Here is a 115343-nt window from a genome sequence, read left to right on the forward strand (position 1 = left end):
AAATCCATTATGATTGATGCATTAATGCTGGCTATGGGCGGCCGCGCTGATGCATCGGTCATTCGCACCGGTGAAGAAAAATGCGATATCAGCACGGTTTTTTATATTGACCAGCAGTCAGAAGCAATACAATGGCTTAACGAGCATGATATTGATTCAGAGAATGGCGAAATCTTATTACGCCGGGTTCTCTATGCCGAAGGCCGTTCCAAATCCTATATTAACGGACAGCCCTTTCCACAGCAGAAAGTAAAGGAATTAAGCGAAATGCTGGTCCATATCCATGGTCAGCATCAGCACCAGACCCTCATGCTGCACCAGACTCACCGTCAGCAGCTGGATAACTTTGCCGCACATCATGATTTGCTGGCCGATGTCCAGCAGCAATACCGCCAATGCCAGAAAATTAAAACCGAACTGGATACTCTGCTAAATGCCGAAAACAGCAAAGATCGGGCAGATCTGCTTGGTTTCCAGATTGAAGAATTGCAAGCGCTGGCGCCTGTCGAAGGCGAAATGCAGCAATTGAGCGAAGAGCACCAATTGTTACATCACGCTCAGGATTATTTGCAGGCCACTCAGCAACTGGTCAATCTGCTAAATGCCGATGATGAACCGAATATCTGCCAGGGATTGAATCATGTGATGCAATTGTTGCAAAGCCTGCCGCAAGAGCTGGCCGCGGTTAAAAATGCCGGCGAATTAATTAATAGCGCACTAATCCAGTGCGAAGAAGCGCTGGATGAAATCCAGGGTTTTGCCGAACAGGTTCAGCTTGATCCGGAACGTTTGCAGGCTGTTGAAACAAGGCTTGGGGCAATCCATCAGGCCGCCCGTAAATATCATGTTGACGCTAACGAATTATCCGGACATTTATTGCAGTTGCAGCAGGAGCTCGCCGATTTCGAGAACGCCGAGAATCGCATAATAAAATTACAGCATGATTATAAGCAGCAACTGGCGGCCTATGAGCAGTCTGCACAACGCTTGCGTGAGTCACGCCTTAAGCACGCTTCGGCTCTGGCAGAAGAAATAAGTGCCATTATCAAACAGCTGGGAATGCCTAAGGGCTACATTACTATTGAAATTACACCGCTTGATAAAATGCAGCCGCATGGCCTTGATAAAGTAGAATATAAAGTCTGCACCAATCCCGGCATGGCGCCCGATACGCTGGCCAAAATTGCCTCCGGCGGCGAACTGTCACGCATTAGCCTGGCCATTCAGATGATCACCGCCCAGCGGGGCGCAACGCCTACCCTGTTATTCGATGAAGTGGACGTCGGCATAGGCGGCGCGACAGCTGCGTTAGTAGGACAATTACTGCGTCGGCTGGGCGAACGGCTGCAGATCTTCTGCGTCACTCATCAGCCCCAGGTTGCATCGTCTGCCCACCATCATTTTATGGTAGAAAAAAACAGTGACAACAACCAGACTTTCTCGCGCATTATTAAACTTGGCCAAACTGAAAGGATAGATGAAATTGCCCGTATGTTAGGCGGTTTGACCATTACCGAGCAAACTCGTTCGCATGCGAAAGAACTGTTAACTGACAGCGTGTAATTTAAATTACACGCTCGCCGAATTCTTCAATCCGGAATATCCTGATTGCAATCACGATCATAATCGCATTGTAGACAATATTAATGCCTACATAACAAATAACAGCGCCTAAAAGACCCAGCCAACGAACAAGAATAATACTGGCTATGGTCTGCAATAACAGCATGCTCATCGTTAATCGGGCGCCCACAGAGCTGCCTTCACGCGAATATTGAATCATTTTGGATAATGGCATGGAAATCGAATAAGTCACCACATTAATCAGACAGGCATAAGTATAAGGCAAAGCATCAATGAAGTTAGACTGGTAAAGCAACAGAACCTGCCTGGCGGTAAATCCCATTATCGCCATGATAACCAATGCGATTGCGAAGCAGATTAACAGGTATTTGCGCATGACCGCCTTCAGCTGTTCACGGCTTTGGGCAAATGCCGCAGAGATATCAGGACCGATTAAAATTCCAATCGGCGCTATCGCGATAAATGCCAGATTGATAATCGAACTGGTAGCCGAGAACAACCCGACCGAATGCTCATTATGCCCTAACCACTCAATCACCATCAGTGGAATAGTTGCAAACACATAACGATTCAGATTTTGCACGGTATAACCATAAATTTTTTCGCGCCATTGGGTCGGACGTTGATTGGCAATATCTTTGTAGATCTGAATTTTTGACCGGCGATTAATTATCAGAGAAACCAGAACGATGATTAAATAACTCAAAATAAAGCCGATTAACATAACATGCGGGAAATAGTGAGGATCGTCATGGAAAAAGCGAGGAAATATATAAAAATAAATAGCCAGGCTCAATAGAAAATAACACAGGGTCTGCAGCAGGCTTAGCACTACGGCCGTGCGCATATAATCAACAGCGCGGAAATACTGAATAAAGATATTGTAGAGCGACAATGCAACCGTACCCCATAAAAACAGGAATAGCGGATGGCTAAGATCAAAAAGGGTAATATCCGACAATGCGCGTGCCAGGGCAATGAGAGCAATGCTGCATAACAGGCCGGAAACAAACATTGTGGTGTAGATCGGCTGTAGAAAGTCCTTGATCGATTGAGTCAGGCTGACAATATCGCTATATTTTTCCTGGATATAATATTTGGGAATGTAATAAGCAATAATGGAGTCAATGCCCAGGGTAATGAAAGTCGCCAATAATAACAGCGCACTGGTCGCCACCGAAAAATCACCAAACAACGCTTCACCGGCATGACGGGCAACCAGCATATTCACGACAAACAGCATGAATTGATCAGCAATAATAATAAACAGGTTTAAAGCAAAATCCATTTGAAACAACACTACCTTGTGTAATTGTTATTTCTGGCGACTGTAGCAGAGATGCCCTACAGGGTCAATTTCACCATAAGAATAATCAAATCAGCGCAGGTTGGGCTGTAAAACCCATAGCCGTAAAGCTAAGGAATTAAATTTCTACATTTCACAATATCGTTCGGGCTGAGGAAGCGCTTTAGCGCTGTCTCGAAGCCTGTGGTAGAGTGCCACGCCTTCGAGACAAATGCTCCGCATTTTCCTCAGGCCGAACGAATATGTGCTATAAAAGCCAGCAGTCAGTTAAGGAATTTTGTACATTTACTATTCTAATTTCCTATGTACCTGGCTTAACTTGACAGCCATGGGCTGTAAAACCCAACACTCTTCACCAGCCAGCGAACAAAACTATTTTTTATCCATTAATGGGCAGGCTGTAACTGGCAAGCAATGATGAACCTCACTGCGGCAAACATTCCCGCCTCTGGCCCATAATCCACTGGTTAGCGTACTTTTCATGGCCTGATTACTCTGAATGCTGATGAAAAATGGCCATTGCCGTTTAAGCAATTTATACGTACAAGTGATCATATTTTGTTCATCAACCGCTGCCCATGCAAAGCATAACCGGCCATCAGGAACTTTCTCGCCAGGAACCATAACCTGCCATTCTATGCCTGCATTCATCAGAGTCTTATCGCCCAGCGCTTTTGCCATTACGGCAGTATCCGGACAATAATTAACGGCTGGTCTCCGCAATTTAAGCGGAGCGCCTGCATTCAGGCTGGTAGTAAGTACTGCCGCTACAAGCATAATTCCACGTTTTGCCAACTGTGATCGAGTGAGCATCCGCTGCTCCTGTAAATGCTGATATGTATAATTATAAACCATGTATATGGGATTAGGGCTATAAACATATAAAATAGTCCCGCCAATAAGATTTTTTTCCTAGGGTGTGTTTTTAAAGTTTTTCTGGAAGCGAAAAGGCAAGAAAATGAGGCTGAATTTTTGGTCGATTGAGGCGAATAGCCGGCTCTATTTAACGAAATCGAGCATAAATTCAGACCATTTTATTGCTTTTGGAGCCCAGAAATAACTTTAAAAACACGCCCTAAGATAAGCTTAAGGAATTTATGTTATCTTGATTCAATCACCATATCATGTATTGGAGGTATATATGTCCCGCGTTAAAGTCTTTATTAAAGGTGACTGTGACACTGGTAAAACCCAACTCCTTAATCGACTGAGCGATAGCTCGTTTTCAAATAGATATATAGCAACCATTGGTTTAGATTTTGCCAAATATGCTCACAATGAAAACAATTTTTTCTTATGGGATACCGCTGGGCAGGAGAGATTTCAAACCTTTGATCCAGAAATGCTAAAAGACTCGAAAGTTATATTGTACTGTATTAGTGTATCTTCCTCAAATCTTTCGGCTTTTTTAGCTTTTTATAAAAAAGATATTGTTAATACACAATCGAATTATCCTACCGCAAAAATTATCATTGTCGCGACTAAAATGGATAAAAAAGAGGATAATTTCAATAACCTGACATTAATCCATGAGGTTGCTAAACAGTATAATTGTCCATGTATAGAAACATCGGCAAAGGATAACACCGGGATTATAGAATTAAAGAACCAAATATCGGCATTAGCTAAGCCTGCTGCAACAACCGAATCGCAAATAAATGTGGAAAAAGAAAGACTTAAATCAATAATTAATACTCTTATCAGCAATATTGAGGATGGCACAGGCCGAAAAACTTCGGGGCGGGGCTCAGCGAAGGTTGTAAAGTTACAAAATGAATTGACAGCAATAACAACAACTGAAAATTTTGATGAACAAGCGACTATCGTAAGACTTAAGAAAATATGTGCCGAACAACGACATCCATGGCGGTTATTTCATACTCCTCATAGCGCTAGAGAACTTGAGGAATTATTGGTACCTTCCCCTACAATTTCTACGCTCTTACAGAAGTAGTAGCCTTGACTCTTTGCACAGGACAACTTCTGTAGGTTGGGTCGTTCCGACCCAGCATTATTAATCTTCAATCACTTTTCAGATCTTGAGTGCCCGATAAAAAGTCTTGTTGGGCAAAAACGACCCAACCCACACGTAATACAAAAAATTGTCCGGCACAAAGGGAGACACAATCAAGGTTTTCCTCTCTTAAGATTAATTTAAGGAATAAATGTTATCATAGTTACATAACATTTATTCTGTATCGGAGCATATATGCACCTCTTTAAAGTTCTCATGATGGGCGATTCTAATACTGGTAAAACTCAAATCTTAAATCGACTGACAAATGTCGCATTTTCAAATGAATATAAGGCAACCAGTAGTATTGATTTTGTTGCGTATGAGCACGATGAAAACAGATTTCAATTATGGGATACCGCTGGGATAAAGAGATTTCAACATCTAGGCATGGTTTTTTACAGAGGCACGGATGTTATATTGTACTGCATTAATGTATCTCAGACAGATCTTGCGGCCAATGTAGCTTTTTATAAAAAAGAGATTGATAATACACAATCGAATTGTCCCACTGCAAAAGTTATCATTGTCGCGACTAAAATGGATGAAAAAGAGGATTTGCATAACCTGAAATTAATCCATGAGGTTGCTAAACAGTATAATTGTCCATGTATAGAAACATCGGCAAAGGATAACACCGGGATTATAGAATTAAAGAACCAAATAACGGCATTAGTTAAGCCTGCTGCAACAACCGAATCGCAAATAAATATGGAAAAAGAAAGACTTAAATCAATAATTAATACTCTTATCAGCAACATTGAGAACGGCACAGGCCGAAAAACTTCGGGGCGGGGCTCAGCGAAAGTTGTAAAGTTACAAAATGAATTAACAGCAATAACAACAGCTGAAAATTTTGATGAACAAGCGACTATCGGAAGACTTAAGAAAATATGTGCCGAACAACGACATCCATGGCGGTTATTTCATACTCCTCATAGCGCTAGAGAACTTGAGGAATTATTGGTACCTCAATCTACAGCACCTACGGCCTTGCAGAATCAGTAGCAGGTGGGCATCCCCGCGAAAGCGGGAGCCAACTGGAGAAATGGATTCCCGCCTTCGCAGAATCTCAGTGTCCTATTAATTTTGGCTTAAGGAATTTTTGTTATAATGGTTATGTAGTAATCATTATATGTGGGAATACATATGGTTTTTAAAATCCTGATTAAAGGCGACAAAAATGCTGGTAAAACTGAACTTGGTAATCGCTTATCACTCAATCCGTTTTCCGGTATTTATAAAACTACCTCTAGTGCTGCCTTTTACCAATATGAAGAACCGGATGATAAAGGCAATATAGACACATTTAAATTATGGGAAACCACTAATGATAAGAAATATCAAGCCCTTACTATTATTCAGCAACGAAACATAAACGTCCTGATTTATTGCATTAACGCATCTCAATCAAATCTTGCGGATAAGCTACCTGATTATAAAACAGAGATTGATGAAATTTTGGCATCTAATTCAGACGCTAGACTAATTGTAGTCGCGACAAAGATAGATCTAAAAGAAATTGAGGATAATCTGAAACTAATACAGAAATTTGCTAAAGAGAATGCCTGTCCCTGTATAGAAACCTCTGCAAAGGATAACACTGGAATTGATCAATTAAAGCAGCAAATATCGGTATCAGCTCGTCTCGCGGCAACAACTGAACCGCTAAACCCGAAATCGATATCAGCTCCTCCTGCTGCAACAACCGAACCGCCAATAAATCCGGAATCGGTACCAGCTCATCCTGCTGCAACAACCGAATCGCCAATAAATCCGGAAAGAGAAAGACTGAAAGAAATAATTACAACTCTTATCCATAATATTGAGAACGGCACAGGCCGAATAACTTCGGGGAGGGATTCAGCAAAGGTTACAAAATTAAAAGATGTATTAACAGCAATAACAACAGCTGAAAATTTTGATGAACAAGCGACTATCGGAAGACTTAAGAAAATATGTGCCGAACAACGCCACCCATGGCGGTTATTTCATACCCCGCATAGTGCTAGAGAACTTGAAAAATTATTGGTACCTTCACCCACAATTTCTACGCTCTCGCAGAAATAGCAGCCTTCACTAGCCCGCGTGAATGGCAGTATCCTCTTAATTCTGGCTTAAGGTATTTTTGTTATAATGATTAAATAATATTCATTATGTATGGGAGTACATATGGACTTTAAAATCCTCATTAAAGGCGACGGTGAAGCTGGTAAAACAGAACTTGGTAATCGCTTATCAGGCAATAAGTTTTCCCGTGTTTATAAAAAAACCTTGGATACTGCCGATTACAAATATAAAAAACCGGATGATAAAGGCAATATAGACACATTTAATTTAGTAGAAATCACTAATAATAAGAGAATGGGAGACGTCTATACTCGTCTTCATCGACCAACCACAAATGCCCTAATATATTGCATTAGTATCTCTCAATCTAAGCTTGCGGAAATGCTACCTGATTATAAGAAGGAGATTGATGAAATTTTGACATCCAATTCAAAAATCAAACTAATTGTAGTCGCTACCAAGGTAGATCAAAAAGATTATGAGGATAATCTGAAACTAATACAGCAATTTGCTAAAGAGAATGCCTGTTCCTGCATAGAAACTTCTGCATGGACTAACACTGGAATTACTGAATTAAAAAACCAAATATCGGCATTAGTTCATCCTGCTGCAACAACCGAATTGCCATTAAACCCGGAACCGGTATCAGCTCATCCTGCTGTAACAACCGAACCGCCAATAAATCCGGAATCGGTACCACCCCCCCCTGCTGCAACAACCGAACCGCCATTAAACCCGGAACCGGTATCAGCTCATCCTGCTGCAACAACCGAATTGCCAATAAATCCGGAAAAAGAAAGACTAATATTAATAGTTAACACTCTTATCAAGAATATTGAGAACGGCACAGGCCGAAAAACTTCGGGGAGGGGTTCAGCCAAGGTTAAAAAATTGAGAGATGAATTGACAGCAATAACTACAGCTGAAAATTTTAATGAACAAGCGACTATTGTAAGGCTTAAGAAAATATGTGCCGAACAACGACATCCATGGCGGCTATTTCATACTCCGCATAGCGCTAGAGAACTTGAGGAGTTATTGGAACCTTCATCTACAATTTTTACGCCCTCGCAGCAGTAGCAGCCTTGACTCTTTGCACAGGGCAATCTCTGTAGGTTGGGTCGTTCCGACCCAACATTATTAATCTTCAATCACTTTTCAGATTTTGAGTGCTTGATAAAAATTCTTGTTGGGTCAAAACGACCCAACCTACAAAAATTGTCCGGCACTAAGAACCTACACTTATGATGGCTACATTGTTAAGATTTAGTTAAGGATTGACTGTTAAAATGGGTATATTTTAGTGGAAATGAGTCCAATGTATGCGTAATAAAATTTTAATTATAGGTGATTTAGGAGCAGGTAAAACACAGTTATCAAATCGTTTCACAGAGCAGCCCTTTTCGCCAACTTATTATGGCACCATAGCTGCTGATTATAACCAATTCCAATTGAACAACAGGATTTTTCAGCTCGTGGATAAATCCGGAGATAAGCGCTATCAATCCTTGCTTGCTTATATAGAACAAGATGCATCATTATTTTTGTATTGCATTGATGCCTCGCAGCCAGATCTTGCCGCCAGGTTGCCTGGTTATAAAGCAGCGATTGCAGAGAAACAAAAACACCTTCCTAAAGCAAAAATGCTCTTAATCGCAACCAAGAGGGATGAAGAGAGTTCTGGTAAAAATATCGCATTGTTAACCCGGTTTGCAAAAGAAAATAATTATTCTTGCATCGAAACATCAGCTAAAGCCAACACTGGTATTGATAAGTTAAAACAAGAAATTCAGCGTGTGTTTAATTGTGAAGAAAATGCACTGAAAAAAGCAAAACTCCTGGCTATTGTAACCACGCTGATCAGGAATATAGAAATTGGTAAAAACCGGAAAACTACCGGGATGGGTTCGGATAAAGTTGCAGAGCTAAAGAAAGCGTTGGCAGCGATAGAACAAACAACGGATGGAAGTTTTAATGAACAGGACACTATCGTTAAGATTAGGGGAATATGTATACAACGGCGCAATTCATGGGATTTCTTTCGTACACCTCATAGTGTGAAGGAGTTTGAGAATTTGTTGCTGGCTGAGGCTCCGGTGGGTGGTATGTAATTTGTTTTACCCTCTCCCCGGCCCTCTCCCGGTACGGGAGAGGGGGAAGTGGATGCTGTGGGGGTATGGTGTCTGTTTTTTCCCTCTCTCCGGCCCTCTCCCGGTACGGGAGAGGGGGAAGTGGATGCTGGGGGTATGGTGTCTGCTTTTCCCCTCTCCCCGACCCTCTCCCGGTACGGGAGAGGGGGAAGTGGATGCTGGGGGTATGGTGTCTGCTTTTCCCCTCTCCCCGACCCTCTCCCGGTACGGGAGAGGGGGAAGTGGATGCTGTGGGGGTATGGTGTCTGTTTTTCCCCTCTCCCCGGCCCTCTCCCGGTACGGGAGAGGGGGAAGTGGATGCTGTGGGGGTATGGTGTCTGCTTTTCCCCTCTCCCCAACCCTCTCTCGGTACGGGAGAGGGGAAATGATGTTTATTAAACTTTTTAAACCCCCTCTCCCGTATCGGGAGAGGGTTGGGGAGAGGGGAAATATTCTTCTCTTAATGCCCTCAAAATCACCTCCAGTACCGTTCCAGTCTGCTGAAGCACATCATTATTCCAAAACCTCAACACACGATACCCTTGAGAGTTAAGATATAAAGTTCTTTTTTCATCGTATTCTTGATTCAGCATATGCTGGCCGCCATCCAGCTCAACGATTAATTTTTGTTGCATGCAAACAAAATCAACAATGTAATTATCTATAGGTACTTGCCTTTTAAACTTGAAACCTTCCAAGCGGTGGGCTCGAAGGTATAACCATAGTCGGGATTCGGCATCGGTGCTGGCTTGGCGGAGGGCTTTAGCTCTTTTTAGAAAATCTGGTTTCATTTTGTCCTTTTACCCTCTCCCCGGCCCTCTCCCGATACGGGAGAGGGGGCGTTGATGTTTATTAAACTCCTCAAACTCCCTCTCCAATATGGAAGAGGGGATTCGATGTTTATTAAACTCCTTAAACTCCCTCTCAATATGGAAGAGGGGATTCGATGTTTATTAAACTCCTTAAACTCCCTCTCCCGTATCGGGAGAGGGTTGGGGAGAGGGAATTTTATTTTCTGTTTCCCGCTTCTTCCTGGAAAACATTTTCCTGAAACGCGCAGCAATTAAAACCGGAACCAACGCGAGCAATTTACCAAATTTAATAAGCAATGCACCTAAAATGGCAAACAATCCGAACTTCTTGGCGGCCATTGTTCCAGCGATAAGCGCAGTCAGTGTATAGCTGGCTTTTTTATCGGTACTTTCAACATAATCCTGATAACGTTTGCCTTCATTAAATTTAATTGTATTTAATATTTTTCCCAGATGCGGATATGTCGCCTCATAGTCCTCGGCAGGTACGATCATTGTGGTTCCTAACCAACCCTCTCTTCCTAAAGTACCAACAGTATTGAGGATGCTATTTTCAGTATTGTCCTGACTCTTTATAGCTACCGCAAATTCAAAGCGATGCGTTTCAGCCTGATAGGATGGTTTTTTCTTCCAGCCAATAATATCCAAACTGCTATAACCTTGGCTCACGCGCTCCTTATTTACACCCTTGGCTGCTTTTTTTATATCCTTGAGTATATTCTCCATATTACTATTTTTTGCATCGGTATCAGAAATATAACCGTCATTCCTGAAAGTAATCGGAATCATCCAACCAATATCAAACTGATCAGGCAATATACAACCCTGAACATATCGAAGATTTTCTGCCTGCGCCCCCCACGCCGCCATGAGTTTTTCAGTTTGCGCCTTAGGAATAAAAAGATACCCGGCAGGCAAATCAATAGTGGCCTGATCAGCGATAGAAATAGTTGCGGGTCCTGTGATTCTGTCACGAATAACTTCCTGAAAAACACGTTCCTGCTCCATTTCATCAGCATCGATAGCCATAGCAGCAGATTGAAATAACATCAAAAAGATAATTGCGAAAAAGTTGGCAGCTTGCTTATACATTATTATTTTCCATGAATATAAAACGCGGGTATGGTGCCTTTTGTACCGATCATTGTCAATGATCGGCTGCTATTCCTGGTTCAGGTAGGTTCGGCGCTCGTTCATCGTTTCAATGCTGTTTAAGACTGTATTTCTGGCAATTTCCTGCATAATTGGTATGTCAATGAGCGGGGTACCGTTATGGATAGAATAGGCAATCAGAAAGCTGTCTTGCCAGGTTTTTTCATTTTTGCGGCTATGCGATTTTAACCATAGCGCAGCCCAGAGAAAATGGAAGAGCCAGTAATCACGGTGCTTTTCCAACTCTAGCTCAAAAATAGCATCCAGCGCATCTTCAATTACACAAATCTTGACGCCATTGACAATACTGCTACAACGATTAACCAGCTTGTCTACATGCGCACTTTCAATAAACCATGATTCACAGAATGCCTTGGTGCCAAACCACGATCTGGAGCGTTTAAACGATGAGGCAATCAGTTCCGGAGTAAACGGTGTAATCTGAATACTGATATTATCGATTATGGCAGGAATATCGATCAACTCGGGGTGAAAATGCAATCCCAGCATTTCCTGTATTTCAAGCAAATGCAGATCAGGCGATTTACCCTGATTAACAGTAACCGCCAAAAAATGGTTTGTAATTAACTGGAGATAATCAACATTAACGCCCCGCAGAGACACGCTTTCATCAAACGCATCGGCATAATAGCGTTCGATTTCCTTGCTATCCATTTCCGGGGTTATCCAGGCATCTTTAATACCAAGTCCCTGTTTCAACAATAAACCACAGAGGCGATACTTTCTTCCTTTGCGAAACTGTACAAAAATACCCTGTGCACCACTGCCGTCAACTTCACTTGACTTGATCTTATATGTCGGCGCTTTACTTTCTTTCCTGAACACAACCCCTTTCATCCGCTGAATTTTAATCCAGCGATTAAACTGATCCTGATAGGGTTGCGGATACCAGTTAGCCAATACCTGCAAACGCGATAAGGAATTGGAAGTAAAAGTCACCGCATGAATAAGTTCTTCGATAGTGGCTGCAACCATGGAACGCACTTCGGGCTTCGGATGCATCAAGCCAAGTAAGGCAATATCCTGCCCTTGCGGAACACTATAAAGATCAATCACCAGATCACAGAAAAATTCCGCAGGCATGGCATGACTTTGAGCAAAGAAATTTTCTGCGATATCAAAAACCGATAAATCGGACAGTTCGGTAATCATATCCTGAATTGCAGCCAGATGATCCACCTCTGACTCATCAGAAACCTCAACATCCTGCCCTGCCAAATCAAGATAGGCATCGCGCAAGGTTGACGATAATTCAACATGCACATCGTAAAACGCATTTAAAATGGGCAGCCAGAAACTTAGACTGTGGTTGTTCTGGCGAATAATTTCTGCCAGGTAATCCATCAATCGATTTAAAGTCTTATGCGCACTTTTACTACCGGTTTCATGGCTTGATTGTAACTGGGCTACACAAACATCGAGGGCATAAATACAAGCGGAATAGTAAGCACGTTCGTTTTCGACCTGCTCATCAGTCATCAGATTGATAATATCAATTAGCTGAAAAGCAAGTTCAGGATTAATCAGAAATGAATTAAAATGGTTAGAATCAGGCTCGGTATTACTTTCAATAAGACCGGCCATATCATGAATCCACTGCTTTAAAAAATCATTGTCCTTGCTCATTACGGTTTAGCCACCTGTCTTGGCCTGCCATGTTCATCAATGGCAACGAACACAAAGGTTCCTTCAGTTACCTGAAACCGTTCCAGGCTGATTGCTGATTGTGTCCATACCTCAACGGCAATTGTCATCGAGGTATTGCCTTGCTTGATTAGCTCAACATGGCAACTGACTACGTCACCGACATGAACCGGCTTCAAAAAGGTCATCGAATTAATTGCAACCGTGGCAACCCGGCCAAGAGCAATTTTCTTTGCAAGTACGCCCGCGGCCAAGTCCATTTGCGACACCAGCCATCCGCCGAAAATGTCGCCATTTGCGTTGGTATCGGCGGGCATAGCTAATGTTTGTATTGTTATTTCGCCACGGGGAGCGTCTTTCATTCAGAACCTCGCTTTAATTTGGAGAAAGCATCAGCCATTGCCGTATTAAACATCGGTTTTTTATTATTGCCGAAAGCAGGTTGCTTTTTATCTTGTGCTTTTTTCTGCAACTGCGGCTTTTTCGCGGCCTGGGTATTGGCCGGCTGCGGCTTGCTGAATTTGACCGGTTTTTTCTGCTGGGCGGCAGCTGGCGCTTTTTCTTCATCCAGACGCATGCTCAGGCCAATACGGCGGCGTTCTTTATCAACTTCTACCACCTTCACCGTTACAATATCGCCAGCCTTCACTACAGTATGCGGATCGGTAATATAGCGGTTAGTGAGCGCAGAAATATGAACCAGGCCATCCTGATGGACGCCGATATCTACAAAGGCGCCAAAATTGGTTACATTGCTGATCACGCCTTCAAGAATCATTCCCTCATGCAGGTGGCTGATGTCTTCAACACCCTCTTTAAAGGATACCGTTTTAAATTCTGGACGTGGATCACGGCCAGGCTTTTCCAGTTCTTTTAATACGTCGCGAATAGTCGGCAAACCAAATTGCTCATCAGCAAACTCTTGCGCATTAACACTTTGCAGCAAGTCCCGGTTACCAATGATTTGCTTTAATTCCAGTTTTTGGGTTGCCAGAATCTTTTCAACCAATGGATACGCTTCCGGATGCACTGAAGACGAATCCAGGGGGTTGTCGCCATTCATAATCCGCAAGAAACCAGCCGCCTGTTCAAAGGTGCGCTCACCCATCCGTGGAACCTGTTTTAATTGTTCCCGGGTTTGAAACGCGCCATGCTCGTCGCGGTAGCGGACAATATTTTCCGCCAGTGTCTTGTTCAGGCCGGAAACTCGGGTCAGCAGCGGTACAGAGGCAGTGTTAACATCAACGCCAACCAGGTTTACGCAATCTTCAACCACTCCATCAAGGCCGCGGGCCAGACGGCTTTGGTTGACATCATGCTGGTACTGACCGACCCCGATTGATTTGGGATCGATTTTAACAAGCTCGGCCAGTGGATCCTGAATTCGTCTGGCAATGGATATTGCGCCACGCAAACTTACATCGATATCTGGAAATTCTTCTGCTGCCAGTTCAGAGGCGGAATAAACCGATGCTCCGGCTTCACTGACTACGACTTTGGTCAGTTTCAGATCTGGATACATTTTTATTAAATCAGCAACCAGACGCTCGGTATCGCGCGAGCCAGTGCCGTTACCAATACTAAACAGCGTCACATTGTGACGAACTGCGAGTTTGGCTAATTCGGCAATCGCCTGATGCCATTCATTTTGCGGCGCAAAAGGATACACAGTAGTATAATCCAGCAACTTGCCAGTGACATCAATAACACTCGCCTTCACGCCTGTCCGAATACCGGGGTCAAGACCAATAGTTACGCGCTGGCCGGCTGGCGCAGCCAGCAGCAGATCACGCAGGTTGCGTGCGAATACGTTTATCGCCTCTTCATCAGCAGCTTCACGTAAGCGATTCAATAATTCCAGTTCCAGCTTGGTGAACAGCTTCACCTTCCATGCCATACGCACTGTTTCAAGCAGCCAGCTATCAGCAGCACGCTGTTGGTCAGTAATCTTAAACCACGATGCAATACGGCGCTCGCCATATTCAACGTCGTCAGTCAGCACTAATGATAATTGCAGGCAATTTTCACGGCGGCCACGGAAAAGCGCCAGAGCACGGTGAGACGGGATTTTTTTAACCGGCTCGGAATATTCAAAATAATCAGCGAATTTAGCTGCAGCCTTATTAGCCTTGTGTTCCGCGGAGGCAACCGATTTCAGCACAGCATTTTGCCAGAGATACTCACGCAGCTCGGTAATCAGCTCTGCATCTTCGGTAAATTGTTCCATCAGAATCTGGCGTGCACCTTCGAGAGCAGCCTTGGCGTCATTGATCTCTGCTTCAGGATTAATGTATTGGCCGGCCTGGGTTTCCGGATCAAGAGCCGGATCCTGCAATAATGCCTGTGCCAATGGTTCAAGCCCTGCTTCCCGTGCAATCTGCGCCTTGGTACGCCGTTTGGGACGGTATGGCAGGTACAAGTCTTCCAGTCTGGTTTTGGTATCAGCGGCCAGAATGCTTTTTTCAAGCTCGGGGGTAAGTTTTCCTTGCTCGGTAATCGATTGCAACACAACCGCACGACGCTCATCCAGTTCACGGATATAATGCAGCCGCTCAGCCAATCCCCGCAAATGGGTATCATCCAATCCGCCGGTGGCTTCCTTTCGGTAGCGTGCGATAAAGGGAACTGTAGCCCCCTCATCCAGTAACCGAATAGCTGCTTCTACTTGCGATACTTTAACATTAAGCTCCCGCGCAATCACACTAGCAGCCGATAGCATCTCTTGAACCATTTACATCCCCGTAATGCATAAAAAATAGATAACACATCATTATATCTGTTTAAATATTTTAGACAAAGAAATTTTGACAGTCCGCTGTTTTAACATCAGTATTCACTTCCTGGCCGCGAGGTTTAAACAGGGTAAAAGTAGAAACCTCTCTCAGCGAAACATTAGGACTGTCATCTACAAACGCTATTTCCAGCTTCGATAATGGCGAATGAGACAATAACAGTTTTTCCAATACCTGGTATTCAAATAACAGCTTTGCAAAAGCGATATCAGGCAAGCTGCAAAACTGATCATAATAGAATAAATTGAAGTATTCGTTAATTAATTCCATTAAAACAGCCTGATCGATATCCGGCCCCGGCTGCCATTGCTTAAGCGCTTCGGCAAGCGCCGCATCAGGCTGAAAGCCCTCAGCCATAAAACGCAATGCCCGGATAACACGTCGTGGATCCTCATCCAGTCTTGCTACCGGATCGCCCAGCATACGCAATCGACGTGCTTTAATATCTTCAAGAGCAAAGCCGCATAAATCATAATAATTGCCATCCAGTCCCCACAGACCTGCTGTAATGCTAAAATCATAAGCGGCGAGATAAATGTCAGCATGGCTATCTTTAGTCATTGCCGCTTTACTGTTAATCTGATATTTGGCTGTTTGAAAGTATGATTTAAGCTCTGCAAGCGATGTCGTTTTATAATAACTACAGGTATCAAGCGCACGATTTCCGATCGCTGGTAATCCAAAATGCTTAAGCACATTATTAATTGCAAAAGTGCCTCTGACATAATAGCTTAGCTCAGCCATTACGGCCTCAATCCCATAGAGAGCCGTCAGGTATCGCCCAAATTCCGGATCAACCAAATCAGCCTGTACTGGCTCTGCAACCGGCGGGCTTTCGATTGGCGCTGAGATTTTCTGCTCTAAATCAGAAGCTATTTCTGCAACAGGCGGCATTAAAGGCGGGATCGACTCATTTTTTTTCAGTACGGTTTGTACTTTAGTACGGATACGTTTCCCTATTTGCAGCGCCGGGATAAGAGGAGTTATTGTTAATTCCAGCGATAGTTTGCCATTTGAATCAGGTTTTTCATCAATTTTAAGGATAGCAGCCTGAGCCTTTGGCCTGGTCAGTTCTTTTTGCAAATCGCTTAAAATACTGGCGTTAAAAAGTGCTCGGGTTACATAAATCTCCTCTGATTTCACTTGGGAAAATTTAAAGCTCCATCGCTTATCAAAAGGCGGCATAGTTACTGTTAATTGAGTTTTTTCTTTATTCCATGTCAATGTAATATCACTGCAAGCGCCAAACTGATTACTAATCGAGGCTTCCCAGGCAGCACTATCAACTTTTACCCCGGAATTGCTGACATCAAATAATTCCGCTTGATTGCTATTTAGCCAATTTTTTTGTTGTGGACTCCAGAAAGCAGAAAAATCAGCCAGATTTGCTGTGATAATATGAGCTACAGGCGCCAGATCAAATTTAGCAAGATCGCAGTTTTTCAATAATTTTTTTAATAAATCCGGATTTTTTTCCAGCAGTTGAATCCCATCTGGCCGTGTCAGAATTGCCTGAGTTATTGCTGGGTGTTGTAAAAATTCAGCACTCACCAGATCAATCGCTTTTACCGGAATTTCCTGATTTGTCTCTGGATCGAAAGCAACGGTTTCCGCTGCATCCAGATAAGCAAAATCAATCATATCGATAAACTCAGGGAAAGCGGTTATGAATTCCCGGCATTTTGGATTACGGATTACAGCCAGTAACGCGGAGTCATAGATTACTCTTTTTTCGCCAACGTCACAGGCATATTGCCATGTTTCTTTACTGAGCTTCGGGTAAAACTGAGGATTGGCAAGAATAAAAGCAAAATCAAAAAATTTAAAAAACATATACGCTAAATTATATTTAATTCCTTTTTCTCCGCCATCCGTTTCATGCTTTTTCATACTAAAGAAAGCAGACAAATCCATTTGCGCAACAGCCGGCCGTAGTAATTCACCGGTATACGCACGGCTTATAGCTGTTTGCATCCTGCTCTCTATATTGGATGGATCCAGTGTTTTTAATTGCTGTTCAAAATAGGCGCGAATAGCGGGATATATTGCATCTGTTGTAACACCGGTTGTTGATGTTTCTTCTGAGAAAGAATACTCTGCACGCCTTTCTACTTCTACCAGTGCAAGATAGCATTGCACTTCGAATGACAGGTCTGTGGTTGCGGCCAGATTAGCGGTGATAATCCTGCGCAATTCGGGTGAATCAAGTTGTAACAGGTTATTTTTATTCATTTCAAGAAAAGCCCTGAAAACCTGTCTCTGGCTTTCAAGGATCTTTATGCCTGCGGGATCAGTAAGTAAACGCCTGGCTAATGGTTGAAAGCTCACTAAAGCTGAGCTTAAATAATTAACCATCGGCTCGCCTCTGTTGGTTGCTCGGAAAGCCTGGCCCTGGCGATTTGTAATTTCTATTCTAACGCTGCTGATTACACCTGTTACGGTGTTGATATAAGAAAAATCAATCAGGTTTACAAGAGCAGGATATCGAGCAAATAGCTGCAAACAATCCTCGCTTCGCATTATCGCAGCTAAGGGCGACTCTTTATATGGTATCTTGTCTATTACTAACGAACCTGTATCGTGTAATATTTGCCCGGTTACGGCATTTAACAAAACAGGATGGTTATAAAGAAACGGGATGCCGGCATAATGAATCATCAGTAGAAACAGATTTCCCTGAAAACCAGGCAGTTCAATTTTGCTTGCGAGTAAATCCTCCGGGTTTTGGCCTGGACTGAGTTCGGCCTTAACCGCTTTAATAATATCTTCTTTCTCCGGGTTAACCAATTGTTCAATCTTTGCAATGAAATCGGCCATAGCCTGATCAACATTTTCAGACGCATTTTTTGCTTTTTCGACCAAGTCTTCTGATAATCCACTAACAGGCTTGTAAGTTTGGGGAATCAGCATTAATTTATCCAAATCTTTTAATATATTTGCTGAATTTTTTTTCTTCGTCATATTAGATCTACCTCGAGCTGAAACTATACGCTTATCACCTCCATGTAATGCTTGTCCTTCAGCAGCTGGCGCTACGATTGAGTTTTCCAGTTTTGAAACAGGAGAGACGAGATCCGGACGGTGTTGCAATAACCAGGATCGTTGCTCGCCCCGCCAAAAAGTTGAAAAAATTTTCAGATTATTTTTAATAATATGCTCAACCGGCAAGAAATCAAAGTTTGACAAATCTCTGTTTTCCAACAGCACCCGCAATATTTGCGGGTATTTTTCCAATAACAGGATTCCGTCAGGTTTGCGTAACAGGGCCGCAGAAAAAAGCGGGTGCCGCAGATGAGCTGCGGATAAGGCCGTAACGGCTGGAATTTCTTTAATCTCCTCTATCGAGCTCGCTGTTTTATTATCTATATTTGCAATGGATTTTGCTGTGATGAAATAAGTAAAATCAATTAAATCCGTGAAATCAGGGAATGCCTCAACAAATACTTGCCATTTGGGGCTTCGTAAAATTGCCAGTAGTGGGGAGTCCTCCCTGATGCCCTGACTGCTTTGTTGTGTGCAGACATGCATTAACGCGTCGCTTGTAAGCGCAGAGCAGTATTTTGGATTTTCGCTAAGAAATCCCATACTGAAACTATTCAGTAACAGGTAAGCTATGTTGAATTGGCCAAAAGATGTTTCTTTTATAATTCTGAGAAAATCGGCCAAATCAAAATCCGCTATTTCCTTACGGCCAAGCTCTCCCATTATCTGGAGAAATTGAAACATATTTTCCCGCTTGACCTCATCTTCATGCTTACCGTTAGCAGTTGTGATTTTAATATTTTCTGCATGGCGCTGAGCATACTCTACCAGATCGGCATATAGAGCGCTTACGGATAGTCCGCTTGCAGAGCGGATTTCGGGAAATAAATACTTACCCTCCATAAATACTATTTTTGCGGCAGCCAGTTTCGCTATTAATGAAAAAGGCAGCTCATTTAACACTTCAAGATTGGGTGTGATTAATTGACTCAACATTGCCCGATCAAAAGAATCTAAAGAGTTTTCATTATTTACTAGAAACTTCTTCAGCAAGCGGGAATTAGCTTTTAAGGCATTAAAAATTTCTGGTTTTTGCAGTAGATTTATGGCAACTGTTGTACGATTTGCCGTTTCGGAACCTGCCTGTTCATTACCTTCCCTCTTTTGCTGATTTTGTGTCATAAAGCTCTCAGTATTAAGATTTAAGGATAAAATTTGTGTGGTAAATAGCCAAAAAGACAGAAATAATACAGGGTTAATTGGAAAAATACAAAAGCTTTATGTTTTGAGCATGAATAAGGCTACTTATTTGCGGATTAACCAAACATAATTATCAACACCAATTTCCCCGGCTGTTCCCATAACACTACGCTCATGTCTGGCCAGGGTAGTTTGTTCGCAGGAATTATAAACTGTCTGCACTTCATGCTCGCTCACACTATAAGGCGGCCCAGCCTGTTTATTTTGATCGTAACTTAATGTTTTCAGCAAACCGCATGCGTCAGGTTTCAACCATTGCAGACATTTCGCCACATAATCAGCCCGCAATTTTTGGGGTAACGCAACCAGTGCGGCGCGATCATAGAAAGCATCCAGCGGGGGAATGGCTGAATTATCGAGAGTAAAAATATCGCCTGACCAGATTGTCAGTGCATCATTAGAATAACAGCAATGTTGCCCATTAGGGTTTTTATGCAATATGAGTCCGTTTTCGGACATAAACTGCTCAATTGCCAGCTCGCTCAGCTCAATGCCGACAACCCGATAGCCTCGCTCGACAAGCCAGAGCAGGTCAAGGCTTTTGCCGCATAGAGGAACCAGCACCGTTGCGTTTTTGGCCAGTTTTAATTCTGGCCAGAATCTAATCAGATCAGCATTGACTTCATTGCGGTGGAAGGGTAATCGCCCTTCCAGCCACAAGTCCTGCCAGAATTGTTGTCCTCTGTTCATTCAACCGTAACTGATTTAGCCAGGTTACGCGGCTGATCCACATCGGTTCCCTTCGCAACTGCAACATGATAAGCCAGTAATTGTAACGGAATGGTATAGATAATAGGCGCAGTCCAGGAACCGCAACTTGGTACCGGAATTAACTTGGCGCCGTTTGGCTCCCAATGCTGTGAATCATCAACAAAGACGAATAACTGACCGCCACGCGCACTCACCTCATGCAGGTTTGATTTCAGCTTGTCGAGCAATTCATCATTGGGCGCAACCGCGATAACCGGCATATTCTTGTCAACCAGCGCAAGAGGGCCATGCTTTAATTCACCAGCCGGATAGGCTTCAGCATGAATATAGGAAATTTCTTTCAGTTTAAGCGCACCTTCCAGGGCCACAGGATATTGCACCCCGCGTCCTAAAAACAATGCGTGTGATTTATTAACGAAATCGGGAATCAGCGCTTCAATCTGATCATTCATCTTCAGCGCCCGCTCACAGCACAGAGGCAATTCACGCAATTGTTCCAGTACTTTCTCCGCTTTGTCAGTTTTACACAAAGCGGCAGCCAGCATTAATAATGCCGCGAGTTGAGTAGTAAACGCCTTGGTTGAGGCAACGCCGATTTCGGTACCGGCCCGAGTCAGGAATACGCAATCAGCTTCTCTCACCATCGAGCTGGTTGCTACGTTACAGATTGCCAGCGTAGCCAGATAGTTAGTCGCTTTTGCCTTGTGTAAGGCAGCCAGGGTATCGGCTGTTTCACCCGATTGGGAAATGGTGATAAACAAAGTATTGTCAGAGACGACTACATCGCGGTAACGGTATTCACTGGCAATTTCAACCTGAGCAGGAATGCCGGCCAGTGATTCCAGCCAGTAGCGGGCAACCAGTCCAGCATGGTAACTGGTTCCGCACGCTACAATATGAATCTGTTTAACCTGGGGGAAAATGGCAGCGGCACGTTCGCCAAAACTGGCTTTTAAAACATCAAGGCTTGCCACCCGCCCTTCAAGGGTATCGGTTAACACCTTGGTCTGCTCATAAATTTCCTTGAGCATAAAATGACGATAAGGGCCTTTGCTGACCGCCTGGCTATCGTTCTCAAGCCGGTGACTCTGGCGCTTGGCCGGTTTATTATCGACATCATAATAATTAATTTTGCCATTGAGCAGATGAGCGCTGTCGCCTTCCTCAAGATAAACCACTGACTGGGCAAATCCTCGCAATGCCAGCGCATCAGAGGCAATAAAGTGTTCACCCAGCCCCAATCCGACAACCAGCGGGCTGCCTTTGCGAATAGCAACCAGTTCATGCGGCCGTTTCTGATGGATAACGCCCAGAGCAAAAGCGCCATGCATCATAGTTGCCGCTTCCTGTACTGCCTGCAGCAAATCTTCATGCAGCATATATCGGGAGTGAATCAAATGGGCGGCAACTTCGGTGTCGGTTTCCGAAGTGAACTCATAACCCTGAGATTTCAGTTTCTGACGTAATTGCTCATGATTTTCAATAATACCGTTATGCACCAGTGCAATTTCACCATGGGAGATATGGGGATGGGCATTCAATTCACAGGGTTTGCCATGTGTTGCCCAGCGAGTATGCGCAATCCCGGTCGTACCGGCAACGGATGTTTCTTCCATAGCATCTGCCAGGGCCTGTACTTTCCCCTGAATCCGAACTCGCTTTAACCGGCCGCTCTTATCAATAACAGCGATTCCCGCTGAATCATAACCGCGATATTCCAGACGGCGTAATCCTTCCAGCAAAACACCACTGATGTCACGTTGTGACACAGCCCCCATTATCCCGCACATAGTGACTCCTTAACCGGCTACAAAATCCACGATTATGACATACTTTATCTGCAAAACCTATGCACTGCCTGGCATTTGGCAGTCCGCCTGATAACCATGCTGTTTCATTGTCTGGCAAATTTCATAGGCAAGATAATTATGCGCCCTTGTTGACGGATGAATTTCATCCCAGAACAGATAATCCTCCTGATTGTCGCATACATGATAATTCTTTTCATCGGGCGCAAAATCCGGATCGCGATAGCGCAATAACTGTGCATAATGCAAGACATAGTTGCCGGCAAAAGGTGAGTTAGCTATAGGCTGAAATGATGTCAATTTTACATCAATACAGGCATTACTCACATTACGAAAACCATAATCTGCCGGGTTTTGCAAAGCGTTGCGCACAAATTGCTGCATGTCGATATAGAGGAAGTCAACAGCCGGCATTGTCCGCTGCCAGTCGCCGACTCGTTTCTCAAGGCGTTGGTTATGCAGTGCGACAGCTGAATTCAGTACGTCTTTATCCGTTGTATAGACAAATTTAGGGGTATAACCAATTTCCGGCAATCCCAGGACAATAACATGTTGTGCGCCTGCCTGTATCAGCCTGTGCGTGGCCGCTTCCAGTCCGTCAAGCACATTATCAACATATCGGCTCATAATTGCAGGATTATAATTGTCTTCAAATTTCAGGACATTGACGTAATCGTTAGCGCCGCTAAACACGAAATAAACTGTCTCCGGATCAAGCTTTGGATTCACTAACAAATAAGCCTGCACGGTCATTCCCAGACTTGGCGGAATCAATTTACCCACAACCAGGGTTTTTAAGGTATTAATCGGATGGCGGATCAAATTCCAGACTGTCAACTGATAATCATAAGTAACCGCCCAGCTGCCGCCAAAAGCCTGATTGTAGTAAAATCGCTGGTCTTCGCGATCAACGCCTAGCATAGGCGCCAGATATTCATTCCAGATTCGGCCATTGGAAAAATGCGCCTGCCAATAGGGGTCAGCCGGAATAACCGGCACGCTGCGTACTTTGCTAATGAGTGTAGCAAGCAATGGCCCAAGATCCTGATCAAAAAAATGGTTAACTACTTTGATGCCTGAATCCAGCACTGTTTGCGGAACATGATAGGCAGCGGCAAAGTCATGCATTTTATTGATCACAAACACTTTAAAAGGGTAAACCAGATAAGCCGGGCTTTCGTCCTTGCGCAGGCTTTTCAGCAAATGGTTAACATTTCCATTATCTGACAGACTGTCGCCGAAAATAACCATCGATTTGACCGGTATCGCGGCAGTCAGGGTTAACGGAATAAAAAAAACGATAAAACAGAGTACTGCACACATCCTTGTGTGGTATGTCATATTTGCTCCTTGCTGTTATTGTTCTTTTTCAGCTCCTGTTTTTCATTAAGCGCTGTTTATCCCGCTGCCAGTCACGCTCTTTGATGGTATCGCGTTTATCATGAGTCTTTTTCCCTTTGGCCAGAGCAAGTTTCATTTTGACTTTATTGCTGCGCCAATATAAAGACAATGGTATTAAAGTATAACCCTGCCGTTCAACACTGCCAATTAATTGGCTCAACTCGCGCCGATTAAGCAGCAGTTTTCGGGTTCGGGTTGGATCCGGAAATAAATGCGCGGCTGCGGTTGGCAGCGGCTGGATTTGGGCGCCAAGTAAAAACGCTTCGCCGTATTTCACTATCACATGCGCGTCCGACAGGTTGATTTTGCCGGCACGCAGGCTTTTTACTTCCCAGCCTTCCAGCACAAGCCCTGCTTCATATTCTTCTTCAATAAAATATTCAAAATGCGCTTTTCTGTTTACCGCAATGGTTGCGCTATTGTCTTTGTTTGCCATTATTGTTGCCTTAAAACATGTTTCTTAAATTCGTTGGTTCACTGCCATTAAGCTAAGGATTCTGTCATTCCCGCGAAGGCGGGAATCCATCTCTCAAATTGAGCCTTTACCTTGTTTGATGGATGGATCCCCGCCTTCGCGGGGATGACAATTTCCCGACCTACTATTCAAGCTGATTGCTTAAGTATACACTCTTCCGGAATGGTTATGAAATGGGAAATATGAATGAACATAAACGATAAAATCAGCGATTTTTCTTTCCAGGGCACCAATGGTTTGCAAGCCAGGCTCAGCGACTATCAGGGCAAATGGGTCATTCTCTATTTTTATCCCAAAGACGCAACACCCGGCTGTACAACAGAGGGCCAGGATTTTGGTAATAACTATGCAGAATTTCAAAAACTGAACGCGGTGATTTTCGGTATTTCACGCGATAGTCTGAAATCACATGAGAATTTCAAATGCAAACAGGCGTTTCCTTTTGAATTAATCAGCGATAATGATGAACAGCTTTGCCAGTTGTTTGATGTTATCAGGATGAAATCCATGTATGGCAAACAGGTAAGAGGCATTGAGCGCAGTACGTTTCTGATTGATCCAGCCGGTATTTTAAGGCACGAGTGGCGCAAGGTCAAAGTAGCGGGTCATGTTACTGAAGTATTTAATACTTTGAAAAATTTACAATAATTCTTGACGTTACCCGACAGCCTCAGCAGAATTGGGTTTACTTATAGTTGATGGGGTTAGTTTTATGGATAAGGAAGTTAAGCACCGCAAGTTGTTTGTACTTGATACCAACATTTTGATGAGTGATCCTACTGCCATTTACCGCTTCGATGAGCATGATATCTATTTGCCCATGGTAGTGCTTGAAGAATTGGACAGTCACAAAACCGGTTTGTCGGAAATTGCGCGTAACGTGCGTCAGACTAACCGCATGCTTGACGAATTGATGAGCCATGCCAGCCATGAAGAAATTGTTGCTGGACTGCCCATCCCAAGCTTTGCCAAAAACCAATCCCGCGACACCGGCCGCCTGTTTTTCCAGACTGACGAATTCGAGCAGATTCGCCCGACGGCATTGCCTGGCCATAAAGCCGACAATACCTTGCTGGCAACAGCCCGCGGCTTGCAGAAAAAGCATCCGGATCGCGAAATTGTCATCATTTCCAAAGATATCAATTTGCGGATAAAAGCCGGCATTCTGGGGATACCGGCAGAAGATTATTATAATGATCAGGTTCTGGAAGACGTTAATCTGCTGCATAGCGGCCTGCATATTCTCGACAATGATTTCTGGAGCACGCATGCCAAAGACATGAACGCCTGGCAAGAAAGCGGCAGAACGTTTTACAAAATCAGTGGCCCGCTTATCAGTCAATGGAATCCAAACGATTGCATCAGTACTGAAGATAACCAGTTTCAGGCGATTGTAAAGAAAATCGAAGCCGATCATGTGATTGTCCAGGTCGCACGCGATTATATGCAAGGCAAACATTCAGTCTGGGGAATTACTGCCCGTAACCGCGAGCAGAACTTTGCCCTGAACATGTTGCTTGATCCTGAAATTGATTTTGTGACCTTACAAGGCTCGGCTGGTACCGGGAAAACGCTGCTGACTATCGCAGCCGGATTGACTCAGGTTCTTGATCAGGGCCGCTATAATGAAATCATTATGACGCGCGTTACTATCCCGGTCGGCGAAGACATCGGCTTTTTACCCGGAACTGAAGAAGAAAAAATGACGCCCTGGATGGGGGCGCTTATGGATAACCTGGAAGTTTTACACAGTTCGCAGGAAGGCGGCAGCTTTGGCCGAAATGCTACCCAGGATCTGCTTCAGAATAAAATCAAAATCCGCTCATTAAATTTTATGCGCGGCCGAACCTTCTTAAGCCGTTTTATCATCATTGACGAAGCCCAGAATCTGACAGCGAAACAGATTAAAACGCTGGTTACCCGGGCAGGTCCGGGCAGTAAAATTGTCTGCTTAGGCGATATCAAGCAAATTGATACCCCTTATTTGACTGAAACGACGTCGGGTTTAACCTTCGCGGTGGACCGATTTAAGCATTGGGAACATAGTGCGCATATGACTTTAACACGCGGAGAGCGATCAAGGCTTGCATATTATGCCGCTGAGCATTTATAGTACGCGTTTTACAAGAGGATAAATAATGAACAACCAAGCAATCACTTTTGACGACGTGCTTCTGGTTCCTGCTTATAACCACCATGAGTCCAGACGTGTGGTCGATATCAGCATGACCGATCGTCTGGGTAAACTCAGCCTGCAACTGCCGGTAATCAGCTCCAATATGGATACCATTACCGAAAGCAAAATGGCGAACTTCATGACCAGTAAGGGCGGAATGGGCGCTTTACACCGCTTTTTAAGCATTGAAGACAATATTAAAGAGTTCAAGCTTTGCCAAGGGCAGGTTTTTGTTTCCGTCGGCTGTACAACTGCCGAACTGGAAAGAGCCGAAGCGTTGCGCGATGCCGGAGCGGATTTCTTCTGTGTCGATGTTGCCCACGCTCATGCCAAATACGTTGGTAAAATGCTGAAAAGCCTGCGTCAGTTATTGGGTGACCGCTGCATTATGGCGGGTAACGTTGCAACATATGCCGGTGCAGATTATCTGGCCTCCTGTGGTGCAGATATTATTAAAGCCGGAATCGGCGGCGGCTCCGTGTGCAGCACCCGAATTAAAACCGGCTTTGGTATTCCAATGCTGACCTGTCTTCAGGATTGCGCCCGTACTGATCGTTCAATCGTTGCTGATGGCGGCATCCGTACTTCTGGCGATATCGTTAAAGCACTGGCTTTTGGAGCAGATTTTGTCATGATCGGCGGTATGCTTGCCGGTACTGAACCTACGCCCGGCGAAGTGATTACCAAAGAGGACGGCAGACAGGTAAAACGCTACCGTGGTATGGCGTCACGTGAAGCGCAGGAGGACTTTGTCGGCCAAATGCAGGAATGGAAAACGGCCGAAGGCGTTTCAACAGAGGTCCCTTTCCGTAATAACCACGATAATATTATCGCTGACATTACCGGCGGACTACGCTCAGGTTTAACTTATGCCGGTTCGGATACAATCTCTGAACTGCAACGTAAGCTGGATTATGTTATCGTCACTCAAGCCGGCCGTCTCGAAAGCCTGCCGCACAAACTGATGGAAGTTTAAATCGCTGCCGTCATCTTAAAGGGGAGCCCGCTTTCTCTGAGATGGCGGTACCCCCCACCGCTACTATTTTCAATTCTTATTGGCAGAAAAATTTAATCTGACCTATATTTTATTAGCCTTCTTACAAACGCCTCTTGAAGCTTTTACTGCAGTAATACTCATTATTGTTATGGAGAATAATATGAGAATTATTAGAGCATTAGAACCCAGGGACAATACTGCAATCGCTGAAATCATCATTAGTGTATTGGCTGAACACGGTTTTACCAACCCTACAAACGGAGGCTATGATCGAAATAATCTGCCAGAAAAAATCCGGGATCTTTACTCATTTATTCGCAAAAACAATGGTTCTTATTATGTGATCGAAGACACAGAAACCAATAAAATACTTGGCGGCGGCGGTTATATTATATCCCCTGGCCCTGTGTCAGCGCACTATTCTGCCAATGTTCTTTTCTTCAACCATCATCAAAGAACAATTTGCTCATTGGAAAAATTTTATTTATTGCCTGAAGCACGCGGTACTGGACTGGCTGAGGAAGTATTTAAACGATTACAGAAATCTGCTTTTCTGAAAGGGTTAAATGCCATGTATGTGAGTACCGAACCCTGTTTAAACAGAGCAATAAGCTTCTATAAAAAAATGGGATTTATGGAGATCGAACCCCATAAAAAAAATACCGTAAGACTGGTGCACCGCCAGCACCGGGCAGCAGAGCCAGTGCCCGAAGAAAAGTCCGTAGGTTGGGTCGTTTGACCCATAGCTGTCGCTATAAACCCATATCCGTTCGGCCTGAGGAAAATGCGGAGCATTTGTCTCGAAGGCTTGGCACTATACCACAGGCTTCGAGACAGCGCTAAAGCGCTTCCTCAGCCCGAACGATGTGGTGAAATGTAGAAATTTAATTAACTTGACGGCTATGGAGCGTTTGACCCAACCTACGACGCCCTTTCCTGTACCAATCCAAGAAATACTAAACCCAGCAGTAAATACAATGGCAATATTGCCAGCGCAGTATGGAATCCTGTCAGCGTAAACCGGGTCACACCGTCAACCATTTGCGCACCCGATAAATCAAGCAATCTGCCGATTAGCGGCTCGGTTAAGGCATCAAGAAAGGCATCACTGGTATTGATCATTGCAATAACTGTTGCCGTCAGGCAAAGCTTGTTAGTTTCTTTGCCTATGGTAAATACCAGCATAAACGCCCCGGTGCCAAGCCCAAACAGAAATAACTGGCTGCCAGCGACTAATAAAGAGGATGAGGGGTAGTAAATAACCATGGTAATGGTTATCAACGACAACAATAAGCCGGCAAACATCACTTTGCGGCGTGCGTTAAGACGCTGTGCCAGCAAACCGGACAGCGGACTGCCTATGCCAAGTCCGATAAAGACCAGAGACATTAATGACGAAGCCTGAGTTTTATCGATCAGGTAAGCCTGCTGCAAAAACGGATTACCCCATAAGCCGCCGAAAACTGCCAGCGGAGAAAACGCAAATCCGCTATACAAGGTTAACAACCAGTTCTGCTTATTTTTCAATACTGTCATGATATCGCTAAAATTTAGCGGTGTTTGCACAGCAGATTCTGGCTGGGAATCCCGCACTGCCAATGCAAAGATAAACGCAAGCGCCAGGCCAAATACGCCCACCAGCAATAAACAATCGCGCCACCCCAGCCAATCGGTTAATAACGACAAGGGAGTCTGGCCAAAAACAGCACCCAGCATCACTGCTGTCGCCAGTAAACCACTGACAAAAGAATAATAACGGGCCGGAAACCACATCGCTGCCAATTTCAGATAAGAAACCGTGGCAAAGGCAACACCCATCCCCATTAATGCGCGGGCAACTCCGGCATAAAACTCACTGTACATCTGGGAAAATATCAGCGCACCCAGAGCACAACAGCCAATTGCAAGCGATGTCAGCAGGCGAGAACTGAATTTGTCCATTAAGATTCCGACAAATAACTGAGTTATCATATAGGCATAATAAAAAGTAGCCGCCAGATTACCCAGGCCGGTTCCAGTCAGTTTAAATGTCTGCATTAATTCATCGGTGATAATACTGGGGAAAATCTGTAACACATATTTATAAAACAGAAATAAAGCGCATAAGCCGACAACGAAACTGGCATAGGCCAAACCGGGGTTTTTCTTAGATAGTGATGTCATAATTATTCTCAAAAACGGTTAATAAACTGAATAACGTTTTATCGTAGCCGGTGGGGAGCCTGCTCTGGCGTTACGATAACAGAAGCCGCCAGGACAGGCTGCTAATGAGAATAATAATGCTGACCATGAATAATGACATAACAGCAACAACAGACTGTTTGAATCTGTGCTCTCCAGATGAGAATCTGTTGCTGGTTAACTTCATGCTTTGCCTGAATCTGTTACATTGTGTCCAGTATATCGCTCATGCTCAAATTATGTCAACAATTTTGTAAGTTGGCCGTTTAACCTCAACATGTTGAAAACTCGCATTTTTCACGATTTGAGGTATATAATTTACTCATACAGGTTTAGCTAATAATAAGAGGAAATATCCAATGAACAGGGATGATTTCTGGTGTATGCGACGGGGAAAACAATTGGCGGTTCTTTCCAGTGAAGACGAGCATTTACTGTCGCCTATCAACCTGCGCAATGGCAAGCGCCATAAAGCGCTCCTTCTGCTTCATGGCTTTTCATCTTCGCCAGCCGTTTACCGCCTGTTATTAAAACACCTGAAGCATTATGACGCCTTGGTCGCGCCGGTTTTACCTGGGCATGCGGAGAACCTGGCGGCATTTGCCAATATGAAAGCGGCGGATTTATTCAGTTATGTCGAGAATACCTGCAGCCAGCTAATCAATGAGTTCGAGCGTGTTGATGTGCTGGGGTTATCAATGGGGGGCTTGCTTGCCTGTCATCTCGGCATGCGCTTTAAACTTAATCATTTGTATCTGCTGGCGCCAGCGTTAGATCTGCACCTTAATCTCGAACAATCCATCAAACTGGCGCAAGGGTTACAATGGTTGGGATTCAGGCAGTTTCGCAGCGCAGCGGGCAATCTCTACACCTCCTCCGCCTGTGAAATTGCCTATCGTCAGTTACCGCTCCCGGCCATTATTGAAATACTGACCATCATTAAACATTTTAAACTGGGGCCATTATCCTGCCCGGTCGATTTATTCCTCGGCGTCCACGATGCGGTAGTTGACTCCCAAAAAGTAGCCCAACAGTTCGCCAATCAACCCGACGTTACCTTGCATTGGCTGGAAAACTCAGCCCATGTACTCCCCTTGGACGGCGATCTGGATTTAATTATAAATACCATGACGAAGGAATGAGGCACAATGCATTAATACGTTTGTTTGTTATAGCGATCGTAATCCCTTAAATCGTCAATATTCCAATCCCGCATATCAAGTACAGAACCATTGTTCGCCATGAAATCCATTTTCATATCCGGAATCTTGAAGAAATAGATGTCGCTGGCATCCATAGCCAGTGTATGCTGCTTTTCAATCGCTGTTATCTCAGCGACTGAACGCCCATGGGTTTTGACAAAGGATCTGCGGGCGCGTAAATAGCGGCCATTAAATCGTGAACTGTCCCATAACTCCACATCCAGCTTATCAACAATACCGCCTAGTTGCAGGAAAGAATGGCCGCGGGCGCGAATAACCAGTCGATTGCTCTTGATCCAATACATGCTGAACGAGCCATCACCGTCAATAATCAAATCAGACAGGCCAACCACACCGACCAGCTGAACCTTGGGGTTACCAGTCATAGCCAATTGCAGGTTTTGCGCTTTCACGCCTTTAATTTCAACATACCCTTCACCATTAACCTCCAGCCTGCGCAGATTAATATCTCCCGCCAGCGTGGTGCGGCCTGAATTGGTAATGATAAGATCAAGCAATCCAGAGCGCAGATGCTGGCCAGTTATTCGGCCTGAACCAGTATAAGTAAAGCCATTCAGAAACCGGCCTCGAATATCCGCATTCACTGACCCAAACTGGTTATTTGGAACCTGAATTATCAGGGTATTATTCTGAACAACCGTTGTTGTCTGTGCCAATGCCCTCGGATCGCCTGACAAAATTACTTGGGGTTTCGAATAGCCAGTATGCAAATTCACATTAACAGTACCAGTCACGGTAACACGGTTAAAAGACGAAACCGTGCGTGTTTGAGGACTCTTGGCAAGCGCTATTGGCTGCGCTCCATGCTGACGCAAGGCAGCGTTGCGCGCACAACCAGCAGCAACAACCGCGAGCAGTATGACCAGAAAAAGCCGTTTTAACATGAATATAATTCCAAATTAATCAATCTTGTTACATTAAAAGAAGTTGGTTCAATGCGCAAGCTTAACATTGCATGTATTGTTTTGATGTATAGGATTTTCGACGAAGGGTGGCGAGGTGAGCTGCAGTTCTTAGCGCGCAGCTTGCGAGCACTAAAACTGCAGGTTACCTTGACAGGACCCTGAGACACTGGTTTTCAATAGGGCACTTAAAGCGCTGAACTCAATCTTTTTATTAGAATAGATAATGAGTATTGGGTTTTACAGCCAAACTTATTCTTTGCTGGTAAAATCGGAAATACCTACCATCGCCGGGCATCCCTGGTAACGATTAGCCTCCGGGGCTTTATCAACCAGAGCAGTTAACGATTCGGCCGCAGGAATCAATGGCGGCAACTGGATATATACTTCTACCAGCATGCCATTTTTGCAGCCAAGATATATTTTGCGTGCATTTTGGGCGCCAAACGACTCATTTATTTTTTCCTGCAATTGCGCGCGCGGAATTCTTTCGCCAACATGCTGATGCAAATAAACCCCAAACGGAGTGGAATCCGCTTCACTGGTTAACCGCATTGCTAACGTGAAATAATCATCAGCTGATAAAATCTGGCAACTGCCATGTTTATTCCATTCATGACGCTCAAGGCAACTGCCATGAGCGTAGCTTGGCATTAAGACTTTTAATTTTGCTCCGACCTGATCACTCAGGGGCAAGGGCGGATAATCGCAGTGATGCGCCTGGGAAGAAACACCGCAAAAACCGTAATGTTGACCACAGGCATTCTGATTCGGCCATAAGCCATGTAACACCAGATGACTCGCCTGATAAGACTCAACCGGTAAATCACGGCATTCGGCCTTACCTGCTTCGTAGCCATACGTTTCACAAAATGCAGGCTGTAAACTGAGGGCAAGAACATAAGAGTCTGCAAGGCCCGCGCTTTGCTGGCAACCACCGCCCTGGCTACTGTCATAAATAGCTTCTCCGCATTCAGCGCTGACCCAGCGCAGCGGATATTGACCATCGCCAATCACAATCCTGAACCAGTCGGGATCCCGCGTACGGTTAATTTCTTTCAGTTGATAACTTGTCTGCGGTAATATTGTCAGGTTATCAGGGTTGGTTTTCTGATTTTTCGACAAATAAGCCGGGCAAACCTGTTTAGCGTCAAACGTACCGGAAACATTTGCTGCATGCAGCGGTAATGTACAAAAAAAGGCGAATAGACAATATCCTATATATCGCATTGAAAGCATCCTGGCTGAGATATTACATGACCAGAGTATACTGATAAAATCTCAAGACATCTACACAACCTGACCAGCTGCCCACCCTGAAGCCCAGGCCCATTGAAAATTATAACCGCCCAGCCAGCCGGTCACATCAACAACTTCACCGATAAAATACAAACCTGGAGAGTTTTTTACTTCCATAGTTTGTGATGACAGAAAACGGGTATCAACACCGCCCAGGGTCACTTCCGCCGTGCGATACCCTTCGGTAGCATTAGGTTTTATCTGCCATTGCCCGAACAAGGCGCCAATTTCCAATAGTTTTTTATCAGTAAATCCCTGCAGTTTTTTTTCCAGCAACTCATCCTCAACAAAAACCGGCAGTACCCGCTTGGGCAAATTGCGTTCAAGATATTGTTTCAGCCGCATTGCCGGCGTTGCTTTTTTAGCCGCGAGCAATTGCCCGGACCACAGATTTTCAGGATCAAGATTAATCGTCAGCAACTCCCCTGGCCGCCAGTAAGAAGAAATCTGCAACATGGCAGGACCGCTTAACCCGCGGTGGGTAAATAACATGTCGAGCGTAAATGACTGGTTGTTACAGCTTGCCTGGCAAGGCAGAGCAATACCTGATAACTGACTGTATTTTTCTTTATCTTCAGGCTGCAAGGTAAAAGGTACAAGCCCTGCCCGGGTAGGCAATACCTCGAGGCCAAATTGACTGGCAATTTGATAACCAAAAGGAGTAGCGCCCATGGTTGGAATCGACAAGCCTCCGGTCGCAATTACGAGCGATTCGCAACCAATTTTTTCACCATTATTTAATTGGACAAGATAGGAATCCGCTGCTTTTGTAACTGCTTTAATGGCGGTATTCAGCCTGATTACAACATTTACCTGATCACATTCCTGTAATAACATGGCAACAATATCGGATGATTTATTGTCACAAAATAACTGGCCATGGGATTTTTCATGGTATGGAATACGGTATTTTTTTACCAGCGCGATAAAATCCGCCGATGTGTAGCGTTTCAGCGCTGATTTACAGAAATGGGGATTGGCAGAGAGATAATTATGCGGCTCAATGGTGTAGTTGGTAAAATTACACCGCCCCCCGCCCGACATCAGAATTTTTTTTCCGGCTTTGTTGGCATGATCAATGACCAGCACTTTTCGCCCACGTTTACCGGCCTCAATCGCACACATAAGCCCGGCGGCACCCGCACCAATAATTATTATATCCGGATCATTCATAAAACAGAATTGAAAAAAATTTAGTATTCTTGCCTGCCGGCAGAACCGCTCAGGCAAGAAAAAGAATTGATTTACGCTTCAGTAACGCTTTCAGCTTGCAGCCCTTTATCGCCTTTAGTTACTTTAAATTGAACTTTTTGACCTTCTCTTAACGTTTTGCGGCCCGCATCACTTACGATGTTGCGGAAATGCACGAAAACATCATCTTGACCATTGTCACGGCTGATAAAACCGTAACCTTTATCATCGCTAAACCATTTAACAATACCAGTTTCTATAGCAGACATTATACTTTCCAAAAAAATTAAACAAACACATACGCTCGACAATTTGAAGTGGAATCGCACGATTTAAACGAGAGTAACACGCGATTAGGTTGACTAAAGCAGGGTTTCACGATTAACAACGATTTTCACCATAAACAGCAGATGTATGCTTTTTAAGTATAACCTATTATGGTGTAAATTGCGATGGCATGAGATAAAAGTTTAAATCACAATTGAAAATTGGTAATTCTGGGCTTTGCACAGGACAATTCTTTTGCATTACAAAGGCAGAGGGGTCCATGAAAGAGATTACACTATTAAGAATAGATTTCGCAAAGAATATATTCCAGTTAAAAGAGTTTTGGTGGATCATATTCAAAACAAATTTCTAAATTCTCTTGTGGAATGTAATAAGGATAATCTCATGCAAATCACTATAGAAAAAAAGTGCGCCACTTACGAACTGGCATCGCGTCTTATTCAAGCAGCTATTGAGCATGCAAAGACACTCAATTTATCTATCTGTGTAGCAATTGTTGATCCCACAGGACATTTAATTGCATTTGCTAAAATGGATGATTGCTGTTTAATTGGCATAGGGACTGCCCAAGGCAAAGCTTACACCGCAGCCAGAAGTGGACTGAATACTCGTGATTTTTTAGCTTATTTGAAAGAAAACGAAGTTAACATAACTAGCTTGCAAGAAGAGAAGCTAGTGATCATTGCGGGTGGACTACCTATTCTTTATCAAGGGGCCTTAATCGGCGGAATTGGTGTTGGTGGCGGTACAGGCGCCCAAGATGAAGAGTGTGCGCAAAGCGCCTTAAACTCCGTACTTCAAACCTAATCTTTTAATTAAATGAATCAAACTTTCATTTTAGGAAATGTACTTATGGATTAATAGGCGGTAATGAGCCCGCTTTTATTTTTTGTTTTGGCGTCTCTTTATACCCGCTTATACACTGCCAAAGCGCTTCCCCTTGCCAGTTATGATTCCCTTGTTGATATAGCGCTTTGGTCAGGCGATTAATTTCCTGTTTGAATCGGGTATCATTGACCAGGTTGGCGATATCAGCGAGATTAATCAGGTATCTTCCTGGCCATTGCCAGTTTGCCCAACGTAATAAGGCCGTGCGTGCCTGTTCTGGCTGGTCTGTCAGACAAGCCTTTTTCAAGCGACTCAAAATACGTTTTTTTCCTTGACTGGCAATACCTGTGCGCTGCAGAAACCACAGCAGCAGAGTCAGTAACCAGACGGCAGCGAAACCGCCTGCTACCCACCAGGCCAGCTCTGAATTGCTCTTATTATCATGAACTGTTATTTCATTCTGCCTGGTAGTCTGTTTGGGAGTTGACTGTTGCTGCGTAGTTGTATCGGTGTGTTCCGATTTGGCTTCCTTCTGCTCCGCTGAGCCGGTTATGTTAAGCGCCAACTCAGGCAAAGTGGCGACTTCTTCTTTGCCTGTCTCGGTATTAAACCAGGGTAATTTAACTGCCGGCAGCGTCACGGTCCCCGATTTGTTTAATAAATAAGTCACTTTAATCTCTGAAGCGCCGATCACAGTTCCTTGATTCACTCGATTTTTTTCTACCGGTTTGTCAGGATAAACATTAAAACCATCACCGCTTTGAAGCGTTAATTTGGGAATTAACTGAGCTGGGGCGCCAGTTGCCTGAATTGTAATGGTGCGGATCAGGGTTGAGCCTTGCGGCAGCGTAGAAGTATTGTGGTCATACTGCTCCTGCAGGCTCACCTGGCTGGCAGGGAACCAGGCGCTGCTGGATGGTAACGCTGGTTTCACATTCAGAGTAAGGTTATCGCCGCTTAAGTTAACCCGGCGTGGGCGGCTGTCATAAATCAGCGCACTGTATTTAGGAGGGGTGATTTTAATTTTTCCGCTTTTCTGCGGGAAAATAGCGTATTGCTGTTCGTTTACCTCATATACCCGGCCATGTTCAACAGCCTGAGTGACTTTGACATCACCCAATGGCATTAACAGAGCATTCTCCACTTGCGGCTGCTCATATTTTCCATCGAGCAGACGGACGCTGTTATAAAGACGGATAGTATAAGTGACCTGCTGATTAATATAAGGCTCACTCTCGCTCGCTTGCGCCGTTAATATCACATCCTCTTGCTCTGCCTGCCCCAGATTGGGATCAGCTGCATTATTCTGACCGGCGCTCACAACTATAGTCTGAGCTTGTGTCTGCTCACCGCCTATTTGCAACGGAGGAATAGTCAGTGTACCGGCGCGTTTGGGTTGCAGAATGATAGTCCATTGATTGCTGGCGGCAGTCCTGCCATTAATAATACTGTAATTGGTACTTTGCCCGGTACTGAGAATATCAAAATCCGCCTGCAGCGGCGTTAAATCTGGCACGCCGGCCTGCGCATCATCACTGCTGATTAACAAACGAAAGCTTTCTCCAACCGCAAGTTTGGCAGCATCGATTTGCATCGATATTTCCGCCTGTGCAGTTGTAATAAAAAACAGGTATAACAGAGCCAGTTTAATTATTCGTTTCATTGGTACCACCCACGCTGTCGGCGAATATAGTCTCTTAAAAATTTCTCTCTCAGCAATCCGCCCGGATCATCGGGAATCAAACGCAACCATTGTTGTTTGGCCTGTTCTTTTTCCTGTTCATCCGCTGATTGCTGTTGGTCAGAAGATTCTTTTTGCTGTTGCTGATCAGTCTGCTGCTTTTGCTGATCTTTTTTTGCAGCTTGCTTGTCTTTTTGCTTTTGATGCGCCTTGCTATCCTGACCCTGCTGATCGTTTTTATCTTGCTGTTTATTTTGGTCTTGCCGGTTTTGCTGATCAAAATTTCGCTGGTTATCTTGTTGCTGGTTGTTCTTGTCGCCTGATTTATCGCGCTGATTGTTTTTATTTTGGGATTGGTTGTTTTCTTTGTTCTGTTTATCGTCTTTTTTATCTTGTTGCTGTTGTTCTTGCTGCTGTTGCAGCAGTTTCTCTACCAGATTGCGATTAAACTGCGCATCCTGATCATGGGGATTAATTGCCAACGCGTTATCATAGGCTTTAAGGGCTTCTTCGTATTTACCCATATGGGCAAGGGCATTGCCAGCATTATAGTAGCCGCTGCCGCTCTGCAAGGATTCAAAATTTTTGGCGGCCTGCTGATAATTACCAGAGCGATAGGCAGCAGTCGCTTGCCAATCCTTCTGGCGAAACAATTGCCCGGCCTTTTTATATTGACCTTTTGCCATCAGCTTTTGCGCCTGCTGATCGGGAGTAGACCATAAGTCATGCCAGAATGAAGCATTCGCTTCACCAGCAATCAACAGTAAGACTAAAATTATACTCTTTTTCATGCGTCAATCCTTTGTATCCAACCGCGTCTGAATACCGGTAGCCAAAGAATTATCGCTGGCAGTAAAAACCAACGCCCTTCATCACGCCAGACAGGAATATCGTCCTGCTCCGAGCGCGCATAATCGCCAGAACCCGTTTTATCGTTTAGCCATTGCTCCAAATCATCTGACGTACCGGAATAGGGCACCACCTCTCCGCTGCCGGCTTCAGCCAGCGGTTTATATAACGGCAACAAAGTTTTATCAGCCACCATAGGCATAACGGAAGTATAAATTCCCTGCATCGCCAATTTTTCTGCTTCGTCTGCAGCATCCGCAGGAGGGGTTGAGGCGGTCAACACTAAAATCCGTCCTTGTTTAAACCCTGCCTGTTCGATTAGTTTGGCCGCTTCAACCAGCGCAGTATCAAGACGCTGGCCATCGACCGGCATAATATCCTGCGTCAATGATGATAATAACGAGATAATAGTCTGACCATCATCGGTCAGAGGCGATACAACAAAAGGCTCGCCGGTAAAAACAACCATACCAAATTGCCCCACATCGCGCCGGCTGAATAAATCCTGTAATTTAAATTTGGCTCGAGTCAGGCGGTCAGGAGTTAAATCGGTTTCAAACATGTTGTCAGACATATCCAGGACAACAACCCGCGCCTGTACCTTCTGAAAAGCAGGAACCGGTAATTTTTGCCAGGCAGGTCCTGCTAATGCTATTACCATGAATAAGGCGGAGATAACCAGTAATAACAGAGCAGCATGCCTTTTGCCTGCGTCATTATCACTCACCAGGTGAGCCAGCAAATGGGAATCACAAATCGCATGCCAGGACTGCAAGCGTGGATTTTGCCGCCACATACGCCAGGCAAGAAGCAGCAATGGTATAATTGCCAATAACCACCAGGGCCTTAAAAAATGAAAATCAGCCAGCATTGGTTAACCTCTCGCTTCCAGTGAATTTCTTGGGCCGGAAAGTCAGCAAACCCGCCTTAGCGGCAAGCCAGCATTGCATTAAAATCATCGCGGCGGCCAGTAACCAGGGATAGTATTCTTTCTGCGGGCGTATTGAAGCCTTATCCTGTTTAACGGCTTCGAGCTGGTTGATGGTGCCATAGATTTGCTGCAATGATTGCGAGTCAGTTGCCCGGAAATATTGTCCGCCAGTCATATCAGCAATTTTTTTCAGGGTTTTCTCATCCAAATCAGCACCGGCATTCAGATTAAAAAACGGATCGCCATAAGCTTGTGGATCTGCCTCGGCACCTAACCCGATGGTATATACTTTGATCTTGTCATCTTTAGCCAGTTCAGCCGCTTTTAGCGGAGCCAAAACCCCTGAGTTATTAGCGCCATCGGTCAATAAGATAATCACCCTGCTTTTAGAAGGCACATCCTGCAGCCGTTTAACCGCTAACCCTAATGCATCGCCAATAGAGGTTGTTTTGCCGGCCAGGCCGACTGAGGCATCCTCAAGCCGCAATAATACATTGCGGCGATCGTAGGTGAGCGGAGTTTGCAAATAGGCCTGACTGCCAAACAGAATCAGGCCAATGCGATCCCCTGCCCGTTCCTCGACAAATTGCTCCGCTGCCCGTTTGACCACGGCTAAACGGCTGACCGGACGGCCATGGAGTTGCATGTCGTTTAATTCCATACTTCCAGACAGATCAAGCACCAGCATAATATTACGGCCTTCACGAGTCAGTGCGAGCGGCTCGCCTACCCAACGCGGACCTGCAGCAGCGCCAATCATCAATAACCAGCTTAACAGTAGCACACCGATATGCCCGTGTTTCACCAACGCGGGTTTTCTTTGCGCAATAGCGGCCTGTAATGGAGTAAAAAACGGAATTTTTAATGCGGCGGGTAATTTAATCTCGGCTCTGGGAATTAAAAACCATATTAATGCCGGGAGAATAATTAATGATAAAATCCAGGGGTTGGCAAACTCAAACATGGCTTTTCCTCCGCTGTTTTATCCATGCCTCAGCTCGGGTAAACAAAGGTTTCAGATTAACCGTATCGACCGCATTCTGATAAGGAAGCAGAAGCAAATTATCACGCACTGCATTGAAATTAATATTTTTACCAGTCTGATTTAGAAATTCAATCCACGCCTCTCCCTGTAAACCGGCAACATTGCTACGTGGAAAATGTGCCAATGCAACCCGTCGCAGCAGTTCAGAAATACGGGCACTGATCGCAGCCGGTTTCTGTTGTTGCTGCAGGTACTGCTGATAGTAATCAGCCAGCATTTTTAACGCCTCACGGCGGGCGCGCCCCTGACGGTGTTTGCGGCAAGCCCATATAATGATTGCAGTCAGCCCGAGAACGAGTAAAATTATCAGTACATACCAGCCCGGCGCCAATGGCCACCAACCGACTGGCTGAGGTATATGAATATCACGCAATTGGGCTAATGGGGCGGCATCAGGCATGCTTCCTCCGCGGGAAAGTCTGATGAACCAACCGTGCCAAATCCATATCCGCGGTAACGCGCTGATATTGAATCTGCAATCGTCTGAACATGGCATCAGGCGTCATTGTGTGCTGGTCGCACCAATTCTGATAACCCTGACAGGTCCGGTTATCCGTTGTTTCAAGCAGCATTTCGCGCTGACCATCAGTAATTGCATATTGTGCCGGTGGCGGCGGCGCCAGCTCAAGCGCATCACAGATATGATAAGCCAACACGTCATTGGATAAACGCAAACGTCCCAAATGCTTTTCGGTATCGCTGTCCAACTGATAAAAATCGCTGATTAGCACCAAAATACTGCCTGGCCTGGCAACACGCCGTAAACGGATTAAGGCTTCACTTAAATTGACTGCTGGCGCCGTGGAATCGGCAGCCTGGGAAAATTGGCCGGTATAACGGCTCAGCGTTGACAGCAGCGGCAAAATTGCCGTTTCACGGCTTCTGGGGATGAACTCATTATGTTGCTCGGCAGAGTAGAGCAATGCGCCCACCCGATCGCCTTGTTTGATGGCAGTCCAGGCAATCAGAGTTGCGAGTTTTGCGGCAATTACCGACTTAAAAGCCACTCGGGTCCCAAAATACATGGACGGGTTAAAATCCGCCAGCAGAACCACTGGCCGCTCCCGCTCTTCCTGATAAACTTTGACATGAGGACGACCCGTGCGCGCAGTTACCCGCCATTCCATATGACGGATTTCATCGCCGGCCTGATAATTACGCACTTCGGCAAAATCCATTCCCCTGCCGCGGCGGCGCGACAGGTGGTTACCGGCTTTTAGCACTTTGCCTTCCGGTTGATAAGACACTTTGCGGGCAAAGCGCTTCAGACTAATCAGTTCATCAAGTTCTGCGACTAATCCCTGATTCATAACATCACCTTACTTAGGGGATAGCAACCAGACGTAACATAGTTGCAATAAAATCATCGGTATTGATGCCTTCCGCTTCTGCTTCATAGCTCAGTAAAATGCGGTGCCTTAAGACATCATGAGCAATCACATGGATATCTTCTGGCGTGACATAATCCCGGCCAGCAAGCCAGGCGTGCGCTTTCGAGCAGCGATCGAGCGCAATGGTAGCTCGCGGACTGGCGCCATAACGCACCCAGCGGGCAAGCTCCGGTCCATAAGGTTCAGGATTGCGGGTTGCAACAACCAGTTGCACAATATAATTTTCGAGCGCAGTACTGGTATGGACTTTTAATACCTGACGGCGCGCCTCAAACAGGTTATGCTGGCTCAGCGGCTTCAGAGCTGTTGTTTTTTCAGCGGCGATTCCCATAGCTTCCTGTCTGGCGAGAGTCAGGATGTCGCGTTCAACCATGGCATCTGGATAATTGATTTTGACATACATCAAAAAGCGATCGAGCTGGGCTTCGGGTAATGGATAAGTACCTTCTTGTTCGATCGGGTTCTGGGTCGCCATCACCAGAAATAGCTCAGGCAACGGATAGGTTTTACCGCCGATAGTGACTTGTCTTTCCGCCATGGCCTCCAGCAGCGCAGCCTGGACTTTGGCGGGAGCTCGATTGATTTCGTCAGCGAGCAGTAAATGGTGGAAGACCGGCCCGGGCTGGAATACAAATGAGCCATCCTGCGGGTGGAACACATCGGTACCGGTCAAGTCGCCGGGTAACAGGTCCGGAGTAAACTGAATGCGGTGGAAATCGCCTTCAACCACAGAAGACAATTCTTTGACTGCCCGGGTCTTGGCAAGCCCTGGGGCGCCTTCAACCAGTAAGTGTCCATCCGCAAGCAAAGCAATTAATAAACGTGATATCAAAGCCTGTTGGCCAAGAATCCGTTCATTGAGATAATTTTTTATCTGCAGTATTTGTTGTTGCATGATCTGCGTTTCACTAAGGTCGAGTTGCTCCATTTATCACACCCTGTGCAAAAAAATCTTATCCTAACGTGAAAATGGCCTCCTGCCAAGAGTCGTGCGGCTTACACTCAATTTTCAATATGATAATCCCGCTGCAATTCCAACGGCATCATTTCCTGCAATCGTTCATATAAATCAAGAATTTCAGCGCAGAACACATGGAACTGTTGTGGATCATCCCAAAGTTCATAATCGACGCCTTTACGAAATCCTTGTTGCTGCGAGAGTTTTTTTAACAGAATCAAATCGTTATGGCTGAATCCCAAATCGCGATTTAAATCGAGTAGTTCGGAAAGTTTTAATGGTTGTTTTACCGGGCGGTGATCATGCAAAAGATATGCTTTGAGTGTAATCTCAAATGCCACATACATTAATGTCATGACCGACATCAGACTGTCATGCGTCTCACGCTGGCGGCCTTCCAGCCACTTGTTATTTTGCAATAAATGGTCAGCACAATAAGCGTGCTGGGTTGCAATTTTTATTAACTCGACCGGTGCATAATAACGCTTATCATTCATGTGCCAGTTACATCCTGAGTTTATCGTTCTTGTCATGATAATGTATGTGTATAATACAGGCAATCACGATATGTTATTTTTCAGCGCCATGCAGTCTTTTTTAAACACTTCTTTCAAAATAGGAACACTAACACTGGCTAACCGCTTGATTCAAGGGCCGCTTGCCGGTTATAGCTGTGCGCCCTTTCGTCAATTGTTTACTCTGTTTACCCCACCAGCCTACTGTGTTTCAGAAATGATTTCCGCGCAGGATATTATTAGTAGACATCACCCTGATGGCCGTTATCTCTACCGCAGCCCCGAAGAGCATTTGCTATGCTATCAGATGGCCGGTACAGATCCGGTCATCATGGCGGAAGCCGCGCAAATACTTCAGCGTCTGGGGGCTGATTTGATTGACATTAACTGCGGCTGTCCGAAAAGCAAAATTCGGAAAAAAGGTGCGGGCAGCGCCTTGCTTCAGCAACCGGAACGCTTGCTTGCTATTGTTAAAGCGGTACGCAACGTTTTATCGTGCCCGTTAACAGTCAAGATACGCCTGCAGGACAGCGCGGGTAATCAGGCGCTGGCACAGGCTATTGAACAGGCTGGAGCCGATGCCCTGATAGTCCATGGCCGGCGCTGGACTGATGATTATGATATTCCCTGCAATTACCAGCAAATTGCCGAGATCAGACAGGTAGTTAATATCCCGGTTATTGCTAACGGCGATCTTGCAACGTCCAACGATATTAATGCCGTTATCAATCAAACCGGTTGTGATGGTTATATGATTTCCCGCGCTGGAACAGGGAAACCCTGGCTCTATGCCCAACTTCTCAACAACACGCATAACGCCGTCAGCCTGCAGGAACTCGGCGAACTATTCCTGACCCATCTGCAAAATCTGCAGCAGCTTGAAAGTGAACATCAGGCCGTTTTACAAAGCCGATCGCTATTTCGCTATTATTTTAAAAGTTATTGCGACGAGCAGGTATTTGCCAGATTCTGTCGGGCAAATAATATGATAGAAATTGCAGGGATTATAAAAGCATTAACTGAGTAGGTTGGGTCGTTTGACCCAACATTCGGTGCTGCAAATTACCAAGTGCTTGATTCAAGATCGCTATGTTGGGTCAAACGACCCAACCTACTCATCCGGCTCAAGCTCACTCACAGCTGGACTTCCCGGAATTTTGCGAGTTTCGTTTGCCCACTCTCCTAAATCAATCAGTTTACAGCGATCGGAACAGAAAGGTCTGAAAGAATTATCCGGCTGCCAGGTGTTTTGCTTCCCGCACGTCGGGCAGGTAATTTTTTGATGCTCGTTCATAGTCTCTTCATCACGGATCTCAAGCGCTGAATTATACGGCTTTAATCGCTGTTAAGCTATATCGCGTAGGGTTGCAAATTAGACTGTTGGGTTCACTCTGAAAAAGGTGTATAATTAGCCATTTTTGCCAGGCAAGTTTTTTACCACTATGAACCTCGAAAAGCATTATGACGTTATTGTTGTCGGCGGCGGTCATGCCGGCACAGAAGCTGCAATGGCTGCTGCCCGTATGGGAGCGCAGACTTTATTACTCACTCACAACATGGATCTGCTAGGGCAAATGTCCTGTAATCCTGCAATCGGCGGGATTGGCAAAGGCCATTTGGTCAAAGAGATCGATGCGCTTGATGGCGTTATGGCTCTGGCTGCGGACAAGGCGGGGATTCAGTTTCGTATCCTTAATGCCTCCAAAGGCCCGGCTGTACGGGCAACCCGGGCTCAGGCTGATCGGGTGTTATATCGTCAAGCCATTCGTCAGGTTCTGCAGGCACAGCCTAATTTAACCCTGTTCCAGCAGGCGGTTGATGATATGCTGGTTGAAGGGGATCGGGTAACTGGCGTAGTCACCCAAATGGGGCTGGTTATACGCGCTCGTGCTATTGTACTGACTGTCGGCACCTTTCTCGGCGGTAAAATTCATGTTGGAATGAACCAATATGCCGGCGGCCGTGCCGGCGACCCGCCAGCAATTGCCCTGGCTAGCCGCTTACGTGAACTGGATTTACCGGTCGGCCGGTTAAAAACCGGCACACCGCCACGCATCGACGGGCGTTCGCTGGATTATTCCCAAATGACGGTACAACATGGCGATACGCCAGTTCCGGTATTTTCCTATCTCGGTAACGCGGATTCGCACCCGGAGCAATTGCCATGCTATATCACCCACACAACCCAGCAGACTCACGACATTATTCAGGCTAACCTGCATCAGTCGCCTATGTATGCCGGGGTCATTGAAGGGATAGGGCCGCGCTACTGCCCATCGATTGAAGACAAAATCGTACGTTTTGCCGATAAGTCATCGCATCAGATCTTTGTTGAGCCTGAGGGGCTGACAACGGACGAAATTTATCCCAATGGAATTTCCACAAGCTTGCCGTTTGAAGTGCAAGTACAGTTTGTCCGTGCTATTAAAGGCTTTGAAAACGCCCATATTACCAGACCAGGTTATGCCATCGAATACGATTATTTCGATCCCCGCGGTTTAAATCACTTTTTACAAACCAAACCATTCAGCAATTTATTTTTTGCCGGTCAGATTAATGGCACCACGGGTTATGAAGAAGCGGCTGCACAAGGCTTGATTGCCGGGATGAACGCCGCCCTGCAGATACAGGAAAAAGATATGTGGTGCCCGCGGCGTGATGAAGCCTATATCGGTGTACTGATCGATGATCTCGTTACTTTGGGTACTCAGGAACCGTATCGGATGTTTACTTCACGGGCTGAATACCGTCTGCTGCTGCGTGAGGACAATGCGGATCTTCGTCTGACTGCCAAAGGCCGGGAATTGGGTATGGTATCGGAACAACGCTGGCAACATTTCAGCGAAAAGCAGAATGCGATTGCCGCCACCCGCGAACAATTAAAAACCACTGTAGTACGGGTTGAAGACAATGAGGCCCTCGCTGCGGTTATGGAAAAGCCACTGCAACAGGATTGCCGGGCCGCCGAATTATTAAAACGGCCTGAAATTAATTATCAGCATTTACAAAATATCAGCCGTCTGCAGTTACCGGAGGTCAGTGCCGAGGTAGCTGAACAGCTTGATATTCAAAGCAAATATGCCGGCTATATTGAACGCCAGCAAATGGATATTGAACGCTTGCGTAAACATGAAGCGACTCAATTGCCTGCTGATATCGATTATGCCAAGGTCACAGGCCTTTCTGCTGAAGTCGTACAAAAGTTATCCCGAATTCGTCCAGTAACCATTGCCCAGGCTGGCCGAATTTCAGGCGTGACCCCGGCAGCTCTATCATTGTTGCTTGTCCATCTCAAAAAACACCGGGCATCAGCATGAGTACCTCAGTGCTGGAGCAAGGGCTGGAACGGCTGGGATTAAGCGTAGAGCCTGCGCAATTAATGGCTTATCTGGCCTTGTTGCAGAAATGGAATAAGGCGTATAATTTAACTGCTATCCGCGATCCGGATGACATGGTGACTCTGCATTTGCTCGACAGTCTGGCCATTACAACCTGGATCACAGGCAAATCGCTGCTTGATGTCGGAGCTGGAGCCGGGCTGCCAGGTATCCCGCTGGCAATATGGAATCCTGATTTACAAGTGACATTGCTTGACAGCAATGGCAAAAAAACACGTTTTATGCACGAAGTAAAACGCGTTCTGAAACTGGATAATGTTACTATTGCAGAATCACGGGTGGAAAATTATCAAACACCGTCCGCTTTTGATATGATATCCAGCCGGGCATTTACCGAACTGGGCCGTATGATCGGGTTAAGCCGGCATCTCATTGCCAATAATGGTGTCTGGCTGGCCATGAAAGGACGTTATCCTGAACAGGAATTGCAAGCCCTTGATTTACCATATACAGTTGAATGCTATCAAGTACCCGGACTGGAAGGCGAACGTTGCTGCGTACTTATTAAAAATAATAATGAGGAATAATCATGGCGAAAGTCATTGCGATTGCCAATCAAAAAGGCGGTGTTGGCAAGACCACAACGTCCATTAATCTGGCTGCGTCCATTGCTGCCAACCGTCAAAATGTCTTATTAATTGATCTTGATCCGCAAGGTAATGCAACCATGGGTTCAGGTGTTGACAAAAACACGCTGGTGCATACCAGCAATGACGTACTGCTGCGGGATTGTCATGCAGAACAAGCTTGCCTGACAACAACAAACGGGTATGATCTGTTGCCTGGCAATAGCGATCTGACCGTTGCAGAGGTCAGTCTGATGGAACGCGATCACCGCGAAACGTTTTTATTTAAGGCCCTGCAATCAATTCAGAGTACCTATGATTACATTTTAATTGATTGCCCTCCTGCTCTGAACACATTAACGATTAATGCGTTTGTCGCTTCTGATTCCGTCCTTATTCCCATGCAATGCGAATATTATGCGCTTGAGGGCCTTGCGGCCTTATTGGGAACCATTGAGCAAATCCGTGCCTCAGTAAATCCACGCCTTCAGCTTGAGGGGATTTTACGTACTATGTACGATGCCCGCAACCGCTTATGTTCCGATGTTTCAAAACAACTGATAGAACATTTTGGTAACAAGGTCTATCGCACCGTAGTACCGCGTAACGTCCGGCTTGCCGAAGCGCCAAGCCATGGCATGCCGGCATTGCAATACGACAGAACGTCGCCCGGCGCTGCAGCCTATATGGTTCTGGCCGCCGAAGTAATAAGCAAACAAACTGTCACCAGTTAATCCAGAGGTTATATTATGTCCGTAAAGCGTGGAGGTCTGGGGCGCAACCTGTCAGCCTTGCTGGGTTCTTCCCCTTCAATTATTGCAGTGGCCAGCCAACCTGTTGCCGCAGAGCTGCAAAAAATGGCAATTGATAATTTAATGCCGGGTAAATATCAGCCACGTACCGCAATTGATGACCTGTCATTGCAGGAACTGGCCGGTTCAATCAAACAACAGGGCGTATTGCAGCCATTACTGGTCAGACAGACCAATCAGGGGCAATACGAAATTATCGCCGGGGAAAGACGTTGGCGTGCATCCAGACTTGCTGGTCTGACCGAAGTACCCGTTGTTGTCCGTCAGGTTGATGATGAAACCGCTATGGCGATGGCACTGGTTGAAAACCTGCAGCGCGAAGATTTGAACCCTGTCGATAAAGCCAGAGCGATGGCAAGGCTAACTAAAGAGTGTTCTTTAACTCATCAGCAAATTGCCGAACTGCTATCGATCTCCAGGGCAGCGGTAAGTAATTTCATGCGCCTTCTTACCTTGCAGGAGGAAGTCATGCGCCTGCTGGAACATGGGGATCTTGATATGGGCCACGCACGTGCGTTACTTATTCTTGACGGTGATAAACAGATAGAAGTGGCCAGACTGATTGTCGCCAAGAATCTGTCAGTCAGGGAAACAGAGAAGCTAGTCAGCCGCGTCAAAGAGAACCCCCTTGAAGGGGCAAAGCTCGATAAGTCTGAGTCTTCGGCCAATCCTGTATTTGAAGAGTCCATTAAGCATCTGGCACAGCAGTTAAATGCCAAAATTAAATTAAAAGCCGGTAAATCCGGGAAAGGTTCGTTGGTTATTCAGTATGATTCTGTTCAGCAGTTGGAAAAACTGTTAATGCAGATAGGCAAGTAATTCATTGAAGTTGATTGAGTGTTGGGCTTTACAGCCCAACCAATGGTTACAACCAGTAGACAAAGATAAACAGGAAGAGCCACACCACGTCCACAAAGTGCCAGTACCAGGCAACCGCTTCAAAAGCGAAGTGACGTTCGGGGGTAAAATGACCGCGTGCACAACGAATCAGAATCACAATTAACATGATTGTTCCGATAGTTACGTGCAAACCATGGAATCCGGTTAGCATAAAGAAGGTAGTACCATAGATACCTGCATCCAAAGTCAGGTTCATTTCGGTGTAGGCTTCATGATACTCATAAGCTTGCAGCGAAAGGAACAACATACCCAAAGCGATAGTACATGCCATACCAATCAGCAACTGGCCGCGTTTATTCAGCTTCAGCGCCCAGTGGGCCCAGGTAATTGTTACACCCGAAGTTAACAGGATAAGGGTATTGATAGCAGCCAACCCCCAAGCGCCCATTGCTTCAGTAGCGCCAACGAAAGTCATATTGTCCGGGTTAGTAAGCAATGGCCAGGTTGCCCTGAAATCGGACCAGAGCGTATAGTGGGTAATGGAATGGTACTCACCGCCCAGCAGAGGTACAGACCATAACCGGGTAAAGAACAATGCCCCGAAGAATGCTCCGAAGAAACAAACTTCAGAAAAAATAAACCAGCACATCCCCCAACGGAACGAGCGATCAACCTGCAGGTCATATAATCCTTTACCATTTTCATAAATAACCTGACCAAACCAGCCAAACATCATTCCGATGAGGATGCAGATACCAAAGGTAAACAGGTAAGGACCGTACCAGTCATGGTGTAACCAGGAGGCAGCGCCGACCAGTGTAGTAGTTAAACCGCATGAACCAACAAGTGGCCAATGGCTTGGTTTAGGGACGTAATAAGTACCATGCGCGCCCATAATTCATTTTTCTCCTGTATACGTATTATATTTTTTATTACCTTTTTGCTGCTAATCTTTACCTGTCACATCAAACAATGAATAAGACAAAGTAATCGTTTTTATATCAGCCGGCAAATCCGGATCCAGATGAAACAATAACGGCATATCCATTGCTTCATGCCCATTCAGTGTCTGTCTGGTAAAACAAAAACACTCTGTTTTTTTCAAATATTTTGCGGCTAATCCTGGTGTTATGCTGGGAATAGCCTGTACCGACATCGTATAATTACTCTTGTTTTCGGCATAAAAAGCAAGTTTTGCAATTGCCCCGGGATGCACCCGGATTTTTTTCACCTTGGGATAAAATGCCCAAGGAATATTGCTATTAGTTGTCGCAACAAACTCGACCACCACTTCCCGATCTTCTGCAATTACAGCCTTGCTGGCATCGTAGGCTACTGCCTGGTTATATGTCTTGCCGTTAATTCCTAACGTCTGACACAAGCGATTATAAATCGGCACCAGAGCAAAACCAAAACCAAACATTCCTAAAACTATTATAATAAGCCCGACAACCAACCGTACATGATTCTTTACCACAGATACAACCTCTCACGAACAACCCACTGCCGCCAGGAATCTGGCGGCAGTGATCACAAATTAATGGATCTGGGGAGGCACAGTAAAGCTGTGATAGGGCGGTGGAGATGGTAATGTCCACTCCAGGCCTTTTGCCCCTTCCCAAACCTGCGCATCCAGTTTTTTACCGCGATGACGATGAAGCACCGTACTCCAGACGTTATAGAGAAACAATAGTTGCGATAATCCGAATATAAACGCTCCAACAGTCGAGATCATATTAAAATTAGTAAACTGCAGCGCATAATCAGGTATCCGGCGCGGCATACCCGCCAATCCTAAAAAGTGCATAGGGAAGAATGCAATATTGACTGAAATAACGGACAACCAAAAATGCCATTTGCCCAGGCACTCATTATACATATGGCCAGTCCACTTGGGTAACCAGTAGTAGGTCGCCGCCATCAATGAGAAAATTACGCCAGGTACAAGCACGTAATGGAAATGGCCGACTACGAAATAAGTATCCTGATATTGGTAATCTGCCGGAACCAGTGCAAGCATTAAGCCGGTAAATCCGCCAATGGTAAACAGAAATACGAAAGCCACCGCAAACAGCATTGGGGTTTCAAAAGTCATTGCACCTTTAAACATGGTACTAACCCAGTTGAAGACCTTAATACCGGTTGGAACGGAAATCAGCATGGTTGCGTACATAAAGAATAACTCTGCGCCAAGCGGAACACCGGTTGTAAACATATGGTGTACCCAGACAATGAATGACAGCAGGGCAATCGATACCGTCGCATAAACCATGAAGTGATAACCAAACAGGGGCTTGCGGCTGAAGGTCGGGATGATTTCAGAGACAACGCCAAACGCCGGCAATACTAGAACATATACTTCAGGGTGACCAAAAAACCAGAAAATATGCTGGAACAGAATCGGGTCGCCGCCGCCAGCCGCTTCAAAGAAGCTGGTTCCAAAATGACGATCAGCCAGCATCATGGTTACCGCACCAGCCAATACCGGCATAATGGCAATCAGCAGGAAAGCCGTAATTAACCATGTCCAGACGAACATAGGCATTTTCATTAGCGTCATGCCAGGCGCCCGCATATTCAAAATGGTCGCGATAATATTAATAGAACCCATGATTGACGATAATCCCATCATATGGACGGAAAAAATCATAAAGTCAGTGCTGGGAGGCGCAAACCTGGTTGACAATGGCGCATACATCGTCCAACCGAAATTAGGGCCGCCGCCTGCGTGGAACATGGTTGAGCCCAAAAGAGCAAAGGCAAAAGGCAGAATCCAGAAACTCCAGTTATTCAAACGTGGCAGAGCCATATCAGGCGCGCCGATCATCATAGGAATCTGCCAATTGGCCATCCCGGTAAATGCCGGCATTACCACGCCAAAGAGCATGATTAAACCATGCAGGGTGGTCATCTGGTTAAAAAAGTTAGGATCGACAAAGCGCAAACCAGGATGAAACAATTCAGCACGGATAATCAGAGCCATTGCTCCTGCGGCAAAGAAGCTAATCATCGCCAACCACAGATACAGGGATCCGATATCTTTATGGTTTGTGGTAAAAAGCCAGCGCTTTATGAAGCCCATTACGCCCTTACCTTGCTCCGGGCCATGATCTTCGTGTTCGATATCGTGTGTTACTGCGTCACTCATTGTAAACCTCCGGCTTGCGCTTTACTCACCATTTTAGGTTGTTGCAGATCGCTTTGACGCACTTTCGCTACATCAGCAGCCTGAACAACATCATTCGTATTATTTTCCCAGGCGTTGCGTTCATAAGTAATAATTGCCGCCATTTCGGTGTCTGTCAGCACATCACGATAGGCTTGCATTGCTGAACCAACCACGCCATTTAAAACCAGTTCAATGTGCCGTGAAATCGGTCTTCCAACAGCTACCGAGCTGCCTTTCAACGCAGGATACATTGGTGGAATACCAGTACCGTCCAGCTGATGGCAGGCGGAACACATTTGTTCGTATTTTGTTTTACCAAGCTGCATTAATTCATCACGGGTAAGATTAGCCTGTACGTCTGGAGTACTTTCAGCACTAATATTCTGGCTTTGGTCTTTTGTCTGCACGGCAACCCATTGCTGGAATTCATCATCATTTACAGCCTGCACCACAATAGGCATAAAGGCATGGTTAATTCCACAAAGCTCTGTACATTGACCACGGTAAATGCCAGGTTTACTGATTGTGGCCCACGACTCATACATAAACCCTGGAATGGCATCCCGCTTCACGCCAAGCTCAGGCACCCACCAGGAGTGAACTACGTCGTTTGAAGTCACCAGAAAGCGTATTTTCTTGTTAACTGGAACAACCAGCGGTCTATCCACTTCAAGCAAATACCATTCGTTCTTTTCCTGCTTGTTAGCAATCTGGGAATATGGCGTAGCCAGGTTACTGAAATAACTGATTCCCTGATCAAGATACTGATATTGCCATTTCCACTGCGTACCAATCACTTTTATCGTTACTGCCGCATCATTGGTATCAGTCATGCGGATTAGCACTGTTGTTGCTGGAATCGCTAATCCCACCAGAATCAGGAATGGGATAACCGACCAGAAAATTTCCAGACGGGTATTGTCATGAAAGGTGGCAGGAGTTACGCCTTTTGACTTACGGTGATGAATCAGGGCATAGATCATGACACCGAAAACAATAACCCCGATAATGGCGCATATCAGCATCGCAATCATATGCAGATAATACATATCCTTGCTGATGGGAGTTACCCCTTTATACATGTTCAACTGCCAGTGATCACCACCAGCAACAGCCGCTGTCGCTGCCAGTAAGCCAGCCAAAGTAACAAGCAGTCTGCCTGCTTTAAACCTGTTTAGCATCCCCGTTCCTCACCTCTATTTGCGGCTTGAATTGCAAGCCGCGCATTAATAATCTGGTTTCGTTATCTCAACCAATCGTTCATTACCATAAGGAATAATTGCCTTCCGTTCCGGACTGATCAATTATGTATTTGATCGCTTCTATCACTTCACCGGTTGTGCATTTCTCACATCCGCCATTTTTGGGATGCGCATCACTTTTAACAGTGTTGCTGACCAGCAAATCAAAATCCTGATTAATCAATGGTTTCCAGGCTTCCTTGTCGCCAATTTTAGGAGCGCCCTGTACCCCGTCATTGTGGCATTGGCTGCAATTTTCCTCATATATTTCTTTCCCGCTTGGCGGATATTTATCCGTGCGGCCAGCAGCCAAATCACGCCATTGCGAACGTGACAGGGAGTTATTCAGAATATAATCAGTTGCAGCAATAACATCGTTATCAGAGCAAGTTACGCATGCCCCTTTAACCGGCATACTGTTATAGCCATTAATTGCATTACGGTACAATCCTGTCAGGCCGCTGCTCTTTAGCCGGCGATACCAGTTAGCGCCATCGCCGTTTTGCGGCGCACCCATTATCCCTTCCTGATGGCACTCAATACAGGCACTGACATACACTTGTCTGCCGCGCTCAAGTGTCGGTTTTGCATCCGACGGCGGAACACCAAGATATTCTTCACTGACGACTGTTTTCAGGTAAGTGGCTATCGCCTGGTGATCTTCGTCGGTCAGATATTTCAAACTGTTGTGATTAACTTCCTCCATCGGACCATTTACTGGACCCGCGTTGTTGATTAGCTGATCCTTCACGAATACATCAATAACTTCCTGCTTGGTTGCAGACATCAGACCATATTTGGTGATATTTGGCGCCCACCAGCCGTCAATGAAACCGCCAGTCAGGTAGTATCGGGTTTTCGCTGCACCGAAAATATTAAGCGGTGTATGACACATGCTGCAGTGTCCCAATGAGTCAACAATATACTTGCCACGGTTCCAGGCAGCTGACTTGTCTTTCTCATAAACAACATCACCTTTATCCGGGAAGAAAAACAGGAAATTCCAGCCCCAGAGGCTTAAGCGGGCGCCTGGTACGTTGAAAGGAAACGGTAATGGCTTGTTTTCCAGTCTAACCGGTGGAATGCTCATTAAATAAGCGTATAACGCACGCGCATCATCATCGCTTATTTTTGAGAAGTAAACGTATGGGAATACCGGAAAATAATTACCGCCATGTGGATTACGGCCTTCTTTCAGCGCATGAATAAAGTCGTCCTCAGTCCAGTTACCGATACCTGTTTCTTTGTCAGGTGTAATATTAGGGCTGTAAAACGTACCGAAGGGGGTATTGATTGCCAGACCGCCGGCATAAGCAGGAGTACCGCCTTTCATATTGGTGTGACATGAGATGCAGTCACCCATTTTGGAAAGGTATTCACCACGCTTGATAAGCTCTTCCTGTTCGCCGGTCGCTGGAGCAGTTGGCGGATAAGCAGGATAAAGCTCCTCGCTTTGCATTTCAGCAACTGGTGCTAATGCTTTATTATCGGTTCCGGACAATAAAAGTCCGCCGGCTATTATTGCAATAACGGCTAAAAAACATACGGTTATTGCGCTGTATTTCAACGAAGAGCGCACGCTCCCTCCTTAAACTAATTATTCTTGTGGAATCTGGCAGCCCAAAATAATCCCGCATTTTATACCCCTTAAGGCAAAACTTGCAATCTTGTTATGCGCTGGATCTGTTAATTTTTCCGGATCAATCCGACAGACGCCGTTCTATTTTAATTGCTCTGGCATTTATAGTAGAATAGATAACTGTCAGTTGCATCAGTTAATTATCCCGGGGAGTCAGATGCTGGTTTATTTCAACGGCTTATTGCTCGGCCTGTCCCTGATTATGGCTTTGGGGCCGCAAAACGTTTTTTTGATCCGTCAGGGCGCCTTAAAAAATCATGCCGTCTTATCGGCTGTAATCTGTTTTTGCTGCGATATCATTTTAATTGTGGCAAGCGTTGCCGGGCTGCATCATATATTAACCCGCCATCCTTCACTGCAAACCTGGATTACGGTCTTTGGCGTACTGTTTTTACTGTATTACGGCTACAACGCATTACAGAATGGTATAAAAACCAGAGAGGACAGCGATAAAAATACCAGACAGTCCGCAACCCGGCTGCAGATTATTTTTTTAGCGCTGGGTTTTAGCCTTCTGAACCCGCACGCGATTATAGACAGTCTGGTGATTATTGGCGGCAGCAGCAGCCAGTTTCCTGATCACCGTTATGCTTTTATGTTGGGCGTTATCACGTCAAGCTTTGTATGGTTTACGTTATTAACTCTGACAGCACGATATTTTGCAGATACATTGTCACGGCAGGCGGTCTGGCAACGGGTTGAATTATGCAGCGGCGCTTTGATGATTTTTCTCAGCTTGAAGCTGGCAGCCAATCTGCTTTAAATATTTTTTCCTCATCCGGCATTACTTGTTTTATTAATTTAATGCTATAAATTACATATACTGATAAATTTGAATTTCATAAATTCTCAGCGACAGGTTATTTCATATTGATTTACTGATTGCTGGATAAACGGAAAACCGGAATTAATGGAACAAACCATAAGCACACTTATTGCACGCCAGGAGATCTATGATCGTTCGCGCAATGTATGCGGCTACGAGCTGCTGTATCGTGATGGCGAACGCAATGAATCCCATATCGATCCTGATGATGAGTCTGAGGGCGAGCACGCTACGTCCTATGTAATATCGCATTTATTTGCCAACCTCGACATGGACATGGTTTTAGGTTCACAGCCTGCTTTCATTAATTTTACCCGCAACAGTCTTCTTGCCAGAATTCCCCTGTTACTGCCCCGGGAACGGGTAGTGATTGAATTTGGCGACATTCAAATTGATGATGAATTGATTGAAGCAGTAACTGTTTTTTCCAAACGCGGCTACAAGATAGCGCTTGATGACTTTATTTATCGGGACGAACTAAAACCTCTGATCGCAATTGCCAATATCATTAAAATTGATGTCCTTCATCAGAATGATCAGCAAATTAAAAAACAGTTGCTTTGTGTGCCGGGAGATTTCCAAGGTAAATTATTAGCTGAAAGGGTAGAGACTCGCGAACAGTTTGATATCTGCAAGGCATTAGGCTTTCATTTGTTCCAGGGTTTTTTTCTTAATCAGCCCAATCTGATTCAGGGTCACATTCTATCTGAGAATAAAATTTATTTGCTGAGGCTGCTTGCTGAACTCCATAACCCGGAAGTAAAGATGCAACGGGTGGAAGAAATTATTTTACAAATCCCCAAGCTGAGCTATCGCATTTTACGGCTTGCGAATTCGGCTTCGATGTATATGGGTAAAAAAATCGACTCGCTAATGGATGCAATTCAACAGCTTGGCCTTATCCAAATTCGCGATTGGATATGTCTGCTTCTGGTTTCCAGCCTGGATGACATCTCGCCTGATTTGCTGGAAAGGACATTGATACGCGCCAAAATGTGTCAGCTTCTTGCTAAAAAAGCGCGCTCGGCAAATCCCCATCAGGCTTATACAGTAGGCATGCTTTCTACCCTTGACGCTATTTTGAATGAACCGATGCCATCCTTATTGGCAAAAATTCATTTAAGCGAGGGCTTGAACAAGGCGTTGCTTTATCATAAAGGCGTGCTCGGTACATTACTTGCCAATGCCCAGGATTATGAGCGTGGTTATTTCACCAAATTACAATATACCGATTTTACTGATCAGGACTATAGCGAAGCCTACCTGCAAGGGATAGAATATGCCAATGAAGTCATGCAAATTCTGCGCTAAGTTGACTTTCATTTTAACCTATTGTTTTTCAAATCAAAAAAAACCTTTTCCGCCTGATAAAAATAAGTTATAAATACCTTTTGGATCATTAACCTGGTCAAGGATTGACTGGTAATCGGCTCCAGAACGACGTATGCGCTATTATTGATAACCTATTTTCATGGAGTGAAAAGTGAACAGCAAAGTATTCTCACAGCGCTTTAACCGCGAGTTGTCGCTACTGGGTTTTCCAGAAGAAGTTACTGAAAAAGTAAAAGCCGTAGCTAAAGTTTTTGGAGTCACCAGACATTTGGCCAATGCAATGATCTTCGGTCATGCGCTACCACCTTCAGAACAGCTTAGAAAAATCGCAGAAATCCTCGAAGTATGCCCGCAATGGTTAAGCGGTACTACAGATAAGAAAAGAGGGTATACCGCTGAGAAGGAAAAGGACAAAGAGAAAGAGACGGCAGAGAGTTAAACGCAAGCTAACTGAATAGGAGTGTTGGGCTTTACAGTCCAACCTACATTATTATAAAGCAGCCGGGTTAATCCTGGGCCTGAATCTCGCATTTTTAAGGATTTGGGTTATAATGAGTTCCTATTAATTTAAGGCTGTCTAATTATGGAGTGCCTGAGTTTTTGTATTGCCAAAGCAGTTGATTTAAGCCGGCTTGATACCTATGTCAAATCGGAAATGGATAACTATTGTTCTGTCAAACTGCGGGATGTTCTGAAAATTGCATCAAATGATAATCGCAATTACACGATCTATGTGTTTAAAAACGGCACCGTAGTCTCCTGGGGTATTAAACGTCATCAAATCGGTGATTATCTTGATTTAATCCGCCAATTTTCGCATAAACCGCTTGCATTTCTTGTTCATGATGAATTCAGTTACCAGATAGGCGAAAAAACCGCTATTGAACCGCATGATTATTTTGATGTCGATTGCATGATTATCGAGGGTTACAGCGATGAATTAATGCTAAGTCTATCTTATGGTTTTTCACAATCGGTCAAATTGCAATATTTTGAAATGATTCTGGAAGCGTTGATCGAGAAATATACACCGATGATTCACAGCATGTCGCATAAAGGAAAAATGCCGATTTCCCGCGATCGCATACGCCAAATCATTGGCGAAATATTAGGTTCTAAAAGTGAAATGAACCTGTTGAGTAATTTTATGTATCATCCCAAGTATTTCTGGCAGCACCCTACTCTGGAAGAGTATTACACTATGCTGGAACGCTATTTACATATCCAGCGCCGGGTAAACGCATTAAATCACCGCCTGGACACGCTCAATGAAATTTTTGATATGTTTAATGGCTACCTTGAAAATCGCCATGCGCATACTCTGGAAATCATTATTATTATTCTGATTACTATAGAAATTATCTTTGCTATTCTGAAGTCGGATTTGATGTAGGCCGCCGTTGGGTGTTGGGTTTTACAGCCCAAACTGCATGTATTTCTATAACAATTGCCATCTGTTCTGATTTTTGTGTATGATGTCGTTTTCCTTCAGCCGAGAAAAACATGACTTTTCAAGCTGAACACACTGTACCCTCCTCTCGAAAAACCGAAGTTATTGCCGGAATTACTACCTTTCTGACTATGGTTTATATTGTCTTTGTCAATCCTGCCATTTTAAGCGGGGCAGGCATGGATTCAGGCGCGGTATTCACTGCAACCTGCCTGGTGACTGCCTTTGCCTGTGCGGTGACTGGTTTATTGGCTAATACGCCCATAGGCGTTGCTCCGGGTATGGCATTAAATATCTACTTTTCCTACAGTGTGGTTCAGGGAATGGGAATCAACTGGCAACATGCATTGGCCATGGTCTTTATTTCCGGATTGTTATTTTTTGTGATCAGTCTGACCGGTCTAAGACGCTTGCTGATTGAAGCCATTCCGCATAATCTGCAAATCGCCATTCTCATCGGAATCAGTCTCCTCATTGCCTTGATTGCGCTTGAAACCAATCAGCTTGTTATTGCCGACAATCATACTCTGATGCGTTTGGGTGATATTACCCGCCCGGAAAGCGGATTGTTTTTTCTCGGGTTTTTATTGATTCTCGCGCTTGATTATTATCGTATTCCTGCGGCTATTATTATTGGTATTCTGGCTATCAGTCTGCTTAGCCTGTTGCTTGGCATTACGCAGTGGCAAGGTATAGCGGCCTTACCGCCATCGCTGGAACCGACATTCCTGAAGCTTGATTTTACTGGCATTACCTCAATCCCCTCGCTCAAGGCAACGTTTACTTTTTTCCTGATTGCCGTCTTTGATGCAACCGGTACATTAATCGGTCTGCTGAACCAGTCTGTTTTTAAAGAACAAGCAGATTACCAACGCCGGCTCGCCAAAAGCCTGACCGCAGATGCCGCCGCATCCACACTGGCGGGTCTTTTAGGTTCAGCAAGCACTTCGCCCTATATCGAATCGGCTACCGGTATTGAAGCCGGCGGCAGAACAGGGCTTACCGCCATTGTAACGGCAGTGGGCTTTCTGCTGATGTTATTTTTCTATCCGCTGGCCAAAATGATCCCCGCTTGCGCAGTTGGCCCAGCTTTACTGTATGTCGCCTGTTGTATGATGAAGCATCTGTCTGAACTGAAACTTGCCGATATCAGCGAAACTGCGCCTTGCATGGTAACCATTATGATGATTCCGTTTACTTCCTCCATTGCAGACGGTATTGGCGGCGGAATTATTTTATACACCGTTCTGAAACTGGCAACCCGGCAAAAGGTTAATCCGCTAGTAGTTATACTGAGTGTATTGTTTATTATTTTCTTTATGATCAATTATTAGTGTTGGGTCGCTTGATCCAACATTTCCTTTAATTATACAGCCTGAACAAACATAATTGCCTAAAAAATTTCACATCTGCCTGTAAAATGCAACAAGCTGATCCTATAATTAACATATAGGACTCCTACAGGGACGTTACAATGACTCATCCGCTTTTCAACCGTACAATTTCAGATTTTCCAGGTCAATGTGTCGTAATCGGTTGTTCACATACTCACAAGCTGTGCCAAAACAAACAGCTTCATGCGGATCCACAGTCTTTTTATACTATTGATATTAACCCGGAGCATCACCCTGATGCGGTATTAAACATTACTCAACCTTTACCAGCCGCTCTGGAGCAACGTTTTCGGTTAACTGTGGTTGAGCAGTTGGATTATTATGCCTATAACGCATCGGCACAACTTGGTCAGGCTGGCCCACAAGGCTTTCATAATATCTGGCAAATGACCGCCCCTGACGGTTTTATTTTAATCACTGGTTGCCCCAGAGAGCAAAAATACCGTGAACAACTTTATAGCCGATATTTACGTTATATTGAATTAAATGAGTCAGGGAATGCAATTCTAATACCCCGTGATCAGTCGCTGGCGATTATTACTATCCGAAGAAAGCTTAAGACACTCAAATCAGACCTGCAAGCATTAATCAAACACGCCCGAACCGATAACCGCAACAAACTCTCCGCCTTGAAATTCTGTGAATTAAGCTACGAAAATCTGCTGACTCTTGATGAAACAGTGTTATTTGGATGCGCTACTTTCGAGCAAAAAAAACTTTTGCTTGATAGCTTCTCAACGATTTACGCTGCGTTGGACGCGGGACAGAAATCCAGACTGAATGGCAGAGAAAGTGTAATTATCGATGCCCTTGGCCTTTCTACAACCAATTTAAAAGTCATTGATCACGTTACCCGGCGTAATCCTGACAGCAGAACATACCGGGCATGGAAACTGGCTAAAGATCATTATAAAAACTGCTCGGCAGGCAATCATAAGCTGTTTCAGGAAATTCGTCTTTACTCGCTTAAGCGAAATGGTACGGCAAGCAGCTTTTTTAAAACCAGCAATAGCGCCGGGCAGAATGATTCAATTAATTTTGAGCAGATAGTTAATCAGGCAGATGCGGAATCCTGGGTAGGGATAATCAGGGATACGTTAAATTCGAATAGTCCGTAAACTGGCAGCTTTGCTCAGGACGATTTTTGTAGGTTGGGTCGTTTTGACCCAACAAACCTTTTTATCAAGCTCTTAAGATCTGAAAAGTGATTAAAGATTGGTAATGTTGGGTCTGAACGACCCAACCTACGTTTTTCTTCAGATACATTGGCAAATTTTCAAAGCATAGCCTAATCTAAATAATAGACACTGTATAAAAAAAATAGTCATAACTGCTTGCCTGATTCAGTTGGCAACATAGTCAAAAACAATAAGGGCAATCATGCACAAATTACTTTTTTTGGCTTTGTTAATTCTGTCAAATCCTGCTAACGCCCGTATTGAAGAGGCAATTTTCGCCGGGGGCTGTTTTTGGCGAATGGAAGCTGACTTTCATAAGCTTAATGGCGTATTGGCAACCGTAGTTGGCTTTGATGGCGGGACCAGTAAAGACCCTTCCTATACACAAGTCATGACTGGCGATACCGATTATGCGGTTGCAGTCCGGGTTATTTATAACTCTCAACAAATCAGTTACCAGGATTTGGTCAATTACTTCTGGAGACGCATTGATCCCACCTCACATAATGCCCAATTTTGTGATTATGGCAGCCAGTTTCGCAGTGCGATTTTTTACTTAAACGACACCCAAAAGAAAATTGCTCTGGCCAGCAAACAGAAGGTCGAAAAAATATTTCCCAAAGTGTATACGCAAATTACCCCTTCTACTCAGTTCTATGCAGCGGAAGATGAGCATCAGGAATATTACTTAAACCATCCATTACGCTATAAATATTATTATTATCGCTGCGGCTATGAAGCACGCATTAAAAAACTGTGGCGCGATACTTAAGTGCAAGCGTCAGCAAAACCTGATGTCTTAAAATTAACACTTGTCCCAATTCTTGTTTATACTTAAAACAAGCCATAGATATCCTAGTGTAAGAAAATTATGCTGATATGCAATCGACAACTGGATGAAAAACAATTAAAAGAAATAGAAGCTCTGGCCGCCGAATGCCAGAAAACAGATGGCGGTGCGCCGGCTATCTATTACCATCTCTTACGCCAAAGACGCGATAGCGAAAGCAATGTGCTGGATTACGATGATTCAGGTAACCTGGTTGGCTTTCTTAGCGTTTATTTTTTCTATGATGATGCTTGTGAAATAAGCCTGTTGGTTTCACCTGAACACCGAAGATATGGCGTGGCCAGTAAAATGCTGAGAACGATAATGCCGTTACTGCACACCAAAAAAATGGCAAGCCTGATTTTTTCCTCCGGCCTTGAGCACGACAAACTGATGTCGCTATCTGGCAAAGCAGCGCGTTTTGTTTATAAGTACAGTGAATATCATATGCAACGCAATGGTTATGAACCGGTTATTATGGGCTATCCCGCATTATTTATTCGGGAAGCCACTGATTCTGATCTAACTGATTTATGTGTTATTGACAGCGCCTGTTTTGACAGCCAGAACGCAACCATGCAAGAGCGGTTTGAATATCTGCTGGCTGATCGCAACTACACAATTTTATTAGCGCTGCGTAACAATAAACCAATCGGTAAAGCGCATATTCGCTGGCAGACTGATGGAGCTATTTTCTCGGATATAGCAATCATCCCGCAGGAACAGGGAAAAGGGTTGGGCGGCGAGTTATTAAGCTATTGCATCAATCAATCCCTGAGCATGGGAAAAAATAAAATTACGCTTGATGTAGAAACCAATAACAGCAATGCTCTGAACCTGTATTTACGCCATGGCTTTAAAACCGCAACCAGGCGCAATTTCTGGAGCATTTCAACTTCCGAGCTGGAATTGTCATTGGCGTAAGGCGCTCTTTGCATCTTTATCTTGACATATTTTTATCGGCGCATTTAGTATTGCCTTTTATCGCTCAAGGATCGTGCCAGGATGAAAAGACGTGTTGTGATTACCGGGATGGAAATTGTTTCTTCCATCGGAAGCGGGCTGGATAAGTTCTGGCAAGCTGCAGTGAATGGCCAATGCGGTATTCGTCGCATTGAGCATTATGATCCTTCTGACTACTCTACCCGGATTGGCGGTGAAATACGCGACCTCTCGCTTGCCCATTTGCCTGAGTTTGATAAAAGCAAACGTTATCCCAAAGCAGCGCAATATGCCTTGTTCTGCGCCCACTATGCACTTGAACAGGCAGGTCTTGACGCCGCTGAGCGCGCAAAAACCGGAACGTTTATCGGCACCAGCCTGGGGGGCACACCAGAGCTCGAGTCTGCCTATCAGGCTTTTTTTCAGGAAGGCTGGAAAAAAATCCCCGCGCTTAGCGTGATCAGGGGCATGCCTAATTCGATTGCCAATCATATTGCGATTGCCTTTAATCTTGGCGGAATCAATTCAACCATATCCAATGCCTGCGTATCTTCTGCTGAAGCAATCGGCAACGCTTATCATCAAATCGCCTCTGGCCGGCTTGACAGCGCAGTCTGTGGCGGCACTGAATCGTTGTTATGGGAAACGCTGATGGCTGCCTGGTGCAAACTGCGAGTTATGTCCACCCGAAATGATCAGCCAGAACAAGCATGCCGCCCTTTTGATAAAGAGCGTGATGGAATGGTTATGGCGGACGGGGCAGGTATTTTAATTCTGGAAGAATTGCAGCAGGCAAAAGCACGCGGCGCAACCATTTATGCTGAAATTATCGGTTATGGCGCAAGCTGTGACGCCCATCATGTCACTGCCCCTGCCTCGGAGGGGCAGGTGAGAGCCATCCAGCAGGCACTGGATGAGGCGCGATTAGCTGCTGGCGATGTCCAATATATTAATGCTCATGGTACAGGCACTCAATTAAACGATTTGACTGAAACTCAGACTATTAAAACCGTTTTTGGCGAACGCGCTTATGAAATTCCAATCACAGCCCAGAAAGCAATGACCGGGCACGCAATCGGCGCTGCCGGCGCCATGGAAATTATTGCAACGGCAATGAGCCTGCAGCACGATATTTTGCTGCCCACCATCAATCTGCATAATCCAGACCCGGATTGTGATCTTGATTATGTTGCCAATTATGCCCGTAAACAACACATCGATATTGCTCTTTCCAATCATTTCGCCTTTGGCGGGGCTAATGCGGCATTGTTGCTCAGGCGAATGACGTAGGTAGAGGCGTTTTGTGTGTTGGGATTCTGCTGTTTAAAACATGGTATTTTCAGGTTTATTGGGTATAATCAGGCTAACGTGCGTGACCGGATGAAAAACTATGAATATTCCACTGTATGAAATTGCGAATATTGTGCAGGGCGAAGTTACTGGCGACCAAAACGCCCAAATAAACTGCCTGTCTCCCATTGATAATATTGCTCCCAATTCGCTGGTCTTTGCTGACGGCCAGGAAAATATTGAGCGGGCGGAGCAATCTGAAGCCGCTGCCATTCTGGTTGGAAAGGGCGTAAAAAGCGCAATCAAACCTGTGATTCAGGTTGCCAATCCGTTTAAGGCATTCATCCAGTTATTAAACCAGTTTTATGTACCGCAGCGCCCCAAAGCAGGTATCCATCCAACAGCCGTGATTGCTGAAGATGCAGTCGTTGGCAATAATGTTGCTATTGGTCCTTACGTAGTCATCGAATCCGGCGCCCGAATTGGCGATAACTGTATTTTGAAAGCCCATGTCTATATTGGCGTCAATGCAGTTATTGGTGCAGATACTACGCTTCATTCCCATGTTACAGTTTATGATCAATGCCGGATAGGGGACCGAGTAAGTATTCACGCGTCAACCGTTATTGGCTCTGATGGATTTGGTTATACCTTTGTTGACGGCCAGCATTTAAAAGTTCCTCATGTCGGGAATGTCATTGTGGAAGACGATGTCGAAATCGGCGCTAACTCAGTGGTTGATCGCGCTACTCTCGGCTCTACTATGATTGGCCAGGGCACAAAAATTGATAATCTGGTTCAGATTGCCCACTCCGTCAAACTGGGCAAGCACAATATTGTTTGCGCCTTTACCGGTATTGCCGGCAGTTCTGTCAGCGGCAACAATGTCATCTTCGCTGCCAATGTTGGCGTCAGCGATCATGTCCATATTGATGACGGCGTAATCCTTGGCGCCCGTGCAGGCGTGCCGCCGAAAAAGCATTTACGCGCCGGCAACGTTTATTTGGGAAGCCCGGCCCGCCCACGCGACAAAGCCCTTGAACAGGAATTGTCTGTAACCCGCATCCCGGGCATGCGTAAAGCACTTAAAAACCTGGGAGATAAAGTCAATGCGCTAAGCGAAAAACTCGCCCAACAGGAGGTTGAGTCCTGATGTTGCCGCCCCTGATATTGGTTGATGGTTCTTCCTATTTTTTCCGTGCCTTCCATGCCCTGCCGCCCTTGACCAACTCAAAAGGCAAACCGACCGGCGCAGTCTATGGCGTGGTCAATATGGTGAAAAAATTAATTAAGGACTATCAGGCAACCAATATCGCCGTGATTTTTGATGCCAAGGGCAAAACATTCCGTGATGAATGGTACCCGGAATATAAAGCGCACCGCCCACCCATGCCTGCCGATTTGCATGATCAGTTTGAGCCGATGATTAATCTGCTGAGAGCGATGGGATTACCGTTATTGATTATTGAAGGAGTTGAAGCCGATGATGTCATTGGCACTCTGGCTCGGCAAGCTATGGAGCAAGGTCAGCCAGTCGTAATCTCCACGGGCGATAAAGATATGGCCCAGCTGGTTAACGAACATGTTTCTCTGATTAATACCATGACCAACCAGATCATGGATATTTCACGGGTTAAAGAGAAATTCGGCGTGTCGCCCGAACAGATTATCGACTATCTCACGCTGGTAGGCGATAGCGTTGACAACATTCCCGGCGTTGATAAATGCGGCCCCAAAACAGCAGCCAAATGGCTTGAACAATATCGGACATTGGATAGCCTGATTGCCAATGCCGATCAGATTACTGGCAAAATTGGTGAAAACCTGCGCGCAAGCCTGGCACATTTACCCTTATCCAAACGGCTGGTTACGATAAAAACCGATGTTGATTTGCCTTTAACACTTGCTGAACTGACCATGAAGGAAGCAGATAATCAGCTATTAATTGAGCTCATCCGGGAACTTGAATTTAAAACATGGTTGAAAGAACTGCTTGGCAACCAGCAGCAGCAGCCGGCCGCCGTCAATGATATACCTAACCTACCAGCAGCAAACTCACAATTTACAATCATTAATACCGAGGCGCAATTTAATGAATTGCTGACTGAATTATCGCAATGCCAAGAATTTTGTATCGATACCGAGACAACAAGTCTTGATGCCTTACAGGCTGAAATTGTCGGTATTGCTATTGCAATTAATAGCGATGAACCGGTATACATTCCATTGCGTCATCAGGATGGTACGCCACAACTGGTTGCTGAAAAAGTATTAGCCGACTTAAAACCGCTTCTTGAAAGCGAAACGATTGGCAAAATCGGCCAGAATTTAAAATATGATTATAACGTCTTTAAAAATCATGGCATCACCCTGCGCGGCATTCATTTTGATACCATGCTTGAATCGTACATCCTGAACAGCACTGCCAGCCGCCATGATATGGATTCGCTGGCCTTAAAATACCTTGGCCATAAAACCATTACTTATGAAGAAGTCGCCGGCAAAGGCAGCAAGCAATTACGTTTTGATCAGATTCCGGTAAACAACGCCGCACCTTATGCCGCGGAAGATGCCGACATTACCTTAAAGCTTCATCAAACCTTGTATCCAATGCTGGATAAACCGCTACAGGCGGTTTTGCAGGCCATTGAAGTACCTTTGGTAACCGTATTGGCTGAAATAGAACGCCACGGCGTCCTGATAGACACTGAAACGTTAGCCAGGCATGGCAATCGCTTGAAAAGCCGCATGGTTGAACTTGAACAGGAAGCCGTGCAATTGGCTGGCAAACCGTTTAATCTCAATTCGCCCAAACAATTGCAAGAAATTTTATTTGACCAGTTACAGATTCCCGTTCTGACGAAAACACCAACCGGGCAACCGTCAACGGCTGAATCCGTACTTCAGGAACTGGCTTTCGACCATCGCCTGCCGGCAGTGATTCTTGAATACCGCAGCCTGAGTAAGCTGGTTTCAACATATATTGATGCGTTACCGAAACGGGTAAATGCGGCCACCGGGCGCGTTCATACCTCCTATAATCAGGCTGTCGCTGCGACCGGGCGCTTATCATCCAGCGATCCTAATCTGCAGAATATTCCAATTCGTACGGAAGAAGGACGGTTGATTCGTACGGCGTTTATCGCCCCGCCTAATCACATATTACTGGCAGCTGACTATTCACAAATTGAATTGCGTATTATGGCGCATTTATCGGCGGACAAGAATTTGCTGAACGCCTTTGCCAACGGCTGGGATGTGCATGCCGCAACCGCCAGTGAAATTTTCCAGGTTGCGCTTGATGAAGTCAGCAGTGAACAGCGGCGACGCGCCAAAGCGGTTAATTTTGGTTTAATTTATGGGATGTCGGCTTTTGGCCTGTCCAAGCAATTAGGCATAGAACGCCGTGACGCCCAGCACTATATGGATGTTTATTTTACCCGTTATCCAGGCGTACTTGAGTACATGGAGCGCACTCGCCTGCAAGCGCGGGAGCAGGGTTATGTTGAAACATTATTCGGCAGACGGCTCTATTTGCCCGAAATTAACGCTCGCAATATTGCCCGCCAGAAAGCCGCTGAACGGACAGCAATTAATGCGCCAATGCAAGGAACTGCCGCAGATATTATTAAAAAAGCCATGCTTGCCATCCACGACTGGCAGAACCAGCAATCAGGATTACCAGCGCGAATGGTTATGCAGGTTCATGACGAACTGGTTTTTGAGGTTCGCAAAGACGCTATCGAGCAGGCGCAGAATGCGATTCAGGAGCTTATGGAAAATGCCGTTATTTTGTCTGTGCCTTTGCAGGTTTCAATTGGTGTCGGACAAAACTGGGATGAAGCGCATTCCTAGCGATTGCCGGATCCGCCGCAAAAATTTAAAATTCAACTATAGTTATATTCAGGAGAATAAAAATAATTAGTTAGGGACACTATCATGAGAAAATCATTGTTACTGCTGTTAACAGTAGCGTCAACCTGTTTTTCTCAACCGGCGCCTGAGAATAATCAATCCAGTGATTTAATTTCCCTGGCACATCAGGTATTCGACAAATTCATTAACTATACCTTTGATGAATACCTCTATGTCAAACCGCCCCAGGAGCCATTCAGCGATATCAGCGCCATGCTGCATGAGCAAGGCGGCAATTTAAGTGATGCCGTAATTAATAAAGTCATCACCACCTTAAAATGCACTAACCAATATAATGTCAATCACAACAATATTTTAACGGTCATTGATTACTCATTACCATCACGGGAAAAGCGGTTATGGATCTTTGATCTCAAACAGAAAAAGCTGTTGTTTCATACCTATGTTTCGCATGGCATTAAATCTGGTGCATTATTATCCAGCTTTTTCTCGAATAAATATGATAGTAAGGCCAGCAGCATTGGCGTGTACAAAACCGAACAGACTTACTATGGCCGTGACGGTTTGTCGCTCCGTCTGAGCGGCCTGGAACGAGGATTTAATGACAATGCCATGAATCGCTATATCGTAATGCACGGCGGCTGGTATGTGGATGAAGGCTTTATCAAGCGCTATGGCAGGGCTGGCCGCAGCTGGGGTTGTCCGGCGGTTCCGGAATACCTGACTAAAGATATTATTAATACGATTAAGGATCATTCACTTTTTGTGGTTTATTATCCGAGCGATAACTGGTTTGCCAAATCAAGATTTCTTAACTGCAATAAACTTGCCGACAACCAGAACAATAACGGCCTGTTATCGGATCCATCAACGGTAGCGATTGAAGAACATCGGGATTACATTGTCTTTACCGATATGAATAAAAACAGCCGGCGGGAAGAAAATGAATCGATTATTGTGATGGCTGCGGATAATTATGAACAGGCATTTAAGCGCCGGGCACCGCTCGAACGCATGCTCAGAAGGCAAATTAATCATTCGGAATATATTGCCTTGAGCACGGTTGAACTGGAGCATCTGGTCAGCGCCAATAATGACAGCTTAAGGGATCTGCATTTTGTAATCCCGGTTATTAAATTAAATCGCGGTTATTATGAAACTGAAATGCATTTTGTTCCCTTAGGCAAGATTAAAGAAGTCAGGCTAAACCAGCCCTCATCCGCCAGCGAAAACAAACCTGGCAATTACACGGTATTGCTGGAAGGAAAACCGGTTATTAACCTAAAGTCAACTAATCAGTTTATCCGTTGGTTGGGTTTATAGGCGGGTCGCTTTAGTTAAGGATACACTGGCTGGCAACATCTTTGTTGGGTCAAACGACCCAACCTACGTTTCACTGTCCAAGACCAGGTGTCCATTATGCGACAGATATATGGTCCATATTGTTCTCAGGCGCAGGCTGCATTACCACGTCTGTGCCGGCAAAAAGGCCATACGGATTAGTATAAGCGCTCTGGCTTTTTTTTCTAATATACCGCTTGTTATCTGCGGCAATCAAGTATTGATCGACTATAAAATTCATCGCCTCTTCAGCAAAATGCCGCATATTCTTCAGCGGTATATCCCACACGTATCTCCAGGAAGGGCTTAAATTATAAGCAATGCCTACGGCTAGTAATAAGTTAAGCTTATATGAGCTATTGACCAATACTCCCGTATCAATCTCTGCTTTTGCAATGCAATCTATATAGTCAGAAGCGAGGTACTTAAACAAAATATGGAATTTAAGTTCAATAATCGACCAATTGCATCCCTGAACCACTTCCTGTATCGGAAGATTATCAATAAATTGGTCAAAGGGTGAGTATGCTTGCCGTGATTGCAATAAAGTTACATTATTTTCTCGTGTAGAGGGATAGGGAGACTGGCAGAAAAAACGGTTATATAAATAGCCTGAATAATTATTATATGACTGCGGGTTATACTGCGGGCAGAAGGACTGAAACCAGTCACCGGGCAACAGCGATTTAACGAGCTGTTGCCGAATAGCCATAAATTCCGCAGGCGGGTTAAGCAACAAATTATCACTGGCATAAATATACGTGAGTAAATAAGTCAACCGTAATTCCCAATCCTCGCGCCTGTTATTCAACACGAATTCTTCAAAAAGACCATGCAGTATCTGCAGATAGCTTTCAATATCATGATGGATAGCCCTGGCTCGATGTTTTCCATTCGAGATAGTCCTTTCCTCTGCATCCTCTTCATCTTCTTCATCTTCACCGCCGGTATTGGTAAAGTAGCAAAAAAGTTCCTTTTCATACCTGCTTATTTTGCTGCAAATAGCATCGGGATTGTTTTCTCCCTTATAATAATCATTAATAGCTTCCACCAGAGTCTCTGCCTTTAATAACCGCTCGACAAGATAGTGGGTAAACTGAGTGTAATAGGTTGCAATTTGCGTAAAACGCCCCAGATTATGTTGTTGTATACGGCGTTCAAAGCCTCTTAACAATGCATTTCTTACTTCATTGCTTTCGTCGCCGCTATAATATAAATCAAAATAGAGGAATAAATTATAAGAGCCCGTTTGGGGTGTTAGCAAAATAGGCATGAGACTGTAAAAGTCAACCCGCATACTCCCGGATGTTCTGCCATCAAAACCTAATTCAACCATCAACTCGAGTTCGAGCGCACGGAGCTTTTTATGAACTTTCTCAAACCCATTTTCCGCCGATACGCCTTCCAAATCCAGATACTGAGCGATGACGGGATAACTGCTTTTAAAATCGTTTAGATATATCGACTTTTCCTCAGTATATTTAAGAGAAACAACCGTTACCAAAAACAGTTTTACAACAAAATCATTCAGCTCAACACTCCCATTTGCTTTTTTCCCATAAAGTTTATCTAGTTGATAGATTATTCCCAGGGGAGTTTCAATTGAATTTAACAGCGGGTTGTAATATTTTTGCATTACGTTGTTACAAATGAAATTAATCATCTCTTCCGCTTTTTTTCGCTGTTCCGGCTTGATTTTAGTTACAAATGAATTGAGGATTTCTTTATACCACATAGTGAATTCAAATAATGAAAAAAATTTATTATATTAATAATAAATTAAGAGAATATTAACTTTATTTTCTCCACATAGAATATTATTCGATCAATTATTTCATTTTAACAACACAAATCGATTCAAAAATGGCAATATTGGGCGAAAATCGCTTACTCCATGTTTTCTTCGTACCCATATTGACCAATGGTATGTAAAAAATTCATACTATGCGGCCTGCGTTGTATTTTAGGAAAAACCAAAGGAATATCATGACAATCATGACTACAGAAGAGGTACAGGAATTAATTTCTAACCAGCCTGATGAGCAAATTATAAAAGAGCTTCGGTATATTATCCAATATGAGCCGGATCTTCTTAAAGGATATCCGTTGAACAGAACTCTTTTTCATCTATTGATTTTACAGAAAAAACCCCGAGCACTAATTAGTTTAATTAATGAGATTGCAGTTTATAAAGGTGAAGAATACTGGAAAGAGATTGCTGTTTTAACAGATAGCAAACAATGTAATCTAATGCATTATACGGTGAGAATGGGTAGTGAAGGCGAAGAGCTTATGATGTTTTTGCTAGAGCACTTTCCTGAACAAGTTAAGGCATACAATAAATCGGGAAATACTCCTTTACATGAAGCGGCTATAAGAAAAAAAATATGGACAATCAATTTTCTTGTAAAATATAAAGAGATTGCTGTTTTAACAGATAACAAACAATGCAATCTAATGCATTATACAGTGAGAATGGGTAATGAAGGCGAAGAGCTTTTGATGTTTTTGCTAGAGCACTTTCCTGAACAAGTTAATGCATGTAATGAATCAGGAAATACTCCCTTGCATGAAGCGGTTATAGCAAAAAATATTTGGGCAATCAATTGTCTTGTAAAACATAAGGGTTGTAATAAATCAATAAAAAATAAAGAAGGGAAAACTGCGCTTGAGCTGGCAGCGGATGCGAAAATACGGCAAGCTATATTATCGATTGATCTGAGTACGCTACTGCTTGGAAGACGAGATCGCAATCCGGGCGAGTTACAGGGAGAATTTCCACTGCTGGCATCAAACAGAAGCAGCCCTTCCAGATCATCACCAAACAGAAGCAATCCGACAACACCCATAATGGACGGGAATAACTCTTCAAGATTACTATCAAACCTGAGCGGCTCTTCCGCATCGTTATCCACCGGAAGCGCTTCCGCACTATCCCTGTCACCTAGCAGCTTTAGCTTGCCATTGAGCATTCACGACGATAGCTCTTCCGGACAAAATTCTCCGGTTCCAACCAGGAAACTGGCTGATGTAAAGGCTCCTGAGACGCTTGATAGTGACGAAGTTCAATCGGCAATAGCCAATTTGGGACATGACTCCCAATACAAAACTGCCCTGGACCAGCAGATAAGCAGTAATCGTTTCAAAGACTTTTACCTCAGCGGATTATTGCCTGAAACGCTTTCCTTAAACCAGGAGTTATTTTCCAATCCTGCGAATCAAAAACCAATTACAGATATTTTAACCGCTATACAGCCCGGCGTTACAGAATCCTATCGCCGCATAGAGGAAAGAAATTTAGCCACAACAAACGAATTCATTACAATAGTTACCAATAATATTTCCATTTCCGACTCTGAACCAAGGCCCATGCCTGAATTAAAGGACAGCTCTCCGCGTGACAAAGAGGCACTGCACACGCTGTGGCTATTAACAGCTTGTCAGACATCCCCTCAATCAAAACGAAAATTCAACTTTGAACAAGTAGAAGGTACAGCGCTGGGGCTATTGCTCACACACCCTTTGGTTAAAATCATACAGTTTATTAAAGAGTTATATAGTCAATTTGATAAAGATCAGAAGATTATTGCCAATTTTATTGTATTACAATTAATAGCCTATAATGCGATTAATAAAATACAATTCACTCCGCTACTGGCGCAGCGATTGCAACATCTTGGCAGCCGGAATATTGATAAGCGCGATGGACTGGGGCCACTGGGCGAAATCATTAATTCGCTATTGGCGGAAAAATACGAGCTATGCTCAAGTTATTATACCAATCCAATATTATGGAATGGCTATCTTCTAAACGGTAAGCTTAGCGAACCAGAGCTCGCCGCCAAAAAAAATTCCTTTGATCAGTTCGTTGATTACGCTTTGCAAAAAACACCTGAAAGCAGAGTCAATGAAGTGGAATTAATTGCGCATGAATTACTGCTGTTGACCATGCTTCTCTATAGAAAGATATCTATTATCGAGTTTCGTGATCAAAGTTGGCAAAAAGATAATAAAGCAGAGCTTGCGCCAGTTATAACCCGATTTACCAATTACTTTAACCAGCTATTTGAATATTTTGCCGCCAAGATACTCACCCAACCGCCAGCGAATCTCGGTAACGCGTTACGTTTTATGATAGAACTGGGCCAGGTACTCTGCCCTCTGGAGGGAGAATTTTACCGCGATCTGAATCATTTCAAACTTGTAGCCAGCGTACTTAGCAGTAGCGAAATTTCACGATTATATGATACAGACATGTGCGCCTATGCAAATCAACTTGCATGCCTGACTCCCGCTGAGCTTGGACGGATTAAGGAAATCGAGAAATTAAGCAGTGCTGCCAGACACTCGGAGTTTATGAGGAAAATGTATGAAACCTTTCAAACGACGCTTCCTTTCCCGGCGGAAATTCTGCAAGAACTGATATATGCAGTTGATGGAAATAAACAGGACATTCCTGAAGAACGCGCACTTGCTCGAACGGAAGCCGAAGGGAAAATTCTTAAAAAAATTATAGAAACCAAGGCGCTGGTTGCTTTTGAAAGAACCATTAATGAGACTGATTTACTTCTATTCATAGAACAAAAACCGCCGGTTCTTTCTGAAAGTGACAGACAGACAATTTCCTACAGCCGGGTACCAAGAAAAGATGACTTCTTACCGGTAGAAAAGAGCTTTGCCAATTTTACCTCACTACTGGCCCGTATCAACGAACGGCACTTGCCTCTTAATATTCTCCCTCGTCTTATCATCAAACAAAAAACAGTCAGTCAAAATAAACTTCCTTCTAAATTAATTGAGCTATTCACAGAGCAGCTGAAAAAATTTTTAAATCGGGTGAAAGTAAATGCAGAAGAAAGTAAAATAACCCGGCATGGGGATATCGTCCATTTCATGACCGTCTGGACTCAATTTGAGTATACTATTTCTCAAATAATCCAGATAAATAACAATGTCTTTTCGCGTTTAAAATTGACCGATTACAAAAATCCGGCTGATTTTGCCGAACAGTTAAATAAATTACGCGCACAGTTTAGTTTAAAAGAAGTGGTTATGCCGGATGAATATTATAATTTTGTAAAACAACTTACGCATATCCTCGCCAATAATTTACCTCAAAATTTACTTCCTGACTTTACTATTAAGCAAAAAGAAATTGCCCTTATTGATCTCCCTCATACATTAATCAATTTCTTTGAGGAACATCTGAAATACTTTGTGAAACAGGTAGAACTAAATGCTAAAAAAAATATAATAACCGAACCTAACTGTATTATTCAGCTAATGGCAACCTGGGATCAATTAGAGCAGGCTATTTTTCGAATAATCCTTATCAATAACCAATCCTTTTATCCAAAAGCATTAACTGACTGCAAAAACCCCTATTATTTTATCGAACGGTTAAAAGCGTTACGGGAACAGTTTCTTTTAAAAGAAGATGATATGCCGGCGGATTATTATTTAAAACAGGTATTGGCAAATATGCCAAAATCGGCGCCAGAGACAAGGAAGGGAAAGGCAGTAATAACAACATTTTTTGCAGCATATAAACCGCAGTATACGCGAGAAACAGCAGATGCAAGCAGCGAATTGAATTTACATAAATAGCTGATTGATTGAGTCTGGCAGATAAATTTTATATCATCGTGGGCAAACAGATTATAGGTCAAAAAATAATGACAAATCTAAAACAAGAAGCAGCAAAAGCTGCGCTGCGCTTTATAGAAGACAATACCGTAGTTGGTGTGGGAACCGGTTCAACGGTTAATTGCTTTATTGAGGAATTAGCAGCGATCAGACACCGGATTGATGCCTGTGTTGCCAGTTCAAAAACTACAGAAACCCGCTTGCGGGCAGCAGGTATCCCAGTGATTGATTTAAACGCGGCAAATGAAGTGCCAGTATACATTGATGGCGCTGACGAAGTGAATGAGCGGCGTGAAATGATCAAAGGCGGCGGCGGTGCGCTGACTCGGGAAAAAATTATCGCCACAGCCGCACAGCAATTTATCTGCATTGTTGATGAATCAAAGCGGGTGAAAAATTTAGGCGAATTCCCGGTTGCCGTGGAAGTACTTCCCATCGCACGCAGCCTTGCTGCCCGGGAATTGGTTAAACTGGGCGGCGATCCGGAATATCGTGATGGTTTTATTACTGATAATGGCAATATTATTCTGGATGTCTTCAACCTTGAAATCAGCAATATTGTCGCGCTGGAAAAAGCGATTAAACAAATTCCTGGCGTTGTTGAAAGCGGCTTGTTTGGCCAGCGGCGGGCAGACAAAGTGATAATCGCGTCTGCCAGCGGGATAGCAACTTTTTAATTGTTCCTTCCGGTATTACCGCCAGAGGTTGGTTTTGACCAGATCAAGAATTTCAGTACCCTGACCATTGATGATTGCTTTCATCATATAGAGACTAAATCCTTTCATCTGGGCAAAACTCACTGTCGGCGGCATCATCAGTTCATTGCGGTTTACCCGGACATCAATTAAAGCCGGCCCCGAAACCGAAAAAGCCTGTTGCAATGTTTCAGGCAATTGACTTGCCTCATCTACCCTGAAACCACGTATACCTATTGCCTGGGCCATATTGGCAAAGTTGGGATTATCCAGTTCAGTACCAAATTCCAGCATACCGCCTACCCGCATTTCCATTTCAACAAAGCCCAAGGTTCCATTATTAAATACCACAATTTTTATCGGCAATTGCTGTTGCACCAGGGTCAGGATATCGCCCATCAGCATACTGAAACCACCATCGCCGCACATAGCGACAACCTGCCGGTCAGGATGGCTGGCCTGGACTCCAATCGCCTGAGCCAATGCATTGGCCATTGAACCGTGATTAAATGAGCCCAGTAAACGGCGTTTGCCATTCATGGTTAAATAACGTGCCGCCCATACCGTTGGAGTGCCGACGTCGCAGCAGAATAAAGCGTCTTCTTCAGCATGCTCATCGATCATCCGTGCCAGATATTGCGGATGAATCACTTTTTTGGAATCATTGCGTGCAAGATCATCCAGGCTTCGGCGAGCCAGCTTGTAATGTTTGACTGCCTGCTCCAGATGACTGCTGTCTGATTTTCGTTCGAGCAGCGGAGTCAATGCCTGAAGCGTATTATTGACATCGCCAATCAGGCCCAGATCAATATCAGTCCTGCGCCCGAGTTGCGCGCCTTCACAATCAATTTGAATAATCTTCGCCTTTGTGGGATAAAACTGACGATAAGGGAAGCTGGTTCCAAGCAATAACAGGGTATCGCAGGACTCCATGGCGTAATATCCGGATGAAAACCCGATAAAGCCGGTCATGCCGACATCATACGGGTTGTCGTATTCGATATAAGGTTTTCCACGCAGCGTGTGAACTACCGGCGCTTGCAATTTCTCGCATAAAGCCATAAGCGAATCATGGGCATCGGCAGCGCCAATTCCGCAAAACACGGTTACTTTTTTAGCAGCGTTCAACATCTCCGCTGCTTTATGCAACAGATTATTATCCGGCACAACGACCGGTTTTGGCATAGGCAACCAGGCTGGCGCAGCAGCGGCCCGCATTTCCTGTAACGCGACATCGCCGGAAATAACCAGCACCGCTACCCCGCGTTTTGCAAGCGCGGTCTGAATTGCGATTTTAATCAGGCGAGGCACTTGCTCGACTGAAGTAATCATTTCGCAAAAGTAGCTGCACTCTTTAAATAAAATATTCGGATAAGTTTCCTGAAAATAATTACCGCCAATTTCCGGGGTAGGAATATGGGCGGCAATAGCCAGTACCGGCGCATTACTGCGTTGACAATCATACAGGCCGTTAATCAAATGCAGATTTCCCGGCCCGCAACTTCCTGCGCACACCGCAAGCTCGCCGGTTAACTGCGCTTCGGCGCCAGCAGCGAAAGCAGCGACCTCTTCGTGACGGGTATGAATCCAGCTTATTTCTTTATGCTTTTGCAATGCATTGGTAATTCCATTTAATGAATCGCCAACAATGCCATAAATGCGCTTAACCCCTACCTGGCCCAAAGTATCTACCAGAACTTCCGCTACTGTTGTCATCACATTATTCCTTAAAAATTTATTGTCCGACTGTTGGCGCCATTCCTGGTATTGCGGGCGCTACTGTTGGCGCAACAGGAGTTGCTGTCGATGCAGCAGGTTTAGGCGTTGTTGACACATTAGAATGGCCAGGTTCCATAACCGTTGTATCCTGTTTTTTGCTGACAGCGGCAGGCGCACTTTTGTTTTGTACTGAACTGGCTGCCGGTGTATTGTCATTATGATGGGTTCTGTAGTCATACGTCGATGCACGGGCTGGCGAATCCTCAAACAAGTCGTCCATAGCGGCACAGCCAGCCAGGAAGAAAGGAATCGTCAAAGGAAGCAATTTTATTATTTTCATTTTTTCATCCTTGATTAATCTATACCTTTTTAGTGTAGCCGGTGGTTGGCCAGTTGTAAAATTATCCTGGAAAAGCGCTTTTTTTATCATCATGTGTTGACCTGGGTTTATTATTATTACAAACTGACCATATCTTTTTATCACAGGAAAAAATATGGCTAAGAAAACCCAACAAGAAGAGTCTTTCGATATTTCCGAGTTTTTTATGAATAATGAGGATTGTTCCGATGACCACATGCTCGAACCTCATCTGTTCGCCGCAGCCGCCGAATGTCAGAAAACCGCAATCAACCTTGTTAAGTTGGTTTTACAATATTCAGGGAAAGATAAATTTCCGGAAGAGGAAATTTATCAGATTTATAGACGGGCTCTTAATCAGGCGCTGACGGCCTTGGAAGAAAATATGGAAATGGCTGAATAAGGTTTTCTTTTTCCCAAAGGAGTGTTGGGCTTTACAGCCCATATTCGTTCGGCCTGAGGAAAATGCGGAGCATTTGTCTCGAAGGCGTGGCACTGTACCACAGGCTTCGAGACAGCGCTAAAGCGCTTCCTCAGCCCGAACGATGTTGTGTAATAGAGAATTTAATTAACTTTAAGGCTACAGGCCTTACAGCCCAACCGCATTTAAATTGCCGCGCCCCTACATCCCCGGCGCGTTCCCGGCTGTTACCTCAAGCTCTTCACTAGCGGAATGCCGCTTGTAAAAACTCTCCAGTTCACTGGTCACGCTAGAGATAATTTTTTCATAACGTACCACCCATATCGATATGGCGTAACACGTTTTCTCTAAAGTCTAATGAGTAGGTCATACATTCCTTCTGACTGGTTCCGTTGATGTTCTGCGTGATGTGGTCTCAATGCAAAGCAGAATACCTTGGATCTATTGGTCTTCTGATGGACTTCCTCTATATCAAATCACCGCTCAAGGAGTTGATATGATTTTTTGTCCAATACAAAAATAATTTATTTTGACTCTATTTCATACTAATTGGTGCTAGTTTAGAACGCATTGTCTGCAAAATTACCTATAATCATATTATGAGTGTAGGTACAGAGATTACGTATGCCAACTCCCGAACCTGTATATGAAGAAAGCAAAATCATAGAGCAATCTGACATTATACCGATGATTAATAACATTCTGAAGCGGAAAGGTATTGATCTACAAGCCGATGTAGACGGAATATGTAATGGGCTGGCAGCAGTCTATATAAAATACGCTCTGCAGGGGAAGGCCAGCAAATTTGCAGAGATGCTGGAAGTGATTCAGAGAAAAGGTAAGGATGCTTCTATAGAACTGGGGGTGTTCGCAGCCAGTGGCCGCATGTATAGCCTGAATCCCAATTCGAGTGAATTCGACAGCGATGTTAGTAAATTTATTCAGGAGGTTCTGTTGGCTTTTTTACCTGGTGAATTTGACAATTCGTTAGGCCAGGCGGATGGACTGCATGCATTAACTGTTCCTGTAAAAAAGACGGTGAAAGACGACTCAGATGAAATGGTAAGGGAAGTTGAAATTCCGCAACAAATGCAACGACTATACAAACTGGGACTGGTTGCTGATATAAACGCATGGAAACAGATTTTTAATGATATGAGAGCACCAGGAACTGCTTGGCATGTGGGTTCACTTAATCATGCTATTGCTGTCTTTGTGAATAAAGACGGTAATTTTGAAGTTTACGATCCTAACTATCCAAAAATTTCCGTCTTTAAAGACGGTGAGCCAGACCCTGCTTCAACAGCAGGGGAGCAGCTGGAACTATTTCTCCGCACACAATACCAATTGAATAACGGTACACGCATGGCCTTAACCATAGATGTAGTCGCTCATCCGGAATCCAAAATTAACTTTCAGTTTCCCGACAAAGAATCAATCATCCGTGACGTTGACAAAGAGGGGTCAAACATGAAAAATGCCCATTTGTCGTCAAATGGACCTATTACTGTTTATAATCAACTTGTTATGGCAGCCAAACTGAATGATACGGAGATGTTGAAGTTATGGCTTGAGAGAGGTGCCGAGGGTTCGCAAGTCGCCCTGACCTTTGCTGCCATGGAGAGCCGGCTCGATGCCATTGATGTGCTGCTGGATCAGAAATATCGAAATTGCCTGAACGATAAAAATGGTGATCCAACCCCCGCCTATCTTAATGGAATATCAGAAGCTTTGAAGGCAGGCCGAAGCGCTGTATTAGAGAAATTGCTAAATAATCCAGATGTCTCCTCAAAAATTGTCGCGTTTCTACAGAATGGGAATGATGGAAAAAAATATCAAGCCCAGTTTCTCGAGTCAGCAGCATCATTGAAGAGTCCGGATTGCATCCGGATTCTTGTCGGTTATCTGGAAAAGAATATACCTGGCTTAGACATGGCAGACATGATCCGCTCCAACGATGCAGTTCAATTAGCTGAAAAGTCAGGAGACGCGCAATGCTTGCAATTATTAAAAAACCTTTCATCTGCCGAACCGGCTCAGGCTCACAATAATGATCATGAGAGTACCTTTGCAAATATAAAGCTGCCTCCACATCCTTCGAATAAACAAGGCTTCGCAGAATTTATTTCTGATCTGGCTTCTGGGTGGAAAGAAGCACTGAGAGAAATAAAAGAGACTATAAACAGTCGTTTCAGAGCTGCCCCTGATTTTAAATCACGGCTATCTGCACTAAAGGGTGAATCAGGCAATACTAAGACAGCAACTTCTGCCCAAAATTTCAAGAACCGCCTGTTAGGCGAAAAGCAGCAGAATAAAGTGGAAGTGGAGGCAGAGCCAGCGTATACCAACTCTTCAAACACCCCTCGCTGAACTATAGTGAATTAAAATTTAAACGATCCCTTAAAGGCAGCATCAATAGCAAGAGCCAAAGAATCAAAATTGGCCATATTGTTTTTGATTTTCTTTTTAAATTAGCCCAGAATTTTTCAATTGGATTAAGGCCTGGTGAGTAAGAGGGTGAAAAGAGCACTTCGCAATCAGCGCCCTGTGAATACTAACAAGAACGGGAATAGCAATTTCATTTGCAATGCCACCGGCATATCGATATAGTTTTTAATAAACTGGATGCAAAACGGAGCATGGGGTAATGAAAACAAGACCTGTGTATATAGCGGGCGGAAGCAGGACGCCTTTTGTCAAATCAATGGGAACTTATCAGACGGTTACTACTCAGGATTTGATGATTGCTGCGCTGCAGGATCTGGTGAACAAGATGCACCTGGAACAACGCGTTGTGGGTGATGTTGCCCTTGGTGCAGTCATTAACAGTTCTGCTGGCTGGGGTTTGGCCCGAGAATCGGTATTGGGAACAACCCTGCACCCTCATACACCGGCCTATAACGTCCAGCGAGCCTGCGGAACCGGCCTTGAAGCCGTACTACAAATCGCCTTAAAAATCGCCAATTATCAGATTAATGATGGCATTGCCGGCGGCGTTGATACTAATAGCGATCTGCCGGTTATTTTTCGCCGCTCTTTTGCCCAGAAATTACTTGCCCTTAATAGCAGCCGAGGCTGGCAAGCGAAATTAAAAGCGCTTGCTGCATTCCGTCCTGCCGATTTAAAGCCGCTGGTGCCGGCTGTCGTTGAACCGCGCACGGGTTTATCCATGGGGCAACATACCGAAAAGATGGTGAAGGAATGGGGTATTTCACGGCAGGATCAGGATGAACTTGCCTGGATAAGCCATCAGCAAGGGCAAAAAGCGTATGATGAAGGGTTTTATGATGATCTGGTATTTGAATTCCAAGGCTTAAAACGTGATGGAATATTGCGTGGCGATACCACACTTGAAAAACTGGCCAAACTGAAAACCGCTTTTGACTTCAGCGCTGCCGGAACCTTAACAGCCGGCAATAGCACGCCCCTCAGCGATGGTTCTTCCGCTGTCTATCTGGTCAGTGATGAAATAGCTCAACAACATAACCACCCATTGCTTGCGCGTTTTGTCGATGCAGAGGTCGCAGCAGTAAGCTACGTTCAGGGTGAAGGCCTGTTAATGGCGCCTACAATTGCAGTAAGCCGATTACTCCTGCGTAACAAACTTACTTTACAGGATTTTGATTTTTACGAAATTCACGAGGCATTCGCCGGTCAGGTTCTTTGTACGCTAAAAGCCTGGGAATCAGCCGATTATTGTCAACGGGTATTGAATCGCGATCAGCCCATGGGCAGTATTGATCGCAGTAAATTGAATGTTAAGGGCGGCAGTCTTGCGTTAGGCCATCCCTTTGCGGCAACAGGCGGACGAATAGTAGCCAGTCTTGCTAAAATGCTTCATCAAAAAGGTAGCGGGCGTGGATTAATTTCTATCTGCACAGCAGGCGGAATGGGTGTGACGGCTATTCTGGAAGCGGTTTAATTATTAACAATAAGGATTGTTGTTATGATTTTTTCAAATATTTTAGAAACTATTGGCCGCACTCCAGTAGTAAAAATTAATCGCATAGGGAACGAACTGGACTGTGACTTGTATGCTAAATGCGAATTTTTTAATCCGGGCGGCTCAGTAAAGGATCGCATAGGCTATGAAATGGTCACCAATGCCCAGAAAAGCGGCCGTATCAAACCAGGCGATACCTTAATAGAACCCACTTCCGGCAATACCGGTATTGGTATCGCTTTGGCTGGCGCAATTCTTGGCTATAATGTCATTATTACCATGCCTGAAAAAATGAGCCAGGAGAAACAATCCATTCTCGAACGCCTGGGAGCAACGATTTATCGCACCCCATCAGAAGTTGCCTCAAACCATCCCGACAGCCATATTTCGCTGGCTGCGAAACTACAGCGAGAAATTCCCAATGCTCATATTCTGGATCAATATGCCAACAACGATAACCCCAATGCGCATTATAAAGGCACTGCTCAGGAGATTATCGATGATTTTGGCCGAGATTTGCATATGGTTGTTGCGGGCGTTGGTACTGGCGGAACAATTAGCGGTATTGCCAAACGGCTGAAAGAATACAATCCTGAAATTATAATTGTCGGTGTTGATCCGGAAGGTTCAATCCTTGGCGGCGGAGAACACATTGCACCCTATCTGGTTGAAGGAATAGGTTATGATTTTTTCCCCGATGTGCTGAGCAGGGATTTAATTGACTATTATGTTAAAACCACAGATCACGACGCATTCACCTTTGCCCGGCGGCTGATACGCGAGGAAGGGCTTTTAGTTGGCGGCTCAAGCGGCGCCGCCATAGCGGGAGCATTACAGGCAGCGCGCACATTACAAAAAGGGCAAAAATGTCTGGTCATTCTCCCTGATTCGATCAGGAACTATATGTCAAAGTTCCCGACCGACAAATGGATGGCGGAAAATGACTTCAGCGTAGACTAATTTTAACGCCGGCAGTCTCTTGTGCTTCGGCTGCCTGCTCTAACTGATCAAAAATAGTTTGTGCATGCAGGTGATCAATAGTTATAGCACGAGCTAACGCCCGTAACACTTCACTGATAACCCGTTCATCATGGTTCTGGCCAGCGGGCTTTCCGGTCGGCATTTCCCTTTTGCCATGAATCGCATTAAAAAAATTCTGATTACCATGCTCAAGGCCAACCTGGTTCACATGACCTTCAGGATAATCGCTGTTTTTCAGATTATCGACATAGATTTCCAACAATTTTTCTTTCTTGATCGGCTTATCAGACAACAGCGCCTTAAGCTTGTGTATATTACCCGCATAGGATAATTCCACAACCCGATTAGCCTCTTCAATCTGTTTGAGAACAGTGGCGAGATCTGGATCATTAACTGGAGAAACAACCGGCATCGCAGGCTTAACCGGCAAATTGGCGGCAGCCTCTTCAAAACGGCGAATATTTTTTACTTTGGGGTAATAATGTTCATTTTCCAGATGAATGGTAAGCAGCTCACGTTTGTTCTTTTCATTTCTTACGCCAAATTTCAACCGCGCGTGCAATTCGTGGCCTGGCCTGGTGTAGTGTACATTGATTGGCAGTTCGAGCATGTTGGCTAAAGCAGCTATCGCGCTGCCCTTTATCCAGGTGTTTGGCTTACGCATTTCGGCAGCGGAGTCTTCGCCAGCCATCTCCATAAACACGCCCCGATACAGGTCAGGTCTGGCATAAAACTCATCTACCGCCATCTGGCGTAAGGTATACGCCAAATCACGAACAAATTGCGCCATTAATGCAGGCTCACGACTCTGATGTTTGAACCACTCAGCCGGAGTAGTCAACCTGCCAGTCTGACTTGCCGGAAAATATTCTCGATGGCGCACTGAAATTCTCGCCAAAGCTTTTGAGTTAAAGTGCGGGTTACTGAAAACGTTATCAATAATAGCAGCAGCTACGGCACGAAAACCACAATCACCAGTGCCGCCCATATTTACCAAGGCTGCCTGATCTTTCTCTGTAGCCGGCTTTGCCGTAACCCGGTTATTTATAACCGGGTTATGAAAAAAACCTGTTAGTTCAGCCATGTCTTACCCCAGTAACCGATTTAATTCCATTTTAATCGCTTTAGATTAAGAAAATATTAATCATAAATATAATTATAGGTAATTTTCTTAAGGAAGGAGCAAAAAGAGATTGCGCGGCATCAGCACTCTCCGAATAGACTATAATTACTTATTCTTATTCAACATAGCCAGGGAGCCAGGCATGGAACAAGTTCAGGATAAGGATTTGGTAAAATTAAAAAAACTGTTGCAAAACACTGGCGAGTTTATCGCTTATTTTGAATTGGCCGAAACCAAAATGGCAGCCTGGAAAACAGACCTTGAGCAGCAGGCTCTGATACAGCAGAAAAAGACCGAAAATCATTTAAATTTTCTGCATACTGAAATCGAATCCTTACGGGATGTTCTCACCCATGCCGGTATGGCGCGGTTAAGGCTGCATATCAGCCAGGCGCTCAAAGACGGTGAAGCTCATATCAATCTGTTGAAAAAAACGGGGGATGAGTTAATCCATGATATTCGATTACAGCACAATGAGTTGAGTAAAACATTAAATAGAAACCTGCATTTGGTAGAGCGTTATACTGATCGCGCTATTCGCGCAATCTCGTTTCAACTGGCCGAATATGATATTAACCAGTTTCATCAGACCGTACAGGACAGCCATCTTCATATTGAGAAAGTCTCTTCAGATACTATCCGGAAAAGCGCAGGCTTGCTTCGCAATTACCAATGGCGGTCTATTGTTTTTAGCCTGATTACTACCTTAATTACTGCATTGTCAGTCAGTTTATATGTTTGCAATGAAGCGCCATGGGAAGTGCGGGAGCAGGTGCAACATGAGCGCGCCGCCGGTAAAGCATTATTAAGCGCCTGGTCTGTACTGTCGCAGGAAGAAAAAGATAAAATTATGAATTCATCCGATTTTAAAGGTTAATATGGTTTTGCTTTACCTGTGTTTCAGTCTGGCCGCACTGTATTTGCTCATACGCTGGCAGCGTGCACACCCTTACCATCAGTGGCGTAAAAGACTCCAGCTGGCCAGACATGAAAGCGTTTTTAACCAGCTCTATGAGACTGTTAATGGCTTTGAATTATCAAAACAGGCACGCCAAAGCCAGGATGCCCCTGAGTATGTGTATGGTGAAATCGAATTTGAATCATTTATTGCTTTAATTGCGCTTTGCAAACCAGATGCGGATTGCATTTTTTATGATTTAGGCAGTGGCGCCGGGAAAGCAGTTTTAGCCTGTGCGATGGTTTTTCCAGTTAAAAAAAGTTATGGCGTCGAATTGTTTGGCAATTTACACCAGTGCGCAAACAGACAAAAGCAGACGCTTTCTACACTTACTGGCTACAGTCACTGCCAGGACCAAATTACATTTATTCAGAGTGATTTATTGCATATTCCACTCACTGACGCGACATTAATCTTTATTAATGCCACGTCCTTTTTTGGTTATTTATGGCAGCAAATCAGCATTCATCTTGAACAAATTCCGAATGACGCAATTGTCATTTCCACCAGTAAAAAATTAGCCTCGGATAAATTTTCCGTTGATCTGATTACCCGGGTCAATATGAGCTGGGGTCCAGTCCACGCCTATATCCAACGCAGGTTGCCCGATAACGGCTCGATTGAATTACCGGAAAAATTTTAATACAGTTTATTGATAACATTGAATATTCTATTTACATGTCTATACTCAATAATAAGCAGTACTTAAATATAAATTGGCGGAGCCGGGGTAGATATGATCAAATCAGAACTCATAGATAAACTAGCTGCAAAAATCACGCATATACCTGAAAAACAGGTAGGTGAGGGAATTAACAAAATTCTGGATTTAATGAGCAATGCTCTGATTGAAGGGCAACGCATTGAAATTCGTGGGTTTGGCAGTTTCTGTTTGCATCACAGACCTCCCCGAAATGCGCGCAATCCCAAAACAGGTGAAAAGGTTAAAACTGAAGCTAAATACAGCCCTCATTTTAAGCCTGGAAAAGAACTCAGAGAAAGAGTGGATGCCTCTCGCGAAAGCATCCCCTTGCGTGATGAGGAATAATGTTAAGTTCGGGGCAATGTTACACCCGTTTGCCCCTGATATTTTCCTGCCCTGTCTTTATAAGATACCGCACAAACATCATCAGACTCTAAAAATATCATCTGCGCAACACCTTCATTCGCGTAAATTTTTGCCGGTAATGTTGTAGTATTGGAAAACTCAAGCGTTACATGCCCTTCCCATTCCGGTTCAAGCGGCGTTACATTGACGATAATACCACAACGGGCATAGGTCGATTTGCCAAGACAAATTGTAAGCACATTTCTGGGGATTCTAAAATATTCCACTGTCCGAGCCAAGGCAAAAGAATTGGGCGGAATAATACATACGTCTGATTCAACTTCAACAAAGCTGCTGTCATCAAAGTCTTTGGGATCCACAACTGCCGAGTTGATATTGGTAAATACCTTAAATTCATTCGCGCAGCGCACATCATAACCATAACTGGAAACACCGTAAGAAATAATACGCCCGCTCGTTGTTTCGCGTACCTGGCCATCCTGAAATGGCTCAATCATGCCATATTCCCGGGCCATTTTCTCTATCCAGCGATCTGATTTAATTGCCATGGTTTCCTCATGTCGAATTCTGGATCTACCTTCTACCACAAAGGATGAGAGATTTAAAGGTTTGATGTTAAATTGTTAGATGTGAATATTGATACGCGCCGCGGCATGGCCGCGGCACAAAGTAGATTAGAAATACACGCCAATCTGGGCAATAACAGTATCAGAGCCTTTACCAGTACCAACGGTATTCTGGTTAGTAAAGCCAGGCGCTGATGCGCCATTCGCATACTGCAGCTGATTGAAGTCAGTATCATGGCGGTATTCAATACTCTCAACCGTGTCTTTCCAGATTGAAATATTAAATACACCGCCCACGCTCTTATGAGGCAAATTCAGGGCCAGCGTTTCTTTTGACCACTGATAAGTTGCTCCAAGCGAGGCAGGACGAGCAAAAGCCATAAATGTTACACCAGCCTCCAGTTGAGCAGCCTGCGGCTTGGCTCCGCGGCCATTATAGCTGAGCGCCTGGGGGTTGAACGCCTTGCTTGCTCCCACCCATTCAGCTGTCAGACTGTAGCGATCAATGCTTATATTTCCATGGATATTCAAGCCTGGCACTTTGCCAACCGCTTCACTACCGTTAGTCGGCGATGCAAATCCTCCAAATGTCGTGAAGGCGGGCGAACCCGTGTATTGCATACCTTGCGCATCTGCCAGAGTACTGATCACGCCAGCGCCTATTTCACCAGAAATATCATTGCTGGAAAAAACATAACCCCAATTGAATCCGCCTATGGCCGTATCACCCAATGTAGTGTCTGATTTAAAACCATAGAGCGCGGCATAGGGACCGCTCGAACCTTGTGATTTGTAACCCAGGATAAACGGGCGGGTTTTAGTTCTTGCCATATCGAGGGTAACAGGGCTACTGATCATTGAACTGGAATAACGGCCGAAGGGCGCATATAGCTGACCGGCAGTAAAATAAAATGGTGTTTTATCCAGATTACCAATGTTTACAAATCCCAGATTCAAGTTAAAAGCTGAGTTTGCCAGGCGCTGTCCACCATTGGCAGGAGGCGATTCATCGTAAGCAATACCGATAAATCCTTCCACATTTTCGTTGAGTGCGGCCATAACATCAACTTCACTGGAACCCAGAGTCAGGTCGCCGCCGCTATTACCAACATAAGGTTGGTGGAATGAAGCAACCGGTTCTGCTTTACCGCTAATTGCAATAATTGGCACATTAGGCGCGGGATAACCGATTCTTTCATAAGCATCATATAATCGCCGCCGTTGCTGCATCAAACGGATGTCGCGGTTAATACTTGAAATATTTACAATATAGTCCGAACCGTCAAACGCAGGGCGTGCTCCCAGGTAGGGAACCGTAACAATGGGTGTACCGGCAATGTAAGTCACCACATGGTCTTCTGCCATTAACGCTGTTGGATAAAACTCCAGCGACTCCGGATGGCCATTAAATGTATTGACCGTTAGCGAGCTGGCATGAACAGCCTGAGAACCTGTCCGAGGTTTGGCGCCAGTAGCTACGGATGCTGGCTTTTGAGTTCTAATCGTATTTTTCTGTGTTGGTGCTGCAGGTTTTTGCACTGCTGGTTTTGAAGGCTGTTTTGCAGCCTGCTTTTTCTGCCTGACAACCGGGCTTTTATGGCTAACCACTTGATTCTGCAAACGGTTCAATTGCTGTTGCAGTGCCGCTGTCTGTTTTTGCAGGCGCTTGATTTCTTGTTGTAGTTCTCCATTATCGCTGGCAGCAAATAATGGTAATGAAATGCTGGCTAACGCCAAAATTAATGCTTTGTGTTTCACGCATGATACTCCTGGCTATTTTTATTACTTCCTCAAATTCCAGGTTGATTATATGGGTTTGATCCCATAAATGCGAATATTTTTTACGGCGTTTTTATAAAAAAAACATCAACGCAATTAATTTGGCACAAAGAGAGGGTTATAGGCATTTTTGGATGTGATTATTCATTATGTGTTGTGCTTCACAGCCCAACCTACGCTTATTTATAAAAAAAAAAGCCTGATTGCTTCGCAATCAGGCTTTTTGAAATGGAATATTTTCTTAATTAAAATCAGGCATTACCCAGCCATTTAACACCAAAGTAAGGACCATACAGGCCAAAATCAGAAGTGGTTAAACCTGTGTTAATTACAGAAGGCGTTTGCAGTGCATTGAAATAGTTCACTGCCTGATAACCACCTTCGATGTTTAATGTGCCTTGAGCCATTTGGTAAGCGTAGTTAGCACCCAGTTTTGCTTCAAAAGAAGGAATAACTGCTTTGCGGCTGGCATAAACAGTATAGGGCACAACATTACTACCCAGTACAGTGCTGGATTGATATCTGCTTGAGCCGTATACCAGTGAAGCAGCAGTATTTGCAGTTAAACTGAAATTTTGTGCCAGATCGTACGAGTAATCTATTCCAACAGTAGGACCAAAGCCATTGAAATCAGCGTTTGTTACTGAACCTACACCACGAGTTGCAGCCAGAACCAGAGCTGATACAGCATAACTCTTAGTTTGGTTAACATAAATTTTGGCGTATTGCAAACCACCATAGAAACGAGCATTTTTCAGAATGCCCATATCAACATGCTGTCCAACTACGGCATTGACCTGATCATATTGATTAGTAAGACTTAAGCTGTAGAGCGCATTTGTTGGTGGAAGGAGATAAGATAATTGATAAGTGCCAGGGAAAGCAGAGCCGACATTATCATCTACATCATAATGCGACCAGTTTAAAGAGATATCGCTGCCTGTACCATAGTGGTAAGCGCCATCTAAACGGAAGCCCCAGCCCCATTTAGGATCAATTTCACGATAGCTCGTTGCAGTAGAGTTATAAGCATAACCATACACTTTTGAATAGATAGGTTTCAAATACAGAGCCTGAACGCCTAATTCCCAAGCCTGTGCTTCACATGGCACAGTGACGTCACCAGGAGTACAGGAAGGGGCAGGAGCCTCTGAATACATACCAGCCATTGCAACGCCGTTTAATGCTAATCCCAGCACAGCTAAAGTTGTTTTCTTTAACATTTTTACTCCATTTATCAAAAAAAAGCCCATCAAAAACGATGGGCTTTATTAAATCAGCAATAAGCAGGTAATTATACGTTACCAACCCATTTCAGACCTACGTAAGGACCATTCAGAGCGAAGTCGCTTTGAACGAAACCAGCATGTTGAGCATTGAAGTAGTTAACCCACATGTAACCTACATCCAGACCTAAGTCGCCTTGAGCCATTGCGTAAGTGTAAGTAGCACCCAGTTTGCCTTCTAACTCAGGAACCATTTCTGTTCTTGAACCGTAGCCATAAACTGAGCCTGTACCCATAGTTGGAGTCAGACCTCTGAACTTGCCAGTACCAACCAGCAGAGCAGTAGCGCCGTTACCATAAACAGCGAAACCATTGCCCAGGTCGTAAGACATGTCAGCACCCAGTCTTGGTCCAAAGCCGTTGAACTTTGTAGTACCGCTGTAGTAAGAAGTGCCGATCAGAGCTTTGTCTTCATGTTCGATGCGAGCGTATTGAACACCACCGTGGAAACGGATGTTTTTGAACTCACCGAAATCAACGTGTTGACCGAACTCAGCGTTAACTGCATCCCACTTAGGCTCAATGCGAGTGTAAACAGAGCTTGTAGCACCTGGAGTAACCAGATCAGTTACGTTGTAAGTGTGAGTATTATTCTTGTTGTAGTGGTACCAGTTAACATTCAGATCGTTACCAGTATTGAAGTGGTAAGAACCTTCTAACTTGAAGCCCCATCCCCAATCAGGATTAGCGTCATTGTAGTAGTTACCAGTAGTAGTTGTTTGGTAACCATAATAACCATCAACTACAGGCTCCAGATACAGAGCTTGAACTCCGAAATCCCAAGCAGTTCTTTCGCAAGGAACTGTTACGCTACCTGGTGTGCAAACTGGGCCCATTGTACCAGCGAATACTGCTGAACTGCTAGCGAAAGCAAGAACAGCAACAGCTGTTTTTTTCAAATTTGACATGCTTTATCTCCACTTTTTTATTATTAATTTCCGGTTTTGTTATTAAATCACAAAGCAGTAATTCAACAACAGTACGCAATCATCGCTCTAACCGAGAACGTACATAGGCAAATTATCGGACGCGACTTTGGCAAAGTCAACACTATTTCTATTAAATTTCACTATAATTTTAATAATTTATGCTTAATTTAACACGGAATGAGACATACCTGAACATTATTACCAATCAAAAAGCATTGCCATTTTCAGAATATTGGAATTTCTTGGGCTTATCATAGGAAAAAAACCAGAGAACAAAAGACCAAATAAAAATCAGCATGAGCACCACTCGCACTAAAAGAAAATTTGTGAACCGTGGTGCACGACAAAAACATGAACACTTACGTGCCAGTACGCCTTTATAGATAACAATTATTTGATTATTTCTACCACTACTCGTCGATTTGCCGCCTTACCGGCTTCGGTATCATTAGGCTGTGCCGGGTCTTTCAAGCCATACCAGGTAATCGATAATTTGCTTTCCCGTACACCTTTACTAATCAGATATCGCTGAACCGCTTTTGCACGCGCTTCAGATATAGCATTGTTGTATGATTTACGGCCGGTATTATCCGTATACCCCACTATACTGATACGCTTGATTTGTGGATCGGCATGGCTGTATTCCGCTATCCTGTCGAGTTGTTTTCTGGCTTCTTCAGTAAGCTTGTAACTGTCAGTAGCAAATAAAAATATGCTTTCCTTCACGCTTTCGAGGTCGAAGGGCAAGAGATTGCCCAGGCATTCCTGATAGCGTGAAAAAGGCTTTTGAAATTTAATGGGTGAAATCGAAACCGAAACAATAAATCCCTGATCCGAACGGTATTGAAAACGGGTAACGAACCCCTGAGACAGATAGGTAAGCGCTTTTAATGCCGGATCACGCGGCAGAAACAAGCCATACTCTCCCGGATTAACCGTTGTTTTGCTAATAAAATAATCAGCGCCCTCTGGTTTCCATACCGGTGACCGTGCATAAACAAGCGCAGGAATTCTACGCTCAACCTGTTGCCATTTACTTAATATAAAATGCGGCTCTCTGGCTGCATACTGTTCAAAATAGGCCATTCCGAAATTGGGAATTTTTAGAGAAAGGCCGCAGCGTAGCCGGCTGCCAGTCATTTTCCAGTTCTCAGCGCCCATGGGGCTGATGTAATTGACTTCAAGCGCTGCGTTGCATGTCGCAGGAATTGAGCAACTGATTATTAGCGCTGTTATCGTTTTATAGAGAAAGCATTTGTTTGTCATTTTTTGCTCATCCCTGTTATAAAACATGTTATGCTTCAAATATCGGCACCGTTTTTGGAAACCTTTATTTTGAACGAAATTACCATTACCCGTCCGGATGACTGGCATGTGCACTTGCGTGATGGCCTGGCGCTCAACGATACGGTCAAGGCGACTGCAAACCATTTTGCGAGAGCACTGGTTATGCCAAATCTGCAACCGGCACTCACTACCTTATCCAGTCTGCTCGATTACCGCAGACAAATTCTGGCGGCCTTACCAAATAATAGTCCATTTATTCCACTACACACCTTTTATTTAAATGAACATGTTTCGCCAGATGATCTGATTCAATGCAATAATTATTCCTGGATTACAGGCGGCAAACTTTATCCTGCCGGCGCTACAACCAATTCGGCAGAAGGCGCGCAGTCTTTGAAAGCGTTGTATCCGTTATTAGAAGTCATGCAGCAACAGGATCTGGTACTGCAAATACATGGCGAAATCAATAAAGGGGATGTCTTTGAACGTGAATCGCAATTTATCGCAACTTATTTAAATCAGCTTGTCGCCGACTTCCCCAGGTTAAGAATCGTACTCGAGCACATCTCAACCAAAGCGGCCGTTGACTTTATTTTGAACGCACCGGCAACGGTGGCGGCAACAATTACCCCTCACCATTTGCTTTATAATCGTAATCATATGCTGGCAGGCGGGATAAGGCCGCATTACTATTGTCTGCCCATTTTGAAAAAGGAGTCGGATCAGCTGGCTCTGCATCAGGCGGCATTAAGCGGTAATCCGAAATTTTTTGCCGGTACGGATAGCGCGCCTCATGCCATAGAAAGCAAACAAAGCAGCTGCGGCTGCGCTGGGATCTATTCTGCACCGTTTGCTGTTGCGCTTTATACGCAATTCTTTGATAATGCCGGTCAATTAACCAGGCTCAATCCATTTATCAGTAATTTTGGTGCCGATTTTTACCGGCTCCCTCACAATGACTCACAGTTACTCATTATCAGGAAAGAGCAAACTATTCCTGCCAGTATGCCATTGGGCGATAAGCGCGTCGTACCTGTTGCTGCCGGTGAAGTTTTATCATGGAGTGTATATGAGTCCCTATAAAGCAGTAATGTCTGGAACATTAAGGGAACGTTTTCGCGGTTTCCTGCCTGTCGTTGTTGACGTGGAAACAGCAGGCATCGACCCCAACAAGAATGCTTTGCTTGAAATGTGCATTGTTCTTATCCAGGTCGATGAGCATGGTTTGTTTTACCGCACCTCTACCCATTTTGAAAATATTCTGCCGTTTGAAGGTGCAGAGCTGGATGCAAAATCGTTAGCGTTTAATCAAATTGATCCTTTTCAACCATTACGCTTTGCCATTGATGAAAAGCAGGCTTTAATCAATTTGTTTGAGCCAATCAACAGGGCGCTGAAAGCGAATAAATGTCAACGTGCGGTGCTGGTTGGGCATAATGCCTGGTTTGATTTATTGTTTGTCAAAGAAGCTGTCAACCGGACACAAGTCAAATCGCCCTTCCATTCTTTCACCTGTTTTGATACAGCCACTTTGGGAGGCTTGATGTACGGTCAAACTGTCCTGGCCAAAGCAGCAGCTGCGGCAGGCATCTTTTTTGATCAGAATGAAGCCCACTCAGCAATTTACGATGCTGAAAAAACAGCTGATTTATTTTGTATTATGCTAAATACGTGGCGGGGATTAAGCCTGAAGGAATAAACAAAAATGAGTGTTGGGCTGTAAAGGCCAACACTCATTTCTCAGTATGTGTATCCTATAGCTCGTCAGAATACTCTGACAGAAAAGCAGCGACGCCTTCAGGCGTTGCAGTCATAGCCGCCTTACCTTTTTGCCAGCCAGCTGGACAAACTTCGCCATGCTCTTCGAAAAACTGTACCGCATCAATGAGGCGCACGAGTTCTTCAATATTACGGCCAATGGGTAAATCATTAACGATTTGTGAACGAACGATACCGTTAGTATCAATAATGAATGCACCGCGGAAAGCTACGCCTGCAGCTGGATGTTCAATACCATAAGACTGGCAAATAGTGTGAGTAACATCGGCAGCCAGAGTGTAACGTACTGGACCAATACCACCAGCTTTTACTGAAGTATTACGATAAGCATTGTGCGTAAATTGCGAGTCAATGGATACAGCAACCACTTCAACATTACGCTGTTTGAATTCTTCAATTCGCTTGTCAAGAGCGATCAACTCAGACGGGCAAACGAAAGTAAAATCCAGCGGATAGAAAAATATCAGCCCATATTTACCTTTCAGCTCATTATGCAAGTTATACTGTTCAACGATTTCGCCGTTGGCCAATACTGCCGGCACAGTAAAATCGGGGGCCTTGCGTCCTACTAATACGCTCATCATAGTCTCCTGTTGTGCAAATCTGGAAAAGAAATAGTGTCGTTAATCCTGGGCTACAGCCTCTCGCAACAGTGCTTCCAGCTCGCCTTGCTGATACAATTCAGCAATAATGTCTGCACCGCCAATCAGTTCGCCTTTAACATATAACTGCGGAAATGTTGGCCAATCAGCATATTGAGGCAAAACCTGGCGAATATCGGGGTTAGCAAGTACGTCAACATAGCCAAAATCAACACCGCATGATTCAATATATTGAACCGCACGGGCAGAAAAACCGCATTGCGGCATTTTAGGACTGCCTTTCATATATAATAATATCGTATTTTCTGCGATTTGTTGTTTGATTTTATCAATCGTATCCACTGACTCACCTGAATTCAAAGTATAAAATGCCTAATTATGGCGAAATCACCGCCACTTGGCAACTCATGTAAGGAAATATTATAGCATGAAAACCGCGATCAAGCTTAGCCTGGATGTGCGTTTGAAGGTCAGGAACCTGAGTTTCGCATTGAAACTCGCTGACATCCTGCTAAACTTAGACCTTGCTTAATAACAAAAAGGAGAAAACTATGGCTTTTACACTTCCTCCATTACCTTATTCGATGACTGCGCTGGCACCTCATATATCGCAAGAAACATTGGAATATCATTATGGCAAGCACCACCAGACTTATGTTACCAATCTGAATAAGCTGATTCCCGGTACCGAATTTGAAAATTCAAGCCTGGAAGAAATTATCAAAAAATCCACTGGCGGAATCTTTAATAATGCCGCTCAGGTATGGAACCATACCTTTTATTGGCACTGCTTAAGCCCGAACGGCGGCGGCGAGCCGACAGGGAAAGTTGCTGACGCGATTAACAAAGCGTTTGGTTCATTTGCTGAATTTAAAGAAAAATTTACTCAAACCGCAATCACAACCTTTGGTTCTGGTTGGGCCTGGCTGGTGCAGGATGCTGAGGGTAACTTAAAGATAATCAGCACTGGCAATGCCGGCACACCCATGACAGAAGGACTGACAGCGCTATTGACCTGTGATGTCTGGGAACACGCTTATTATATTGATTACCGCAATGTTCGCCCTGATTATGTTAAAGCATTCTGGGATCTGGTAAATTGGGAATTTGTAGCAGAAAATTTAAAATAATGAGCAAAAGGCACTGCCATTGACTTGTCATTCCCGCGCAGGCGGGAATCCATTCCAGGATAAGCACGATGCCGCGTTAAAATAGATTCCCGCCTGCGCGGGAATGACACAATTACAGGAGTTTTTATGGCATTAATAACCAGCTACAGCCCGCTACCGATAACCTTTACCCATGGCGAAGGCGTTTGGCTTTATGATGAACAGGGAAAAGCATATCTTGATGGTTTAAGCGGAATTGCTGTATGCGGTTTGGGACATGCGCATCCCGATGTCACAAAAACAATTCAACAGCAGGCAGCCAGACTGCTCCACACCTCCAATACATTCCAGATCCGGGAACAGCAATTGTTAGCTGAAAAACTTACAGCGATTGCCGGCATGGAACAGGTATTTTTTGCCAATTCGGGCGCCGAGGCCAACGAGGCCGCGATCAAACTTACCCGTCTGTACGGCCACAAAAAAGGCATCGAAACGCCTTCGGTTATCGTTATGGAAAAAGCGTTTCATGGCCGTACCATGGCTACTCTGACCGCCTCAGGGAGCCGGAAAGTACAGGCCGGTTTCGAACCGCTGGTACCTGGTTTTATCCGTGCGCCTTTTAATGATATTGAAGCATTAAAGACAATTGCCCATAATCGTAACGACGTTGTCGCAATTATGCTTGAGCCTATTCAGGGCGAAGGCGGTATCTATATTGCCGATGACTCCTATCTCCGCGCGGTTGCTGATTTATGTAAACGCAATGACTGGATGCTGATTCTGGATGAAATCCAGACTGGTAATGGCCGTACCGGCGAATACTTTGCCTATATGCACAATAACCTTAAACCAGATATTGTAACTACAGCCAAAGGGCTGGGAAATGGTGTTCCGATTAGCGCCTGTCTTATGAGCCAGCGTGCCTGCGATTTATTTAAACCAGGAAACCACGGTTCAACATTCGGCGGTAATCCGCTTGCCTGTGCGACAGCGCTGACCGTTTTGGAAGTCATAGAACGGGACAAAATCTGTGATCGTGTAAAAATCAGCGGTGCCATGCTGCGCGACAAACTGATGGAAAATCTCGGTAGCCACACCAGCGTACGGGCAATTCGCGGTAAAGGCTTAATGCTTGGGATTGAACTCGATCGACCGGCAACGCCAGCACGCGCTCTTGGCTTGGCAAATGGCGTATTATTTAATGTTACAGCTGAAAATGTCATCCGGCTCCTGCCGCCATTGATTATCAGCGATGCGGAAATTGATGAGCTGGTCAAGCGCGTGAGTCAGACTGTATTTGAATTTCTTGAACAGACAGAGTGTGTATAAAAGCAGATTGGGCCGTTTCGGCCCAACAATTTAAGTCAGGAATGTCCAAAAAATAGCTTAACTTATGTTATGATTAACCAATATACTTAACTTATTCTTAAGGTAGAGGCATGAGTTTCGTTACTAACGATGAGACAGCGAAGTTAATTGAAGAGAAAGATAAAGAAATTCAAAAGCTTAATAACCTTCTTGAACAGGAACGTATAAAATTCAATAACCAGCTACAGGACACCAAGGATTATTATGAAAATATTCTGGCTCTAATGCCAGGCCATGTTTATTGGATGGATCGCAATAATACCTATCTCGGTTGTAACGATATTCAGGCAGAGAATGCCAATCTGAACTCACCTAAAGAAATTGTTGGTAAAACCAATTTTGATATGCCCTGGCGTGATCAGGCAGAAGAGTTAAACCGCATTAATAATCTGGTGATGGAAACCGGTCAGCCGCATACCGAAGAAGAATATAAAGTTACTGCCAGCGGCACTGCAATTTTCCTTTCTCACAAAACGCCACTGCGTAACAATAGCGGTAAAGTGATTGGCATGCTGGGCGTATCTATAGACGTAACCAATCGTAAAAAAATGGAAGTTGCGTTGCGGCGCGCTAAAGAAAGCGTCGTTACTGCCAATCAGGCAAAAGCGGAGTTTCTGGCTAATATGAGCCACGATTTGCGTACGCCGTTAAGCGGTATTGTCGGCCTTTCAAAACTATTGGAAGAACGGGCCCAGGATGGCGAGAGCAAACAATTCGCACGCTGGATTAATGAAAGCGGCGTCCAATTACTGGAGTTGCTTAATGGCGTGCTGGATGTGGTTACTGGTGACCAGACCCGCGAAAGCGATATTAATAATGTTGTGTTTGATTTGCGCAAGAATATCCAGGACATCGCCCATTTGCTGCACCCGACAATCAAACAGAAAAATCTTGAATTTAATTTGGAAATGGATGATAACGTTCCGGAAAAAGTCATTATTGACGGCACCAAATTGCACCGGGTCCTGTTGAATTTGCTTGGCAACGCGCTGAAATTTACTGAAAAAGGGAATGTAACCTTAAAGATAGAATCGCTGGTTGAGGACAATGATTATGTGCGGCTGCAATTTACCGTCAGCGACACAGGTATCGGTATCCCGCTTGAACATCAATCCAAAATCTTTGATCGCTTTTTCAGGATTAACCCGTCCTATAAGGACAGCCAAAATGGCCATGGTGTAGGTTTATATCTTGCGCAGCGATATGTTGGTCTGCTTGGCGGAGAAATTAAAGTCATCAGTGAACCAGGCGAGGGCTCGGTCTTTTACTTTACCCTTTCAATGAAAATTCCTTCTAACGATGACCTGACAAAATACGGCGTCAATACCGACACTACCGGCATGACTGCCGGTAAACAATTACCACTTGCGCCTAATTCACCAACAATATTGTTGGTTGAAGATAATATGATAGCGCTTCGGCTGATTGAAGTAGTGGTTCGCCAGGCCAGATGCCATTCTGTCTCCGCAATTGACGCAGAGCAGGCGTTTGAGCTAGTACAAAGCAGAGACTTTGACATGGTCATTACCGATCTGGGTCTGCCGGGCATGTCCGGCACAGAGCTGGCGCGTCAAATTCGAGAGTGGGAATTTCTGTCACAGAAAAAACCGGTACCGCTTATTGGTCTGACCGCTCATGCCTCCGATAGCAACAAATTGCAAAGCTTGCAGGCCGGCATGAATAAAATTATCGAAAAACCTATTCACTTAAATATTATGCTTGATCTGGTTGATCAATATATTTTACCCGCCAAAAAGAAATCAAATGAGTGATTTTTAAGCAGAACTGGCGTGTCTGGGCTATACTGGTATATATCTTTACAAAGAGTTTTTGTAGGTTGGGCCGTTTGACCCAACATTATCTGGTCTACTAAATAATTTTGTTGGGTCAAACGGCCCAACCTACTCTTAGGGATAGGTAAAAGGGTATGTTATATTCCAGGCAAACAAAAATCACGCAACAGGACTACGAAGAATTTGATAAACGCTTGCAGGCAGAAACCGCCCTGCTTGAGCAATGGTTTATAGATAAGATTTTTACCGAAAGAGAATTGGAAGCAGGCTCAGAAATCGAGTTGTTTTTATTGGATGAACACTACGATCCATTTCCTCACAATCTTGAATTTATTAAACAGGTTAATGAGCCCTTTTTAATTCCAGAAGTCGGTGCCGCTCATCTGGAAATAAACTCATGCCATATACCGCTGTCAGGCGATTTCTTAAGCAAGCTCCATCATAGCATCCTTAAATGCTGGCAAAAAATGTGTGATGTGGCTCATCAGAACAACCATCATCTTGCCCTGATAGGCTCTTTGCCTACAGCCACGGATAAAATGCATCATCCGAGTTTCATGACGGATAAATCACGGTATCATTTTCTTAATAGCAGCATCTATCAGCAACAGGGCGGGAAAGGGATGTTGCTTAATATTGATGGTTACGAACCATTAGTATTAAATCCGCACTCACTGGCAATAAACGGTATCATTTCAGCGTTACAGCTCCATATCCAAATCGGCTTAAGTCAGTCGGTGCTTTATTATAATATTGCTCAGGCAATTGCAGGCCCAATGATGGCGCTGGCATGCAACAGTCCTTTTATTTTAGGGCATCATCTCTGGAGCGACAGCCGGATTCCGCTGTTTGATCATACGATGACCCTACAGCGGTTTGATCGAGCCGATGGTTTTAAATGCTGTATATTCGGCACTAGCTACCTAAAGGACTCTTTTTTTGAACTCTTTGATCAAAACTACCAATTTTTTCCACGTTTGATACCCGAGGTTTCACGTGAATCACCCATTGAAGACATGTTCCATGTTCGTCGTCAGAATGGTGTTGTTTATCGCTGGAACAGGCCGGTAATTGATTTTAATTCAAATCACCAGCCACATTTACGCATTGAACATCGCGGCCCGGCAACTGGACCGACCGTAGTAGATATGATTGCCAATGCGGCCTTTTTCTATGGCCTGATTAACTATTTCGCTATACAGCGCACACCGATTGATTATTTATTGCCTTTCCATCTGGCAAGAAAAAACTTTTTCAATGCCGCCCGCCATGGCCTTGATGCCAATTTTGGCTGGTTTCTGGGCCGGGAAACCAGTGCCTGTGCACTCTTGCATGAATTAATTCCACTGGCTCATAAAGGATTGCAAGCACTTGGCACCCACAGCGATGAAGCCAGATTCTATCTGAATATTATTGAACGCCGGGTTAAAAACCGAATGAATGGCTCCAATTGGCAACTCCATTATATTAATAAGCACGGCAAGGATTTTCATGGCTTAATGGCTCGTTACCTGCAAAATCAGTATCGAGAAATACCGGTATCTGATTGGCCTTTATAAGGACCGCGATAATGACAGAGATACTAAAAAAACTGGATTTATTTCAACAAGTAACAGATTTTGAACTGGAGTTTTTAAGTAGATACCTTGTGGAAAAAACCTATAACAGCGGCGAGGTGATTTTGCATCAGGGCAGTAGAGGCGGCGATTTGTATTTAATTCAATCCGGCGAAGTGTCAGTCAATGTTACTTTGCCAGGCGACATTACCCGTGAAGCAACCCGCCTGGGAACGGGACAGATTTTTGGGGAAGTGACATTTTTAGCCAATGCCCTGATTACAGCAACGATTACCGCCGAAGGCAGCAGGGTGGAATGCATTATTTTTTATCGTAAAATACTTGAAATGCTACGAGTTGCATTTCCAGGCGCCGCTTATAAAATCGAACATGCCATAGCGATGCAAGTCAACGTGAAACTGCTGCAAAACCTTGAACGCATAACCAGTCTGTTAAGAAGCATTCCAGAAAAATATGTCATTCCGTCTGAACATGCCCTTTATTTGCCTAACGGCCGCTCTCGTTCAAAGCCGGTGGATATTAATTCGATTAACAGAGACTTGATTAAGAATATGAATTTCTTTCAGGAACTGTCTGCTACTGAAGTTGAAACCCTGCTACCGCTGATGAATGCCCGCTATTATGACAAAGGGTACCAGTTTTCCACCGAAGATAAAGCGCCGCGAACCATCAACCTGGTATGCTCAGGGGCAGTAATGCTATTCATCAAACAGAATGACCAACTACGGAAGTCCGTTGCGGTCTCAGGCATTGGGGAACTGTTTATACAAAACTTCTTTTCCTACGAATTCCGTACTGTTGCCAAGTATGTCAGCTGCGAAGAATCAATTATCCTGGAACTGAGTTATGAGGAGTATTGCAAGCTTGAAACAACTCATCCAGCCATTTTCTATGCAATCAGCCGTCATATTCACTGCACTATTGCTGCGTCTTTATACATAGTAAACCGGCAATTTGTCCGTATTAACAGTGAATATAAAGATCTGCTGATATAGGAGAATAAAAAAATGTGCAGAGTACTCGTCTATTTAGGTAAACAGGCAACCCCGATTTATGACTTGTTATATGGGCCAGACAACTCCCTGGCGCATCAAAGCTATGCACCACAACTTATGCATCATATCCAAAATCTTGCCGGACTCGGATTTTGTGCCTGGGACGAGCAAACGGAAAACCCGCGGCTTCCTTTTTATTATAAAACCACAGAATTACCTTTTTTTGATAAAAATCTATATCGTTTATCGAGAAAAATAAACACCAATTGCCTGTTGGCGCATGTGCGCGGCGTTGAATACAGCACTAATGAAACCGTAGCAGACCAGAATGTCCATCCCTTCAAGCTGGAGAACTGCCAGGTTGCATTTGCCCATAATGGCAGCCTGTCAAGTATGCCGCTGATGAAACAGATGTTAACCGGACTTATCAAGCCGGCAATTTATTCACAGATAAGGGGTACTACCGACAGTGAATGGATATATTCATTATTTTTGTCTCAGCTTGATGACTACACGGCAGAAATTACGCTTGATGAAGCCTGGTATGCCTTGATCAAGGCATTGAAAATTATTCGTGATGTCCGCCGGCAACATAATATCACTGAGTCATCACCCGTTAATCTGTTTGTTACAAATGGCAAATATCTCATCGTTACCCGTTTTGTTTATGATTTCGGCTGCAGCGTCAATAAAGTGCAGAAGGCCTTTTTGGAATATCACAGTCTGTGGGCAACCTTTGGCGAGCAGTATGGGATGTATGATGGTGTTTACAAAATGCAGGGTTCAGAAAAACGCAGAAATATTTTATTCGCCTCAGAACCGCTTACTAACGATCGTACAACCTGGATTGAATTACCGGAGTATTCAATTACCAAAGCCTGGATAGAGAACGATGAGGTAGTATTCCGAACCCATGATTTGGTGTTGTAGGTTGGCTTCGTTTGACTCAACAATACTGTTTCGTGCAAGCTCGAATGTGGGTCGAAAACGACCCAACCTATTCTGCTTCTGCTAGAGCGGGTACGTTATCTGACCCAAATTATAATCCCTTCCTAATTACGGGTAAACATTTTATTTTTATTAACTTTATTAATCCAAAAAAGCACCGTATATTTACGGATAGCATTAAATTATATTATCTGATAAAATTTTCACCACATAAAGGAAATCACTTTTTTAACGACAAGTACTAGTAAAAGCGCAAAAATATGCCTGATTTATTTCAAACTCAATCAATCCTCGCTGAATTAACAGATAATAATTCTTTTAGTCAGGAGCAACGAGACTTTATTAGCAAGGTTCTTAACGGCACTGACCAATGGAATAACTTAGAAACATTAGCTCATACTGTAGATACTGAGCAGCTTAATCATTTAAAAGCAGCACTTAAAGAAGAAATCAGCAAAGTACGTAATCTACCTTTTCAAAAGCGCTATAAAAACAATCATTATTACAAGCTGTTAAAAAGCATTGTTAGTAATGTTGAAGGCATTTTAGATTATCAAGAATATCTTAAAACTTTTTATCAAAATAAAAAAGATGATTATAATAATTTTGCTAAACGGCATAATTCATTTTATCAAAGCTCTGTAAAGACATATCGCGCCAATCTAATGCTTCCTGTGTTGCAGGGATTAGATGCACGCTTAGGTAATTCTGATGGTGTATGTTTTGCCTATGTCACCACGTGGGCAATTCAAATTCTTACCAAGGAAAGGCCTTTTGGTTTGAGTGTAAACCAGGAGCAGACCCTACAGCCCCTTCCGTTTAATCATGTTTTAGTTAGACAAAATCCAAGTATTAACCATTTTGGAGTTTATACTAAAAAAATTAGTGAGTATGCTGATATATCAGATAAACAATTAAAACAAAAGCTTTCTGCAATAGAACTAAACTCTAGCCAACAAGCTAATAATGACAGTATTAAATTCAAAAATTCAATCTGGGTTTTTTATCAATCCACTACCGAAATAGCACAATCTTTAGTTAATGCCGCTCAGACAAGTCCAAATAGTGTTTATAGCTTGCTAATTCAGAGCTTTTCAATGAAACATGGTTTGGGTTTCTGCCTCATTGATGATAAATACCACTTTTTTGATGCTAATGTCGGATGGTTTAGATTTAACAATGATAAAGATTTCATCAAGTGGTTTCCTTATTACTATAAAAAAATTGGATACGAAACCTTTAAGGAATATGGGATCTGCTCTTTCTCACGGTCAACAAAACCAGCTGAGGACATTAAAATACAAAAATCTGCATTATATGTAATTTTTCGAATAGCGTTTACAATACTTTTATCCCCAATAATTGCAGTTTTTTATGTTATCAAATTTATTAATGTATTTATTAATATCTATATTATACGTAGTTTACGTTATCTTGCTTTCGAGATAAGCCAATATTTTTGCTCAAAAGATATTCAACAAGAAGCTGAGGACGTTGAGGAAACCGATTGGCTGAGTAATGTGACTTTAACTGAGACTATATCTCCGTCTTTGGCAGCGTTGGATATAAATAATACGAAAAAAATAAGATTACGAACAAAGAACGCCCTGGATTATCTTGATCTTTCGGTAACAAGTCTAGAGCAAAAAAATGACTTCAAATCGTTAAACGCTAACGCTTTTTTTAATAAATCCAGAAATATACCCATCTCTGAAAACATTAGCAGTTCAAGTATATTATCAATTTTATAATAAATTTTTGTCGCATATTTCCATGAGAAGCCTGATTTTTAAATTAATCAGGCTTAATATAAACACGACCCAACCTACTGCCGTTGGCGCAGCACTTCATAAAGCGCTACACCGGTTGCAACCGATACGTTCAGGCTTTCGACACTACCAGCCATGGGCAAGGCAAAAAGATCATCGCAATGTTCACGGGTCAGACGGCGTAAGCCTTCACCTTCGGCGCCCATAACAATCGCAACAGAATCCTTATAAGATATCTGATATATGCTTTGTTCAGCCTCACCGGCCGCACCGTAAACCCAGACCCCTTCCTGCTTGATTGTTTCAATTGCCCGGACCAGATTGGTTACCCGCACTACTGGAACTGCTTCCGCAGCGCCGCAGGCTACTTTGCTGACTACTGGCGTAATGCTGGCGCTTTTGTCCTTGGGAATAATCACAAAGTCCACGCCGGTTGCATCCGCGGTTCTTAAGCACGCGCCCAGATTATGGGGATCGGTTACGCCATCCAGTATCAGGACTAACGCAGGTTTTTTGCTATTATTGAGCAAAGGCCGCAGATCACTTTCATTATAATCTGGTAACGGGGCGGCATTGGCAACAACGCCCTGATGATTCATCCCGGCAAAACGCTGATTCAACTGCTGCGACGACAGGTAATCGACATCAACTCCGAGTCTGTTTGCCAAATCGACAATAGCCTGTACTTTTTTATCAATTCGCTCCTGGTTAATAAATAACCGGCGAGTGGTTCGGTGAGGGTTTTTCAACAGCGAAGATACTGCATGCAAACCATAAACAACATGTTCAGTCATGCAGTGCATCCTTATCTACCGGTTCAAAATCAATTTTACGCTCATCAAGATCAACACGCGCAACCAATACCGTCATTTTGTCGCCCAGGCGGTACACATGACGCCCGCGCTCGCCGACCAGTCGGTGTTTGACCGCATCAAACGCGTAATAATCGTTTTTCAGGGAGGTTACATGAACCAAACCTTCAACGTAAATATCGTCCAGCTCAACAAAAATACCAAAACCAGTAACTGCCGAAATCGTACCCTGAAAAATCTGGCCGATTTTATCCTGCATGTATTCACATTTCAGCCAGGAAACAACCTCACGAGTCGCTTCGTCAGCCCGGCGTTCAGTCATAGAACAATGTTTACCCAGTTTGCTCATCTCATCAGCCTTGTAAGCAAAGCCTTCTGGTCCCTGATTATCAAGAATATGACCAATTGCGCGATGGATTAACAGATCCGGATAACGCCGAATTGGCGAAGTAAAATGAGTATAGGCAGGGTATGCCAGGCCAAAATGGCCGTCATTTTCCTCCAGATACTGCGCCTGTTTTAACGAACGCAGCATGACCGTTTCAATTAAATGACGCTCCGGTTTATCGCCTATTGACGCCATAGTTTTTTGAAAATCTTTTGGATGAGGCTTTTTACCGCCGCCCAACTGCAATCCGAGCTCACCCAAAAACTGTCTTAACGCGGCCACCTTATCCTCTTCCGGCGGCGCATGAACTCGATATAAGGTTGGTATTTCAGCCTTGGCTAAATATCTGGCAGTAGCCACATTGGCCGCTAACATACATTCTTCAATCAGGCGGTGGGCATCATTTCGCATCACAGGCACAATACGCTGTATTTTACGGTTTTCATCGAATTCAATCCGGGTTTCGGTGGTATCAAAATCGATAGCCCCCCGGTTTTTGCGTGCTTTTAGCAATAGTTGAAACAGGGCATTCAAATCCTGCAACATTGGCCATATGCCAGCATGCTTGTCATCGACTGTACCCTCTTTTAACCAGTTTGCAACTTTGGTATAGGTTAAACGAGCCTGCGAATGGAACACCGCGCGATAAAAACGGGAGCGGGAAATTTTACCATCGGGACTGATTGCTATTTCCGCAACCATACACAAGCGGTCAACGTGTGGATTTAATGAGCAAATGCCATTCGATAGCGCCTCAGGCAACATGGGAACAACCTGGCCTGGAAAATACACTGAATTGCCGCGGCGAGCCGCTTCTTTATCCAATTCGGAGTTTATCGGTACATAATGGCTGACATCAGCAATTGCGACATACAACTGAAACCCTCCTTTGGGTTTCCGATAGCAATAAACGGCGTCATCAAAATCTTTGGCGTCTTCACCATCGATAGTTACAAACGGCAAATTACGCAAATCCATTCGCCCCTTGCAATCCGCCTCAGTGACCTGCTGCGGAATCCGGCTGACCTCATCAAGCACAGCCTGCGGCCATTCTGCCGGTATGCCATGGGCATGAATTGCCACTTCAATTTCCATTCCGGGAGCCATATGCTCGCCAAGAATATGAATGACTTTGCCAATAGCCTGATTACGTTTGGATGGAAAAGCCACTATCTCAGCCAAAACCATATGACCATTGCGCGCACCGCCTGCAAATTCAAGCGGAATCGAAATATCCTGAGTTAAGCGTTTGTTATCCGGAATAACAAAGCCTACACCATGCTCGGTAAAAAAACGGCCGACAACGGTGACATTGGCGTGCTCTACAATTTCATGAATTTTGGCTTCCGCACGACCGCGTCGATCAAGACCGCTTTGATAAGCCAAAACAATATCGCCATGCATGACTATCCGCATTTCGGCGGGCGACAATACCATGTCGTCGCCGCCATCATCGGGAATAAAAAAGCCGAAACCATCGGGATGTCCCTGTACAGTTCCACGCGTAATGTTAATTCGCCCAAGCAGGCAATAACGACCGCGCCGGTCCTGCATTATCTGACCATCACGAAGCATCGCTTTCAAGCGAAAGCCCAGCGCTTCCTGTTCATTTTCTGCTTCGACGCCCAGCTTTGCCAACAGCTGATTGCGCGACATAGGGCGACCAAATTCTTCCAGCACCTGCATAATCAGCTCACGGCTGGGTATCGGCAATGGATACTTTTCTTTTTCCCTTTTGTAAAAGGGATCCTTGGGTTTTTTACTCACTTTCACCACTTGTTATCTAAATAATTATTTGCCAGTCTATCACTTATACCTGGTTCCGGGAACGAAATTTATTTTGGCTGCAAATGCAGCTGATTGATCGCAAAATATTATTTCTATTGCGCCGATGCCGGCAATTTAAATCCACGCCCGCCCAAATAGGCAGTTAACGCTGCCAAAGTCATATTTTCACCAGCCCAGTATGTACCTTTCGCCTCAGGCATTTTAACAGCTGGCCATTCACAAACGGCTATCATACCTGTGCATGGAATTTGTTGCTCATGTCCCGGTTTTGATTCAATACAGCTTAATTCAAACTTTTTCTTATCCAGTGCCAGAGCAGACCAGTTTCCTGCCTCGAGACGGCTGCTCCAACCTGCGCTGGCAGAGGGATCAGATACGGGATGCGTGATCCACAAATCAGTTTGCGAACTATTATAAATTAATACCAGTAACGGCTTTTCGGCTTTCAGATTAACCATTTCGCCCTGTGTTGCCAAGGGTTGGCATGATGAGGGAAAACTATCGCCTGCCGCAATACCGGTATTTGATATGACTAATAGTAATAATAACCAAAATTTCATTTTTATTTCTCCGCAAACAAAAAGCTATTGGTTGTCATTGCCAACCGTTATATCCTGAAGTAATCTTGATTTCAAAATTATAAAGGACTATTACTGTGCGTGTTCTACTTTTACTGGCTGCTTTAATCATCAACATTACCGCTTTTGCCGAAACATTAAAAGTCGGCGTCCTGCCATTTGCCCCGCCTTTTGAAATGCAAGCCGCACAGAATGATTATTTTACAGGCTTTGATGTTAATCTGATGACAGAAATCTGCCAACGCATCCAGGCACAATGCAATTTTGTACCGCTTAGTGCAGACCAATTATTCGTTCAGACCTATACCGGAACGATTGATCTGGCCATCAGCGCGATCAGTATTACCGCCGAACGGCAGCAAAGCTATTTGTTCAGTTTGCCTTATTTAGCCAGCGGCGGTCAATTTCTCGCTAATACATCCTCACAAATTAATTCGTTAACTGATTTGCGCGGTAAAACCATAGGCACACAAAAAGGTACCATTTTTAAAGCGTTCGTTATCGATACCCTGGCTGGTCAGGCGACAATTAAAGAATTTAACAGCCAGAGCGAAATGTTACAGGCCCTTGCTGATAAAACAATCGATGCTACCATATTTGATACCGGTACGGCAAAATACTGGGTTGCCAATAATGCCAACCTTTACAAATTAATCAGCAAACCAATAACAATAGGCCTCGGTTACGGTATTATGGCAAACAAATCCCGGCAAGATCTGATAGATCGTATCAACAAAGCCCTGGTGGATATGGAAAATGACGGAACCTATCTCAAAATCTATAAAAACTACTTTAGCCAAATGTCTTTTTAACTCTTAAAAAAAGTTATTTTTTATTTATTTATTTAAAGCACAGATTTTTAAATTTACTCCGAGCTGCCCCTCTCCCGCGAAAAGAATTTGAATAGTATACTGATGATCCTTCGCGGGAGAGGGTTGGGGAGAGGGAATGTCACGAATAATAATAGATGATGCGCTTTGGACAAATTTAAAAGAATTATTACCTAAGCCTAAAGGGAATCATAGGAAAGATGATTGCTTATTTTTGGAAGCTGTTTGCCGGATCCTTCGAATAGGGACTGCTTGGCGTGACTTTACCATTAGACTATGGCAATTAGAAAAGTGTTTACAAGAATTTGGAAGCAATAGGACGTAGTGTTGGTGGACTCAGTATACTGCTCTGTAAGGATGCTTTGCCTACGTAACTTCTTTGCGCGTTGCCTCAGTATCGATTGTCCACTTCCCTCTCCCCAACCCTCTCCCGCGATGAACCATCAGTATACTATTCAAATTTCTTTCGCGGGAGAGGGGCAGCTCGGAGTAAATTTAAAAATCTGTGCTTTAAATAAATAAAAAAATAACTTTAGGGGCGTTAGCCAATAGACCCAAACTACAACAAAATCATTTTACGTGTTAAACTCTTTATTCCTTTAACTGGGTTGTTGTCGTTATGAGTGTTAATGTTCCTGTCAAAACTATTCCTTCACTTCACCAAAACAGCATTATACGCTGGAAAGAAACGGGAGTTGTCCTGTGTCAGGTTGATTTTCTTGGCCTGGTTGAAGAAAATCATTCGTTTAATTATCAATTATGGCATGCAGAAGATCGCGCTCGCCGGGACGATATGGGTTTTGAATTTGTTTATCAGGCCAAACGGGAAATTGATCGTTGCAATCAGGAGCGCAATAATCGGATGGAAGCGATGGATGAATGGTTGTTTACCCGCTTAGATCCCGCAGGTGCTGAGACATGCCCTGTTCATTCAGAGACACCCGGCATGATGATTGACAGATTGTCGATTCTTGCACTGAAAGCATACCATATGGATTTACAGGTCAATCGCCAGGATGTTGACGAGGTCCACCGGCAAAACTGTCAGCGAAAAGTTAAAGTCATTCAGGCTCAGCAACAGCAATTATTCAGCTGTCTTGAAGAGTTACTCAAACAGGTAAAAGCTAAAAAACGGACTTTCAGAGTTTATCATCAATTTAAAATGTATAATGATCCGAACCTGAATCCCGAGCTGTATCTTAACAAGTAGGGATGGCTTCAGGCATGTTGTCAGGAAAAACCATAGTCTCCTGGGAGTGAGAGCGCCACAGAGCAGCAGGACGTTGATTAGCGCGTTTCATCGATTCCCCAAAAATGCCGTTACATGAGGCAATGCGCCCCATACCTTCAACTACTGCCCCTCTTCGGTGCCCTTCAGCACCAGATATTTGGGGCGATCTGCTAGCAGCAGGGGGCGGTACAATTTCTTCAGCTCGAATTTGAGACTGCTCTATTATTGGAGGCTCTTTGTAGACAGCTTGAAGCATCGCCATCACCTTAAGCCCTTGGTTAATTTCTAATTTGTCAGCTGCATCCGCATCGAGTGCAGGTATTGGCGGCGTGCTGATTTGCTGAATCTGTTGGGCTTGCTGCCGGTTTTCTTCTTGCGGCTGTTCTTCATTTTTCGGATCGTTAATGCCCGGCTTAAAACCGCGCGTCCAGGCACGTAAACCAAGAACAACGGCATAGACAGCCGCCGTAACAACCGTAATCCCCCACATCACAGGCGTATCCTGGTAATGCCCCTGGCCATCAGGCTCCTGTAAAAAATTGAGTGTAAAATCTGTTGCTTTTGGCCCCTTGCCCAAACCAGAAAAAAAAGAGCGGATTATTTCCGCCCATTCATTGATAAACGACTTTGGCGATGCCTCGACTTTAATCCCGTTGCCTATACTGGCACGAATGTCTTTAACTGAACCCAGGCCAATTTTTTGTGCATTGACTTTTTTAACAGATTCCAGAATTTTGCTGACTTCATCAAGTGAATTTTCTGTTTTCTCCTGAACGACTCGATGACGATAATTTCTAATCACTGAAACCAGGGTAAATCCCAGTAAAAAAGCCATTCCTATGGATACGCCGGCAATAATCAACGCTGGCGGCAGAACGCCTCCTGACATTGCAGTCACCGTGGCAACAAAAAAAATGACGCTGTTTAAGGCGCCATAAGCACTTAGTCCATGCCGGATTCCGGCAAGCAGGGACGATGTATTGGATAGTATTTGCAGGGAGGCAAGATGTTTCCTGTGCGTTGTATAACCATCAGTGATCTTGCAAAGCTTTTCAATTACATCAGCAATGTCCTGAGATAATAACTCTGAGGCGTTCTGATCCTGCTCGGTCAATTTGGCATTCAGTGTATTAAACAAAGAAACCATTTCCTCTCGTTTTTCTTTGTCATACAGCGCCAGATGTATTTTAGCTTCCGCAATCAGAAGATCACGCTGGTAATTGTATTCTTCATACATTCTTCCCAGAACACAGCAAACTGAATAAATTGAGCTTAATACGGTCATTGCAACCAGCGCAGGCCAACTAACAACACATAAACTGAATACCCCCAGGTAAAGGTAAAGGCTATCAATTAAACCACCATAGGCACAGGCCGCTAATGCCCAGACTCGGGTAGCCATATGCTGGCGGCCTTTTTGCGCAATCTTGTCGCGAATTGCATCACATTCAGCGCTGGTCATGCTTTGCTTCTTCTCAATCGCCTCTAACTCGTCGCCGTTTGTCTTCATCATGCCTTTGCGTGTCTCTATCATATAACGCAGTGCAATCCGGTTAAGAACCGACAGGCAACCAAAAGCGATTCCAAGCGGAGCCAACAAAAAACTCATATTTTGCTCAGCGCCAAGCAAATGGGCTATCAGTAAAGTGCTTCGTATCCCCTTATACGCATTTTTTAACGCTTTCAGTATATCCCGGATATATGGCCATGCTGTGACAAGACTACCAATAACAATATTCTTATCGTCTTCCTGAAAATGACTGCCTATCCAGGCAAGCGCTATAAGTGTTACTGATTCGAGAGCTGCGACCGCAATACCAATGGGCGTTAAAGTCCATTCGTGCATCACGTCTGAAGAAAGTTTATTGGTATTGTTACAGTAAAGATCAAAGATGTATTTGAGGGTGCTATAAGCAATGTTTAGTGCGTCGCATAGTGCGAATATATCGTAGATAGTGCCTGCTTTATGCCATTTGGCTGCGTACTGCCGGTTAATACGTTCGAATCTTTGCCACCATGCTTCCTGTACCTCGCGGGCATTTAGCGTTTTTAACGGATCCGATGCCTTTTCTGCGGTCATGACAGCGGCGGCCGTTTTTTTCAATTTAAATTCGTTCGTAATCTCAGTAGTCTTGGGCGGCATATTTGTTTTAATGCAACGGCTAAGATAGGGCGCATTGTACTGAAATATCGATCACATGGCAAGTCTTTTTTCACATTGCACTAAAAGTCAACAAAAAACTTAGAGCATCAACAATTTTATCATAAGTCCTCATAAAAAAACCATTGATTTTTACACACCCGCATCCATTCAATATTTGCACAAAAATAATTTGGGTTGCTATAGCTCGCCAGCAGCCTGAACTGAAAGAGGGCACTTGCTAAATCAGTTAAAAATGCGTATAAAGGAGCAATTGTGTTGGAGATTTGAACAAAATTGGCGTTTTAATTGGGTGGTCGCCTCTTAAATAGATAACCAGCACTTTCTTTTTTTTCCTAAATAATCCGCCATTTCCGGTTAAAACAATTCTGGAGACAGATTAATGCAGCAGTATAAATCGATATTGTTTTATGGCTTCGCTATTTTTGCCATGTTTTTTGGATCGGGAAATCTGGTATTCCCCTTGCAAATTGGAAGCCATAGCGGTAATAACTGGCTGCTGGGATTTGTTGGCTTGATATTGACTGGTATTCTATTGCCCCTGATGGGATTATTTGTCATTAAGTTGTATCAGGGTAATTACAAACGTTTTTTTGGCGAGGCGGGGAAACTGGCCGAGTTTTTTTTGCCGCTGGTCATGCTATCGCTTTTAGGTTCTTTTGGTGTCGTGCCGCGTTGCATTACTGTGGCTTATGGCAGCCTGAAATATCTCTACCCTGATGTTTCTCTTGTACTGTTTAGCCTGGTTTTCTGTCTGATAACCTATTTTTTCTGCCTGAATGATAAACTGATGGTGAAGCTGCTGGGTAAATGGATGAGCCCGGTTTTATTATTTTTATTGCTTGGCTTAATTGCCGTTGCTGTTTACAAAGCCCCGACAAATTCGATATTAATTGGCGCCAATAAAGCATTCAGTTATGGTTTTACTACTGGCTACCAGACCATGGATTTATTCGCGGCCTTTTTCTTTTCCTCGTTAGTCTTTCAGCAAATTCAGATGGAGCGGCCGAACTCTCCGCCGATTGAGATAGTCCGTTTTGCGATCAAACCCAGTATTCTGGGAGCAGTATTATTAGCTATTGTTTATTCCGGCCTGGTTTACCTTGGCGCGCATTACTCTTATCTGATATCCAATATCGCTCCGGAACTGATGCTGCCTGCAATCGCGTCTCAGGCATTGGGCAACAGCGCGACACTGTTAATGGCCATTACCATGTTTTTTTCCTGCCTGACTACCGCAGTGGCCCTGAACAACCTGTTCGCGCGCTATTTATGCAATCAACTGAAAATACAACGCGAGAAATTTTACTTATTGCTGCTGCTCACTACCAGCTTTGCCTTTATTATCTCACTGCTTGATTTCAGAGGCATAGCCGCGTTTCTGACCCCCATTCTGCAATTAACCTATCCAGCCATTATTGTATTAACTATAATGTGCATTTTTTTGCGGGGACAGCAACGTTTTAAAACAATAATGTTCTATTTGATAACATTATTTATCGGCGGAGCGAATGCAATGCATCTTCTTGCTTAACGTAAACGTTGTAACCTGTTAATATTTATCTTCTTTGTCAATTTATAAGAAGGGAGATCAATGCGATTGTCTGGTTTATTGTTTCTGACTTGGTCATTGCTATCAGGATACACTATGGCGGCTGAACAAAAAATTGTCTATGGTTATGTTGAAAAAGCGACTTTGGTCGATAAAGGTCTAGTGCTGTCGGCAAAATTGGACACCGGCGCCAAATCGGCATCGCTGAGTGCTGTAAAAATAGAACAAATCACCGTTAACGGCAAACCCTATCTCCGGTTTATTGTACCCAGCAAGCAGGGCGATGTTCAATTCACGGCCGAATATATTGGCCGGGTTAAAATTAAAGTCCGCTCTGGCGAACACCTCAAACCCAAGTCTGAGCCGCTTGAGCGGCCTGTTGTTTTATTGAGAATAAAAATTGGCGACATGGAGCGTAATATTCCGGTTAATCTGACCAACCGTAAACGGTTTATTTATCCGCTCTTGCTGGGCCGGGACGCCATCAAGCAGTTTTCCGGGCTGGTTGATCCGGGATCAGCATTTAACCTGCGTGGTAACGAAGGCCAACACAAATGAAATCAAATAGACGCCACGTATACGGACTTATTATTACCCTGTTTCTGGTCGGTACAGGATTGTTTCTCTATCGTCATCTGATACTTGATGTTCCGCTGACCGACACTGAAACCGTCAACAGCTGGATGGTGGAAGCCAACTTGCGTTTTACTGCCGAACATAGCGTTCCGGTCAAGGCAAGCTTTATCATCCCTTATATGCCGCCTTATTTTGCTATTCTTGATGAATACTTTGTTTCGCATAATTATGGCGTAACAACCAATCTGAGCGGCTACAACCGGCAAACAGTCTGGTCATTGCGAAGGGGTAGTGGTGCGCAGTCACTGTATTATCGCGCCATTTTCCGTGAAACGGACAGCAATGAAGCTATTCTAGGCAAGCCGCCGGCAGTCAAGGCGGTTATTCTTGAAGATAACCAGAAATCAGCGATCGATACCATTACCAGTCAGGTACGTCAGACCTCTGCCGATATTCAGACTTTTGCTCAAGGCACAATTAAGGAGCTGAATAAAAAGGATGGCAGCGCCAAGTTACTGGTCGGCAGCGATTTTAGTGATGACAATATTATTAAAGCAGCAATCACCGTCCTTAATCAGGCTAAAATCTATGCTATGCCGGTAAAAGGGATTTTTCTGACTGAGCAGAGTAAAGCCGACTTCAAATCGATGATAGTCGTTTATAATGACAAAGACTGGATTTATATTAATCCACGTACAGGCAGTGCTGGTTTACCTAAAAATTTCCTGATCTGGCAATATGGTTTTGAACCGCTTTATGAGGTCACCGGCGGTAAAAAACCGGTATTTAATTTTACCGTGTCGCCAACTCCGATTAACGCATTGACTGTAGCCAAGGCTCGCGGCCTGCAGACTGATTCACAAATGCTGCGTTTTTCACTGCTGCAATTGCCGGTTAATACCCAGGAAACCTATAAAATCCTGCTAACTGTTCCCATTGGCGCCTTTATTATTCTGCTCTTGCGTAATTTTGTCGGTATGAAGACCTTTGGTACTTTCATGCCGGTTCTGATTGCGCTGGCTTTCCGCGAAACCCATGTTATTTGGGGAATATTACTCTTCGTAATTATTGTATCGTTCGGCCTGCTTGCACGTTTTTATCTGGATCAGCTTAAACTTCTGCTGGTGCCTCGGCTTGCCGCCATTCTAACAGTTGTTATTTTATTAATGATATTTATCAGTGTCCTGTGTCAAAATCTGGGTCTGGAGTCAGGCTTGTCTGTCGCTCTGTTCCCGATGGTTATCCTTACTATGACTATTGAACGGATGTGTATTACCTGGGATGAGCGGGGCGCCGGTGAAGCCATTAAATCAGGCGCAGGCAGCCTAGTGGCAGCTGTTATTGCTTTCTGGGCCATGAATTATCCGCCGGTACAATATCTCGTTTTTGCTTTTCCGGAATTGTTACTGATCCTGTTAGCGCTGATTCTGTGGTTTGGCCAATATCGCGGTTATCGCTTAATGGAATTAATTCGCTTTAAAGCCCTGGCAGGAACAGAATAATGTGGCGCATTTACCAAAGCCTGCGAAAAAAGGGGATTTTGAGCATCAATCAGCGTAATAGCGATTATGTTCTGCGGTACAATCAACGTAAGCGTTATCCGCTGGTTGATGACAAATTACAGACTAAACGGCTGGCAATGCAAGCTGGAATTGCGGTACCGCAGCTTTATGAAATTATAGAAAGCGAACATCAGATTAAGAACATCGATAATATTCTGGCTCCTTATAAAGATTTTGTCATCAAGCCAGCTCATGGCGCAGGCGGTGACGGGATTATTGTAGTTACCGACAGGGTATTTGGCCGCTACCGCCAAATCAATGGCAAATTAACCACTACCCAGGAATTAAGTTACCATCTTTCCTGTTTGTTATCGGGTGCATACAGTTTGGGCGGCCATAGCGATTACGCTATTATTGAACATCGCGTTGTGGTTGATCCGGTATTTAAGGAAGTGAGTTATGAGGGCATTCCCGATATCCGGATTA

At 44.3% G+C, this 115343-nt stretch carries 99 protein-coding genes and 1 pseudogene (2 of these 100 cut by a window edge); 53 read left to right on the forward strand and 47 right to left on the reverse strand.

The window, feature by feature from the left end:
* Positions 1 to 1563: the 3' portion of a DNA repair protein RecN gene (gene recN / locus ACFORL_RS11865; protein WP_382344301.1), read on the forward strand. The gene continues 102 nt to the left of window position 1, outside the view; 1563 of the gene's 1665 nt are visible here — the last part of the coding sequence; its start codon lies beyond the left edge, outside the window; the stop codon is at positions 1561 to 1563.
* 1 nt (position 1564) lies between these two features.
* Here recN and ACFORL_RS11870 read toward each other — a convergent pair whose 3' ends face one another.
* Together ACFORL_RS11870 and ACFORL_RS11875 are read right to left on the reverse strand one after the other, a co-directional pair.
* A complete protein-coding gene (locus ACFORL_RS11870) occupies positions 1565 to 2872 on the reverse strand; it encodes a lipopolysaccharide biosynthesis protein (protein ID WP_382344303.1) in 1308 nt (435 codons plus the stop codon).
* Between the two features lie 390 nt (positions 2873 to 3262).
* On the reverse strand, positions 3263 to 3703 hold the full coding sequence (locus ACFORL_RS11875; RefSeq protein WP_382344305.1) for a hypothetical protein: 441 nt from the start codon (positions 3701 to 3703) through the stop codon (positions 3263 to 3265).
* A gap of 328 nt (positions 3704 to 4031) precedes the next feature.
* Between ACFORL_RS11875 and ACFORL_RS11880 the strand changes: the two genes are divergently transcribed.
* The 5 genes from ACFORL_RS11880 to ACFORL_RS11900 all read left to right on the forward strand — a co-directional run bounded on the left by ACFORL_RS11880 (position 4032) and on the right by ACFORL_RS11900 (position 9085).
* On the forward strand, positions 4032 to 4844 hold the full coding sequence (locus ACFORL_RS11880) for a Rab family GTPase (protein WP_382344307.1): 813 nt from the start codon (positions 4032 to 4034) through the stop codon (positions 4842 to 4844).
* Between the two features lie 255 nt (positions 4845 to 5099).
* Positions 5100 to 5912 carry a Rab family GTPase gene (locus ACFORL_RS11885; protein WP_382344309.1) on the forward strand — a complete coding sequence of 271 codons (813 nt, stop codon included), beginning with the start codon at positions 5100 to 5102 and terminating at the stop codon, positions 5910 to 5912.
* 141 nt (positions 5913 to 6053) lie between these two features.
* Positions 6054 to 6974 carry a GTP-binding protein gene (locus ACFORL_RS11890; protein WP_382344311.1) on the forward strand — a complete coding sequence of 307 codons (921 nt, stop codon included), beginning with the start codon at positions 6054 to 6056 and terminating at the stop codon, positions 6972 to 6974.
* 102 nt (positions 6975 to 7076) lie between these two features.
* Entirely contained in the window at positions 7077 to 8054 is a 978-nt protein-coding gene (locus ACFORL_RS11895; protein ID WP_382344313.1) for a GTP-binding protein, read from the forward strand.
* A gap of 242 nt (positions 8055 to 8296) precedes the next feature.
* Positions 8297 to 9085, forward strand: a complete 789-nt coding sequence (locus tag ACFORL_RS11900) for a GTP-binding protein (protein ID WP_382344315.1) — start codon at positions 8297 to 8299, stop codon at positions 9083 to 9085.
* A 422-nt stretch (positions 9086 to 9507) separates the two neighbouring features.
* Here the strand turns inward: ACFORL_RS11900 and ACFORL_RS11905 are convergent, their stop codons facing one another.
* From ACFORL_RS11905 to smpB, 10 genes are all read right to left on the reverse strand, one after another.
* Positions 9508 to 9894 carry an endonuclease domain-containing protein gene (locus ACFORL_RS11905; protein ID WP_382344317.1) on the reverse strand — a complete coding sequence of 129 codons (387 nt, stop codon included), beginning with the start codon at positions 9892 to 9894 and terminating at the stop codon, positions 9508 to 9510.
* A 171-nt stretch (positions 9895 to 10065) separates the two neighbouring features.
* A complete protein-coding gene (locus ACFORL_RS11910; RefSeq protein ID WP_382344318.1) occupies positions 10066 to 11007 on the reverse strand; it encodes a DUF2167 domain-containing protein in 942 nt (313 codons plus the stop codon).
* A gap of 69 nt (positions 11008 to 11076) precedes the next feature.
* Positions 11077 to 12714 (reverse strand): hypothetical protein, encoded by a 1638-nt coding sequence (locus tag ACFORL_RS11915; protein WP_382344320.1) that lies wholly within the window; start codon positions 12712 to 12714, stop codon positions 11077 to 11079.
* A complete protein-coding gene (locus ACFORL_RS11920) occupies positions 12714 to 13094 on the reverse strand; it encodes an acyl-CoA thioesterase (RefSeq protein WP_382344322.1) in 381 nt (126 codons plus the stop codon). The genes ACFORL_RS11915 and ACFORL_RS11920 overlap by 1 nt, the downstream gene beginning before the upstream one ends.
* Positions 13091 to 15463, reverse strand: coding sequence for a Tex family protein (locus ACFORL_RS11925; RefSeq protein ID WP_382344324.1), 2373 nt, complete (start codon positions 15461 to 15463; stop codon positions 13091 to 13093). Before ACFORL_RS11925 ends, ACFORL_RS11920 begins: the two co-directional genes overlap by 4 nt.
* 58 nt (positions 15464 to 15521) lie before the next feature.
* Positions 15522 to 19688: a hypothetical protein gene (locus tag ACFORL_RS11930; protein ID WP_382344326.1), complete on the reverse strand. Its 4167-nt coding sequence runs from the start codon at positions 19686 to 19688 to the stop codon at positions 15522 to 15524.
* Positions 19689 to 19811: 123 nt separating this feature from the next.
* Positions 19812 to 20456 carry a thiopurine S-methyltransferase gene (locus ACFORL_RS11935; protein ID WP_382344328.1) on the reverse strand — a complete coding sequence of 215 codons (645 nt, stop codon included), beginning with the start codon at positions 20454 to 20456 and terminating at the stop codon, positions 19812 to 19814.
* Positions 20453 to 22267, reverse strand: coding sequence for a glutamine--fructose-6-phosphate transaminase (isomerizing) (glmS, locus tag ACFORL_RS11940; RefSeq protein ID WP_382344330.1), 1815 nt, complete (start codon positions 22265 to 22267; stop codon positions 20453 to 20455). Before glmS ends, ACFORL_RS11935 begins: the two co-directional genes overlap by 4 nt.
* A gap of 57 nt (positions 22268 to 22324) precedes the next feature.
* On the reverse strand, positions 22325 to 23626 hold the full coding sequence (plaC, locus tag ACFORL_RS11945) for a lysophospholipase/glycerophospholipid:cholesterol acyltransferase PlaC (RefSeq protein WP_382344332.1): 1302 nt from the start codon (positions 23624 to 23626) through the stop codon (positions 22325 to 22327).
* A gap of 28 nt (positions 23627 to 23654) precedes the next feature.
* Positions 23655 to 24122, reverse strand: a complete 468-nt coding sequence (gene smpB, locus ACFORL_RS11950; protein WP_382344334.1) for an SsrA-binding protein SmpB — start codon at positions 24120 to 24122, stop codon at positions 23655 to 23657.
* 225 nt (positions 24123 to 24347) lie between these two features.
* On the opposite strand from smpB, the gene ACFORL_RS11955 reads away from it, so the two are divergent.
* The 4 genes from ACFORL_RS11955 (at position 24348) to ACFORL_RS11970 (ending at position 28073) form a co-directional block, all read left to right on the forward strand.
* Positions 24348 to 24809, forward strand: coding sequence for a peroxiredoxin (locus tag ACFORL_RS11955; RefSeq protein ID WP_382344336.1), 462 nt, complete (start codon positions 24348 to 24350; stop codon positions 24807 to 24809).
* 64 nt (positions 24810 to 24873) lie between these two features.
* The gene (locus ACFORL_RS11960) at positions 24874 to 26274 is read left to right on the forward strand and encodes a PhoH family protein (protein ID WP_382344338.1); all 1401 of its coding nucleotides are present in this window, start codon (positions 24874 to 24876) and stop codon (positions 26272 to 26274) included.
* A gap of 25 nt (positions 26275 to 26299) precedes the next feature.
* Positions 26300 to 27313 carry a guanosine monophosphate reductase gene (locus ACFORL_RS11965; RefSeq protein WP_382344340.1) on the forward strand — a complete coding sequence of 338 codons (1014 nt, stop codon included), beginning with the start codon at positions 26300 to 26302 and terminating at the stop codon, positions 27311 to 27313.
* Between the two features lie 181 nt (positions 27314 to 27494).
* On the forward strand, positions 27495 to 28073 hold the full coding sequence (locus tag ACFORL_RS11970; RefSeq protein ID WP_382344342.1) for a GNAT family N-acetyltransferase: 579 nt from the start codon (positions 27495 to 27497) through the stop codon (positions 28071 to 28073).
* A 182-nt stretch (positions 28074 to 28255) separates the two neighbouring features.
* Here the strand turns inward: ACFORL_RS11970 and ACFORL_RS11975 are convergent, their stop codons facing one another.
* Positions 28256 to 29497, reverse strand: a complete 1242-nt coding sequence (locus ACFORL_RS11975; RefSeq protein WP_382344344.1) for an MFS transporter — start codon at positions 29495 to 29497, stop codon at positions 28256 to 28258.
* A 377-nt stretch (positions 29498 to 29874) separates the two neighbouring features.
* Here ACFORL_RS11975 and ACFORL_RS11980 point away from each other — a divergent pair, with 377 nt between their 5' ends.
* The gene (locus tag ACFORL_RS11980) at positions 29875 to 30657 is read left to right on the forward strand and encodes an alpha/beta hydrolase (protein WP_382344346.1); all 783 of its coding nucleotides are present in this window, start codon (positions 29875 to 29877) and stop codon (positions 30655 to 30657) included.
* An 11-nt stretch (positions 30658 to 30668) separates the two neighbouring features.
* On the opposite strand, the gene ACFORL_RS11985 is transcribed toward ACFORL_RS11980, so the two are convergent.
* The 4 genes from ACFORL_RS11985 to ACFORL_RS12000 form a co-directional block, all read right to left on the reverse strand.
* A complete protein-coding gene (locus ACFORL_RS11985) occupies positions 30669 to 31622 on the reverse strand; it encodes a GIN domain-containing protein (RefSeq protein ID WP_382344348.1) in 954 nt (317 codons plus the stop codon).
* 270 nt (positions 31623 to 31892) lie between these two features.
* Complete coding sequence (locus tag ACFORL_RS11990; RefSeq protein WP_382344350.1) at positions 31893 to 32870, reverse strand: ribonuclease T2 family protein; 978 nt, start codon at positions 32868 to 32870, stop codon at positions 31893 to 31895.
* A gap of 60 nt (positions 32871 to 32930) precedes the next feature.
* Positions 32931 to 34112 (reverse strand): BaiN/RdsA family NAD(P)/FAD-dependent oxidoreductase, encoded by a 1182-nt coding sequence (locus ACFORL_RS11995; RefSeq protein WP_382344352.1) that lies wholly within the window; start codon positions 34110 to 34112, stop codon positions 32931 to 32933.
* A gap of 71 nt (positions 34113 to 34183) precedes the next feature.
* On the reverse strand, positions 34184 to 34399 hold the full coding sequence (locus tag ACFORL_RS12000; RefSeq protein WP_382344354.1) for a cold-shock protein: 216 nt from the start codon (positions 34397 to 34399) through the stop codon (positions 34184 to 34186).
* Between the two features lie 253 nt (positions 34400 to 34652).
* On the opposite strand from ACFORL_RS12000, the gene ACFORL_RS12005 reads away from it, so the two are divergent.
* A complete protein-coding gene (locus ACFORL_RS12005) occupies positions 34653 to 35225 on the forward strand; it encodes a GlcG/HbpS family heme-binding protein (RefSeq protein ID WP_382344356.1) in 573 nt (190 codons plus the stop codon).
* Positions 35226 to 35268: 43 nt separating this feature from the next.
* Here ACFORL_RS12005 and ACFORL_RS12010 read toward each other — a convergent pair whose 3' ends face one another.
* From ACFORL_RS12010 to ACFORL_RS12045, 8 genes are all read right to left on the reverse strand, one after another.
* Complete coding sequence (locus tag ACFORL_RS12010) at positions 35269 to 36909, reverse strand: BatD family protein (RefSeq protein ID WP_382344358.1); 1641 nt, start codon at positions 36907 to 36909, stop codon at positions 35269 to 35271.
* A complete protein-coding gene (locus ACFORL_RS12015) occupies positions 36906 to 37718 on the reverse strand; it encodes a tetratricopeptide repeat protein (protein WP_382344360.1) in 813 nt (270 codons plus the stop codon). The genes ACFORL_RS12010 and ACFORL_RS12015 overlap by 4 nt, the downstream gene beginning before the upstream one ends.
* Positions 37715 to 38647, reverse strand: coding sequence for a VWA domain-containing protein (locus ACFORL_RS12020; RefSeq protein ID WP_382344362.1), 933 nt, complete (start codon positions 38645 to 38647; stop codon positions 37715 to 37717). The genes ACFORL_RS12015 and ACFORL_RS12020 overlap by 4 nt, the downstream gene beginning before the upstream one ends.
* Positions 38637 to 39671 carry a vWA domain-containing protein gene (locus ACFORL_RS12025; protein WP_382344364.1) on the reverse strand — a complete coding sequence of 345 codons (1035 nt, stop codon included), beginning with the start codon at positions 39669 to 39671 and terminating at the stop codon, positions 38637 to 38639. Before ACFORL_RS12025 ends, ACFORL_RS12020 begins: the two co-directional genes overlap by 11 nt.
* Positions 39664 to 40152, reverse strand: a complete 489-nt coding sequence (locus ACFORL_RS12030) for a DUF4381 domain-containing protein (protein WP_382344365.1) — start codon at positions 40150 to 40152, stop codon at positions 39664 to 39666. Before ACFORL_RS12030 ends, ACFORL_RS12025 begins: the two co-directional genes overlap by 8 nt.
* Positions 40145 to 41062, reverse strand: coding sequence for a DUF58 domain-containing protein (locus tag ACFORL_RS12035; protein WP_382344367.1), 918 nt, complete (start codon positions 41060 to 41062; stop codon positions 40145 to 40147). The genes ACFORL_RS12030 and ACFORL_RS12035 overlap by 8 nt, the downstream gene beginning before the upstream one ends.
* A gap of 13 nt (positions 41063 to 41075) precedes the next feature.
* Positions 41076 to 42071, reverse strand: a complete 996-nt coding sequence (locus ACFORL_RS12040) for an AAA family ATPase (RefSeq protein WP_382344369.1) — start codon at positions 42069 to 42071, stop codon at positions 41076 to 41078.
* Between the two features lie 74 nt (positions 42072 to 42145).
* Positions 42146 to 42598 (reverse strand): hypothetical protein, encoded by a 453-nt coding sequence (locus ACFORL_RS12045; protein ID WP_382344371.1) that lies wholly within the window; start codon positions 42596 to 42598, stop codon positions 42146 to 42148.
* Positions 42599 to 42686: 88 nt separating this feature from the next.
* Here ACFORL_RS12045 and ACFORL_RS12050 point away from each other — a divergent pair, with 88 nt between their 5' ends.
* Positions 42687 to 43643 (forward strand): tRNA dihydrouridine synthase, encoded by a 957-nt coding sequence (locus ACFORL_RS12050; RefSeq protein ID WP_382344496.1) that lies wholly within the window; start codon positions 42687 to 42689, stop codon positions 43641 to 43643.
* Between the two features lie 84 nt (positions 43644 to 43727).
* Here ACFORL_RS12050 and yacG read toward each other — a convergent pair whose 3' ends face one another.
* Positions 43728 to 43910 carry a DNA gyrase inhibitor YacG gene (yacG, locus tag ACFORL_RS12055; RefSeq protein ID WP_382344373.1) on the reverse strand — a complete coding sequence of 61 codons (183 nt, stop codon included), beginning with the start codon at positions 43908 to 43910 and terminating at the stop codon, positions 43728 to 43730.
* A gap of 148 nt (positions 43911 to 44058) precedes the next feature.
* On the opposite strand from yacG, the gene mnmG reads away from it, so the two are divergent.
* Genes mnmG through ACFORL_RS12075 form a run of 4 tightly spaced genes read left to right on the forward strand, consistent with a single transcriptional unit; the run spans position 44059 to position 48211 of the window.
* A complete protein-coding gene (gene mnmG / locus ACFORL_RS12060; RefSeq protein WP_382344375.1) occupies positions 44059 to 45933 on the forward strand; it encodes a tRNA uridine-5-carboxymethylaminomethyl(34) synthesis enzyme MnmG in 1875 nt (624 codons plus the stop codon).
* On the forward strand, positions 45930 to 46541 hold the full coding sequence (gene rsmG, locus ACFORL_RS12065) for a 16S rRNA (guanine(527)-N(7))-methyltransferase RsmG (protein WP_382344377.1): 612 nt from the start codon (positions 45930 to 45932) through the stop codon (positions 46539 to 46541). Before mnmG ends, rsmG begins: the two co-directional genes overlap by 4 nt.
* A gap of 2 nt (positions 46542 to 46543) precedes the next feature.
* Positions 46544 to 47314, forward strand: coding sequence for a ParA family protein (locus ACFORL_RS12070; RefSeq protein ID WP_382344379.1), 771 nt, complete (start codon positions 46544 to 46546; stop codon positions 47312 to 47314).
* 15 nt (positions 47315 to 47329) lie between these two features.
* Positions 47330 to 48211: a ParB/RepB/Spo0J family partition protein gene (locus tag ACFORL_RS12075; RefSeq protein ID WP_382344381.1), complete on the forward strand. Its 882-nt coding sequence runs from the start codon at positions 47330 to 47332 to the stop codon at positions 48209 to 48211.
* Positions 48212 to 48257: 46 nt separating this feature from the next.
* On the opposite strand, the gene ACFORL_RS12080 is transcribed toward ACFORL_RS12075, so the two are convergent.
* The 5 genes from ACFORL_RS12080 to ACFORL_RS12100 all read right to left on the reverse strand — a co-directional run bounded on the left by ACFORL_RS12080 (position 48258) and on the right by ACFORL_RS12100 (position 54101).
* Positions 48258 to 49127: a cytochrome c oxidase subunit 3 gene (locus tag ACFORL_RS12080; RefSeq protein WP_382344383.1), complete on the reverse strand. Its 870-nt coding sequence runs from the start codon at positions 49125 to 49127 to the stop codon at positions 48258 to 48260.
* Positions 49128 to 49178: 51 nt separating this feature from the next.
* On the reverse strand, positions 49179 to 49709 hold the full coding sequence (locus ACFORL_RS12085; RefSeq protein ID WP_382344385.1) for a cytochrome c oxidase assembly protein: 531 nt from the start codon (positions 49707 to 49709) through the stop codon (positions 49179 to 49181).
* 60 nt (positions 49710 to 49769) lie between these two features.
* The gene (ctaD, locus tag ACFORL_RS12090) at positions 49770 to 51380 is read right to left on the reverse strand and encodes a cytochrome c oxidase subunit I (protein WP_382344387.1); all 1611 of its coding nucleotides are present in this window, start codon (positions 51378 to 51380) and stop codon (positions 49770 to 49772) included.
* Positions 51377 to 52582 carry a cytochrome c oxidase subunit II gene (gene coxB / locus ACFORL_RS12095; RefSeq protein ID WP_382344389.1) on the reverse strand — a complete coding sequence of 402 codons (1206 nt, stop codon included), beginning with the start codon at positions 52580 to 52582 and terminating at the stop codon, positions 51377 to 51379. Before coxB ends, ctaD begins: the two co-directional genes overlap by 4 nt.
* Positions 52583 to 52664: 82 nt before the next feature.
* A complete protein-coding gene (locus ACFORL_RS12100; protein WP_382344498.1) occupies positions 52665 to 54101 on the reverse strand; it encodes a c-type cytochrome in 1437 nt (478 codons plus the stop codon).
* A gap of 337 nt (positions 54102 to 54438) precedes the next feature.
* On the opposite strand from ACFORL_RS12100, the gene ACFORL_RS12105 reads away from it, so the two are divergent.
* From ACFORL_RS12105 to ACFORL_RS12160, 12 genes are all read left to right on the forward strand, one after another.
* Positions 54439 to 55044: a LysE/ArgO family amino acid transporter gene (locus ACFORL_RS12105; protein WP_382344391.1), complete on the forward strand. Its 606-nt coding sequence runs from the start codon at positions 54439 to 54441 to the stop codon at positions 55042 to 55044.
* A gap of 147 nt (positions 55045 to 55191) precedes the next feature.
* Complete coding sequence (locus tag ACFORL_RS12110; RefSeq protein WP_382344393.1) at positions 55192 to 56418, forward strand: EAL and HDOD domain-containing protein; 1227 nt, start codon at positions 55192 to 55194, stop codon at positions 56416 to 56418.
* A gap of 172 nt (positions 56419 to 56590) precedes the next feature.
* Complete coding sequence (locus ACFORL_RS12115) at positions 56591 to 56878, forward strand: hypothetical protein (RefSeq protein ID WP_382344395.1); 288 nt, start codon at positions 56591 to 56593, stop codon at positions 56876 to 56878.
* A gap of 144 nt (positions 56879 to 57022) precedes the next feature.
* Positions 57023 to 57832, forward strand: a complete 810-nt coding sequence (locus ACFORL_RS12120; protein WP_382344397.1) for an RMD1 family protein — start codon at positions 57023 to 57025, stop codon at positions 57830 to 57832.
* 110 nt (positions 57833 to 57942) lie between these two features.
* A complete protein-coding gene (locus tag ACFORL_RS12125; RefSeq protein WP_382344399.1) occupies positions 57943 to 59223 on the forward strand; it encodes an NCS2 family permease in 1281 nt (426 codons plus the stop codon).
* A gap of 140 nt (positions 59224 to 59363) precedes the next feature.
* On the forward strand, positions 59364 to 60401 hold the full coding sequence (locus ACFORL_RS12130; RefSeq protein WP_382344401.1) for a hypothetical protein: 1038 nt from the start codon (positions 59364 to 59366) through the stop codon (positions 60399 to 60401).
* 262 nt (positions 60402 to 60663) lie between these two features.
* Positions 60664 to 61233, forward strand: coding sequence for a peptide-methionine (S)-S-oxide reductase MsrA (gene msrA, locus ACFORL_RS12135; protein WP_382344404.1), 570 nt, complete (start codon positions 60664 to 60666; stop codon positions 61231 to 61233).
* Between the two features lie 99 nt (positions 61234 to 61332).
* A complete protein-coding gene (locus tag ACFORL_RS12140; RefSeq protein ID WP_382344406.1) occupies positions 61333 to 62214 on the forward strand; it encodes a GNAT family N-acetyltransferase in 882 nt (293 codons plus the stop codon).
* 81 nt (positions 62215 to 62295) lie between these two features.
* Complete coding sequence (locus tag ACFORL_RS12145) at positions 62296 to 63522, forward strand: beta-ketoacyl-[acyl-carrier-protein] synthase family protein (RefSeq protein ID WP_382344408.1); 1227 nt, start codon at positions 62296 to 62298, stop codon at positions 63520 to 63522.
* A 100-nt stretch (positions 63523 to 63622) separates the two neighbouring features.
* Entirely contained in the window at positions 63623 to 64675 is a 1053-nt protein-coding gene (gene lpxD, locus ACFORL_RS12150; protein WP_382344410.1) for a UDP-3-O-(3-hydroxymyristoyl)glucosamine N-acyltransferase, read from the forward strand.
* Positions 64675 to 67377 (forward strand): DNA polymerase I, encoded by a 2703-nt coding sequence (polA, locus tag ACFORL_RS12155; protein ID WP_382344412.1) that lies wholly within the window; start codon positions 64675 to 64677, stop codon positions 67375 to 67377. The genes lpxD and polA overlap by 1 nt, the downstream gene beginning before the upstream one ends.
* A gap of 84 nt (positions 67378 to 67461) precedes the next feature.
* Entirely contained in the window at positions 67462 to 68721 is a 1260-nt protein-coding gene (locus ACFORL_RS12160) for a murein L,D-transpeptidase catalytic domain family protein (RefSeq protein ID WP_382344414.1), read from the forward strand.
* A gap of 94 nt (positions 68722 to 68815) precedes the next feature.
* Here ACFORL_RS12160 and ACFORL_RS12165 read toward each other — a convergent pair whose 3' ends face one another.
* Entirely contained in the window at positions 68816 to 70474 is a 1659-nt protein-coding gene (locus tag ACFORL_RS12165) for a hypothetical protein (RefSeq protein ID WP_382344417.1), read from the reverse strand.
* 251 nt (positions 70475 to 70725) lie between these two features.
* Between ACFORL_RS12165 and ACFORL_RS12170 the strand changes: the two genes are divergently transcribed.
* Together ACFORL_RS12170 and rpiA are read left to right on the forward strand one after the other, a co-directional pair.
* Entirely contained in the window at positions 70726 to 74346 is a 3621-nt protein-coding gene (locus ACFORL_RS12170) for a RasGEF domain-containing protein (RefSeq protein ID WP_382344419.1), read from the forward strand.
* A gap of 68 nt (positions 74347 to 74414) precedes the next feature.
* Entirely contained in the window at positions 74415 to 75062 is a 648-nt protein-coding gene (gene rpiA / locus ACFORL_RS12175) for a ribose-5-phosphate isomerase RpiA (RefSeq protein WP_382344422.1), read from the forward strand.
* A 15-nt stretch (positions 75063 to 75077) separates the two neighbouring features.
* Here the strand turns inward: rpiA and poxB are convergent, their stop codons facing one another.
* Together poxB and ACFORL_RS12185 are read right to left on the reverse strand one after the other, a co-directional pair.
* Positions 75078 to 76796 (reverse strand): ubiquinone-dependent pyruvate dehydrogenase, encoded by a 1719-nt coding sequence (gene poxB / locus ACFORL_RS12180; RefSeq protein ID WP_382344424.1) that lies wholly within the window; start codon positions 76794 to 76796, stop codon positions 75078 to 75080.
* A 19-nt stretch (positions 76797 to 76815) separates the two neighbouring features.
* Entirely contained in the window at positions 76816 to 77139 is a 324-nt protein-coding gene (locus tag ACFORL_RS12185; RefSeq protein WP_382344426.1) for a hypothetical protein, read from the reverse strand.
* Between the two features lie 154 nt (positions 77140 to 77293).
* Here ACFORL_RS12185 and ACFORL_RS12190 point away from each other — a divergent pair, with 154 nt between their 5' ends.
* Together ACFORL_RS12190 and ACFORL_RS12195 are read left to right on the forward strand one after the other, a co-directional pair.
* Complete coding sequence (locus ACFORL_RS12190; protein WP_382344428.1) at positions 77294 to 77560, forward strand: hypothetical protein; 267 nt, start codon at positions 77294 to 77296, stop codon at positions 77558 to 77560.
* A gap of 642 nt (positions 77561 to 78202) precedes the next feature.
* Entirely contained in the window at positions 78203 to 79948 is a 1746-nt protein-coding gene (locus ACFORL_RS12195) for a hypothetical protein (protein ID WP_382344430.1), read from the forward strand.
* 1 nt (position 79949) lies between these two features.
* Here the strand turns inward: ACFORL_RS12195 and ACFORL_RS12200 are convergent.
* Positions 79950 to 80111 (reverse strand): annotated as a pseudogene (locus tag ACFORL_RS12200) (hypothetical protein); the annotation flags it as partial.
* Positions 80112 to 80225: 114 nt separating this feature from the next.
* On the opposite strand from ACFORL_RS12200, the gene ACFORL_RS12205 reads away from it, so the two are divergent.
* Both ACFORL_RS12205 and ACFORL_RS12210 read left to right on the forward strand, forming a co-directional pair.
* Positions 80226 to 81500, forward strand: a complete 1275-nt coding sequence (locus ACFORL_RS12205) for an acetyl-CoA C-acetyltransferase (protein ID WP_382344432.1) — start codon at positions 80226 to 80228, stop codon at positions 81498 to 81500.
* 24 nt (positions 81501 to 81524) lie between these two features.
* Positions 81525 to 82481, forward strand: coding sequence for a pyridoxal-phosphate dependent enzyme (locus ACFORL_RS12210; RefSeq protein WP_382344434.1), 957 nt, complete (start codon positions 81525 to 81527; stop codon positions 82479 to 82481).
* On the opposite strand, the gene ACFORL_RS12215 is transcribed toward ACFORL_RS12210, so the two are convergent.
* Positions 82468 to 83586 carry an OTU domain-containing protein gene (locus ACFORL_RS12215; protein ID WP_382344435.1) on the reverse strand — a complete coding sequence of 373 codons (1119 nt, stop codon included), beginning with the start codon at positions 83584 to 83586 and terminating at the stop codon, positions 82468 to 82470. The genes ACFORL_RS12210 and ACFORL_RS12215 overlap by 14 nt on opposite strands.
* Positions 83587 to 83767: 181 nt before the next feature.
* On the opposite strand from ACFORL_RS12215, the gene ACFORL_RS12220 reads away from it, so the two are divergent.
* The 3 genes from ACFORL_RS12220 to ACFORL_RS12230 all read left to right on the forward strand — a co-directional run bounded on the left by ACFORL_RS12220 (position 83768) and on the right by ACFORL_RS12230 (position 85631).
* A complete protein-coding gene (locus ACFORL_RS12220) occupies positions 83768 to 84502 on the forward strand; it encodes a hypothetical protein (RefSeq protein WP_382344437.1) in 735 nt (244 codons plus the stop codon).
* 1 nt (position 84503) lies between these two features.
* Positions 84504 to 85226 (forward strand): methyltransferase, encoded by a 723-nt coding sequence (locus tag ACFORL_RS12225; RefSeq protein ID WP_382344440.1) that lies wholly within the window; start codon positions 84504 to 84506, stop codon positions 85224 to 85226.
* Between the two features lie 93 nt (positions 85227 to 85319).
* Positions 85320 to 85631, forward strand: coding sequence for an integration host factor subunit beta (locus ACFORL_RS12230; RefSeq protein ID WP_382344442.1), 312 nt, complete (start codon positions 85320 to 85322; stop codon positions 85629 to 85631).
* Positions 85632 to 85633: 2 nt separating this feature from the next.
* Here the strand turns inward: ACFORL_RS12230 and dcd are convergent, their stop codons facing one another.
* The 5 genes from dcd to ACFORL_RS12255 form a co-directional block, all read right to left on the reverse strand.
* Positions 85634 to 86200, reverse strand: coding sequence for a dCTP deaminase (dcd, locus tag ACFORL_RS12235; RefSeq protein ID WP_382344444.1), 567 nt, complete (start codon positions 86198 to 86200; stop codon positions 85634 to 85636).
* A gap of 126 nt (positions 86201 to 86326) precedes the next feature.
* Positions 86327 to 87976 carry an LbtU family siderophore porin gene (locus tag ACFORL_RS12240; RefSeq protein WP_382344447.1) on the reverse strand — a complete coding sequence of 550 codons (1650 nt, stop codon included), beginning with the start codon at positions 87974 to 87976 and terminating at the stop codon, positions 86327 to 86329.
* A 272-nt stretch (positions 87977 to 88248) separates the two neighbouring features.
* Complete coding sequence (locus tag ACFORL_RS12245) at positions 88249 to 89220, reverse strand: Lpg1974 family pore-forming outer membrane protein (RefSeq protein WP_382344449.1); 972 nt, start codon at positions 89218 to 89220, stop codon at positions 88249 to 88251.
* 71 nt (positions 89221 to 89291) lie between these two features.
* Positions 89292 to 90191 carry an Lpg1974 family pore-forming outer membrane protein gene (locus ACFORL_RS12250; RefSeq protein ID WP_382344450.1) on the reverse strand — a complete coding sequence of 300 codons (900 nt, stop codon included), beginning with the start codon at positions 90189 to 90191 and terminating at the stop codon, positions 89292 to 89294.
* Between the two features lie 411 nt (positions 90192 to 90602).
* Positions 90603 to 91478, reverse strand: coding sequence for a flagellar protein MotY (locus ACFORL_RS12255; protein ID WP_382344452.1), 876 nt, complete (start codon positions 91476 to 91478; stop codon positions 90603 to 90605).
* A gap of 69 nt (positions 91479 to 91547) precedes the next feature.
* Between ACFORL_RS12255 and pyrC the strand changes: the two genes are divergently transcribed.
* Both pyrC and rnt read left to right on the forward strand, forming a co-directional pair.
* Positions 91548 to 92582, forward strand: a complete 1035-nt coding sequence (gene pyrC / locus ACFORL_RS12260; protein WP_382344454.1) for a dihydroorotase — start codon at positions 91548 to 91550, stop codon at positions 92580 to 92582.
* Entirely contained in the window at positions 92569 to 93198 is a 630-nt protein-coding gene (gene rnt, locus ACFORL_RS12265) for a ribonuclease T (protein WP_382344456.1), read from the forward strand. Before pyrC ends, rnt begins: the two co-directional genes overlap by 14 nt.
* 55 nt (positions 93199 to 93253) lie before the next feature.
* Here rnt and ACFORL_RS12270 read toward each other — a convergent pair whose 3' ends face one another.
* Positions 93254 to 93859, reverse strand: a complete 606-nt coding sequence (locus tag ACFORL_RS12270; RefSeq protein ID WP_382344458.1) for a peroxiredoxin — start codon at positions 93857 to 93859, stop codon at positions 93254 to 93256.
* A gap of 42 nt (positions 93860 to 93901) precedes the next feature.
* A complete protein-coding gene (gene grxD, locus ACFORL_RS12275) occupies positions 93902 to 94222 on the reverse strand; it encodes a Grx4 family monothiol glutaredoxin (RefSeq protein WP_382344460.1) in 321 nt (106 codons plus the stop codon).
* A gap of 209 nt (positions 94223 to 94431) precedes the next feature.
* Here grxD and ACFORL_RS12280 point away from each other — a divergent pair, with 209 nt between their 5' ends.
* From ACFORL_RS12280 to ACFORL_RS12310, 7 genes are all read left to right on the forward strand, one after another.
* Positions 94432 to 95010: a superoxide dismutase gene (locus tag ACFORL_RS12280; RefSeq protein ID WP_382344461.1), complete on the forward strand. Its 579-nt coding sequence runs from the start codon at positions 94432 to 94434 to the stop codon at positions 95008 to 95010.
* Between the two features lie 126 nt (positions 95011 to 95136).
* Positions 95137 to 96318 (forward strand): aspartate aminotransferase family protein, encoded by a 1182-nt coding sequence (locus ACFORL_RS12285; RefSeq protein WP_382344463.1) that lies wholly within the window; start codon positions 95137 to 95139, stop codon positions 96316 to 96318.
* A gap of 110 nt (positions 96319 to 96428) precedes the next feature.
* Complete coding sequence (locus tag ACFORL_RS12290; protein ID WP_382344465.1) at positions 96429 to 98129, forward strand: ATP-binding protein; 1701 nt, start codon at positions 96429 to 96431, stop codon at positions 98127 to 98129.
* Positions 98130 to 98284: 155 nt separating this feature from the next.
* The gene (locus tag ACFORL_RS12295) at positions 98285 to 99709 is read left to right on the forward strand and encodes a hypothetical protein (RefSeq protein WP_382344468.1); all 1425 of its coding nucleotides are present in this window, start codon (positions 98285 to 98287) and stop codon (positions 99707 to 99709) included.
* A gap of 11 nt (positions 99710 to 99720) precedes the next feature.
* Positions 99721 to 100722, forward strand: coding sequence for a cyclic nucleotide-binding domain-containing protein (locus ACFORL_RS12300; RefSeq protein WP_382344470.1), 1002 nt, complete (start codon positions 99721 to 99723; stop codon positions 100720 to 100722).
* 12 nt (positions 100723 to 100734) lie between these two features.
* Positions 100735 to 101652: a class II glutamine amidotransferase gene (locus tag ACFORL_RS12305; RefSeq protein WP_382344472.1), complete on the forward strand. Its 918-nt coding sequence runs from the start codon at positions 100735 to 100737 to the stop codon at positions 101650 to 101652.
* Positions 101653 to 101930: 278 nt separating this feature from the next.
* Positions 101931 to 103421 carry a hypothetical protein gene (locus ACFORL_RS12310; RefSeq protein WP_382344474.1) on the forward strand — a complete coding sequence of 497 codons (1491 nt, stop codon included), beginning with the start codon at positions 101931 to 101933 and terminating at the stop codon, positions 103419 to 103421.
* Between the two features lie 74 nt (positions 103422 to 103495).
* Here the strand turns inward: ACFORL_RS12310 and rlmB are convergent, their stop codons facing one another.
* The 3 genes from rlmB to ACFORL_RS12325 form a co-directional block, all read right to left on the reverse strand.
* Positions 103496 to 104233, reverse strand: coding sequence for a 23S rRNA (guanosine(2251)-2'-O)-methyltransferase RlmB (rlmB, locus tag ACFORL_RS12315; protein ID WP_382344476.1), 738 nt, complete (start codon positions 104231 to 104233; stop codon positions 103496 to 103498).
* Complete coding sequence (gene rnr, locus ACFORL_RS12320; protein ID WP_382344478.1) at positions 104226 to 106406, reverse strand: ribonuclease R; 2181 nt, start codon at positions 106404 to 106406, stop codon at positions 104226 to 104228. The genes rlmB and rnr overlap by 8 nt, the downstream gene beginning before the upstream one ends.
* A 113-nt stretch (positions 106407 to 106519) precedes the next feature.
* Positions 106520 to 106987, reverse strand: a complete 468-nt coding sequence (locus ACFORL_RS12325; RefSeq protein WP_382344479.1) for a hypothetical protein — start codon at positions 106985 to 106987, stop codon at positions 106520 to 106522.
* Positions 106988 to 107082: 95 nt separating this feature from the next.
* On the opposite strand from ACFORL_RS12325, the gene ACFORL_RS12330 reads away from it, so the two are divergent.
* Both ACFORL_RS12330 and ACFORL_RS12335 read left to right on the forward strand, forming a co-directional pair.
* A complete protein-coding gene (locus tag ACFORL_RS12330) occupies positions 107083 to 107817 on the forward strand; it encodes a transporter substrate-binding domain-containing protein (protein ID WP_382344481.1) in 735 nt (244 codons plus the stop codon).
* Between the two features lie 637 nt (positions 107818 to 108454).
* Positions 108455 to 109045: a DUF4254 domain-containing protein gene (locus tag ACFORL_RS12335; RefSeq protein WP_382344483.1), complete on the forward strand. Its 591-nt coding sequence runs from the start codon at positions 108455 to 108457 to the stop codon at positions 109043 to 109045.
* On the opposite strand, the gene ACFORL_RS12340 is transcribed toward ACFORL_RS12335, so the two are convergent.
* Complete coding sequence (locus ACFORL_RS12340; protein WP_382344485.1) at positions 109035 to 111170, reverse strand: hypothetical protein; 2136 nt, start codon at positions 111168 to 111170, stop codon at positions 109035 to 109037. The genes ACFORL_RS12335 and ACFORL_RS12340 overlap by 11 nt on opposite strands.
* Before the next feature lie 439 nt (positions 111171 to 111609).
* On the opposite strand from ACFORL_RS12340, the gene ACFORL_RS12345 reads away from it, so the two are divergent.
* The 4 genes in view from ACFORL_RS12345 to ACFORL_RS12360 are tightly spaced (at most 60 nt apart) and all read left to right on the forward strand, a layout consistent with a single transcriptional unit that may run on beyond the window.
* Positions 111610 to 112761: a branched-chain amino acid transport system II carrier protein gene (locus ACFORL_RS12345; protein WP_382344487.1), complete on the forward strand. Its 1152-nt coding sequence runs from the start codon at positions 111610 to 111612 to the stop codon at positions 112759 to 112761.
* 60 nt (positions 112762 to 112821) lie between these two features.
* Positions 112822 to 113337 (forward strand): ATP-dependent zinc protease family protein, encoded by a 516-nt coding sequence (locus ACFORL_RS12350; RefSeq protein ID WP_382344489.1) that lies wholly within the window; start codon positions 112822 to 112824, stop codon positions 113335 to 113337.
* Positions 113334 to 114857 (forward strand): inactive transglutaminase family protein, encoded by a 1524-nt coding sequence (locus ACFORL_RS12355; protein WP_382344491.1) that lies wholly within the window; start codon positions 113334 to 113336, stop codon positions 114855 to 114857. The genes ACFORL_RS12350 and ACFORL_RS12355 overlap by 4 nt, the downstream gene beginning before the upstream one ends.
* On the forward strand, positions 114857 to 115343 hold the 5' portion of the coding sequence (locus ACFORL_RS12360; RefSeq protein ID WP_382344494.1) for an alpha-L-glutamate ligase-like protein. Its footprint extends 458 nt past the window's final position; only the first 487 of its 945 coding nucleotides appear in the window; its start codon is at positions 114857 to 114859; its stop codon lies off the right edge, out of view. The genes ACFORL_RS12355 and ACFORL_RS12360 overlap by 1 nt, the downstream gene beginning before the upstream one ends.

The organism is Legionella dresdenensis, assembly GCF_042649825.1.
GTDB classification, from domain to species: Bacteria; Pseudomonadota; Gammaproteobacteria; order Legionellales; family Legionellaceae; genus Legionella_C; species Legionella_C dresdenensis.

Excerpts from the sequence above, each read along its gene's own strand:
- ACFORL_RS11935 (WP_382344328.1), bottom strand. The coding sequence starts at position 20,456 with ATGAACAGAGGACAACAATTCTGGCAGGACTTGTGGCTGGAAGGGCGA.
- mnmG (WP_382344375.1), top strand. The coding sequence starts at position 44,059 with ATGAACCTCGAAAAGCATTATGACGTTATTGTTGTCGGCGGCGGTCAT.
- poxB (WP_382344424.1), bottom strand. The coding sequence starts at position 76,796 with ATGACAACAGTAGCGGAAGTTCTGGTAGATACTTTGGGCCAGGTAGGG.
- yacG (WP_382344373.1), bottom strand. The coding sequence starts at position 43,910 with ATGAACGAGCATCAAAAAATTACCTGCCCGACGTGCGGGAAGCAAAAC.
- rnt (WP_382344456.1), top strand. The coding sequence starts at position 92,569 with ATGAGTCCCTATAAAGCAGTAATGTCTGGAACATTAAGGGAACGTTTT.
- ACFORL_RS12050 (WP_382344496.1), top strand. The coding sequence starts at position 42,687 with ATGCAGTCTTTTTTAAACACTTCTTTCAAAATAGGAACACTAACACTG.
- ACFORL_RS12125 (WP_382344399.1), top strand. The coding sequence starts at position 57,943 with ATGACTTTTCAAGCTGAACACACTGTACCCTCCTCTCGAAAAACCGAA.
- ACFORL_RS12035 (WP_382344367.1), bottom strand. The coding sequence starts at position 41,062 with ATGAATCAGGGATTAGTCGCAGAACTTGATGAACTGATTAGTCTGAAG.
- ACFORL_RS12140 (WP_382344406.1), top strand. The coding sequence starts at position 61,333 with ATGCTGATATGCAATCGACAACTGGATGAAAAACAATTAAAAGAAATA.
- ACFORL_RS12335 (WP_382344483.1), top strand. The coding sequence starts at position 108,455 with ATGAGTGTTAATGTTCCTGTCAAAACTATTCCTTCACTTCACCAAAAC.
- ACFORL_RS12285 (WP_382344463.1), top strand. The coding sequence starts at position 95,137 with ATGGCATTAATAACCAGCTACAGCCCGCTACCGATAACCTTTACCCAT.
- ACFORL_RS12045 (WP_382344371.1), bottom strand. The coding sequence starts at position 42,598 with ATGAATGATAAGCGTTATTATGCACCGGTCGAGTTAATAAAAATTGCA.
- ACFORL_RS11890 (WP_382344311.1), top strand. The coding sequence starts at position 6,054 with ATGGTTTTTAAAATCCTGATTAAAGGCGACAAAAATGCTGGTAAAACT.
- ACFORL_RS12070 (WP_382344379.1), top strand. The coding sequence starts at position 46,544 with ATGGCGAAAGTCATTGCGATTGCCAATCAAAAAGGCGGTGTTGGCAAG.
- ACFORL_RS12110 (WP_382344393.1), top strand. The coding sequence starts at position 55,192 with ATGGAACAAACCATAAGCACACTTATTGCACGCCAGGAGATCTATGAT.
- ACFORL_RS12300 (WP_382344470.1), top strand. The coding sequence starts at position 99,721 with ATGACAGAGATACTAAAAAAACTGGATTTATTTCAACAAGTAACAGAT.
- ACFORL_RS11990 (WP_382344350.1), bottom strand. The coding sequence starts at position 32,870 with ATGCGATATATAGGATATTGTCTATTCGCCTTTTTTTGTACATTACCG.
- ACFORL_RS12185 (WP_382344426.1), bottom strand. The coding sequence starts at position 77,139 with ATGAAAATAATAAAATTGCTTCCTTTGACGATTCCTTTCTTCCTGGCT.
- ACFORL_RS11910 (WP_382344318.1), bottom strand. The coding sequence starts at position 11,007 with ATGTATAAGCAAGCTGCCAACTTTTTCGCAATTATCTTTTTGATGTTA.
- ACFORL_RS12255 (WP_382344452.1), bottom strand. The coding sequence starts at position 91,478 with ATGACAAACAAATGCTTTCTCTATAAAACGATAACAGCGCTAATAATC.
- ACFORL_RS11885 (WP_382344309.1), top strand. The coding sequence starts at position 5,100 with ATGCACCTCTTTAAAGTTCTCATGATGGGCGATTCTAATACTGGTAAA.
- smpB (WP_382344334.1), bottom strand. The coding sequence starts at position 24,122 with ATGGCAAACAAAGACAATAGCGCAACCATTGCGGTAAACAGAAAAGCG.
- ACFORL_RS12230 (WP_382344442.1), top strand. The coding sequence starts at position 85,320 with ATGATCAAATCAGAACTCATAGATAAACTAGCTGCAAAAATCACGCAT.
- ACFORL_RS12205 (WP_382344432.1), top strand. The coding sequence starts at position 80,226 with ATGAAAACAAGACCTGTGTATATAGCGGGCGGAAGCAGGACGCCTTTT.
- ACFORL_RS11875 (WP_382344305.1), bottom strand. The coding sequence starts at position 3,703 with ATGCTCACTCGATCACAGTTGGCAAAACGTGGAATTATGCTTGTAGCG.
- lpxD (WP_382344410.1), top strand. The coding sequence starts at position 63,623 with ATGAATATTCCACTGTATGAAATTGCGAATATTGTGCAGGGCGAAGTT.
- coxB (WP_382344389.1), bottom strand. The coding sequence starts at position 52,582 with ATGCTAAACAGGTTTAAAGCAGGCAGACTGCTTGTTACTTTGGCTGGC.
- ACFORL_RS12120 (WP_382344397.1), top strand. The coding sequence starts at position 57,023 with ATGGAGTGCCTGAGTTTTTGTATTGCCAAAGCAGTTGATTTAAGCCGG.
- ACFORL_RS11905 (WP_382344317.1), bottom strand. The coding sequence starts at position 9,894 with ATGAAACCAGATTTTCTAAAAAGAGCTAAAGCCCTCCGCCAAGCCAGC.
- ACFORL_RS12160 (WP_382344414.1), top strand. The coding sequence starts at position 67,462 with ATGAGAAAATCATTGTTACTGCTGTTAACAGTAGCGTCAACCTGTTTT.
- ACFORL_RS12345 (WP_382344487.1), top strand. The coding sequence starts at position 111,610 with ATGCAGCAGTATAAATCGATATTGTTTTATGGCTTCGCTATTTTTGCC.
- ACFORL_RS11965 (WP_382344340.1), top strand. The coding sequence starts at position 26,300 with ATGAACAACCAAGCAATCACTTTTGACGACGTGCTTCTGGTTCCTGCT.
- ACFORL_RS11915 (WP_382344320.1), bottom strand. The coding sequence starts at position 12,714 with ATGAGCAAGGACAATGATTTTTTAAAGCAGTGGATTCATGATATGGCC.
- ACFORL_RS12195 (WP_382344430.1), top strand. The coding sequence starts at position 78,203 with ATGCCAACTCCCGAACCTGTATATGAAGAAAGCAAAATCATAGAGCAA.
- ACFORL_RS12105 (WP_382344391.1), top strand. The coding sequence starts at position 54,439 with ATGCTGGTTTATTTCAACGGCTTATTGCTCGGCCTGTCCCTGATTATG.
- ACFORL_RS12280 (WP_382344461.1), top strand. The coding sequence starts at position 94,432 with ATGGCTTTTACACTTCCTCCATTACCTTATTCGATGACTGCGCTGGCA.
- ACFORL_RS12290 (WP_382344465.1), top strand. The coding sequence starts at position 96,429 with ATGAGTTTCGTTACTAACGATGAGACAGCGAAGTTAATTGAAGAGAAA.
- ACFORL_RS12030 (WP_382344365.1), bottom strand. The coding sequence starts at position 40,152 with ATGCCTGATGCCGCCCCATTAGCCCAATTGCGTGATATTCATATACCT.
- ACFORL_RS11925 (WP_382344324.1), bottom strand. The coding sequence starts at position 15,463 with ATGGTTCAAGAGATGCTATCGGCTGCTAGTGTGATTGCGCGGGAGCTT.
- ACFORL_RS11955 (WP_382344336.1), top strand. The coding sequence starts at position 24,348 with ATGAACATAAACGATAAAATCAGCGATTTTTCTTTCCAGGGCACCAAT.
- ACFORL_RS11975 (WP_382344344.1), bottom strand. The coding sequence starts at position 29,497 with ATGACATCACTATCTAAGAAAAACCCCGGTTTGGCCTATGCCAGTTTC.
- ACFORL_RS12010 (WP_382344358.1), bottom strand. The coding sequence starts at position 36,909 with ATGAAACGAATAATTAAACTGGCTCTGTTATACCTGTTTTTTATTACA.
- ACFORL_RS11900 (WP_382344315.1), top strand. The coding sequence starts at position 8,297 with ATGCGTAATAAAATTTTAATTATAGGTGATTTAGGAGCAGGTAAAACA.
- msrA (WP_382344404.1), top strand. The coding sequence starts at position 60,664 with ATGCACAAATTACTTTTTTTGGCTTTGTTAATTCTGTCAAATCCTGCT.
- ACFORL_RS12020 (WP_382344362.1), bottom strand. The coding sequence starts at position 38,647 with ATGCTGGCTGATTTTCATTTTTTAAGGCCCTGGTGGTTATTGGCAATT.
- ACFORL_RS12040 (WP_382344369.1), bottom strand. The coding sequence starts at position 42,071 with ATGGAGCAACTCGACCTTAGTGAAACGCAGATCATGCAACAACAAATA.
- ACFORL_RS12025 (WP_382344364.1), bottom strand. The coding sequence starts at position 39,671 with ATGTTTGAGTTTGCCAACCCCTGGATTTTATCATTAATTATTCTCCCG.
- ACFORL_RS12225 (WP_382344440.1), top strand. The coding sequence starts at position 84,504 with ATGGTTTTGCTTTACCTGTGTTTCAGTCTGGCCGCACTGTATTTGCTC.
- ACFORL_RS12145 (WP_382344408.1), top strand. The coding sequence starts at position 62,296 with ATGAAAAGACGTGTTGTGATTACCGGGATGGAAATTGTTTCTTCCATC.
- glmS (WP_382344330.1), bottom strand. The coding sequence starts at position 22,267 with ATGTGCGGGATAATGGGGGCTGTGTCACAACGTGACATCAGTGGTGTT.
- ACFORL_RS12295 (WP_382344468.1), top strand. The coding sequence starts at position 98,285 with ATGTTATATTCCAGGCAAACAAAAATCACGCAACAGGACTACGAAGAA.
- ACFORL_RS12305 (WP_382344472.1), top strand. The coding sequence starts at position 100,735 with ATGTGCAGAGTACTCGTCTATTTAGGTAAACAGGCAACCCCGATTTAT.
- ACFORL_RS12015 (WP_382344360.1), bottom strand. The coding sequence starts at position 37,718 with ATGAAAAAGAGTATAATTTTAGTCTTACTGTTGATTGCTGGTGAAGCG.
- ACFORL_RS12325 (WP_382344479.1), bottom strand. The coding sequence starts at position 106,987 with ATGAAATTTTGGTTATTATTACTATTAGTCATATCAAATACCGGTATT.
- rsmG (WP_382344377.1), top strand. The coding sequence starts at position 45,930 with ATGAGTACCTCAGTGCTGGAGCAAGGGCTGGAACGGCTGGGATTAAGC.
- ACFORL_RS11870 (WP_382344303.1), bottom strand. The coding sequence starts at position 2,872 with ATGGATTTTGCTTTAAACCTGTTTATTATTATTGCTGATCAATTCATG.
- ACFORL_RS11895 (WP_382344313.1), top strand. The coding sequence starts at position 7,077 with ATGGACTTTAAAATCCTCATTAAAGGCGACGGTGAAGCTGGTAAAACA.
- rlmB (WP_382344476.1), bottom strand. The coding sequence starts at position 104,233 with ATGACTGAACATGTTGTTTATGGTTTGCATGCAGTATCTTCGCTGTTG.
- ACFORL_RS12310 (WP_382344474.1), top strand. The coding sequence starts at position 101,931 with ATGCCTGATTTATTTCAAACTCAATCAATCCTCGCTGAATTAACAGAT.
- ACFORL_RS12270 (WP_382344458.1), bottom strand. The coding sequence starts at position 93,859 with ATGAGCGTATTAGTAGGACGCAAGGCCCCCGATTTTACTGTGCCGGCA.
- ACFORL_RS12075 (WP_382344381.1), top strand. The coding sequence starts at position 47,330 with ATGTCCGTAAAGCGTGGAGGTCTGGGGCGCAACCTGTCAGCCTTGCTG.
- polA (WP_382344412.1), top strand. The coding sequence starts at position 64,675 with ATGTTGCCGCCCCTGATATTGGTTGATGGTTCTTCCTATTTTTTCCGT.
- ACFORL_RS11960 (WP_382344338.1), top strand. The coding sequence starts at position 24,874 with ATGGATAAGGAAGTTAAGCACCGCAAGTTGTTTGTACTTGATACCAAC.
- ctaD (WP_382344387.1), bottom strand. The coding sequence starts at position 51,380 with ATGAGTGACGCAGTAACACACGATATCGAACACGAAGATCATGGCCCG.
- ACFORL_RS12250 (WP_382344450.1), bottom strand. The coding sequence starts at position 90,191 with ATGTCAAATTTGAAAAAAACAGCTGTTGCTGTTCTTGCTTTCGCTAGC.
- ACFORL_RS12100 (WP_382344498.1), bottom strand. The coding sequence starts at position 54,101 with ATGCAAAGCGAGGAGCTTTATCCTGCTTATCCGCCAACTGCTCCAGCG.
- ACFORL_RS12165 (WP_382344417.1), bottom strand. The coding sequence starts at position 70,474 with ATGTGGTATAAAGAAATCCTCAATTCATTTGTAACTAAAATCAAGCCG.
- ACFORL_RS11920 (WP_382344322.1), bottom strand. The coding sequence starts at position 13,094 with ATGAAAGACGCTCCCCGTGGCGAAATAACAATACAAACATTAGCTATG.
- plaC (WP_382344332.1), bottom strand. The coding sequence starts at position 23,626 with ATGACATACCACACAAGGATGTGTGCAGTACTCTGTTTTATCGTTTTT.
- ACFORL_RS12350 (WP_382344489.1), top strand. The coding sequence starts at position 112,822 with ATGCGATTGTCTGGTTTATTGTTTCTGACTTGGTCATTGCTATCAGGA.
- ACFORL_RS12220 (WP_382344437.1), top strand. The coding sequence starts at position 83,768 with ATGGAACAAGTTCAGGATAAGGATTTGGTAAAATTAAAAAAACTGTTG.
- ACFORL_RS12080 (WP_382344383.1), bottom strand. The coding sequence starts at position 49,127 with ATGGGCGCGCATGGTACTTATTACGTCCCTAAACCAAGCCATTGGCCA.
- ACFORL_RS11970 (WP_382344342.1), top strand. The coding sequence starts at position 27,495 with ATGAGAATTATTAGAGCATTAGAACCCAGGGACAATACTGCAATCGCT.
- ACFORL_RS12170 (WP_382344419.1), top strand. The coding sequence starts at position 70,726 with ATGACAATCATGACTACAGAAGAGGTACAGGAATTAATTTCTAACCAG.
- ACFORL_RS11985 (WP_382344348.1), bottom strand. The coding sequence starts at position 31,622 with ATGTTAAAACGGCTTTTTCTGGTCATACTGCTCGCGGTTGTTGCTGCT.
- ACFORL_RS12215 (WP_382344435.1), bottom strand. The coding sequence starts at position 83,586 with ATGGCTGAACTAACAGGTTTTTTTCATAACCCGGTTATAAATAACCGG.
- ACFORL_RS12210 (WP_382344434.1), top strand. The coding sequence starts at position 81,525 with ATGATTTTTTCAAATATTTTAGAAACTATTGGCCGCACTCCAGTAGTA.
- rpiA (WP_382344422.1), top strand. The coding sequence starts at position 74,415 with ATGACAAATCTAAAACAAGAAGCAGCAAAAGCTGCGCTGCGCTTTATA.
- ACFORL_RS11980 (WP_382344346.1), top strand. The coding sequence starts at position 29,875 with ATGAACAGGGATGATTTCTGGTGTATGCGACGGGGAAAACAATTGGCG.
- ACFORL_RS11880 (WP_382344307.1), top strand. The coding sequence starts at position 4,032 with ATGTCCCGCGTTAAAGTCTTTATTAAAGGTGACTGTGACACTGGTAAA.
- ACFORL_RS12130 (WP_382344401.1), top strand. The coding sequence starts at position 59,364 with ATGACTCATCCGCTTTTCAACCGTACAATTTCAGATTTTCCAGGTCAA.
- ACFORL_RS12190 (WP_382344428.1), top strand. The coding sequence starts at position 77,294 with ATGGCTAAGAAAACCCAACAAGAAGAGTCTTTCGATATTTCCGAGTTT.
- ACFORL_RS12000 (WP_382344354.1), bottom strand. The coding sequence starts at position 34,399 with ATGTCTGCTATAGAAACTGGTATTGTTAAATGGTTTAGCGATGATAAA.
- dcd (WP_382344444.1), bottom strand. The coding sequence starts at position 86,200 with ATGGCAATTAAATCAGATCGCTGGATAGAGAAAATGGCCCGGGAATAT.
- ACFORL_RS12245 (WP_382344449.1), bottom strand. The coding sequence starts at position 89,220 with ATGTTAAAGAAAACAACTTTAGCTGTGCTGGGATTAGCATTAAACGGC.
- ACFORL_RS12355 (WP_382344491.1), top strand. The coding sequence starts at position 113,334 with ATGAAATCAAATAGACGCCACGTATACGGACTTATTATTACCCTGTTT.
- ACFORL_RS11995 (WP_382344352.1), bottom strand. The coding sequence starts at position 34,112 with ATGAATGATCCGGATATAATAATTATTGGTGCGGGTGCCGCCGGGCTT.
- ACFORL_RS11930 (WP_382344326.1), bottom strand. The coding sequence starts at position 19,688 with ATGACACAAAATCAGCAAAAGAGGGAAGGTAATGAACAGGCAGGTTCC.